This window comes from Agrobacterium vitis (genome assembly GCF_013426735.1).
GTDB classification, from domain to species: domain Bacteria; phylum Pseudomonadota; class Alphaproteobacteria; order Rhizobiales; family Rhizobiaceae; genus Allorhizobium; species Allorhizobium vitis_D.
Window position 1 is genome coordinate 3600458 of sequence record NZ_AP023272.1, and the last position, 115343, is coordinate 3715800.

General features: G+C 56.4%; 96 protein-coding genes, 1 tRNA gene, 5 pseudogenes and 1 riboswitch (2 of these 103 running past the window's edge). Of the genes and pseudogenes, 47 read left to right on the forward strand and 55 right to left on the reverse strand.

Annotated features, from left to right (window positions below; all coding sequences use genetic code 11):
* The 4 genes from H1Y61_RS16800 to H1Y61_RS16815 form a co-directional block, all read left to right on the forward strand.
* Window positions 1–994: the final stretch of a PAS domain-containing hybrid sensor histidine kinase/response regulator gene (locus H1Y61_RS16800; protein ID WP_180573256.1), read on the forward strand. The gene continues 2516 nt to the left of window position 1, outside the view; the window shows 994 of its 3510 coding nt (coding positions 2517–3510); the start codon falls outside the window, past its left edge; its stop codon occupies window positions 992–994.
* 364 nt (window positions 995–1358) lie between these two features.
* The gene (locus H1Y61_RS16805) at window positions 1359–1796 is read left to right on the forward strand and encodes an FKBP-type peptidyl-prolyl cis-trans isomerase (RefSeq protein WP_180573257.1); all 438 of its coding nucleotides are present in this window, start codon (window positions 1359–1361) and stop codon (window positions 1794–1796) included.
* Between the two features lie 290 nt (window positions 1797–2086).
* Window positions 2087–2857, forward strand: coding sequence for a metallophosphoesterase family protein (locus H1Y61_RS16810; protein ID WP_180573258.1), 771 nt, complete (start codon window positions 2087–2089; stop codon window positions 2855–2857).
* Window position 2858: 1 nt separating this feature from the next.
* Window positions 2859–4268: a bifunctional serine/threonine-protein kinase/universal stress protein gene (locus tag H1Y61_RS16815; RefSeq protein WP_180573259.1), complete on the forward strand. Its 1410-nt coding sequence runs from the start codon at window positions 2859–2861 to the stop codon at window positions 4266–4268.
* A gap of 21 nt (window positions 4269–4289) precedes the next feature.
* Here the strand turns inward: H1Y61_RS16815 and pdeM are convergent, their stop codons facing one another.
* The 4 genes from pdeM to H1Y61_RS16835 all read right to left on the reverse strand — a co-directional run bounded on the left by pdeM (window position 4290) and on the right by H1Y61_RS16835 (window position 9144).
* A complete protein-coding gene (gene pdeM, locus H1Y61_RS16820) occupies window positions 4290–4991 on the reverse strand; it encodes a ligase-associated DNA damage response endonuclease PdeM (protein WP_235680905.1) in 702 nt (233 codons plus the stop codon).
* A 58-nt stretch (window positions 4992–5049) separates the two neighbouring features.
* Entirely contained in the window at window positions 5050–7557 is a 2508-nt protein-coding gene (locus H1Y61_RS16825) for a ligase-associated DNA damage response DEXH box helicase (protein ID WP_409363945.1), read from the reverse strand.
* 70 nt (window positions 7558–7627) lie between these two features.
* Window positions 7628–8398, reverse strand: a complete 771-nt coding sequence (locus H1Y61_RS16830; protein WP_180573261.1) for a transporter substrate-binding domain-containing protein — start codon at window positions 8396–8398, stop codon at window positions 7628–7630.
* Between the two features lie 98 nt (window positions 8399–8496).
* Window positions 8497–9144, reverse strand: coding sequence for a YitT family protein (locus H1Y61_RS16835; RefSeq protein WP_174109948.1), 648 nt, complete (start codon window positions 9142–9144; stop codon window positions 8497–8499).
* Between the two features lie 262 nt (window positions 9145–9406).
* Between H1Y61_RS16835 and H1Y61_RS16840 the strand changes: the two genes are divergently transcribed.
* Entirely contained in the window at window positions 9407–11356 is a 1950-nt protein-coding gene (locus H1Y61_RS16840; protein ID WP_180573262.1) for a diguanylate cyclase, read from the forward strand.
* A 108-nt stretch (window positions 11357–11464) separates the two neighbouring features.
* On the opposite strand, the gene H1Y61_RS16845 is transcribed toward H1Y61_RS16840, so the two are convergent.
* From H1Y61_RS16845 to H1Y61_RS16880, 8 genes are all read right to left on the reverse strand, one after another.
* Window positions 11465–12850 (reverse strand): histidine-type phosphatase, encoded by a 1386-nt coding sequence (locus H1Y61_RS16845; RefSeq protein WP_180573263.1) that lies wholly within the window; start codon window positions 12848–12850, stop codon window positions 11465–11467.
* Window positions 12851–12970: 120 nt separating this feature from the next.
* The gene (locus tag H1Y61_RS16850; RefSeq protein WP_180573264.1) at window positions 12971–14248 is read right to left on the reverse strand and encodes an ABC transporter permease; all 1278 of its coding nucleotides are present in this window, start codon (window positions 14246–14248) and stop codon (window positions 12971–12973) included.
* Window positions 14245–14958, reverse strand: coding sequence for an ABC transporter ATP-binding protein (locus H1Y61_RS16855; protein ID WP_180573265.1), 714 nt, complete (start codon window positions 14956–14958; stop codon window positions 14245–14247). The genes H1Y61_RS16850 and H1Y61_RS16855 overlap by 4 nt, the downstream gene beginning before the upstream one ends.
* A 6-nt stretch (window positions 14959–14964) precedes the next feature.
* Window positions 14965–15432 (reverse strand): hypothetical protein, encoded by a 468-nt coding sequence (locus H1Y61_RS16860; RefSeq protein ID WP_180573266.1) that lies wholly within the window; start codon window positions 15430–15432, stop codon window positions 14965–14967.
* Between the two features lie 156 nt (window positions 15433–15588).
* The gene (locus H1Y61_RS16865; RefSeq protein ID WP_180573267.1) at window positions 15589–17343 is read right to left on the reverse strand and encodes an alkaline phosphatase; all 1755 of its coding nucleotides are present in this window, start codon (window positions 17341–17343) and stop codon (window positions 15589–15591) included.
* A gap of 249 nt (window positions 17344–17592) precedes the next feature.
* The gene (locus H1Y61_RS16870) at window positions 17593–18411 is read right to left on the reverse strand and encodes a TIGR02186 family protein (protein WP_235680777.1); all 819 of its coding nucleotides are present in this window, start codon (window positions 18409–18411) and stop codon (window positions 17593–17595) included.
* Window positions 18408–19331, reverse strand: coding sequence for a sulfite exporter TauE/SafE family protein (locus H1Y61_RS16875; RefSeq protein WP_180573268.1), 924 nt, complete (start codon window positions 19329–19331; stop codon window positions 18408–18410). The genes H1Y61_RS16870 and H1Y61_RS16875 overlap by 4 nt, the downstream gene beginning before the upstream one ends.
* A gap of 270 nt (window positions 19332–19601) precedes the next feature.
* The gene (locus H1Y61_RS16880; protein WP_180573269.1) at window positions 19602–23384 is read right to left on the reverse strand and encodes a peptidoglycan-binding protein; all 3783 of its coding nucleotides are present in this window, start codon (window positions 23382–23384) and stop codon (window positions 19602–19604) included.
* 453 nt (window positions 23385–23837) lie between these two features.
* Between H1Y61_RS16880 and H1Y61_RS16885 the strand changes: the two genes are divergently transcribed.
* From H1Y61_RS16885 to H1Y61_RS16895, 3 genes are all read left to right on the forward strand, one after another.
* Window positions 23838–25631, forward strand: a complete 1794-nt coding sequence (locus tag H1Y61_RS16885; protein ID WP_180573270.1) for an acyl-CoA dehydrogenase C-terminal domain-containing protein — start codon at window positions 23838–23840, stop codon at window positions 25629–25631.
* 75 nt (window positions 25632–25706) lie between these two features.
* Window positions 25707–26915, forward strand: coding sequence for an acetyl-CoA C-acetyltransferase (locus tag H1Y61_RS16890; RefSeq protein WP_015914853.1), 1209 nt, complete (start codon window positions 25707–25709; stop codon window positions 26913–26915).
* 73 nt (window positions 26916–26988) lie between these two features.
* Window positions 26989–29202, forward strand: coding sequence for an FAD-dependent oxidoreductase (locus H1Y61_RS16895; RefSeq protein WP_180573271.1), 2214 nt, complete (start codon window positions 26989–26991; stop codon window positions 29200–29202).
* A gap of 62 nt (window positions 29203–29264) precedes the next feature.
* On the opposite strand, the gene H1Y61_RS16900 is transcribed toward H1Y61_RS16895, so the two are convergent.
* The 4 genes from H1Y61_RS16900 to H1Y61_RS16915 all read right to left on the reverse strand — a co-directional run bounded on the left by H1Y61_RS16900 (window position 29265) and on the right by H1Y61_RS16915 (window position 33215).
* The gene (locus H1Y61_RS16900; protein ID WP_180573272.1) at window positions 29265–29816 is read right to left on the reverse strand and encodes a YagU family protein; all 552 of its coding nucleotides are present in this window, start codon (window positions 29814–29816) and stop codon (window positions 29265–29267) included.
* A 456-nt stretch (window positions 29817–30272) separates the two neighbouring features.
* On the reverse strand, window positions 30273–31235 hold the full coding sequence (locus H1Y61_RS16905) for an alpha/beta hydrolase family protein (RefSeq protein WP_180573273.1): 963 nt from the start codon (window positions 31233–31235) through the stop codon (window positions 30273–30275).
* Window positions 31236–31335: 100 nt separating this feature from the next.
* A complete protein-coding gene (locus H1Y61_RS16910) occupies window positions 31336–31974 on the reverse strand; it encodes a YitT family protein (RefSeq protein ID WP_180573274.1) in 639 nt (212 codons plus the stop codon).
* A gap of 254 nt (window positions 31975–32228) precedes the next feature.
* Window positions 32229–33215 carry a methyltransferase domain-containing protein gene (locus tag H1Y61_RS16915; RefSeq protein WP_409363987.1) on the reverse strand — a complete coding sequence of 329 codons (987 nt, stop codon included), beginning with the start codon at window positions 33213–33215 and terminating at the stop codon, window positions 32229–32231.
* A 169-nt stretch (window positions 33216–33384) separates the two neighbouring features.
* Here H1Y61_RS16915 and H1Y61_RS16920 point away from each other — a divergent pair, with 169 nt between their 5' ends.
* The 3 genes from H1Y61_RS16920 to H1Y61_RS16930 are packed head-to-tail and all read left to right on the forward strand — an operon-like array spanning window position 33385 to window position 35648.
* Entirely contained in the window at window positions 33385–33651 is a 267-nt protein-coding gene (locus H1Y61_RS16920; protein ID WP_087727225.1) for a DUF6460 domain-containing protein, read from the forward strand.
* Between the two features lie 22 nt (window positions 33652–33673).
* Entirely contained in the window at window positions 33674–34261 is a 588-nt protein-coding gene (locus H1Y61_RS16925) for a CAP domain-containing protein (protein ID WP_180574542.1), read from the forward strand.
* Window positions 34262–34301: 40 nt separating this feature from the next.
* On the forward strand, window positions 34302–35648 hold the full coding sequence (locus tag H1Y61_RS16930) for an MATE family efflux transporter (protein ID WP_409363946.1): 1347 nt from the start codon (window positions 34302–34304) through the stop codon (window positions 35646–35648).
* Here the strand turns inward: H1Y61_RS16930 and H1Y61_RS16935 are convergent.
* Both H1Y61_RS16935 and H1Y61_RS16940 read right to left on the reverse strand, forming a co-directional pair.
* Window positions 35624–36715, reverse strand: a complete 1092-nt coding sequence (locus H1Y61_RS16935; RefSeq protein ID WP_180573276.1) for a quinone-dependent dihydroorotate dehydrogenase — start codon at window positions 36713–36715, stop codon at window positions 35624–35626. The genes H1Y61_RS16930 and H1Y61_RS16935 overlap by 25 nt on opposite strands.
* On the reverse strand, window positions 36712–37059 hold the full coding sequence (locus H1Y61_RS16940; protein ID WP_087727255.1) for a DUF952 domain-containing protein: 348 nt from the start codon (window positions 37057–37059) through the stop codon (window positions 36712–36714). The genes H1Y61_RS16935 and H1Y61_RS16940 overlap by 4 nt, the downstream gene beginning before the upstream one ends.
* Window positions 37060–37505: 446 nt before the next feature.
* Between H1Y61_RS16940 and H1Y61_RS16945 the strand changes: the two genes are divergently transcribed.
* The 3 genes from H1Y61_RS16945 to H1Y61_RS16955 all read left to right on the forward strand — a co-directional run bounded on the left by H1Y61_RS16945 (window position 37506) and on the right by H1Y61_RS16955 (window position 39641).
* On the forward strand, window positions 37506–38153 hold the full coding sequence (locus tag H1Y61_RS16945; RefSeq protein ID WP_015914842.1) for a response regulator transcription factor: 648 nt from the start codon (window positions 37506–37508) through the stop codon (window positions 38151–38153).
* A 224-nt stretch (window positions 38154–38377) separates the two neighbouring features.
* Window positions 38378–39052 (forward strand): S24 family peptidase, encoded by a 675-nt coding sequence (locus H1Y61_RS16950; protein WP_174109918.1) that lies wholly within the window; start codon window positions 38378–38380, stop codon window positions 39050–39052.
* A gap of 175 nt (window positions 39053–39227) precedes the next feature.
* Window positions 39228–39641 carry a tellurite resistance TerB family protein gene (locus H1Y61_RS16955; RefSeq protein ID WP_015914840.1) on the forward strand — a complete coding sequence of 138 codons (414 nt, stop codon included), beginning with the start codon at window positions 39228–39230 and terminating at the stop codon, window positions 39639–39641.
* Between the two features lie 19 nt (window positions 39642–39660).
* On the opposite strand, the gene H1Y61_RS16960 is transcribed toward H1Y61_RS16955, so the two are convergent.
* Window positions 39661–40575, reverse strand: coding sequence for a transporter substrate-binding domain-containing protein (locus H1Y61_RS16960; protein WP_174109916.1), 915 nt, complete (start codon window positions 40573–40575; stop codon window positions 39661–39663).
* A gap of 188 nt (window positions 40576–40763) precedes the next feature.
* Here H1Y61_RS16960 and H1Y61_RS16965 point away from each other — a divergent pair, with 188 nt between their 5' ends.
* The 4 genes from H1Y61_RS16965 (at window position 40764) to H1Y61_RS16980 (ending at window position 48581) form a co-directional block, all read left to right on the forward strand.
* Entirely contained in the window at window positions 40764–42608 is a 1845-nt protein-coding gene (locus H1Y61_RS16965; RefSeq protein ID WP_235680778.1) for a glycosyltransferase family 2 protein, read from the forward strand.
* 522 nt (window positions 42609–43130) lie between these two features.
* Window positions 43131–43889, forward strand: a complete 759-nt coding sequence (locus tag H1Y61_RS16970; protein ID WP_180574543.1) for an ImuA family protein — start codon at window positions 43131–43133, stop codon at window positions 43887–43889.
* The gene (locus tag H1Y61_RS16975; RefSeq protein ID WP_180573277.1) at window positions 43804–45324 is read left to right on the forward strand and encodes a Y-family DNA polymerase; all 1521 of its coding nucleotides are present in this window, start codon (window positions 43804–43806) and stop codon (window positions 45322–45324) included. Before H1Y61_RS16970 ends, H1Y61_RS16975 begins: the two co-directional genes overlap by 86 nt.
* Window positions 45321–48581, forward strand: coding sequence for an error-prone DNA polymerase (locus H1Y61_RS16980; protein ID WP_180573278.1), 3261 nt, complete (start codon window positions 45321–45323; stop codon window positions 48579–48581). Before H1Y61_RS16975 ends, H1Y61_RS16980 begins: the two co-directional genes overlap by 4 nt.
* A gap of 500 nt (window positions 48582–49081) precedes the next feature.
* On the opposite strand, the pseudogene H1Y61_RS16985 reads toward H1Y61_RS16980, so the two are convergent.
* Window positions 49082–49624, reverse strand: a pseudogene (locus H1Y61_RS16985) (ISL3 family transposase); the annotation flags it as partial.
* A 54-nt stretch (window positions 49625–49678) separates the two neighbouring features.
* Between H1Y61_RS16985 and H1Y61_RS16990 the strand changes: the two are divergent.
* Window positions 49679–50623 (forward strand): annotated as a pseudogene (locus H1Y61_RS16990) (IS481 family transposase); the annotation flags it as partial.
* Window positions 50624–51264: pseudogene (locus H1Y61_RS16995) on the forward strand (IS5-like element IS869 family transposase); the annotation flags it as partial.
* A 10-nt stretch (window positions 51265–51274) separates the two neighbouring features.
* Here the strand turns inward: H1Y61_RS16995 and H1Y61_RS17000 are convergent.
* Window positions 51275–52294, reverse strand: a pseudogene (locus H1Y61_RS17000) (ISL3 family transposase); the annotation flags it as partial.
* Between the two features lie 418 nt (window positions 52295–52712).
* On the opposite strand from H1Y61_RS17000, the gene H1Y61_RS17005 reads away from it, so the two are divergent.
* Window positions 52713–53474: a riboflavin synthase subunit alpha gene (locus H1Y61_RS17005; RefSeq protein ID WP_180573279.1), complete on the forward strand. Its 762-nt coding sequence runs from the start codon at window positions 52713–52715 to the stop codon at window positions 53472–53474.
* Between the two features lie 58 nt (window positions 53475–53532).
* Here the strand turns inward: H1Y61_RS17005 and H1Y61_RS17010 are convergent, their stop codons facing one another.
* The 9 genes from H1Y61_RS17010 to ribA all read right to left on the reverse strand — a co-directional run bounded on the left by H1Y61_RS17010 (window position 53533) and on the right by ribA (window position 62680).
* Complete coding sequence (locus H1Y61_RS17010) at window positions 53533–55368, reverse strand: aminotransferase class I/II-fold pyridoxal phosphate-dependent enzyme (RefSeq protein WP_180573280.1); 1836 nt, start codon at window positions 55366–55368, stop codon at window positions 53533–53535.
* Window positions 55361–55813 carry a ParB N-terminal domain-containing protein gene (locus H1Y61_RS17015; RefSeq protein WP_180573281.1) on the reverse strand — a complete coding sequence of 151 codons (453 nt, stop codon included), beginning with the start codon at window positions 55811–55813 and terminating at the stop codon, window positions 55361–55363. The genes H1Y61_RS17010 and H1Y61_RS17015 overlap by 8 nt, the downstream gene beginning before the upstream one ends.
* A complete protein-coding gene (ribD, locus tag H1Y61_RS17020; RefSeq protein WP_180573282.1) occupies window positions 55800–56918 on the reverse strand; it encodes a bifunctional diaminohydroxyphosphoribosylaminopyrimidine deaminase/5-amino-6-(5-phosphoribosylamino)uracil reductase RibD in 1119 nt (372 codons plus the stop codon). Before ribD ends, H1Y61_RS17015 begins: the two co-directional genes overlap by 14 nt.
* 11 nt (window positions 56919–56929) lie before the next feature.
* A complete protein-coding gene (locus H1Y61_RS17025; protein WP_235680781.1) occupies window positions 56930–58000 on the reverse strand; it encodes an MFS transporter in 1071 nt (356 codons plus the stop codon).
* A 126-nt stretch (window positions 58001–58126) separates the two neighbouring features.
* A complete protein-coding gene (locus H1Y61_RS17030) occupies window positions 58127–58804 on the reverse strand; it encodes a LicD family protein (RefSeq protein ID WP_180573284.1) in 678 nt (225 codons plus the stop codon).
* A 10-nt stretch (window positions 58805–58814) separates the two neighbouring features.
* Window positions 58815–60398: a gamma-glutamyltransferase gene (locus H1Y61_RS17035; RefSeq protein ID WP_180573285.1), complete on the reverse strand. Its 1584-nt coding sequence runs from the start codon at window positions 60396–60398 to the stop codon at window positions 58815–58817.
* Between the two features lie 27 nt (window positions 60399–60425).
* Window positions 60426–61211 (reverse strand): class I SAM-dependent methyltransferase, encoded by a 786-nt coding sequence (locus H1Y61_RS17040; RefSeq protein WP_180573286.1) that lies wholly within the window; start codon window positions 61209–61211, stop codon window positions 60426–60428.
* A complete protein-coding gene (locus tag H1Y61_RS17045) occupies window positions 61208–62071 on the reverse strand; it encodes a beta-keto acid cleavage family enzyme (RefSeq protein ID WP_180573287.1) in 864 nt (287 codons plus the stop codon). The genes H1Y61_RS17040 and H1Y61_RS17045 overlap by 4 nt, the downstream gene beginning before the upstream one ends.
* A 15-nt stretch (window positions 62072–62086) precedes the next feature.
* Complete coding sequence (gene ribA, locus H1Y61_RS17050; RefSeq protein WP_180573288.1) at window positions 62087–62680, reverse strand: GTP cyclohydrolase II RibA; 594 nt, start codon at window positions 62678–62680, stop codon at window positions 62087–62089.
* A gap of 394 nt (window positions 62681–63074) precedes the next feature.
* Here ribA and H1Y61_RS17055 point away from each other — a divergent pair.
* The 3 genes and pseudogenes from H1Y61_RS17055 to H1Y61_RS17065 all read left to right on the forward strand — a co-directional run.
* Window positions 63075–63314: pseudogene (locus tag H1Y61_RS17055) on the forward strand (transposase); the annotation flags it as partial.
* Window positions 63315–63351: 37 nt separating this feature from the next.
* Window positions 63352–64889, forward strand: a protein-coding gene (locus tag H1Y61_RS17060) for an IS3 family transposase (protein ID WP_180573289.1) whose coding sequence is annotated in 2 segments (ribosomal slippage) — window positions 63352–63802 and window positions 63802–64889 — 1539 coding nt in all. Because the reading frame shifts where the segments join, the coding sequence is not laid out codon by codon here.
* A 79-nt stretch (window positions 64890–64968) separates the two neighbouring features.
* Complete coding sequence (locus H1Y61_RS17065; protein WP_180573290.1) at window positions 64969–65364, forward strand: hypothetical protein; 396 nt, start codon at window positions 64969–64971, stop codon at window positions 65362–65364.
* Window positions 65365–65492: 128 nt separating this feature from the next.
* Here the strand turns inward: H1Y61_RS17065 and H1Y61_RS17070 are convergent, their stop codons facing one another.
* From H1Y61_RS17070 to H1Y61_RS17085, 4 genes are read right to left on the reverse strand one after another with little or no spacing between them, the layout of a single operon-like run.
* Window positions 65493–68705, reverse strand: a complete 3213-nt coding sequence (locus tag H1Y61_RS17070; protein WP_322790779.1) for a type I restriction endonuclease subunit R — start codon at window positions 68703–68705, stop codon at window positions 65493–65495.
* A complete protein-coding gene (locus H1Y61_RS17075; protein ID WP_180573292.1) occupies window positions 68686–69717 on the reverse strand; it encodes an SIR2 family protein in 1032 nt (343 codons plus the stop codon). The genes H1Y61_RS17070 and H1Y61_RS17075 overlap by 20 nt, the downstream gene beginning before the upstream one ends.
* Window positions 69717–70976, reverse strand: coding sequence for a restriction endonuclease subunit S (locus H1Y61_RS17080; RefSeq protein WP_197971642.1), 1260 nt, complete (start codon window positions 70974–70976; stop codon window positions 69717–69719). The genes H1Y61_RS17075 and H1Y61_RS17080 overlap by 1 nt, the downstream gene beginning before the upstream one ends.
* The gene (locus tag H1Y61_RS17085) at window positions 70973–72526 is read right to left on the reverse strand and encodes a class I SAM-dependent DNA methyltransferase (RefSeq protein ID WP_180573293.1); all 1554 of its coding nucleotides are present in this window, start codon (window positions 72524–72526) and stop codon (window positions 70973–70975) included. The genes H1Y61_RS17080 and H1Y61_RS17085 overlap by 4 nt, the downstream gene beginning before the upstream one ends.
* A gap of 418 nt (window positions 72527–72944) precedes the next feature.
* On the opposite strand from H1Y61_RS17085, the gene tssI reads away from it, so the two are divergent.
* From tssI to H1Y61_RS17125, 8 genes are all read left to right on the forward strand, one after another.
* Complete coding sequence (gene tssI / locus H1Y61_RS17090) at window positions 72945–75356, forward strand: type VI secretion system tip protein TssI/VgrG (RefSeq protein WP_180573294.1); 2412 nt, start codon at window positions 72945–72947, stop codon at window positions 75354–75356.
* Window positions 75349–75864, forward strand: coding sequence for a DUF4123 domain-containing protein (locus tag H1Y61_RS17095; protein ID WP_180573295.1), 516 nt, complete (start codon window positions 75349–75351; stop codon window positions 75862–75864). Before tssI ends, H1Y61_RS17095 begins: the two co-directional genes overlap by 8 nt.
* Window positions 75865–76335 carry a hypothetical protein gene (locus H1Y61_RS17100; RefSeq protein WP_180572326.1) on the forward strand — a complete coding sequence of 157 codons (471 nt, stop codon included), beginning with the start codon at window positions 75865–75867 and terminating at the stop codon, window positions 76333–76335. It abuts the gene before it with no gap.
* A 12-nt stretch (window positions 76336–76347) separates the two neighbouring features.
* Window positions 76348–77142, forward strand: a complete 795-nt coding sequence (locus H1Y61_RS17105) for a hypothetical protein (RefSeq protein WP_180573296.1) — start codon at window positions 76348–76350, stop codon at window positions 77140–77142.
* 417 nt (window positions 77143–77559) lie between these two features.
* On the forward strand, window positions 77560–77826 hold the full coding sequence (locus tag H1Y61_RS17110) for a PAAR domain-containing protein (RefSeq protein ID WP_322790784.1): 267 nt from the start codon (window positions 77560–77562) through the stop codon (window positions 77824–77826).
* A 927-nt stretch (window positions 77827–78753) separates the two neighbouring features.
* A complete protein-coding gene (locus H1Y61_RS17115; protein ID WP_235680782.1) occupies window positions 78754–79284 on the forward strand; it encodes an AP2/ERF family transcription factor in 531 nt (176 codons plus the stop codon).
* A gap of 35 nt (window positions 79285–79319) precedes the next feature.
* On the forward strand, window positions 79320–79826 hold the full coding sequence (locus H1Y61_RS17120; protein ID WP_180573299.1) for a hypothetical protein: 507 nt from the start codon (window positions 79320–79322) through the stop codon (window positions 79824–79826).
* Window positions 79823–80305 (forward strand): hypothetical protein, encoded by a 483-nt coding sequence (locus tag H1Y61_RS17125; RefSeq protein ID WP_180573300.1) that lies wholly within the window; start codon window positions 79823–79825, stop codon window positions 80303–80305. Before H1Y61_RS17120 ends, H1Y61_RS17125 begins: the two co-directional genes overlap by 4 nt.
* 260 nt (window positions 80306–80565) lie before the next feature.
* Here H1Y61_RS17125 and H1Y61_RS17130 read toward each other — a convergent pair whose 3' ends face one another.
* Genes H1Y61_RS17130 through H1Y61_RS17140 form a run of 3 tightly spaced genes read right to left on the reverse strand, consistent with a single transcriptional unit; the run spans window position 80566 to window position 82827 of the window.
* Window positions 80566–81225 (reverse strand): transcription termination/antitermination NusG family protein, encoded by a 660-nt coding sequence (locus H1Y61_RS17130; RefSeq protein WP_235680784.1) that lies wholly within the window; start codon window positions 81223–81225, stop codon window positions 80566–80568.
* The gene (locus H1Y61_RS17135) at window positions 81215–82669 is read right to left on the reverse strand and encodes a helix-turn-helix domain-containing protein (RefSeq protein ID WP_180573302.1); all 1455 of its coding nucleotides are present in this window, start codon (window positions 82667–82669) and stop codon (window positions 81215–81217) included. The genes H1Y61_RS17130 and H1Y61_RS17135 overlap by 11 nt, the downstream gene beginning before the upstream one ends.
* Window positions 82666–82827 carry a hypothetical protein gene (locus H1Y61_RS17140; protein WP_180573303.1) on the reverse strand — a complete coding sequence of 54 codons (162 nt, stop codon included), beginning with the start codon at window positions 82825–82827 and terminating at the stop codon, window positions 82666–82668. Before H1Y61_RS17140 ends, H1Y61_RS17135 begins: the two co-directional genes overlap by 4 nt.
* Before the next feature lie 130 nt (window positions 82828–82957).
* On the opposite strand from H1Y61_RS17140, the gene H1Y61_RS17145 reads away from it, so the two are divergent.
* The 6 genes from H1Y61_RS17145 to H1Y61_RS17170 all read left to right on the forward strand — a co-directional run bounded on the left by H1Y61_RS17145 (window position 82958) and on the right by H1Y61_RS17170 (window position 85691).
* On the forward strand, window positions 82958–83491 hold the full coding sequence (locus H1Y61_RS17145; protein WP_235680786.1) for an XRE family transcriptional regulator: 534 nt from the start codon (window positions 82958–82960) through the stop codon (window positions 83489–83491).
* A gap of 183 nt (window positions 83492–83674) precedes the next feature.
* Window positions 83675–83857, forward strand: coding sequence for a hypothetical protein (locus H1Y61_RS17150; RefSeq protein ID WP_180573305.1), 183 nt, complete (start codon window positions 83675–83677; stop codon window positions 83855–83857).
* Window positions 83858–84045: 188 nt separating this feature from the next.
* Window positions 84046–84216, forward strand: coding sequence for a hypothetical protein (locus tag H1Y61_RS17155; protein ID WP_180573306.1), 171 nt, complete (start codon window positions 84046–84048; stop codon window positions 84214–84216).
* The gene (locus H1Y61_RS17160; protein WP_180573307.1) at window positions 84216–84449 is read left to right on the forward strand and encodes a hypothetical protein; all 234 of its coding nucleotides are present in this window, start codon (window positions 84216–84218) and stop codon (window positions 84447–84449) included. Before H1Y61_RS17155 ends, H1Y61_RS17160 begins: the two co-directional genes overlap by 1 nt.
* The gene (locus tag H1Y61_RS17165) at window positions 84446–84646 is read left to right on the forward strand and encodes a hypothetical protein (protein ID WP_143245012.1); all 201 of its coding nucleotides are present in this window, start codon (window positions 84446–84448) and stop codon (window positions 84644–84646) included. Before H1Y61_RS17160 ends, H1Y61_RS17165 begins: the two co-directional genes overlap by 4 nt.
* Window positions 84633–85691, forward strand: a complete 1059-nt coding sequence (locus tag H1Y61_RS17170; protein WP_087727215.1) for a tyrosine-type recombinase/integrase — start codon at window positions 84633–84635, stop codon at window positions 85689–85691. The genes H1Y61_RS17165 and H1Y61_RS17170 overlap by 14 nt, the downstream gene beginning before the upstream one ends.
* 36 nt (window positions 85692–85727) lie before the next feature.
* On the opposite strand, the gene H1Y61_RS17175 is transcribed toward H1Y61_RS17170, so the two are convergent.
* Both H1Y61_RS17175 and H1Y61_RS17180 read right to left on the reverse strand, forming a co-directional pair.
* Window positions 85728–85801, reverse strand: a tRNA-Gly gene (locus H1Y61_RS17175).
* Between the two features lie 55 nt (window positions 85802–85856).
* Window positions 85857–86954, reverse strand: coding sequence for a 2'-deoxycytidine 5'-triphosphate deaminase (locus H1Y61_RS17180; RefSeq protein WP_180574545.1), 1098 nt, complete (start codon window positions 86952–86954; stop codon window positions 85857–85859).
* A gap of 130 nt (window positions 86955–87084) precedes the next feature.
* Window positions 87085–87163, forward strand: a riboswitch (SAM riboswitch).
* Between the two features lie 50 nt (window positions 87164–87213).
* Between H1Y61_RS17180 and H1Y61_RS17185 the strand changes: the two genes are divergently transcribed.
* The 5 genes from H1Y61_RS17185 (at window position 87214) to truA (ending at window position 91689) form a co-directional block, all read left to right on the forward strand.
* Complete coding sequence (locus H1Y61_RS17185; protein ID WP_180573308.1) at window positions 87214–88398, forward strand: O-succinylhomoserine sulfhydrylase; 1185 nt, start codon at window positions 87214–87216, stop codon at window positions 88396–88398.
* 403 nt (window positions 88399–88801) lie between these two features.
* Entirely contained in the window at window positions 88802–89194 is a 393-nt protein-coding gene (apaG, locus tag H1Y61_RS17190; RefSeq protein ID WP_015914814.1) for a Co2+/Mg2+ efflux protein ApaG, read from the forward strand.
* Between the two features lie 85 nt (window positions 89195–89279).
* Complete coding sequence (gene def, locus H1Y61_RS17195; RefSeq protein WP_060719571.1) at window positions 89280–89798, forward strand: peptide deformylase; 519 nt, start codon at window positions 89280–89282, stop codon at window positions 89796–89798.
* Between the two features lie 116 nt (window positions 89799–89914).
* Window positions 89915–90877, forward strand: a complete 963-nt coding sequence (fmt, locus tag H1Y61_RS17200; protein WP_180573309.1) for a methionyl-tRNA formyltransferase — start codon at window positions 89915–89917, stop codon at window positions 90875–90877.
* Window positions 90877–91689 carry a tRNA pseudouridine(38-40) synthase TruA gene (gene truA / locus H1Y61_RS17205; RefSeq protein WP_180573310.1) on the forward strand — a complete coding sequence of 271 codons (813 nt, stop codon included), beginning with the start codon at window positions 90877–90879 and terminating at the stop codon, window positions 91687–91689. The genes fmt and truA overlap by 1 nt, the downstream gene beginning before the upstream one ends.
* Here truA and H1Y61_RS17210 read toward each other — a convergent pair.
* Both H1Y61_RS17210 and H1Y61_RS17215 read right to left on the reverse strand, forming a co-directional pair.
* Window positions 91686–92069: a response regulator gene (locus H1Y61_RS17210; protein WP_015914810.1), complete on the reverse strand. Its 384-nt coding sequence runs from the start codon at window positions 92067–92069 to the stop codon at window positions 91686–91688. The genes truA and H1Y61_RS17210 overlap by 4 nt on opposite strands.
* A 179-nt stretch (window positions 92070–92248) precedes the next feature.
* Window positions 92249–93046 (reverse strand): SDR family oxidoreductase, encoded by a 798-nt coding sequence (locus H1Y61_RS17215; RefSeq protein ID WP_180573311.1) that lies wholly within the window; start codon window positions 93044–93046, stop codon window positions 92249–92251.
* 195 nt (window positions 93047–93241) lie between these two features.
* On the opposite strand from H1Y61_RS17215, the gene glgX reads away from it, so the two are divergent.
* Window positions 93242–95329 (forward strand): glycogen debranching protein GlgX, encoded by a 2088-nt coding sequence (gene glgX / locus H1Y61_RS17220; protein ID WP_180574546.1) that lies wholly within the window; start codon window positions 93242–93244, stop codon window positions 95327–95329.
* Between the two features lie 108 nt (window positions 95330–95437).
* Here glgX and H1Y61_RS17225 read toward each other — a convergent pair whose 3' ends face one another.
* Window positions 95438–95719: a BON domain-containing protein gene (locus tag H1Y61_RS17225; protein ID WP_174109803.1), complete on the reverse strand. Its 282-nt coding sequence runs from the start codon at window positions 95717–95719 to the stop codon at window positions 95438–95440.
* A 305-nt stretch (window positions 95720–96024) separates the two neighbouring features.
* Between H1Y61_RS17225 and H1Y61_RS17230 the strand changes: the two genes are divergently transcribed.
* The 3 genes from H1Y61_RS17230 (at window position 96025) to H1Y61_RS17240 (ending at window position 100268) form a co-directional block, all read left to right on the forward strand.
* Entirely contained in the window at window positions 96025–97725 is a 1701-nt protein-coding gene (locus H1Y61_RS17230) for a long-chain-fatty-acid--CoA ligase (protein WP_180573312.1), read from the forward strand.
* 178 nt (window positions 97726–97903) lie between these two features.
* Window positions 97904–99529, forward strand: a complete 1626-nt coding sequence (gene pgi / locus H1Y61_RS17235) for a glucose-6-phosphate isomerase (RefSeq protein ID WP_180573313.1) — start codon at window positions 97904–97906, stop codon at window positions 99527–99529.
* 7 nt (window positions 99530–99536) lie between these two features.
* Window positions 99537–100268 (forward strand): SDR family oxidoreductase, encoded by a 732-nt coding sequence (locus H1Y61_RS17240; protein WP_180573314.1) that lies wholly within the window; start codon window positions 99537–99539, stop codon window positions 100266–100268.
* A gap of 42 nt (window positions 100269–100310) precedes the next feature.
* On the opposite strand, the gene H1Y61_RS17245 is transcribed toward H1Y61_RS17240, so the two are convergent.
* From H1Y61_RS17245 to H1Y61_RS17305, 13 genes are all read right to left on the reverse strand, one after another.
* Entirely contained in the window at window positions 100311–101237 is a 927-nt protein-coding gene (locus H1Y61_RS17245) for a carbohydrate kinase family protein (protein ID WP_180573315.1), read from the reverse strand.
* A 98-nt stretch (window positions 101238–101335) separates the two neighbouring features.
* The gene (locus H1Y61_RS17250; RefSeq protein ID WP_180573316.1) at window positions 101336–102028 is read right to left on the reverse strand and encodes an orotate phosphoribosyltransferase; all 693 of its coding nucleotides are present in this window, start codon (window positions 102026–102028) and stop codon (window positions 101336–101338) included.
* Window positions 102029–102304: 276 nt separating this feature from the next.
* Window positions 102305–103399 (reverse strand): GGDEF domain-containing protein, encoded by a 1095-nt coding sequence (locus H1Y61_RS17255; protein WP_180573317.1) that lies wholly within the window; start codon window positions 103397–103399, stop codon window positions 102305–102307.
* 291 nt (window positions 103400–103690) lie between these two features.
* Window positions 103691–104743 carry a dihydroorotase gene (gene pyrC / locus H1Y61_RS17260; protein ID WP_180573318.1) on the reverse strand — a complete coding sequence of 351 codons (1053 nt, stop codon included), beginning with the start codon at window positions 104741–104743 and terminating at the stop codon, window positions 103691–103693.
* A gap of 108 nt (window positions 104744–104851) precedes the next feature.
* Window positions 104852–105940, reverse strand: coding sequence for a response regulator (locus H1Y61_RS17265; RefSeq protein WP_180573319.1), 1089 nt, complete (start codon window positions 105938–105940; stop codon window positions 104852–104854).
* A 108-nt stretch (window positions 105941–106048) separates the two neighbouring features.
* Entirely contained in the window at window positions 106049–108304 is a 2256-nt protein-coding gene (locus H1Y61_RS17270; RefSeq protein ID WP_180573320.1) for an ATP-binding protein, read from the reverse strand.
* On the reverse strand, window positions 108304–108798 hold the full coding sequence (locus tag H1Y61_RS17275; protein ID WP_015914797.1) for a putative pterin-binding protein: 495 nt from the start codon (window positions 108796–108798) through the stop codon (window positions 108304–108306). The genes H1Y61_RS17270 and H1Y61_RS17275 overlap by 1 nt, the downstream gene beginning before the upstream one ends.
* Entirely contained in the window at window positions 108795–109196 is a 402-nt protein-coding gene (locus H1Y61_RS17280; RefSeq protein WP_015914796.1) for a response regulator, read from the reverse strand. The genes H1Y61_RS17275 and H1Y61_RS17280 overlap by 4 nt, the downstream gene beginning before the upstream one ends.
* A gap of 324 nt (window positions 109197–109520) precedes the next feature.
* The gene (locus H1Y61_RS17285; RefSeq protein ID WP_180573321.1) at window positions 109521–110231 is read right to left on the reverse strand and encodes a Crp/Fnr family transcriptional regulator; all 711 of its coding nucleotides are present in this window, start codon (window positions 110229–110231) and stop codon (window positions 109521–109523) included.
* 365 nt (window positions 110232–110596) lie between these two features.
* Window positions 110597–111640 (reverse strand): proline racemase family protein, encoded by a 1044-nt coding sequence (locus H1Y61_RS17290; protein ID WP_180573322.1) that lies wholly within the window; start codon window positions 111638–111640, stop codon window positions 110597–110599.
* Between the two features lie 107 nt (window positions 111641–111747).
* Complete coding sequence (locus H1Y61_RS17295) at window positions 111748–112995, reverse strand: alpha/beta hydrolase (RefSeq protein ID WP_180574547.1); 1248 nt, start codon at window positions 112993–112995, stop codon at window positions 111748–111750.
* Between the two features lie 221 nt (window positions 112996–113216).
* Entirely contained in the window at window positions 113217–114707 is a 1491-nt protein-coding gene (locus H1Y61_RS17300; protein ID WP_180573323.1) for an acetyl-CoA hydrolase/transferase family protein, read from the reverse strand.
* A gap of 380 nt (window positions 114708–115087) precedes the next feature.
* Window positions 115088–115343, reverse strand: the 3' portion of a protein-coding gene (locus H1Y61_RS17305) for a hypothetical protein (RefSeq protein ID WP_180573324.1). The gene runs 230 nt beyond the window's last position; 256 of the gene's 486 nt are visible here — the last part of the coding sequence; its start codon lies off the right edge, out of view; its stop codon occupies window positions 115088–115090.

Here is a 115343-nt window from a genome sequence, read left to right on the forward strand (position 1 = left end):
GGTCCGCAATATCGATTCGGCACTGGAATCGGTCGAACAGATTCTTGGCGCGGTGCTGGATCTCTCCCGGCTGGATACGGGCGCCATGAAGCCGCGTTTTGCCACCGTCCCCTTGCAAGGCCTGCTGGAGCGGATCAGAACCGATTTTGAGCCGATGGCGCTGGAGAAAAATCTGAAACTGGTGGTGTTGCCGACCACGCTCAGCGTTCGCTCCGATGCCAACCTTTTGCGCCGGCTGGTGCAGAATCTGGTCTCCAACGCCATCAAATATACGCCCTCCGGCAAGGTTCTGGTTGGTGCGCGCCGCCGTGGCGGCCAAGTGATCATTCAGGTGACGGATTCGGGCATCGGCATTCCGACATCGAAATTCCGCACTGTGTTCAAGGAATTTGCCCGGCTGGATGAAGGCATCAAGACCGCCAGCGGGCTTGGGCTCGGCCTGTCGATTGTCGATCGTATCGCCCGGGTCCTCAAAGCGACGGTGGCGCTGGAATCCCGGCCGGGCCGAGGCACCAGCTTTCGCGTCACCATGCCGTTCGAAAAGAGCGCCAAGGCGCTGTTGCCCGTTGAGGATTTGGCGACCGCGACCGCGCTACGGAGCAGTCTTAATGGCCTGCGCATCCTGTGCATCGACAATGAGCCGGATATTCTGGACGGCATGCGGCTGCTGATCAGCGGTTGGGGCTGTACGGTGATGACCGCAGGCTCGGTCACCGATCTCGATACGACCTTCAGCGACAATCCTGTGGCACCGGACGTCATCATCGCCGATTATCATCTGGGAGATGGCAGCGGCATCGGCGCGATCCTGCGCCTACGCGCGCTCTACGGTCAGCCGGTGCCCGGCCTGCTGATCACCGCTGACCGCACCGCCGACGTGCGGGCGGAGGCTGAACGGCAGGGCATTGCCGTGCAGCATAAGCCCGTCCGTCCAGCGGCTTTGCGGGCCTATATTACCCAGGTCTCCAGCCCCCGCCGCAGCGCTGCGGAATAGAAAATCCCGTTCCGGGATAATTCCTCAAAGCGGAATCAATTTAATGAATTGTCTATTGTATACAAATATTTAAATATAATTTTCGTGCGTCATCCATGGCGCACAGGGCTGTAGTTTTCCCAGTTTTTACCGTGCTGCCGTTGATCTGCCGCGTTTCAGGCCTACCTCTATTAAGGCTTGCACCTTTGGGTGTGAACACTCCGATAGTCGTCATGCAACTCACGAATTTTCCGTGTGTCGGCTGAATCGCTTCCGCTATGGCCATCCGGGACGTCCCAGAAATGGCCTGGCGAAAAGGAAGCTTCAAGGAGGCAATGCTGTGCCCATTGCACCCGTGCCTCCCTTGAGACGAAAGGACATTACCATGACGCAAGCGAAAAACGGCGATACCGTACGCATCCACTACACCGGCCTGCTGCCGGATGGCACGCAATTCGATACCTCCCGCGACCGCGATCCGCTCCAGTTCGAAATTGGCTCCGGCCAGATCATTTCGGGGCTTGAACGACAGGTGGATGGCATGGAGGTCGGGCGTAGCCAGCGGGTGACCGTGCCTGCGGAAGAAGCCTATGGCACGCATGATCCGCAGAAAATTCAGCAGGTGGCGCGCGACCTGATCCCCGCCAATGTCAATGTGGCACCCGGCACACGGCTTCAAGCCCAGAGTGGTAATGGCACGCCGCTGATCGTGACCGTAACCGATGTGGCAGGCGATGTGGTGACGATCGATGCCAACCACCCACTGGCCGGTCAGGATCTGATTTTCGAGGTCGAATTAATCGATATCGTTCGCGCTGCCTAACAGTCTATCCAATAATCGCCGCTGGCCGTCTGCAAATGGCAATTTCTCCGCTTCCGGTACTCACGTACATTAAGTACGCTCCGTTCCGGTTCTCGAAATCACCATTTTCGCCAGGCCAGCAGCAATTCTTGAACAGACTGTAATCGACCTGCGGGCAGGCTTACCAAATCATCCCCTCTGCGCCTCGTGCCAGAGGGGATTTTTCATGCCCCCTCACCTTCAGTCCAATAGCGCGGCCTCGTTAAACAGCCTATGGTTGGCCGTGCTGATGCAATGCCAGGGGAGGGTCGATGCGCATTGCTCTTTTGTCCGACATCCACGGCAATGCCCAGGCCTTTGACGCGGTCTTGCAGGCGACGGCGCAGGCTGGTGCCGAACGCATCGTCATTCTCGGCGATATCGTCGGCTATGGCGGCGATCCCGTCCGCTGCGTCGACAAGGTCCGCGCTTTGCAGCAGCAAGGTGCCTTGGTGGTGCGGGGCAATCACGACCAGGCGGTAAGCGATCCCGCCATTTCCCTCAATGACACGGCCCGCGCCGCCATTCACTGGACGCGGCAGGTCCTGAGCGAAGAACAGCGGACCTTTCTGGCCAATCTACCGATGATGCTGCGGGATGAAGACCGGCTCTATGTCCATGCCGAAGCCACCTCCCCCTCGGCCTTTCACTATGTAACCGACAGCGACACGGCAGCGCAGCATTTTGCCGCCTGCACGGCGCGGCTCAGTTTTTGCGGCCATGTCCATCGACCGACGCTTTATGCGCTCGCTTCCTATGGTCAAACCACTGATGGCCCTCCACCTCAAGGCAAGATCACCACCTTTGTTCCCCATTCGCAAACGGACATTCCGCTTCTGGCCCAGCGGCGCTGGCTCGGCGTGATCGGCTCGGTCGGCCAGCCACGTGATGGCGATCCGGCGGCGGCCTTTGGCCTGCTCGATACGATAAAGAACACGCTGACCTTCATCAGGGTCAACTATGACATCGACGGCGCGGCAGCGGCCATCCGTGCGGCGGGCCTGAGTGAGACGCTTGCCACACGGCTCTACAGAGGACGATGACATGGCCCGCAACCGCCTTGAACCCGGCAGCGTGATTGATGGTTTTACCGTGGTGGAGCAGGCGCATAAGGGCGGCATGGCGCGGCTTTATGCCGTGACCCATCCGGATTATTTCTTTCCGCTGTTGATGAAAGTACCGGAAATGGGCGGCGGCATCGATCCGGCGATGATTGTCGGCTTTGAAATGGAGCAGATGATCCTGCCGCGCATATCCGGCCCGCATGTGCCCCGCTTTGTTGCCAATGGCGATTTCACCCAACTGCCTTACATGGTGTTCGAAAGACTGCCGGGCAAATCGCTCTATCCGCTGCTCGATAGCCTGCCGCTCGCCACAGAGGAGGTGGCACGGATGGGCGAGCGGATTGCCACGGCGCTTGCCGACCTGCATCGCCAGCACGTGGTTCACCTCGACATCAAGCCCTCGAATATCCTGTTTCGTGACAGCGGCGAGGCGGTGCTGGTGGATTTCGGCCTGGCACGCCATTTGGATCTGCCGGATCTGGTGAACGAGGAATTTCGCCTGCCCTATGGCACCGCACCCTATATGGCGCCCGAGCAGATCCTGGGCATTCGCTCGGATTTTCGTTCCGACCTGTTTGCATTGGGCGTGCTGATGTATTTCTTTGCCACCGGAAAACGCCCCTTTGGCGATCCGCAGCGGCTGAAGGGATTGAAACGCCGGCTATGGCGCGATCCGGTGCCGCCACGAGCGCTGAACCCGGCGATCTCTCCCGCCTTCCAGGAAGTCATCCTGCGCTGCCTGGAGGTGAACCCGGCAAGGAGGACGCCGACCGCAGCCCAACTGGCGCTGGACCTGAAGGACCTGCCTGCCGTTGCCCTGACGGCGCGGGCTGACAAACTGAAGCAGGACGGACTGGCGGAGGTTTTGAAACGCCGCTTCAACCCCGACCCGATCGAATTGCTCAAGCCACAAACCGCCACGGCGGCCCTGGCCAATGCACCGATCATCGTCGTCGCCCTCGACCTTGGCGAAACCTCGACGGAACTGACGCAAGCCATGCTGCTGACGGTGTCGCGCATCATGGCGCGCTCACCCGGCGCGCGGCTTGCCTGCCTGAATATTTTGAAAATCGCCCGGCTCAACCTCGACAACGACCTGGACGACGAGGGCAATAACAAGCATGTCACCCGCCTTGGCAAGCTGCGGCAATGGGCTGCGCCGTTGAAGGACCAGCCGCAAATTACCTGCCATGTGCTGGAAAGCACCTCACCCGCCAATGCTATCCTGGATTATGCCCGCGACAACAGTGTTGACCATATCGTCATGGGCGCCCGTGCCAATTCACCAAAGCGCGCCCTGCTCGGCAGCGTATCGGCGGAAGTTGCCTCGAAAGCGCCTTGTACGGTCACGGTGGTGCGCGTGCGGGAGATGGCGCATCAAAGTAAGTGAATTCTTACACTAACTCCGCTTTCAGGCGAACAGGCCGCTGAAGCGCACCGAATAGATCCGCTCCCGGCCCAGAAGATGCGCGACCAGCGTCTCCCTTGCGAAAAGCCCTGTGAATGCCTTGTGCTTCAGATCCAACCCGCCCGTCGTCACCCCGAAAGCCGGCATGATCAGCCGGTCGCCATCGGCGGCAAAACAGGCGCGACGCACGGATTTCTCCCGCCGGCGCACTGTAGCTGATGGATGAAGATGGCCGGCAATCTCGCCTCTGGCGCTTTCACCGATTTGCGGTTCATGGCGAAACACCAATCCGCCATAGGAAATTTCATCGGCCACCAGGCCAGCCAAGTTTTCGACCCCATCAGGATCATGATTGCCGGTAATCCAGATCCATTCGCGGCCTCGTGACATCTGCTCAAGTGTCTGCCGGAAGGGTTCCGGCATCAAGGCCGATCCCAACCGATCATGAAACGTGTCACCCAGACTGACGACGATTGCCGGATCGAAACGGGCAATCACCGCTTGCAGTTTTTTCAATGTCGCAACGGTATCATAGGGCGGCAGAAGCTGGCCACGCCGCGCAAAGGCCGCACCCTTTTCCAGATGCAGGTCGGAGACGACGAGCAATCGCAATGCCGGCAGATACAGCGTGCCGGACAGGTCACAGATGGCCTCGACACCGCAGATCTCGATCTCGGCGGTAAGCTCCGTCCTCTCCGGGCGCATTATAGAAGCCGTCGTCAATCCCGTCATATCCGGCCTGTCATGTCCTGACCATTCCATCTTATCCCATCGCTTCGGCGATGAGATCTTCGGCCGCTTCCGCCAGCACATCTTCCTGGGCTTCGCCGACCACCGTTTCCCGACCAATCTCCAGCATAACAGGCACGGCCAGCGGCGAGACATGGTCCAGTGCCTTGTGGAGAATATGGCCGTTGATTCGCTTTAGCATATCGCCAAGCCGGGCAATGTCCAAAAGACCGTTTGCCGCATCGGCACGGGTGGCCTGCAACAGGATATGATCAGGCTCATGGGCGCGCAGTACATCATAGATCAGGTCCGCAGAGACCGTCACCTGCCTGCCGGATTTTTCCTTGCCGGGATGGCGTTTTTCAATCAACCCGGCAATCACCGCGCAGGTGCGGAAGGTGCGCTTCAGCATGTAGGAGGAGTCCAGCCATGCCTCCAGATCGTCACCCAGCATGTCTTCCTCAAACAGGTCAGCCAGCGAAAGCTTGCCCGTGGACACCATCCAGCCGAGATCCTCCAGTCCCCAGATCGCCAGGGCGTAATCTGTCGCCACAAAGCCAAGCGGCTTGGCCCGCCACCGCTCCAGTCGCCGCGTCAGCAGCATGCCCAATGTCTGGTGGGCCAGCCGCCCCTCGAATGGATAGAGCACCATGTAAAAGCGCTTGCCGCGTGGGAAGGTCTCGACCAGCAGGTCGCCACGCTTCGGCAGCACGGATTTGGCTTTCTGGATTTCCAGCCAGTCACGCACCTGATCCGGCAGGCTGGCGCGGCGGGCGGGATCGTCCAGCATGGCCCGCACCTGATCGGCAAGATAGGTGGAGAGCGGAAATTTTCCGCCCGCATAAGCGGGAATTTTCGGGTCCTGCGAAAAGGCATTGGACACCAGGCATTCGCTTTCACGCAGGCCTTCGAACCGCAAGACCTTGCCGGAAAACAGGAATGTATCGCTCGACGTCAGTTGCTCGACGAAATACTCCTCCACCTTGCCAAGGGTCATGCCGCCTCGCCCGATGGAGCCGAGATGATTGCGCTTGACGAGCCGGACATTCAGCATCGGCTCCTCGACAATGGTGCCGAGATTGAGCCGGTATTGCTGCGCCACCGCCGGATTGGAAATCCGCCAGCGTCCTTCTGCCGTTTTGCGGATGCGGGCATAACGGTCATAGGTCTTCAGCGCATAACCGCCGGTGGCGACAAAATCGACAATCCGCCCGAACGTGTCTCGCGACAGTGAAGCGTAAGGCATGGCTGACGTTACTTCATTGTAAAGTGCCTCCGTGTCGAAGGGTGCGGCACAGGCCATGCCCAACACATGCTGGGCCAGCACATCCAGAGGGCCTTCACCCACCGACTGGGTGTCCTGCGCACCGAGATAGTTGGCATCCAGTGCCGCCTGGCATTCCATCACCTCGAAGCGATTGGCGGGAACCAGAATGGCGCGGCTCGGCTCATCCATGCGGTGATTGGCCCGGCCAATCCGCTGCGCCAACCGGCTGGCGCCCTTGGGCGCGCCGACATGGATAACGAGATCGACCTCGCCCCAGTCGATGCCGAGATCCAGCGTCGAGGTGGCGACCACGGCGCGCAGCCGGTTAGCGGCCATCGCCTCTTCCACCTTGCGGCGCTGGCCGACATCCAGTGAGCCGTGATGCAGGGCAATCGGCAGGCTGTCATCATTCACCGTCCACAATTCCTGAAACAGCATTTCCGCCTGTGAGCGGGTGTTGACGAAAATGATCGTCATCGCAAACTGTTTCAGCACCGCATAGATATCAGGAATGGCATAGCGGGCCGAATGGCCGGACCACGGAATGCGCTCCTGCGTCTTCAAAATGGTAATATTGGGCCTTGCCCCGCCCGCTACCGTCACCAGCCCAGCCAAGGCCGGTTCCCCCGGTCTTTGCGCCACCAGCCACCGTTGCAGCTCCGGTGGATCGGCGACGGTGGCGGACAGTCCGATGGTTTGAAGTCCGGGTGCCAAAATCCGCAGCCGGGCCAGTCCCAGCGCCAGAAGATGGCCGCGCTTGGAGGTGACGAGCGAATGCAACTCGTCGAAGATCACATAGCGCAGATCCCTGAAGAACCGAGGCGCTTCGCCATTGGCGATCAGCAAAGCCAGCTGTTCCGGCGTGGTCAGCAGAATATCCGGCGGATTGAGCTTCTGGCGCGCCCGCTTGGCCTGCGGCGTATCGCCGGTGCGGGTCTCGATGCTGACAGACAGGCCGATTTCCTCGACCGGCTTGACCAGATTACGCTCAATATCGACCGCCAGCGCCTTCAACGGCGAGATGTAAAGCGTATGAATGCCGGTAAAAGCCTCGCCCGGCCGCTTTCGCCCGCGCCGGGTCAAATCGACCAGCGAGGGCAGAAACCCGGCAAGGGTCTTGCCAGCCCCGGTCGGGGCAATCAGAAGTGTGCTTTCCCCCTGCCCGGCCCGCGCCAGCAGCTCCAACTGATGCGCACGCGGCTGCCATCCCTTCTGCGCAAACCAGCGCTCGAAGGGGGGAGGCAATAGGGAAAGCGTGGATTCCGGCTCAGACACAGAGATAAGATAGGTGAAACCGGGCTAAAAAGAAGCCGCTCCTGACCATTTTACGGTTACAGCAGGAGCTTCACTGCATCGCAGCGTCCAGCTTGGCCTTCCAGTCGCCGCTTTCAAGCGCCTTGGCCATGAAGCTGTCCACCGCAGCCTTGAAGGTTGGGTCCTTGCGCAGCAGATAGGCGTTTTCAAAATGGGTGAAGGGTTCCTTGACGGCAGAAGGGCAAAGCTCGCCGGGATGCAGCTTGGATTGCAGGTCCACTTCCACGCCGTCGGTCACCATCACATCCGCCTTGTTGGCGGCGATCTGATCGAAAATCACCTTATTATCGGGAAAAACTTCGATAGGCGCCTTAGTGAAATGCTCATGGGCAAATTTGTCGTTGGTGCCGCCGGGATTGACGATAACGCGCACCGAGGGCTGATCGATCGCCTCCAGCGTCACCAGCCGGTCCTTGTCCTCGCAACGGACGATCGGCCGTTTGCCATCCTTGACATTCGAAAGCGAAAAATCGCCCACCTCGGCGCGGGCCGGATTAACGGTAATGCCGCCCAGAACCATGTCGAACTTTCCGGCCTTGAAATCCTCCAGCATGGTTTTCCAGGTGGTCATCACAAATTCCGGCTTGACGCCGAGATCGGTGGCCAATGCCTTGCCCATGGAAATATCGGCGCCGACCAATTCGCCATCGCCACCCTTGTAGCTGAAGGGTTTATAGTCCCCTGTCGTGCCGATGCGGATCACGCCCGCCTGCTTGATCATCGCCAGCGTGCCATCCTCGGCCTGGGCAAGAGAGGTCGTCAACAGCAGGGCGGCGACCAGAGCGGTTCGGAAAAACGTCATTATCTGTCTCTTTCTTGAGCATCAATCAGGGCGAGGGCCGAATTCGGCCCTTTGGCATCTGGCAGCAAGTTTCATTCCAAATCACAAGACGCTCCAGCCTACATAGCGATATAGCGATCCTTGCGGTGATTGATCGCCAGCGTCAGGTTGACAACAACAGCGCCGATGATCGAGCAGGCAATGATGCCGGGCGTCGCCACGAAGAACGAGCCGATCAGCACCATGCCATCAAAGCAAAGCTGCACAAGCCCGGCCCGCCAGCCGTAGCGATCCTGAAGATACAGCGCCAGGATACCGAAGCCGCCAAGGCTTGCCTGGTGGCGAAACAGCACCAGCATGCCAGTTCCAACCAGCAGCCCGCCGAAGATGGCCGCGACCAGCGGGTCCAGCAGGGAAAAGCCGATGAATTTCGGCAGGAGGGCGCTCAGCACCGAGGTCAGCAACACCGCGATGAAGGTTTTTGCCGTGAAGGCCAGCCCCATCCGCCGGAAAGCAAAATAGTAGAAGGGCAGGTTGATGGCAAAGAAGATCGGGCCAAACCCCACAGCCGACACATAATGCAGCAGAAAGGCGACACCTGCGGTTCCTCCCGAGAGCAATTTGGCATTGGACAACAAAACGACGCCCAGCGCCGCCAACATGGCTCCCGCCAGCAGGCCCTGCACATCGTCCAGCAGGGAATGCTGTTCAGGACTGGAGGCGATGGGCTTGCGGGACTTGCCTGCCTGTTTGTCTGCTGCCGCCATGAATCTGTCCTGCCTTTGCCACCACCTGGGGATGTTTATCCGTAGACCTGCGGGCCGGGGTCCTCAAGCGCCGAGGCGCAACATCGCCAAGGTTATCCCCGGTCGCCGGAGACCGCGCCCCAGATAGATGCAGCAATATACATATCTTCGAAATTACAAATTAACGATCATCTTCTACTCTCTGGCCCATGAAACAGGCTCGGCGAGATTTCTTGCTTTTCCTGCAATGCATTGACGGGCCATGGAGGAGACGCCGGAACAGATGAACACGACCATGACGCTTATTCTGGTCAATAGTGCCCTTGTCACGCTGTTTTCCATCGTTTCGAGCAGGCTGGCCGGATGGCTGGAACAGCAGAGCCCTGCCTATAGGCCAATCGGGCTTGGTATTGCTGGCGGCGTCACGGCCATCGTCGCCATGCAATTTCCGATAACGATCGTACCGGGTCTTTTCATGGATCTTCGCAGTAGTGCCATTGCGGTCTGCGCACTGATGGGCGGCCCGGTTTGTGCCATTTTTGCAGCAGGCATTGCTATAACCTGGCGTGTTCTGGAAGGTGGGATCGGCGCGGGAGCCGGAGCTCTGGCTATTTTACTGGCTGCAGGCGCGGGTGTTTGGGCAGGCTGGCGCGATGAACAGGCAATCTTGAGCCTAAGGCGCATCGCGGCCATGGGCCTTGGTCTCATCATTCTGCCACAGGTAACGCTCTTGGTCATTCCGTCTGAAACATGGCCAGCGGTGTTTGCCGTCTTGCCACTGCTTTTGCCAATGCAATCCCTGGCTGCTCTGCTTGCAGCGGCTGTGATCAGAAGCGAGACATTGCAACGCGCTCGATTACAGGAGGCAAAACTTTACCTGACCGTTATCGAGAGCATGCCGGAAACCCTGACGGCCAAGGATCGAGATGGCCGCTTCATCCTGACCAATTGCGCCTCGGCCACGGCCCTTGGTCTCAACGACCCCGCGCAGATGATTGGCAAAACCGATGCGGATTTTCATTCCCCCGAGCTTGCAGCCCGCTACCGTGCTGACGAAGAGGCTGTCTTTGCCTCGGGCAAGCCTGTCCATATCGAGCAGAGCTATGAAACGCCTGCCGGCGCCAAGGGCTGGTATTCGACCCTGAAATATCCGATCCACGACCAGAGGACCGGAGAGATCATCGCTCTTGCCACCCATAGCCGCGACATCAGCAAGCAGAAGGAACTGGAGCAGCAATTGGCTGAGAGCCGCCAGCAATTGGCCGATGCCCTGGCCAATATGGCCGATGGGCTTGTGATGTTCGATCGACAGGGAAAGCTGGTCTATTGCAATGAACGCTATCGCTCCATGTTTTCCAAAACCGCCGATATCAGGGTGCCTGGCGCTGATCTTCACGACATCATCGCCGCTTCGCGCGCACGTGGCGAAGAGATGACACCTCGCGACAGCGACCCCATCCTGCCAGAACAAGTCTTCGACAGTCTGCCTGTTTTACCGCTGGTGCCGGGCAAGCGCGAAATTACCCTTTGGGACGGACGAAGCCTCGAAGCTCAGACAAGAAGTGTCGGCGGAGGCGGTTCGCTGATCGTCTTTACGGATATTACCAGGGCAAAACAGGCGGAGGGCTTGCTGCGTCACACCAATCGCGCCCTGGAAAAAGCGGCCTTTACCGATGGGCTTACCGGCCTTTACAACCGGCGCGCCTTTGATGTGCAACTCCGGCAAGAATTTGCACGGTCCCACCGCACCGGATCGGGCGTCAGCCTTTTGATGATCGATATCGACCATTTCAAACTGTTTAACGATCGCTACGGACACCAGGCGGGGGACCAATGCCTACGCCAGATCGCCGCGACTTTGCGTTCGGTCGCGAAACGCAGCACCGATATCGCTGCCCGCTATGGCGGCGAGGAAATGGCGCTCATTCTCTCCGATACCGATCTTGCCGGAGGCTCGACTGTGGCGGAATACTATTGCCAGGCAGTTCGCGACCTGCACATTCCCCATGGCGATAGCGAAAAGGGTATCGTTACCGTCAGCATCGGCGTGGCGGCTGTTCCGTCCGACGATATCCACTCCAGCGACGATCTGGTGGCGAGCGCCGACGCTGCACTTTACCAGGCAAAACACAGCGGCCGCGACCAGTATTTCACCGCCAGCCATGGTCCCGCCCTGGACACGGTCCAGCAAAACCGCAAACTGGCTTCGGCAATCGGCAATGCCTTAAAGTAATCGACAATGCATCTCCGCACCCCGGTGAAAAGCCGAGGCGCCATTCTGCATAGCGTTTCGAATGAACGTCATGGCGGATGTCAGGTTCAGTTTGAACCTGACCGACTCTCAATGCCCACTGGCCAGATAGATTTGCGGCGCCACTGCCGTCATGTCCAGCTTGGGGCGGGCGATGGCGAGGAAGCGGTCCAGCGGACAGGCGCCGTCAACCTGTTCCGTTTCGCAGCCTGGCAGCGCAATGGCGGCCTGGAGTGGTGGGTTTTTGTCATCCAGAACCGATGCATTGCGGATCTGGTCCAGCGACGGCGCGATGAACTGCATCCGCACGAACACCTTGCCCGTGGCATCGTGCAGGCGCTCGAAAGTCATTGTGCCGGTGGGAGGGGTTTCATCATCGAGATAAGGCGGGATATGCCAATGCAGGCCAAGCATGGCACCGATTTCCGCCTGCTGCGTGTCGGAACCGGTAAACAGCAGATATTTCGCATTTGGCGGGCCATCGCTGGGCGCACTGTTGTTGGCCAGACCTGTCGCCGGATCGGCGGCAACCGCCAGCAACAGCTGATTGAGAAGATTGGAAACATCGCGGGCGGCAAGATAAGGAACACGATTGCCCAGATCATATTTGATCTGGCGCAGCTGCGACAGGCGGATAATGTCCGCTTCTGTCGGCACCTTGCCAAATCCGACCTGATCGGCAGGAAAACCATTGGCATATTGCAGCAGGAAAACCTGAACGACGGTGCCCGCATCCTTCAACGGGCCGACCACTTCGACGCTGGCAGGCTTTTCCCCCTTGGCCTGCTTGACCTTGATCGACCAGGGGCGCTGCGACAACGTACAGGCAGCAGACGCCTCGGCCTTTTCGCAAAGCGAGGCCGCGCAGCAGTCGAGAATACCGTCGAGTTCCTGCATCAGGCTGGCAGCGCGTGCCCGGGGCTTTTCAAGATCGCCACCCGCTGCCTCCAAAATTGCAGCCTTGGCCTTGTCGGGATCGACAGCGCCAAGCTTGGTATCGGAAGGGGCATAGAGCACATCGACGCCATCCGTGGCCTCGGTATTGTTGAAGCCAACCGTCAGACCACAGCCGGGAAACAGGGTGGAAAGCATGACATTGCCGGTATCGATGGTGCGCTTCACCGAGCCATTCGCCCAGCCGAACACCGCGCCGGTCGCAGGGCAGCCGTCCTTCGGCAGAAGCTCCCGGCCCCTCAGCATAGCGCCCTCCCACCGTGCCAATTGTGCCGTTGCTTCAGCGCCGTGCGGCGTCAATTGACCATCGGCGGTATCCCATTGCAACCACGGCTTGGACGATAGCGGGGCGATTTCCTTGGCGCTGGTTTGCGGGCGCACGCCATGGCGCATCAACGCCACATACTTATCCAGCACCATGCCGCTATCGGCAAAGGCCAGTGGGGTAAAACCCGGCGCGGGAAAGGCCACCATAGCCAAGCCAAGCGCTGAGAAAACCAATGTTCGAACCGATATGCCCATCGCCATGCTCCCGAAGCACCAGTCTTGAACCGAAAATGGAACAAGAACTGTGGCGGCTCACTTACCTTTGGCGGGTGACCGTTCTATGACAGAACATAAAGCAGGCCATGCCGTGCTCCGTCAGGAGCGCAGCGCCGCCACCGGTGACTGGCGATAGGCAAGCCAGGCTGGCAGTGCCGAAAGCAGTCCCGCAAAGACCAGCATGACACACATCTGCCAGCCATCCTGGCTTGCGAATTCCACCGGCAGGTCGAAGCCATTGCTGGTCTTCACGGTTTGCGAAATGACCTTTGCCGCTGCATATCCCATAGCCACACCAAGCCCGATGCCACCCAGAAACAGGCTGAAAAGCTCGCACCAGACGATCAGGAAGACCGAAAACCTGGGAGCACCAAAGGCTCTGAGCGCACCAATCTGCTTGCGGCGCTGGCCGATATGAACGACCGTCACCAGCAACAGCGCGCCCGCCACCAGCGCCTGCGCGCCGATTGCCACGAAGGACAGCACCAGTTTCGCGTCCCCCAGCGTCGCGTAAAGCCTGGTCAGAACCTCGCCGGGGAAAACGCCGAGTGTCCGGTCGTTGCGATAGTCCTGCCGCAGCTTATAGGCGGCGGCAATGGTTTTCGGCTTGACCAGAATGGCCGGTATGCCGGGATCAGCAGCTGAAAACTGCTCTAAGAGGGCCGCGTCAGGATCGATATGGCCATGATGATCGTGCTCGTCATGATCCTCGTCGTGACCGGCCTCGCCCTTGTCCGCGGCTGCCTCCTCCGCATCATGATCCTCATGCTCTTCACCGAGACCGTGAATATGCCAGACGGCCTGAACCGGAACGAGGATTGCACGATCCCAGGCCGTGCCGGTGGCTTTCAGCCTGCCAACGACACGATAAGCCAATTCGCCATGGGTATGACCGCCTTCGGCAGCCGTGCCATGCATCGGCTTGACCGTATCGCCGGTCTTCAGTTTCACATCGGCCCCCACCACCGCCTCGCCTTCGCGCTGAAACAGCTGCCCCTCGGCAAAGCCCGGCGTGGTCGCAGTGATCAGCCGTGTCGTTGTACCAACAATTGGATAGCCGGAAAAACTATCGCCAAACGCCACAGGTGCTGCCCATTCCACGCGGGGATCGGTCTGCAATGTCGCCAGAACCGCACCGGGCACCAGGGGCAAGGGCGAAGGCTGCAAAAACACCGAGGACAGGACCAGCTGGGTTTCCGACCCCGCAGCACCGATCACCAGATCGAATTTATCGGCAGCCCGGGCACTGCCCAGCCGCAAGGCTCTTTCCTGCAAGGTCACCGTCACACCAAGCGCGGTCGAGAGCGCCACCAACAGACAGACCACCAGCGCACCGGCCCAGAGACGGCGCAGATCGGCAAGGATGAAACGGATCATGCGTCACCTTCCCGAGGACCGGCCCGATGACCAACAACGTCACCTGTATCCTGGACGATTTCACCGTTTTTCAACTCAATCCTGCGTGGCAGGCGCTCCACCAGGCGGGCATCGTGGGAAACGACGATCAAGGTGCTGCCCTCACTTTTCGCCAGATCCAGAAGAAGATCGGCAACCGCAGCCCCCGCCTCGGCATCGAGGCTTGCGGTCGGCTCGTCGGCAATGATCACACCGGGTTTTCTCAACAGCGCCCGGGCCACCGCCACCCGCTGCATTTCGCCACGCGACATGGTTTCAATAGCCTGATCAGGTCGCCCAAGGCCGAAACGTTGCATCAAGTCGTGGGCGCGCTCGACGCAGGCAGGCGACGCCACTCGCGCCAGCCGGGCTGGCAGCAGGATATTGTCGATAGCAGACAGGCCGGAAAACAAATGAAATTCCTGCATCACCAAGCCGATATGCGCCGCACGGAACCGGTCGCGCGCGCCTTCCGACAGGCCCGACAGATCAGTGCTGTTCCAGCGGGCTTGGCCTTGGCGCAGGCGCTCCAACCCCGTCATCACATTAACAAGCGTGCTTTTGCCCGAACCGGAACCGCCGATGATCGCCAGTTGAGCGCCAGCGGCAACCTCAAGCCGACCAATGTTTAAAACCGGCTTCGGCAAACCAATATAGCGGACCGCGACATCCTCGAGAGCAAGTGACATCATAGCCGGTCACACCGTGCCATAGGTGGCGTTTCTCAGCCGCAACAGACTGACGAAACCCGTTTCAGGGTCGGTCCAGGACCCCATTTCCAGGGTTCCCACCACTTCGATGCGGGTTCCCGGCTGCACGAATGTCTGCTTTCTATTCAGGTAGACCACGACGATATTGTCCGGCCAGTCCGCGTCGGATGAGCAGAACGGGCAAAGCGCCATCGGAATTTCCGTCAGCACGAAAAACGCCGCCTCCGCCTTCAGCGGCGGCGCCATGAAACCGCGCATCGCCACCGGTTTTCCGGCAGCCCGTTTGACCATGTCGGAAAATTCCAGCCCGAGCACGCCAACCTTGCCATAGAGCTGGTCGAAATCGATCAGCTGCGGTGCTGCTTTTGCCGGTTTTGAGAACAGAGCAAGGGCGGCACACCCGAAAAGGGCCAAACTGTCTCGCCGCCGAAAAGCAATCCTGCTGAGATCTTTCATCGTAACGCCTCGGCACTGAACACGGCATCGCACCACGCCATGCACCCTCAAAAAATAGAGCATTTCCAGGAAATGCGTAAAAACAAATGGTGGAAGTCTCAATAGAATAGGCTCCGGATGCGATATCCGCACCAGGAGCCGAGTATCATAGCAGGCTTAGTTGGCCTTTGGCGCACCAAGGGCAAAAGCGTCGGCCAAGACCTTGTAGACGTCACTTTCTTCCAGATAGCCCTTGAAGCCTTCCGAACCGGCACCCGTGGCCTGAAGCACGACATCGTCAACAGCGTGAACGGCGGTGTCGGCGGAGCGTGGCAGATTGCCTTCGCGGAAAACCGCACCCGGCACCGACTTATAGGCCTCGTTGGCGACGTATTGCTTCTTCTCATTCTGAATTGCCGGCTCGAACGGACCGTCCATCTTGGGGCGGAAGGTCTCGTAATAGTCCGGGAAGTTGGACGAGAACACCGCCAGGCGACGCGATACATCGACCTTGTCCGGGAAGCCGTCGCCGTCTTTGTCTTCATAGTTCGGGAAGCCGGCATCGGCATAGACGCCAACCTTTTCGCGCATCTCGGTACCGGGCTTGTCGTCGTCAATGGTTCCGATGATGGAAACGCCATGGGTGTGGTCGCCGGTGACGACGATCAGCGTATCGGGATGAGTCTTCAGGAATTCGAGGCCAAGCCCAATCGCCTGATCGAATTCGATGGTTTCATACATCGCCCGATCCCAATCCATTGGATGGGACATTTTATCGATGGAAGCGCCTTCGACCATCAGGAAGAAGCCGTCCTGGTTCTTGGACAGCTGATCAAGGGCAACCTTGGTCATATCGACCAGGCCCGGCTGATCGGGGAATTTGTCGACGGTCCCCTTCTTCAGGAACTTGCGATCCAGAAGCGTATCCATGTTGCCGGTATGAAACAAACCGAGCAGCTTGCCGCTATTGGTGCCAGCAGCGGCGTCCAGTTCGGTCTTTGAGGTCGCCAGCGTATAGCCGGCATTCTTGAACTCGGCGATATAGTCCTTGTCGTCCTTACGCTTCGAGCCAGGAATGGACTTGGACAGGAAATAGGCCGAACCGCCACCCAGGATGACATCCGGCTTGACGTTGAACATCATGCCGACAATTTCGGCCTTGTCGGCTCGGGCGCGAGTGTGGGAGACCACGGCTGCGGGCGTTGCGTCTTCGATTTCAGCCGGAGAGACGATGCCAATCGACTTTTTGGTAGTGCGGCGTAGCGCCTCGGCAATGGTTTCGACCTTCGGGTCGTCCAACGTGTTGGGGGTGCGGTCGGCATAAACGCCAAGCGCGTTCACGGCGGTCTTGTGGCCGGTCATATAGGCCGACATGGTGTTGGCGCTATCGGTGGCGATGGCATTGGTCGAGGACGTGCCGATAAAGGCCATCCGGTCGAGCGTATCCATGTTGAGGTGGCCGTTGGCCTTGCCTTCGGTCATGCCCTTGGACATGATACGGGCGCCGGTGCGGTGGGCAACTGACAGACCGTCGCCAAGGAAGAAAATGATATTCTTGGCAACAGGCTTTTGCTGGGTCGCATAGACATCCCAGGTGACGGATTTCTTTTCGTCGCCAGCCGAAACCTCGACCTTGTAGGAGCCCGCCGGAAGCTTGACATCGCGTAGGATCAGGGCCGAACCCAGAACCTTGTCTTCTTTGCCTTTTTCTTCGGCGGTGAACTGTGCCTGGCTGCCGAACACAGCCTTGTAGTCCTGGCCGTTAACGGTGATTTTTACGTCTTCCGGCTTGACGACAGATTTCAGCTCGACCTTGAAATCAAAGGGAGAACCGGTGAGGATCGTGGCGCGATCAAGCGGATAGACCGTGGCGGCTTGAGCGCCACCTGCCAGAACCGTCGTGGTAAAAAGAGCTGCGAGAATGGTGCGCATAATGTTTCCCCCAATATGTGCCAGATGATTGCAGGGCGGTCTTAGGGCGCACAGATGACAGGCAGATGACAACGCTCGATTGCGTGTCGATTGTCTAAATGCCTCTTACAGTCTGTTCAAGAATTGCTGTTGGCGTGGTGAAAATGGTGATTTCGAGAACCGGAGCGGAGCGTACTTAACGTACGTGAGTCGAGGCAAGCGCAGAAATTGCCTTTTGCAGCCCGCCAACAGCAATTCTTGGATAGACTGTTAATCCTTGCGGAAGACGAGGCTGGCCGTCCACCCGGTGATGACAGCCACCAGCACGGCGAAGATGCCATAGGACAGGGGCTGGTTATGGGCAGCATCGGTGATTGCCTGTTCGACACCGGTCTTCACAACCCGCAGGCGCAGATCCTTCTGGGCCAGAAAGACGCCGCTCTTGAATAGGTATGCATGCACGACATGCACGCCATCGGGAATACTGGCGGGCAGCCGCAGGCTGGCGCGAAACAGGTTGGTGCTGACGAAGCGAATACCGGCATCGCCCTCCTGATAAAGCCCGCTTGTCTGTTGCAGGCGGCGATAGGCAGTCCGGAACTCACCCATATTGATATCGCCGATAAAATGGCCGGTCGGGGTCAGCGGCAGATAATCGACGCCAAGCCCCAGATCGTTCAGAACCTCGCGCGGGGCAATCGCCTGCACCGGCCTGGTGCTGGCAACCGAATAGGAGGTCGGCACCCGCTCGAAGGTCAGGGATTGACGATTGACCCAGATGCCCAGGAACCGCTCCTTGCGCCGCACGGTCGCCGCTTCGCGTGGACCTTCCAGCGTTACCACGACATCATATTGGCCAATGGCCAGCAGCAATTGATCGACATTGTTCAACGCACCAAACACGGTGAGATCCGCCCCGCGAAAATCCGAGGTAATGGCGATTTCATTGGTGGAGGTGCCGATTTCCAGCGTTTCCTTGCCGGTACTATCAGGGGTCAGAAAGGGGATCTGGGCGCTCGCGGTGCCTGCAAACAGGTTTGCGCCAGAGAGTGCGATCAGCCCCAGAAGGAGAAACCGGCCCAGGATCATCGGCCCGTGCTCCCCACCACGATGGAATAGGCATCATCAGGGGTCATCACCAGTTCGATGGCAAGACGCAGGCCAACCGCCATCACCAGCAGGCCCAGCAGGGCGCGCAATTGTTCGCCGCGCAGCTTCTGTCCGACCCGTACCCCGTATTGTGCGCCGATCACACCAGCGATCATCAGCATGAAGGCCAGAACGATATCGACCGAATAATTGGCCTTGGCCTGGGCAATGGTGGTGAAGGCGCTGACGAAGATGATCTGGAACAGCGAGGTGCCAACCACGACATTGGTGGGGATGCGCAACAGATAGATCATCGCCGGCACCAGAATGAAGCCGCCGCCGATACCCATCGGCGTCAGCACGCCGACGAGGAAACCCAGCACCAGAATGGGGATGGCGCTGAGATAGATCTTCGATTTCTTGAAGCGCATCTTAAACGGCAGCCGATGCACCCAATTGTGATGACCGGGGCGGCGCACGGGCGCTGGCTGCTTGCGGGCCGCACGGCGCAGAGCGCCGATGCTTTCCCACAGCATCAGCGTGCCGATGGAGCCCAGCAGCACGACATAGAGGATGGAAATGAACAGGTCGATCTGGCCGAGCTTGCGCAGGGCGACAAAGATCCACATGCCGAGCGACGCGCCGAACAACCCGCCAACCAGCAGTACGCAGCCGAGCTTCAAATCCAGTGAGCCACGCCGAAAATGGCTCATGGCGCCGGAAACCGAAGAGGCCACCACCTGATTGGCACCGGTGGCAACGGCAACGACGGGCGGAATATTATAGAAGATCAGCAGGGGGGTAATCAGGAACCCGCCACCGACACCAAACATGCCCGAGAGAAAGCCAACAGCCGCGCCCATGCCGAGGATGATGAAAATATTCACCGACAGTTCCGCAATCGGCAGGTAAAGTGTCACGGCTGTCCTCGAAATGCGCCCGAAATGCCAAATTCCGCCGTCATGGCCGGAATGCCCATGACGATGCCCGTCAATCCTTACGATATCATTCCTTAAATCCCAGTAGATTTTGGGGGCAGTTGCCCAAAAAACCTCAAGCGTCACGCATTCTAAAATCGTGACGCTCGCCTGGCATCCGGCAATATTGATCAGTTTCGTAGGTGTGTTCAGGCGATTGTAGGAGGATTTCGTTCGCCTGCAAGGTTAAACTCCATCAGCCCCGCCCCAGCATCAACCGTTATGGGCCAGCAACGCCTTGACCAATTCATTGGAAACCTTGCCGCTTGGCTCCTGGCCCACCGAGGTCTGGAAGGCCTTGATAGCGGCAACGGTGCGGGCACCGAGCTTGCCATCCGGCTCTCCGGCATTGAAGCCGTTCTTGTTGAGGATGGCCTGGATGTTGCGGACCGCCTTTTCCATATCGACGCTGCCGGTCTTCAGGCTCTTTCCGACCCATTCATCCGGCAGGTTGACCGTGTTGGCATCGGCATTCACAGGCATTGCCTGCCATTGCTGGACGCTCGCCTTGGCGCGTGCAAGTGCAGCAGGTTGCATCGATCTTGCCACTTCTTCCTGCTTGGCGGCTGCGTCCTTGTCGCCCTGGCTGGCGGCCAGCGCGAACCATTTATAGGAGGCTTCCAGATCCGGCTTCACGCCCGTACCGCGCGCATAGAGCACCGCGAGATTGAACTGGCTGTCCGTCACGCCGAGGTCGGCGGCCCTGGCAAACCACTTGGCCGCAGCATCCATATCCGGCTTGCCATCGCCACCGGAGGCATAGAGCACGGCGAGGTTATGCATGGCGCTGGCATTGCCCGCGTCGGCGGCCTGGCTGTAAAGCCCTTTCGCCCGTGTCAGGTCGCGCTGAACACCAGTGCCTTTTTCATAAAGCCCGGCAAGGCGATATTGGGCAGGCGCCAGCCCCAGATCGGCAGCGCGCTGGAACCAGACAGCTGCCTGCGAGACATCGCCCGGCAGGCCGCGTGCTTCCATATAGCGCGAACCGACTTCGAACAGGGCAGCTGGCTCACCCGCCTTGGCAGCCGTCACCAGTGAAGCGGGTGACAGATCAGCAGGCACCTCGAACAGCGGCTTGACCGCCTCATTCCTCGGGGCGGCAAATCCGGCCTGGGCCGCATCCGGCATCGGCGGTTGAGCCGAGAGACCGGCGACCGTCTGGCTGCCATCCATCGGGGTGGAGGAAAGGCTGGCCTGACCTGTCGGTGACGTCACCGGAATGACCGGCGCGTAAGATGGCTCCGTCTCGGTGCTTTCCACGGCGGGCTGGGATTGCGGTGCTTCGGCCTTGATCTCGACCGCCCGAACCGGCTGTTGAGGTGCCTGCTGGATTGAGGGTGCCTCAATGGCCGCAGAAGGTGCCAGTTTGGCAGGTGCCGATGTGGGTGGTGCTTGCTCAGCAGGCGCCGGGGCATTGCCGCCGCCAAGCGTCTTTACCGCCGAGACGGCAAGAGCCGCCAGCAAAAGCGCGCCAACTGCCATCAGGATTGGACGACGATATCTGGAAAAAGCTGAGCCGCCAGCGACTTCGTCGGCAAGGGCTGTCCGGCCCGGACGACTGCCCCGTTCTGTTTCCTGGGCTGCCGCCTGCGCCGCCCGGCGCGCGGCGGCAATGAAATCCATCCGGTCATCCGCTGATGCCGGTTTTACACCTGCCGCACCAAGCGCAGGTTCAGCCGGTGCAGAGCCGGCCAGCTGACGCGCCCGGACCTTTTCCAGGATCTTGCGCACATCCGGCTTGCCGGAACCAGGTTCCAGCAATTCATTGGCCTCTTCCGGCGGCAGGATATCAACGGGATCGATGGAAGGCGCATCCTCGATCATCTGACGCGGGTGCGGCGCGGCGGCCTTTGCCGGTGTCGCGGTCTCGGCCTGCGCTTTCTTGATCTTCGGCTTCAGGCGCCGGCTCAAACCGGCGATCAGGCTGGGTTTCGCGACCTTCCCATCATCGCTCTGCGGACGAGCCTCGGCATGAGCAGGCGCATCGATAGCGTCTTCAGCCTGAAGGAGGTCAACAACCGGCTCCACGTCGGTCTCAACAGACGCGGTCCGCTGCGCAGCCGCAACAGCCGCACCGGCGCGATCTTCCTCACTGTTGGCTGTGGCAGTCCGGCGGTCCATCTGGTCGAGTTTTTCGGCAATCTGCACCAGGGTCTGGTGCAAAGCCTCGACGGTGCGGTGGCTGCGTTCCTCCCCGCCCCGGCTGATTTCTTCCAGATGGCGCAGGTGATCGGCCAGCACACCAAGCGTTTCAGCAATCTGGTCCTGTCCCGCCACCTGAACGGAGGCCGGGCTTTGGCGGGCATAATTGTCCATCACCGCTTCGGCGGCCTGGCGAGCCGCCTCAACGATATACTCATCGCTGGTCGCCAGATAATCCTCAAGGGCCGCCATCCGGCCTTCGATCCGTTCGCCCTGGCCATTGTCCGTCAAGGGTGAGGCGCTGATCAGCGCCGAGAGATGGGCGATCTGCTGTTCCAGCCCGGCCATGGCGGAGCCATCACCGGATGGCGAGGCGCTCGTCTCATCCAGACGGGCAGCGATGGAGTAAAGCCGGTCGTCCAGGCTGCGCAGCAGGTTTTCATCCACCGATGATACCGCCGGCTGAGCATCGATCTGATCGATTCGCCTGCCGATCACGGCGATCTGCTCGGCCAGCTTGTCGCTCAGCGAAGCATGGTCCAGCGCGTCGATCTTGCGGGAAATATCAGAGAGATAGCCGGTCAGTTCGGGTTGCAGGCTTTCACGCTGCGACATTTCCAACATGCGGGTCAGATCGTCCAGCCGCTCTTCCAGCCGCTGGGCGGCCTGTTGGTGCGCCAGATCCTCGATTTTCAACGATAGCGCTTCGAGACGGTGCTCCAGATCACCAGCCGGAAACCCTGCGGTCTGCTCGGAAATCAGTTCCAGATGATGGGCAATGGTAGCGATCCGGTCTTCCAGACGCTCGATCAGACGCGGATCGGTGGCTTGCCCTGCATGACGGCCAGAAACGGAAATCGCACGGGAAATCTCGTCCAGACGGTGATCGAGCTGGCCGAACTGCTCCAGCATCGCCTGGCTGTTGGGCTCCAGATGCTGGCCGATATGCTCAAGCGCCTTGGCAATGGCAACCAGCTTGTCTTCCAGCAGCCGCACGGAGCGCACATCGCCGATCGTGCCCAATTGCTGCTTGATCTCATCCAGCCGGTAGGCAAGCTGCAACAGGTCCTGCTGGATGCGCTCAGGCGCGATGGTATCGAGCCGCGCTTCAAGCGCGCTCCAACGGGTTTCCATGGTCTGCGTGCCGCTATCACGGGCAAGTCCGTCCATCAACGAGCGCAATTCCTCGAAATCGGCCCGCAATGCTTCGGTTTCGGGCGCGGCGGGATGGCCGATCCGCTCCAGGCTGTCGGCCATGCGCATGAAATCCTCACGCAGGCCAGCGGCTTCACGGCTTTCTTCAGCCATTACCCTGATATCCTGGATATCGGAGCGCAAAGCACCGATTTCACCGGCAAGGCTCTCGCTGATATCCTGGCGCAGGTCGGCGCGCAGGGTAGACAGGGCCTTATAGAAATCCGGCAAGGGCGCGGCACTCCCGCCAGCCATCAGTTGCGGGGCCAATTCCAGCACCTGGGGCGGGCGCACGACTACACTCTCATCAGGCGCTCGGTATTTGGACTCGTTGTCGCGCAGCGACGCCCGTCCCGGAGCGGGTGGGCGTGCCGCTTCCAACGCCCGTTGCCGGGCGCGGATCTCGGCCAAAGGATCGAGCCGGTCGGCAGGAGCAGAAGAGGTCGCAGCAGGCGGCATCTCTGCCGAAGCCTGCAATGGCTTATCGGAAAAAGCACTGGTTGCCGAGCGAACATCTCTGGAGACGCCGCCGGAGATGCCATTCATCAGACCTTCGATCCGCGCCTCCAACCCTTCGATCGTGCGGCTCAGGGCATCCAGCGACGAGGCACCGCCGGGGCGAGGGTCAGCCTGACGCGTCTCCGCCTGGTGAGGCGGCATCTGGCCGGGAGCTCTATAGCTCTGCGATGGAGACCGCTGTCCGTTCATATTCCAAACTCGCTTCGCGTTTCGGGCCTGCCCCAAGACCTGCTCCCCTCCCCCAAACCCGGGATTGGAGGTTGCAATTCTCATCTTGAGGCGGCGCAAATCATTCCGCAGCAGAATCGGGGAAACGTGGTAAACAACCCGTTAAGAATGGCTGAGATTTTTAACCTTTTCGGTGTGGGCATCTTATTGTGTCGCCAAACGAGATATCCAGCGTGATATATGCACGACGGTCATCGCCCCTTTCGCTTCCGCTGCCCAAATTCCGCGTACATCTGACCTATCCGTTGGCAGGGCGCATTCTTCAAATTCACATTTTTGCGTATTGACGTTTACGCGCACGTCAATATTTTGTAAGACAGAACATCGCCGGGGAGGACGCCGGCCGCAATCTGGAGGACATTGACCATGCCCGTCTATAAGGCACCTGTCGCCGACACGCTTTTCATTCTGAACACAGTGCTGGGCCTGGAGCGTTACAACAACCTGCCCGGTTTCGAAGACGCGACACCCGACATGATCGAGGCGATTGTCGGCGAAGCCGCCAAGCTTGCTGAAGAGCAGCTATTTCCGCTCAATCTGTCCGGCGACCAGGAAGGCTGTACCCGCAACGCGGATGGCTCAGTGACTGTGCCGAAGGGTTTCAAGGAAGCCTATGACGCCTATTGCGCCGGTGGCTGGAGCGGCCTTGCCGTCCCACCGGAATATGGCGGCCAGGGCTTGCCTTACGTGCTGCATGCCGCCGTTGGCGAATATATGTCGTCTGCCAATATGGCCTTGATGATGTATCCGGGCCTGACACAAGGGGCGATTGCCGCCATTCTGGCGCATGGCACCGACCAGCAGAAGCAGACCTATCTGCCGAAAATGGTCGAGGGAACCTGGTCCGGCACCATGAACCTGACGGAGCCCCATTGCGGCACGGACCTTGGCCTGCTGCGCACCAAGGCCGTTCCCAATGGTGATGGCACCTATAAAATCTCCGGCCAGAAGATCTTCATCTCGGCTGGCGAGCATGGGATGAGCGAGAATATCATCCATCTGGTTCTCGCCCGTATCGAAGGCGCGCCTGAGGGCACCAAGGGCATTTCGCTGTTCATCGTCCCCAAAGTCATCGTCGGTGAAGACGGCGCACTGGGTGCCAAAAATGGCGTGTCCTGCGGTGCCATCGAGCACAAGATGGGCATTCACGGCAATGCCACCTGCGTGATGAACTATGACGAGGCCACCGGCTACCTGATCGGCGCGGAGAACAAGGGCCTCTCGGCCATGTTCGTGATGATGAACGAGGCGCGTCTGGGCGTCGGCCTGCAAGGCCTGTCGATTGCCGAAGTCGCCTATCAGAACGCCGTGACCTATGCGCGGGAGCGTATTCAGGGCCGCTCGCTGTCTGGCGCAAAGGCGCCGGATAAAAAGGCCGACCCGATCATCGTCCACCCCGATATTCGCCGCGCGCTGATGACCATCAAGGCCTTCAACGAAGCAGGCCGCGCCTTCACGCTCTGGACGGCGCTGAAATCCGACATTGCCCACCGCGCCGGTGATGCGGCTGAAAAGCAGACCGCCGATGACATTCTTGGCCTGATGACACCGATCCTCAAGGGTGTTTTGACCGACAAGGGCTTTGACCATGCGGTCATGGCCCAGCAGGTCTATGGCGGCCATGGCTATATCGAAGAATGGGGCATGAGCCAGTATGTACGCGATGCCCGCATCGCGATGATCTATGAAGGGGCCAATGGCATTCAGGCGCTGGATCTGGTCGGACGCAAACTGGGCCTCAACGGTGGGCGGGCCGTGATGGCGCTGTTCAACGAAATCGGCGCCTTCTGCGAGGAAAACCGCGAGAATGAAAAGCTGTCCTTCTTCACCAAGCAGCTGAAGAAGGGCCTGAACGACGCTCAGGCATCCACCATGTGGTTCATGCAAAACGCCATGGCCAAGCCCGACAATGCCGGTGCTGGCTCGACCGATTACATGCATCTCTTCGGTCTGGTGGTGCTGGGCTATATGTGGGCCAAAATGGCCAAGGCCGCCCATGAGGCGCTTGAAAGCGGTGCTAGTGATGCTGATTATTACAACAACAAGCTGTTGACCGGTCGCTTCTTCATGGAAAAGATCATGCCGGAAACCGCCTTGCGCAAGTCTCGCATCGAAGCGGGTGCTGACAGCGTGATGGCGATGGCCGCCGAGGCATTTTGATTGAATACGGTTTGTCCCCACCGGGGATAAACCATTGAAAAAATTCAGGAGCTATGCGCTCCGGGGAGAGAGACGATGACTGAAGTCTATGTTTACGACCACGTGCGCACGCCGCGCGGCCGCGGCAAGAAGGATGGCGCGCTGCATGAAGTGCCATCCGTGCGCCTGGCCGCCAAGGCGCTGGAAGCCATCCGCGACCGCAACGGTCTCGACACATCCACCGTTGATGACATCATCATGGGTTGCGTCGATCCTGTCATGGATGCGGGCGCGGTGATCCCCAAGGCTGCGGCCTTTGAGGCGGGCTATTCCACCAAGGCTCCGGGCATACAGATTTCGCGTTTCTGCGCCTCTGGTCTTGATGCCATCAATCTGGCCGCGGGCAAGATTGCCACGGGTGCGGATGATATCGTCATCGCGGGTGGCGTGGAGAGCATGTCACGTGTTGGGCTTGGCATGTCGGGTGGGGCGTGGTTCATGGACCCATCCGTCAACTTCCCGGCTTTCTTCATGCCGCAGGGCGTGTCCGCCGATCTGATCGCCACCAAATATGGCTTCTCCCGCGATGATGTGGATGCCTATGCGGTGGAAAGCCAGAAACGCTCCGCCAATTCCTGGGCAAATGGCTATTTCGACAAATCGGTCGTCGCCGTGAAGGACCAGAACGGCCTGACCATTCTGGACCGCGACGAACATATGCGCCCCGGCACTGACATGCAGTCGCTGGCAGGTCTCAACCCTTCCTTCCAGATGCCCGGTGAAATGGGCGGCTTTGAAGCCGTCGGCATTCAGGCGCATCCCGAAATTGAGAAGATCAACTACGTCCACCACGCGGGCAATTCGTCCGGTATTGTGGATGGCTCCGGCGTTGTGTTGCTCGGCTCCAAGACCGGCGGCGAGAGCATGGGCTTGAAACCCCGCGCCCGCATTCGCGCCTTTGCCAATATCGGCTCCGATCCGGCCTTGATGCTGACCGGCCCTGTCGATGTGACGGAAAAGCTATTGAAGAAAACCGGCATGACGCTGGCCGACATCGATCTGTTTGAGCTGAACGAAGCCTTTGCTGCCGTGGTTTTGCGCTTCATGCAGCATTTTGACGTGTCCCATGATGTCATGAACGTTAATGGCGGCGCGATTGCCATGGGCCACCCGCTGGGGGCCACAGGCGCGATGATCCTTGGCACCGTGCTGGATGAGTTGGAGCGGCGCGATCTGAACACCGCACTGGTGACGCTCTGCATCGGAGCGGGCATGGGTACGGCAACCGTTATTGAGCGCGTCTGAGTGGTTTCAGGAAAAGTGGAAACCGGTTTTCCACACGAAACCACGATCAAAAAATCCTTCGGGAGGGATGATAATGACCTATAAGAATTTCACCGTTGAGACCGACGCAGACGGCATTGCCCTTGTCACCTGGGACATGCCCGACAAGAGCATGAACGTCTTCACCATGGAGGTGATGGACGAAATCGAAGCGATTGTGGATGCCACCGTCGCGGATGCAGCCGTCAAGGGCGTGGTGTTCACGTCAGGCAAATCAGCCTTTTCCGGCGGTGCCGATCTCAGCATGATCCGCGGCATGTTCTCCATGGTGGCGGAAGAGCGCGCCAAGGACCCTGCCAATGCCGTTCAAAAACTGTTCGACTCCGCTGGCCGGATGAGCTGGTTGTGGCGCAAGATCGAGACCAATGGCAAGCCCTGGGTATCGGCCATCAACGGCACCTGCATGGGCGGCGCATTCGAACTCTCCCTGTCCTGCCATGGCCGCGTGGTCTCCAACGGCAAATCGGTGAAGCTAGCGCTGCCCGAAGTCAAGGTTGGCATCTTCCCTGGTGCTGGCGGCACCCAGCGTGTGCCGCGTCTGGCCAATGCCCAGGACGCCCTGCAAATGATGACCACCGGCCAGACCCTGACGCCGCAGCGTGCCAAGGCGATGAACCTCGTGCACCATGTGGTGGAACCGGATCAGCTCATTACAGCTGCCAAGCAGATGATCAAGGATGGCTTGAAGCCGGTTGCACCTTGGGATGAAAAGGGCTTCAAGGCCCCCGGCGGCGGCATCTGGACACCGGCATCGGCCCAGCTTTGGCCTGCGGCACCGGCTGTGCTGCGCCGTGAAACCTCCGGCAATTATCCAGCCGCTCTGGCGATCCTGAAATGCGTCTATGAGGGCTTGCAGGTGCCGTTCGACACCGGCCTTCGCATTGAGCAGCGCTATTTCACCGAAATCGTCCAGACCACCGAAGCCTTCTCGATGATCCGCTCGCTGTTCATCTCGCTTCAGGAGCTTGGCAAGGGCGCACGCCGCCCGGCAGGCCAGCCGAAAAGCACGATCAAAAAGGTTGGCGTGGTTGGCGCTGGTTTCATGGGCGCATCGATTGCCTATGTCACCGCCGCCGCCGGTCTGCCCGTGGTGTTGATCGACCGCGACATGGAGGCTGCCAACAAGGGCAGATCCGTGGCTGAAGGCCTGGTGTCGGGTGCAATCGGCAAGGGCAAGATGAGCAAGGAAGACGGCGAAAAGCTGCTGTCTATGATCACCCCAAGCGACGACTATACCTCGCTGTCGGACGCCGATCTGGTAATCGAAGCGGTGTTTGAAGACCGCGACGTCAAGAAGGCCGTGATCGAAAAGGTTGAGGCCGTGCTGCCGGAAGGGGCAATTTTTGCCTCCAACACCTCGACCCTGCCGATCACCGGTCTTGCCAAGAACTCCAAGCGCCCCGTGGATTTCATCGGCATTCATTTCTTCTCGCCGGTCGAGAAAATGATGCTGACGGAAGTCATCCTCGGCAAGGAGACCGGCGACAAGGCGCTGGCAGTGGCCCTCGACTATGTGGCGGCGATCAAGAAGACGCCGATTGTCGTCAATGACACCCGTGGTTTCTTCGTCAATCGCTGCGTGCTGCGCTACATGGCGGAAAGCTACGATATGCTGCTGGAAGGCGTGCCGCCGGTGATGATCGAAAATGCCGCGAAATTCGCCGGCATGCCGGTTGGTCCGCTGTCCCTCAACGATGAAGTGGCAATCGATCTGTCCTACAAGATCCTCAAGGCCACCATCGCCGATCTCGGTGAAAAGGCCGTGGACCCGCGCCATATGGAACTGGTGGCCCGCATGGTCGAGAAGGAAGAACGCTTTGGCCGCAAGAACGGCAAGGGCTTTTACGACTACCCCGCCAAGCCTGCCAAAAAGCATGTCTGGCCGGGCCTGAAGGACTTCTATCCGCAAAAGAAGCCTGATGACGTCAACGTCAAGACCCTGCAAGAGCGTTTCCTGGCGACCATCGCCCTGGAAGCGGCCCGCACCATGGAAGAAGGCATCGTGGTTGACCCCCGCGAAGCCGATGTCGGCTCCATACTCGGCTTTGGCTTTGCCCCCTATACCGGCGGCGCGCTGTCCTACATCGACGGCATGGGTGTGAAGACTTTCGTGGCGCTCTGCGAGCGGCTGGCCAAGGACTACGGCCCGCATTTTACGCCCACGCCGCTGTTGAAGGAGATGGCGCAGAAGGGCGAGACCTTCTATGGGCGGTTTGATCCCTATGGGGCAGCCAAGCAAGCGGCCTGATGGCCAAGCAAAATAGAACGGGGAGGCAGAAATGCCTCCCCGCTTTTATGTGGTCATATGTTTTAAGCTTTGACCCAATCGCCCTGAATAGGCCTGGCGAAATAGGCCAGAACCGCAATCATGCAAATTTCAATCGAGACCGACCAATAGATATGGCCGAGGATCTCGCTCCAAAGCTCAAAGGCGTTGAGGTTCCACAGCCATCCTGTGGCGCCATTGGCATAAACCGGATTTCGAAAGCCGAGCAACGGGATAAGAAATCCATGCATGACCACGGTGATGATCAATCCATAAAAAGCGCCGTACCAGAGCCTGATCTTCGGCCAATAGACGGAAGCAAAGACATAGACCAGGGCAAAGGCGAAACTGAAAAGCCAGTGATACAGCGTGACAGCTCCAGGCACGGTGACGCCCTGATAGATGTAATCGAGCGAATGCGAATTGAAGCCAAATCCTCCAAGCCACGCATCGATATGAGCACCCGGAGGTGACACTTCGCCCGGCACACGCGGCGGCATATTGACCTCAGATCCCCATTTTACCAGTGAACTGATGAAACCACCTAAAAGTGTGGTCCAGACAATAACCTGTCGATTGACCTTGTTTTCCAACATTATAAATATCCTTCTGGCGGATACCCCTAAATACCAGGGGCTTTTGCAAAAAAATGCAACGGCACGAGCGTCGAATCGTGACTTATCCTCATGAATTACAATAGGAATATGCGTGTATCCATCATGACTGCCGTTGTCTGGAGCATGGGAGAAAACACGTCCATCGCCCTTGATCCTGATCAAGGCTGGTCTGGATTTCAGTGATGCCGTAGGATGCAGACTTCAATTTTAAGGTGTGACTGGATTTTACCGAACACACAAAAACGCTGTAGTTCCTTAAATTTCTTGCAGAATTCTCATCTGAAATTGGGTTGGATTTAAGGTAAACGTTGTGAAGGCAACGATTGCCGATCCGGCTCCGGTACGGTTAACTTCAAGACGACATGAACTGGCAGCAATCCCAGCATTTTTATGAATGATTTCATATCTCTACACTTCAGCAGCACCGCTAAAACTTTACAGATGCGCCTTAAAGAATGTCACCACCTGGCTGTTAAGGCCCTGATGAAAGGCGGCTCGATCAAACCCCGGCCTATCACTGCAAAGTTCTGGGAGGCTTTTGGTCAGTTCTGCGGGGCAAACGGTCAAAAATGCAAAGTGCTCAGAGTTTGGCACGACATGAAAGTCAGGTTTGTCAGGCAAGTTACGAGCAACTGTCAAAAGGTTTTCTGGAGAGACACCATCTCCACCATATTGAGAACCCCACATCTGGATGGGTGCGGTGACATTTTGCACACTGCTTGGCGTAGAAAAAACACTGCTGAGTGGATCGGCGATCACAAACGCTTTGATACGCTGGTCATGATGCAAAGCGACGTTCGGAAAGGCGTCTCGGTTCGCATGATCACAGGCGGCTCCGGTCTGGTCTTGGCACTGTGAAGACAGGCTTCCAAAATCCGGATTCGCCCCTGCCAGGACAAGCCCGGTATACCCGCCTCGGGAAAATCCGAAAAAGCCGATAGACTGAGGATCAATCCTGGCTGCATCCGGGGAAGAGCCGAGCATGAAGTCTATGATCCGCTTCACGTCCACCGGACGACTGATCAAAGCCTTGAGATTATGCTGTCTCTCTTTGTTTGCAGCGGTATCGTCAGGGTGATTGATCGCCACAACGACAAATCCTGCGTCCGCCAATGCCTCTGCTGTGTCATGATGGCTGAGATTGGTGCCGCCAAAGCCATGGGAAATCACAATCAGTGGTCGATTTTCTCCCTCAACCGGACAATCTCGAACCCCCGGAAGAATAAAGGGGCCAGCCTTAATCTCTCCATCTGGCTTTGCACAGGGCGACCACTCCACAGCTTTCAGCAGGGGGCCTTCACCATCGGCAGGAATGTCGAAGGACTTCAATCCCGCACTAGTCGCCTGCCCAGCGGTCAAAATAAGCACCGCAGCAAGCAGACACCTTCCAACCTTCATGGCACCCCTCCAGCGAGACCTACAACCCTGAACTGGTAGTCACGACATTTAAAGGTTGAGGTCAAGACGGAAGGCGGAATGCCGCATCGTGATTTTTCCATCACCGCAACGCAATATACCGATCCGACCGATGGTTGATCAGCACGAACACATTCAGCACCACAGCCCCGATAATCGAGCAGCCAACCACCCATGGGCTGACCACAGTGAATGCGAGCGCCATGACCACGACATCAAAGGCCAATTGCACCAATCCCGCCTGAATGCCGAAACGGTCCTGGACGAAGACCGCGAGGATTCCAATGCCGCCGAGGCTGGCGCGGTGGCGGTAGAGAGCCAGCAGGCCGAAGCCGAGCAGGAGACCCGCGAGGATAGCGCCCCAGACCGGGCTGATGCTCTCGATGACGATGAAACGGCTTTCGATTTCGACGAGAAACGAGGTCAGCGCCACGGCCACGAAGGTTTTGAGGGTAAAATCCCAGCCGACCCGTTTGATGGAGAGAATGTAGAAAGGCATGTTCAGCAGGAAGAACACCAGGCCGAAGCTCCAGCCCGTCCAGTAATGGATGACGAAGGCAAGACCCGCCATGCCGCTGGTGACAAGGCCGATCTTGGCAATGAGATAGAGGCCGAGCGCCGAAATCATCGTGCCGCAGATAATGCCCTGGATATCCTCGGCCCGGTTGTGACGGGCGGGATTGTCGTTCCAGATGCCGAACAGATTGCTCATTAATGCCATCACCATTCTCCATCTGGACAGGCGGATTTTCCGCAGTTCTATTCCAAGGCTCGAAGATGCTCACGCATCCTCGCCTTGAAGGCATTGCAAATATCTCAAATGCAGCAGACGCTTGAGATATTTGCAAAAGGGATACGAAGAGTCATCTTCAATGACCCTTCGTATGATCCATCAGGATGCCTGAAATCCGGCAGGTTTCAAGCGGGTTGCGTCAGCAAGACTGACCTATCGGCAAGATCGCAATATTCGGTCTTTCAGCCGCTCTTAGCCGCAACAAACAGAATGCCTTGAATGGGTTTTCCGCCATCCATGCGAATGACCTCCTGCTGGCTTTCGAGGAGGGTAAAGCCTTTGGCTTCCAGTTCGCAGACCACATAGGCCTCGCTATGCTGGTAGCGCAGCGACTGCGCCAGGCTGAAACTCTCCTCTCCCAGCTGTTTTTCGACAGAAAAAGCGAAATAGCCGCCCCGCTCCAGAAGATCCGCCGCCAGCGAAAAGACGCCGGACAATGCGCCAAGATACATCAGCACATCGGCTGCCGTGACCAGATCAGCCCGCCCTCTTCCCTCGTGTTCGCCCTTTCCGGGACCAAACAGGCCGCAGGCATCCGCATCAAGCGACAAATCCGCGATCGCCAGATCATCGTAGATCTGTTTTTCCCGTGCCTTGGCCAGCATGGCCGACGACAGATCGTAACCCTCAAGATGATCGACTCTTGGCCGCAGTTCCATACCCAGCAGGCCAGTGCCGCAACCGAAATCCACAGTGCGGCGATAGCGCCGGTCCGCACCGCCAATCCGTGAAATCATCGCCGCCAGCTTTTTCGGCACCCGGTAGTCCAGCTTGTCCACGAGGGCAGTGTCGAAGCGGTCGGCATAATCGTCAAACAGCGCCGCCACATAGCGGCTCGGCGGTTTTTCGGGCATGGCTTGCGCGCCGATCAGCACCAATTTCAGCCCGGCGGCAAAAATATCCTCGGGGTCGAGCGCCAGCACCTGCCGATAGGCATCGGCTGCCGTCTCGATCAAGCCCGCCTTGGCCCGGTATTCCCCCAGCAGAAACCACCCCGCCACCCAGGCCGGTGCGCGTTCCAGCGCCTGTTCCATCAGCTCTGCGGCAGCGGCGTGATCGCCGCTTTCCGAGAGCATCCGGGCATAATCAGCGCGGCGGTCAGCGGTGATATCGCCGGAAGAGCGCTGTCCTGAAGGGATATGGCCAAAGGCGGGCTGGATGCCGTGCATGGATGTCGAACGATCCTCAAAATACGATTGCGGAGCAATGGAGCAAGCCTTGAAAAACGCAAGCGGAATCTCGCCACCACCAACAACAGCCCTCATCGTGCTTGCACCGCCATAATCCAATGCTTATGTGGGCCTATGCTCAACGGAGCGGGAAACAGGAGACTAGGCCATGACCGATGGCGTGAACAGATTTCTGGGCGATTCGATTGGCCGAACGATCATCAAACTGCTCGTCGTTTCGGTGATCGTCGGCTTTGTCATGCGGATATTCGGCATTTACCCCTATGACATTATTGAGGGTATCCGGCATTTCGTCCTGGATGTCTGGCACAAGGGCTTTGCGGCGCTGGGCCAGTTCGGAGACTATCTGTTGCTGGGCGCCAGTATCGTCATTCCGGTTTTCATCCTGATCCGGCTTCTCAATCTGCGGAAATAACATGCGATCCAAATCCCTCTTGATGCCCCAGGCCGTCTCAACGCCAAAGGCTGCCTCAACGCCAAAGGCTGGCCGCCGCGAGCTTTTGGCGCTGGGCGGCCTTGGGCTTGCAGCTCTGTTGAGCGGTTGCGCCACGCCTGCGCTCAAGCCTTTCGCCCCCTCAGATGTTGAGGACGAGACCGCCGCTTTCCTGCCGATGGTCAACGCATTGCGCCAGAAGAACGGCAAGCCGGTGCTGGTTAGCGATCCGCAGGCCGCCAAGGCCGCGATGTTCCAGGCCAATCGCATGGCCCAGGCTGAGAAAATGGCGCATCTGATCGGCATGGGCGACAGTTTCGGCGCGCGGATGCGCTCAGGAAACGTCCAGCTTCCAGCGGCTGAAAATGTCGCCATGTTGCAGCAGACGGCGGATGCCGCCATGCAGGCCTGGATCAACTCGTCCCATCATCTGGAAAACATGCTCGGCCCCTATCACGGGCTGGGTGTGGCCGTGGCGCGCATACCGTCACGCGGTAACAAGCCCTATTGGGCCATGGTTCTGTCCGGCACGCCACGTCCAGACAGCGAAATGGGACCGCCACCAACTGGCATTCGCTTAAGAATCGGGTGATAAAGGGCTTCGGCGGGCCGTTCCTCGCCTGCTGGAGCCTTTGATGACCATCGCCAATCCCCCCGACCGCGCTTTTCGTGTGACCCATCGCGGCGTGCTGGCTATCGCCCTTCCGATGACCATTGGCTATATCACCACACCGCTTCTGGGCATTACCGATACCGCCGTCATTGGCCGAACCGGCGAAGCCGCAGCGCTTGCGGGCCTGGCAATTGGTGCCGTGCTGTTCGATCTGGTCTTTGCCAGCCTCAACTTCCTGCGCGCCTCCACCACCGCGCTGGTGGCCCAAGCGCATGGCCGTCAGGATGCACGCGATCAGGTGGCGGTGTTCTGTCGCTCCATGATATTGTCGCTGGGCATTGGGCTGCTGTTGTTGCTGCTATCTCCCTTGCTGCTCAAGGCCGGGCTGGCGCTGATGGGGCCACAGGGACGGGTGGCTGAAGTGACGTCGATCTATTTTTCCACCCGCATCTTGGCCGGGCCGCTGACGCTCGCCAACTTCACCATCATGGGCTTTATCCTGGGGCGCGGCAAAGGCGCGCTGGCGCTTGGCCTGCAAATTGCGCTGAACGGCGTCAATATTCTGCTTTCAATCTATCTTGGTCTTCATCTTGGCTGGGGCGTATCCGGCGTCGCGTGGGGGGCCGTGGCCGGAGAAGCCACCGCTACGCTGGCGGGGCTGGCGATCATTCTGGCCCGTACCGACAGGACGCTGTTTCCGTCACTGGCCGAATTGCTGGATCGCAACAAGCTCGCCCAATTGTTCGCGCTTAACCGCGACATCCTGATCCGCAGCTTTGTGCTGCTGGCGGCCTTCACGCTATTGACCCGGATCGGCACCGGCTTTGGCGCCGTAACCCTTGCCGCCAATGCGTTGCTGATGAATTTCTTTATGATTGCCTCCTTCTATCTGGATGGCATTGCCAATGCTGCCGAGCAGATTGTCGGTCGAGCCGTCGGCGCCCGCTACCGCCCGGCCTTCGACCAGGCCGTCAGGCTCACCAGCCTCTGGTCCTTCGGACTGGCGCTCACCAGCCTGGTGTTTTTCCTGGGCACGGGTGGAGCGATTATCGACATGATGACGACAGCGGAAGAAGTCCGCCGTGTGGCACGCGAGTTTCTGCCCTGGGCGGCGATCACGTCGCTAACGGGAGCGCTGGCCTTCCAGATGGATGGGGTCTTTATCGGGGCCGCCTGGTCCAGCGACATGCGCAACATGATGCTGGCGGCCTTTGCCGGCTATCTTCTTGCCTTGGCGCTGTTCGTGCCGCTGCTGGGCAATCACGGACTATGGCTGGCGCTCAACCTGTTTCTGGCGTTTCGCGGCCTTTTCCTAGCGCTACGGCTTAAAAGCCGCCGCGATCAGACCTTTAGCGCCCGCCAGTAATCGACCCTGCTGTCACGTAGCTGCGCAATCGAGGCAATGCCATCGCGGTCCAACGCCTGTGAGAGACCCTTGACGATGGCGGCGGGCAGGCCCGGCCCTTCATACACCATGCAGGAATAGAGCTGCACCAGATCGGCACCGGCCTTAATTTTCTCCAGCGCCGTCTGCGCCGAGGAAACACCACCAACGCCAATGATCGGCAGGGCCGGTCCAACCCGGTGGCGCATACGGGCCAGCACCGCCGTCGATTTCTCGAACAGGGGCTTGCCTGATAATCCGCCCGCTTCGCCCGCCTGCCTTGTATCCGTCAGGCCATCGCGCGACAGCGTGGTGTTCGAGACGATCAACCCATCCAGATCGCGGGCCAGAACCACTTCGGCAATGTCATCCATGCCTTCCTCGGTCAGATCAGGGGCGATCTTTAGAAAAACCGGCACCCGGCGGCCCGCCTTGGCCGCTTCATCGGCGCGGGCGGCCAGCACCGCATCCAGCAAATGACCGAGACTGTCCTTTGCCTGTAAATCGCGCAGGCCCGGCGTGTTGGGCGAGGAAATATTGGCGGTGAAATAGCTGGCCAGCGGATAAAAGCGCCGAATGCCCGTGACATAATCGGCAATCCGGTCCTCGGCATCCTTATTGGCGCCGATATTGATGCCGACCACGCCCAGCTTGCCTGATCGCGCCTTCAGCCTGGCAAAGGCCGCCTCATGCCCTTCATTATTAAATCCGAGACGATTGATGACGGCTTCATCGCGGACCAACCGGAAAATCCGGGGCTTGGGATTACCGCCCTGCGGCTTTGGCGTCAGCGTTCCCACTTCGGCAAAGCCGAAGCCGAGACCCAGCAATTCGTCCGGCACTTCGGCATTCTTGTCATAGCCAGCCGCCATGCCGAGTGGGTTGGGAAAATGCAGACCAGCAACAGTCTGCGCCAACCGGGGATCGTCCGGCAAGTGGCATTTCGGCATCAGGCTGGTTTTCAAACCGGCAATCGACAGGCCATGGGCGGTTTCGGCATCGAACAGAAACAGGCCCGGGCGGGCAAAGCGCTTGAACGGATCGATCATGCCATGTCCTCCGGAAACTGGTGCAGGCCGTCTTCTCCAAGCGGCAGCGGCTTTTCCCATAAAACAGCGGAGAGCGGCAAGGGCGCATAAAGATGCGGAAACAGCGCGCCGCCGCGGGAAGGTTCAAAGATCAGGGCCGCTCCCAGTGCCTCCCCATCGACCGCGACCAGCAACAGGTCTTGCTGTCCGGCAAAATGCAACCTTGCGGTGTCCTTCGCCTGGATCGCAGTGGAAAAATGGATGAAACCGTCCTGGAGATCGATTGGCGCACCGGCAAACACACCATCGGCACGGGCCTTTTGCCAGAGGGCGTCTGGCACGATCTTGTAGATTGCATTTGCCATGATGTCATCCTTATCGCGATCTTGGGACACGAGCGTTGCGCCGGTTTGCCCCAACAGCAACGTCTTGTCCACGCCAGACAGCATCAGACGGCGGAAATGAACCGAATTCGTCCCCTATGGCGCTGGCCATCACATAGCCCTGAAGCGGCTGGCATCAATATATCAAAGCACACTCCAGGCATGATCATTTTCGTAACCGCCATTTTCGGCTTGATGTATTGTTCACCCAAAGCAATCTATGGTATTATTTAATTCCTGACCCAACCCTATGAATAGAATGCTATCTTGCATCCCTTCTGCACAGGATTAGAGCCGGGAATTGGGCGATCGGACGCCGCCTCGGTGTTCCCGCTTGCACAAACAGCAGAACAAACGTTAAACTAACATCCCGACGCGACAGACGCGAGCGGTGCTGCACAACGAAAGCTCTTGGGAGGGGGCAGACGATGGCTGAGCAAACAATCATTATCGCGGACGATCATCCCTTGTTTCGCGGCGCGCTTCGGCAAGCCGTGAGCGGCATGGATGGCAGGCAGGACATTGTCGAAGCTGGCGATTTCGAGGCGGCCCGACTGGCGGCGGATCAGCATCCAGATGCCGATGTCCTGCTGCTTGATCTGGCCATGCCAGGCGTCAGCGGCTTTTCCGGCCTGATGGCCTTGCGTGCGGAGTTTTCCAGCCTGCCGATCATTATCTGTTCGGCCACCGACGATTGCGCCACGATACGCCGCTCGCTGGAGCTTGGCGCTTCCGGTTTCATTTCCAAATCCTCTGGCATCGATGACATTCGCTCCGCGATCCAGACCGTGCTGAACGGCGATATTTTCACGCCTTCATCCTATGTCGAGGATCAGGAACAGGACCCGGAACTGGCCGATATCATGGCACGGCTGCGCACACTCACCCCTCAGCAGAACCGGGTGCTCGGCATGTTGTGCGAAGGCTTGCTGAACAAGCAGATCGCCTATGAACTCAGCGTTTCGGAAGCCACGATCAAGGCGCATGTCTCCGCCATTCTGCTCAAGCTCAAGGTCGATAGCCGAACCCAGGCGGTCATCCAACTGGGGCGGCTCAATATGGCCATGGTCGCTTGAGGGCAGGACTGGCTTTCATCTTCCTCGCCTGATGCCGATCTGCCCGCTCTCCTCAGTCCGCATCGTCGTGGCATGAGGAGAGTTGGGCCTTGTGCGCAGAAACAGGAACAATCGAGGATTTTATTCCTCCAAGATCTTTACTCTCGACCGCATTTGGCCGATATATGGCGAGGTGGGTCGAAGCCGTTTGTCGACGGCTGATAAATGCCGGGGTTTGGCGGGATATGCTTTCACACGAGACAATCTGGAATGCGATTGACCGGCTTGCCGAGCAGTATCATCTGACGCCGTCCGGCCTGGCACGAAAGGCCGGTCTGGATCCAACCTCGTTCAACAAGTCCAAGCGGGTCGGGCCGGATGGACGCATGCGCTGGCCATCGACCGAATCCATCGCCAAGGTGCTGGAAGCGACAGGTGCGCGGATCGATCAATTCGTCACGCTGATCGGCAATGACCACCATCAGGGCAATGCCGTTCACGACATATTGCCGGATGGCAATTTCCCGCCGCAGATCGGCACGATTCCACTGCTTGGCTTGGCCCAGGCGGGCTCGGGCGGGTTTTTCGACGATGGCGGTTTTCCGGCCGGACAAGGCTGGGATCTGGTGGATTTACCGACTTCCGCCAAGCCGGGCGTCTATGCCCTGGAAATTCAGGGCGACAGCATGAAGCCACTTTATCGCGATGGCGACATTCTGATCGTTGAGCCAGGTGCGCCTGTGCGCCGGGGCGACCGGGTCGTCGTCAAAACCTGCGATGGCGAGGTCATGGCGAAGGTACTGGGCCGCCAGACGGCGCGGACCGTTGATCTTATTTCGATCAATCCCGACCATCCGAACCGGGTATTGGATATGCAGGACGTCGAATGGATCGCCCGAATCATCTGGGTCAGTCAGTAGGAATTATTTGCCATTCGCTCGATTTTCATAAAGGGTCTGCTGAGGCAGAATGCCAGCCTCTTGAAACGGCAGAGGGCAATCGCCATTCTTCAAGACGAACCGGTCTTCGGCCATATCCAGATGGCCTATAAGATAGGCCCAATACGATAAAGCAAATGACAGGAACAGAATTTCCATGACCCCCCAGGTGACCCTTCAGGATGCCCTGATTTTCGCAATGGTGATGACCTCTGCCGTCGACAATGCCATGGACGACCGGGAACTTGAGCGGATCGGCAATCTGGTCTCCAGCACGCCGGTGTTTGAAGGCTTCGATAAAAGCACCGTCTTGGATGTGGCCAGACGCTGCGGTGCTATGCTGGCTGGGCCAGAAGGACTGGACATCACCCTGGAAACCATCCGCGACGCGCTGCCGGAGCGCCTTTACGATACGGCCTATGCGCTGGCCGTCGAAGTTGCCGCTGTCGATCATACTGTCCTGCCAGAGGAAATCCGCCTGCTGCAATTGCTGCGTGATCGTCTTGGCCTGGACAAGCTGACCTGCGCGGCCATCGAGCGCAGCGCCATTGCGCGCTATCGCAAGCCATAAAACACCTGCTTGAGATATTTCAGTAAAATCCCTCGGCAAAATACCGGCGGGACAATTCGTCCAGCCTGCCCTTACGCGACAGGGAGACCAGCGCATAGTCAAAGGCGGCGGCCAGAAAGCCGTCTTCCTTCCGCACCATGATGGTCATGCCTTCGCCGAGAAACTGCTGTGACAGGAAAGGCCCGCCGAGGAAAGCGCAGCATTGGGCGGATGAGGTGCTGGCCAGCCAAAACGAGAGCTGCAATCCATCGGCGAAGGCCGCCTGGATTTTTTTCTGTTTCAGCGCATCCATCAAGGCGGCCTGATCGGCAAAACCCACCGGCGTGATCGCCGGGAAAAATGCCTTCAGCATGGCTTCCTGCGCCGTGCCGGTGACGATGCCGACCGGCTTTCCGGCCAATGCCGCAGGCGTATCGGCCTTGCCGAGATTGTCACGCGGCACAACGAAACGGGCCGGCAACATCAGATAAGGTCTGGAAAAGGCAAAATCCCGCCGCAACCCTGCCGTCACCGCCATGCCCGCCACCGCAGCATCGCCATGCTTGCTCAGCAGCGCGATTTCCATATCGGAAAACGGCACGGCCTGAACCTCGCATTTCGCCTCGACATCCAGTTCGCGGCAGATCTCCCGGACCAGGTCGATATTATAGCCGGTCAAATGGCCGGTCTGATCGAGAAAACTGAAGGGTGGAAAATCCACCGTGGTGAGAAACCGCAACCGCAGCAGCACCGATAGATCCGGCTTCGGCAACCGCGCCCGCGCATCGAACAGGACCGGCACCGATTGCGGAGACGGAAGCGCCTGTGCCTGAACGGGCAAGGGTGCGAGACCCAGGGATAGAAAAGGGAGCACACCACGGGTCAAAGCAGCCAATACAGTGATTGCCTTCATGCGCCCCTTGGTTTTCAGGGATGTAACTTTCAACCGGCTCATTATCATCGCTTTCGGGCAGGCAAATGGGGTGTGAGGTACGGTTATTGTTTAGCAAAGGAATCGCGGCGAGGAAACGCGCCGCGCCATTTTCACATATATCCTCTTTTTCATTTTCCCTTTCCGCGCCTGAACCGCCCCTGCTGCGATCCTCCGTCGATCTGGTCGAACGGTTCGGCGAGGAAGTGCTCGTGCTGAAGCAGCTCGGGCTTCCAAAGCCGCTCCTGTCGCGTCTCATTCAGCAGGCGCTTGCCCATGGCACATCGATAGAGCAGGAATTTCTGGCCACTGGCGACATGGAGGCGCAGGACTATTACGCCGCCCTCGCCCGGCATCTCGACCTGCCCTTTCTGCCGGTGCTTCCGGTGGAGCAAGTTCTCTATTCCGACCACATGGACAGCCAATTGCGTAAGCCGGGCCTATTGCGGCTGCATGACAAAGTCCGCGCGCCGATCACCGTCATCGTTCCCGAGGCACGGCAATTCCATGTCTTGAAGGAGCGGCTCGCGCATGCTCCTGATTTGCGAGCATCGCTTGCCATCACCACACCGAGAGCCCTTTCCGGTGCGATCTGGCAGGCTGGCGCCCGGCACCGCGTGGAAAAAGCCACGGCGCATCTGTTCGATACGGCACCACTGTCCTCGGCGCGCATGGTATTGACCGGCAAACAAGGCTTCTGGTTGGGATCTCTGCTAACGGCGACACTCGCCGCCTGTTCCACCTTTGGCTATGACGCGCTGGCGGTGATGCATATTCTGACATCGCTGCTTTATCTTTGCATGCTCGCCTTTCGAGCCGCGACCCTGGCCTATAGAATCGGAGCGGCAGCCCCTCCCCCCGTCTTGCCCGCCTCGGTGGAGCTTCCAGTCTATACCGTTCTTGTGGCGCTTTACCGGGAAAGCAGCATGATACCGCAATTGATAGACGGGCTGCTGCGGCTGGACTGGCCGGTTTCCAAGCTGGACATCAAGCTTGTTTGCGAGGCGGACGACCTTGACACACTGGGGGCGCTGGCGGAGGCAAACATCCCGGCCCATATCGAGATCATCCCAACCCCGCCGATTGGACCGCGCACCAAGCCGAAGGCGCTCAGCTATGCGCTGTCAGGCGCACGTGGTGATTTCCTGGTCCTCTATGATGCCGAGGACCGTCCGCATCCCGCCCAACTCAAGGAGGCCTATGCCCATTTCCTGTCCCGCCCACCTGAAGTGGCCTGCCTGCAAGCGCCGCTGATCATCGCCAATGGCGATGAAAGCTGGATTAGTGCCTTGTTTGCGCTCGAATACGCGGCTTTGTTTCGAGGCACCCTGCCAATGCTTGCCTATCATGGCATGCCCTTGCCGCTCGGCGGGACGTCCAACCATTTCCGTATCGAGGCCTTGAAGGATGTCGGTGCCTGGGACCCCTATAATGTCACAGAGGACGCCGATCTCGGCCTGCGGCTGTTCCGGGCTGGTTATCGCTGTGAAACGATCACCCGGCAAACCCTTGAAGATGCACCCGTCAGCAGCCGCATCTGGATGGGCCAGCGCAGCCGATGGTTCAAGGGCTGGCTACAGACATGGCTGATCGTCATGCGCGAACCGCGCGTCGCCTGCAAGGAAATGGGGGGATCGGCCTTTGCCGTCTTTCATCTGATGATTGGCGGCATGCTGCTATCATCGCTGAGCCATCCCGCCCTTCTGCTGTTCCTGACCATGACCATCTACAGCATGGCCAACCCGCCTGCCACTGGCATTCCCCTGCGCGATCTGACGGTGTTCTGGATCGACCTGGTGAATATTCTCGGCAGCTACCTGATTTTCCTGGCCCTCGGCCGTGCCGCCATGACCGAATTCGAACGCCGCCGCATCGGCAAACGCTACCTGTTCATTCCGCTCTATTGGCTGATGACATCCATTGCCGCCTGGCGGGCGATGATCGAGCTGAAAACCAAACCGTTCTTCTGGAACAAGACCCCGCATGCGCCGAGGGCCGGAGAGCGAAAACGCGCAAAAAGCGTCGAGAATGAAAGCGTTCAGCCCAAACAGAACTGAACCTGCATTTCAAATCACGACCGAAAGCAGACCAGATCAAAGCCTACAGGCGTGTGTCCCAGCCAGCCACGGGCCTGATACCGCCCCATGTAATCAGCAGCTTGAGTTCATCAAATCGGGCGCACCAAAGAGAGTTCGATCGGCCTTCCTACACTCGATCCTGGCTTTGGTACCGTTCTTGAAGCACCGCATCGCATGAGGCCGCATCATATGGGTCCGCATCAAATGAGTATGGTCATCCAGCCTGCGACCTTCGACAAAGGCATGCACATCTGCCGCAGCTCTTGCGGCTCCAGCCCCTCAGCGAAAAATTTCTGTGCCGCGTCTGGTGAGCACTCTCACCGCGGAAACTCCGGATATATTTGGATTCTCTCACAGATTCCGACAGCCTCTATGCCTAACCGTTCCGGTGCTGTCCTGATGCCTCATAGATTTGCATTGACTCACTTTCATAAACGGAACAAATAATGAACATTCATACTCGAAATCGCGGTGGAACGCCAAGAAGGTCCCTTTTCTGACATGAATACCCCCGTCGTCAGCCCCGTTGTCACTCAACTGCGTGCCCGGATCGATCAACTGGAAGGCGGCCCGGCCCGACGACGCGACGTCCTGCCGTTTGGCGTTGCCGAGATCGACGCTGTCTTGCCTGGCGGTGGGCTGGCGATGGGCGCCCTGCACGAGGTGGTTGGAGGCGGCAATGGCACGGTCGACGGCGCGGTGGCCGCTCTATTTACAGCGGGATTGGCGGCGCGCGCCAAGGGCAAGATCTTGTGGTGCATCACGCAGCAGGACCTGTTCGCACCATCGCTGGCACAGGCTGGGCTGGCGCCGGGACGCGTCATCTATGTCGAGGCCGGCAACGAAGCTGATGCGCTGGCCTGCGCCGAAGAGGGCCTGCGCCATGGTGGGCTCGGTGCCATCGTATGCGAGGTGGCCAAGCTGTCCATGATCGCGTCCCGCCGCCTGCAACTCGCCGCTGAAAGGACGGGCACCCTGGCACTCGTCATTCGTCGCTGGCGGCGCCAGGCGGAGGCGTCAAACTTCGGGCAGCCAACGGCAGCCGTTACGCGATGGCGCATCTCCGCCCTGCCCTCCTCGCCGCTGCCAGTGCCCGGCGTCGGTCGCGCCCGCTGGCGCGTGGAACTCATTCGCTGTCGGACCGGCAGCGCCGATATCGAAGTGGAGGCTTGTGATGCCAAGGGTTGTCTCGCTATTCCTGCCAACTTGGCCGACCGATCGGCTGCGGCGGACATCCGACGCCACAACCGTGCCTCTTGAGGCACCGCTTGTCCTGATCGGTCGGCAAGGTCAGCGGCGCGTCGTCACCGCAGCAGACAGCGTCGCCCTGGCCGCTGGCTTGCGCGTCGGCATGCCCGCGGCGAAAGCGCAGGCGCTGATACCGGGCCTGATCGTCCGCGACGCCGATCCGGTCGCCGATATCCGCGCCCTGGACCGTCTGGCGCTCTGGGCTTTGCGCTATACGCCTGTCGTCGCTGCCGATCCACCCGATGGTCTGGTCATCGACACCACAGGCGCCGACCATTTGCACGGCGGCGAAGCCGCGATGCTGGCCGATATGATCGCGCGAATCGAGGCTTCTGGCACGCGGGTCCGTGCGGCGATCGCCGATACCTGGGGCGCTGCTCACGCCCTCGCACGGTATCAGAGCCGATCGGTTTTGATCACTCCCCCCGGCGAAAGCCGTCTCGCAATGCTCGACTTGCCGATCCGTGCCTTACGGGTGGCCCATGAAATCGTAAATGGCTTGCTGGTGATGGGTTTTACACGCATTGGCGAAGTGGCGGCGCAACCGCGTGCGCCGTTGACCCTGCGGTTCGGGCCGGAACTGGGACGGCGGATCGACCAGTCCTTCGGCATCCTCAACGAGCCGATCCTACGTGTGCAGTCGCCCGACCTCATTGAGGTGCAGCGCGTTTTCGCCGAACCGATCGCCGCCGCCGAAACCATTATGCGTTACGTTGGCAAACTTGTCGTTCATCTGTGTGATGCGCTTGAGATACGGGGTCTGGGCGTCCGGCATCTCGACCTTTTGTGCTACCGTGTCGACAATCAGATAGCCCTCGTGCGCGTTGCCACGGCGCAGCCCGTCCGCCATGTGCGGCGTTTGACCCGCTTGTTATGCGACAAGATCGAAAACATTGATCCGGGTTTCGGGATCGAGCGCATGGTGCTCGTCGCAACCTCAGCGGAACCTCTGGTTGCCCGTCAGATTGTCACGTCTCTTGCCGAGCCGAGCGACCCGGATGTGTCCGATCTGATCGACATCCTGGCCAACCGCATCGGCGCGGGTCGTATCTATCGCTTCGGCCCCGTGCCAAGCGACGTACCTGAGCGCGCCGTTAACCGGCTGCCGCCACTGGCGCCTGATACCGGCGAAGGTTGGACGAACCTCTGGCCACGACCATCACGCTTGTTCGCCCATCCCGAGCCGATCGAGACGGTCGCCCTTCTGCCCGACCAGCCGCCGGTCGTTTTCACCTGGCGCGGGGTGCGACGGCGCGTCCGGCGCGCCGACGGCCCCGAGCGGGTGTTCGGCGAATGGTGGCGGCGCGACGCTGAGATGGCGGCGGTGCGCGACTATTTCCAGGTCGAAGTCGAGAACGGCGAACGCTACTGGATTTACCGGGCTGGAAACGGCGTCGATCCGGCAACAGGTTTGCATCTCTGGTTCCTGCACGGAGTGTTCGGATGAGTAAAGCCCGTTATGCCGAGTTGCAGGTAACGTCACACTTCTCATTCTTGCGGGGAGCGTCTTCGTGCGAGGCGCTCTTCTTCCAGGCGGCGGCCCTCGGCATCGAAGCCTTGGCCATCGTTGACCGCAATTCACTGGCGGGGATTGTTCGGGCGCATCAAGCCGCCAAGGACAGTGGACTAAGACTGATTGTCGGCTGCCGCCTGGATTTGACCGATGGCACCGCGCTCCTCGTCTATCCGATGGATCGCGCCGCCTATGCCAGGCTGTGCCGGCTGCTGTCGCTTGGCAAGGCACGCGGCGGCAAGGCCAAATGTATACTGAGCTGGGACGATGTCCTGACCTATGGTGATGGCCTGCTCGCAATCCTCGTGCCGGATGAGGCCGATGACGCCTGCGCAAGCACTCTGCGTCGCCTGAAGTCCGGCTTCGGCGACCGCGGCTATCTGGCCCTTACCTTGCGGCGGCGGCCCAATGATGCCCTGCGGCTGCATGAATTGTCGAACCTAGCGGCCCAAGCTGGCATTGAGACCGTCGTGACCAATGATGTCCTGTTCCATCACCCCGACCAACGCATCCTGCAGGACGTGGTCACGTGCATCCGCCACAAGGTAACGATCGACAGCGCCGGCTTCCATCGTGAGCGGCACGCCGACCGCCATCTTAAGCCACCCCAGGAAATGGCGCGCCTGTTCAATCGCTATCCGGAAGCGATCGCTCGTACTCTCAAGATTCTGGCACGCTGCCGCTTCAGTCTCGATGAACTGTCCTACCAATATCCGCAGGAGCGCGAGATGCCGGGCCTGACGGCCCAACAGGCGCTGGAAGCCTTGACCTGGGAAAGTGCCGCAAAACGCTATGCGAAAGGTGTGCCGGATAGGGTGGCAGCGGCGCTACGCCATGAACTCAGGCTGATCGAAAAGCTCGACTACGCCCCCTATTTTTTAACAGTGAACGCCATTGTGCGCTTCGCCCGCAGCCAGGACATTCTCTGTCAGGGCCGCGGCTCGGCTGCCAACTCGGCAGTGTGCTACGTGCTGGGGGTGACATCGATCGACCCTGAACGCAACAATCTTTTGTTTGAGCGCTTTGTCAGCGAAGAGCGCCGCGAACCGCCCGATATCGACGTGGATTTCGAGCACAATCGGCGCGAGATTGTCATGCAGTGGGTCTTTAAGACCTACGGCCGCAATCATTCCGCCCTGTGCTCGACCGTGATCCGCTACCGGACCAAGGCCGCTATCCGCGACGTCGGAAAGGCGCTCGGCCTACCCGAAGACATCATCAAAAGCTTGTCGTCAGGCCAGACCTTCCGGTCGACAGATAGTCTGCAAACCAATATCCCTGGCCTCAACGCCGCGGATCGCCGGCTACAATTGACCCTGGCGCTGGCCGAGCAACTGAAGGGCGCACCGCGCCACCTGAGCCAGCACCCTGGCGGCTTTGTGCTGACGCACGACCGGCTTGATGAACTGGTGCCGATCGAACCGGCCCGCATGGCCGACCGGCAGGTGATCGAATGGGATAAGGACGATGTCGATATCCTGAAGTTCATGAAGGTCGATGTTCTGGCACTGGGGATGCTGTCGTGCATGAAGGGCTGTTACGACCTTCTTGCCGCATATAAGGGCATCACTCTTGATCTGGCCACAACGCCAGCGGAAGATCCGCGTACCTATGACATGATCTGCCAGGCCGATACGTTGGGGACGTTTCAAATTGAAAGCCGGGCGCAAATGTCGATGCTGCCGCGTTTAAGACCTCGGACCTTTTACGATCTGGTTGTGCAGATCGCTATCGTGCGGCCAGGGCCGATCCAGGGTGATATGGTCCACCCCTACCTGCGTCGGCGCCAACGTAAGGAGCCCGTCGAATATCCGAAACCCGAACTCGAACGCGTGCTTGGCAAGACACTGGGCGTACCCCTGTTTCAGGAACAGGCAATGCGGGTCGCCATCGAATGCGCCGGCTTCACGCCCGGTGAGGCTGACCAGTTACGGCGTGCCATGGCGACGTTCAAGCATACCGGTGGCGTCAGCCCGTTCCGCGACAAACTCATCAATGGCATGGTCTCACGCGGTTACGAGGCGGACTTCGCCGAACGGACCTTCAAACAGCTTGAGGGTTTTGGCTCCTACGGTTTTCCGGAATCCCACTCCGCCTCGTTCGCCTTGATTGCCTATGCCTCCTCCTGGATGAAATGCCATCATCCCGATGTCTTCTGTTGCGCCTTGTTGAACGCCCAGCCCATGGGGTTTTATGCACCACAGCAGATCGTCACCGACGCACGTCGGCACGGTGTCGAGGTGCGACCGGTCTGCATCAACGCCTCACGCTGGGACTGCACCCTGGAACCTACCGGCACTGGAAAGCGGTTTGCCGTGCGTCTCGGTCTGTGCCTGGTCAAAGGTTTGAACAATCGTGAGGCCGCCACGCTGGTTGGTGCCCGGGCCGATATGCCCTATACCTCCATTGATGATATATGGCGCCGTGCCGGTGTACCAGCATCGGCGCTGGTGACACTGGCCGAGGCTGACGCCTTCCAGCCCGGCTTGGGCCTGTCCCGCCGCGACGCGCTATGGGCGCTGAAGGGATTGCATAACGATCCCCTGCCGTTGTTCGCTGCGGCTTCGGCACGCGAGGGGGCCAGCGTGGCGGAAATCAACGAACCGGTGATGACGTTAAATAGGATGACGGAAGGCAGCCAGGTCGTTGAGGATTACAGCCATGTCGGCCTGACTTTGCGGGCGCACCCGCTTTCCTTCCTGCGCAACGATCTGCGCCTCCGGCGAATCGTCACATGTCAGGAAGCGATGCGCACGCGAGACGGCCGATGGGTCGAAGCCGCTGGCCTGGTGCTGGTGCGCCAACGCCCCGGCAGTGCATCAGGTGTTATCTTCATCACAATTGAGGACGAAAGCGGCATCAGCAATATCGTCGTCTGGCCGAAAGTCTTCGAACAGTATCGGCGCATCGTGCTGGGGGCCAGCATGCTGGGCGTCTATGGCCGCGTCCAGCGTGAGGGTGATGTCGTGCATCTGATTGCCCATAGGCTGACCGATCTTTCGACCGAACTGGCCAGCGTCGGACAACGTGATATGATCTCCCCGCTGTCTCACGAACGCAGTGATGACTTCCATGACGGCAAGCCTAACCTTGGGCCATCCACAGTCCCCAAACAGCTCCACACTCCCGATGCCCTGCCGGATGACCGGCCCGTCGAGAGCATCCGGGTCAGGAGTCGGAATTTCCATTAGAGTTTGTCAGAGAAAAGCGGTCACCGGTTTTCCCGAAAAGACAAACTCAAACAAAGAAAAGCGAGAGTCTGTCTACTTCAATCTGAACTTGACAGACTCTAAAGCGGTTCAGCTTTTCTCAACGTTGAATTTGGCAGAACTGGAGCGGGTGAAGGGAATCGAACCCTCGTATTCAGCTTGGGAAGCTCTAGGCAAATGATTAAAATCAGACGCTTGAATGTAAAACGTTGCCGAACAGTACCGCAAATTACATAACTATTTCAAAGAGGCTGTAAAACTGTTTTGGTCAAGCGTGGGGCCAAATTCCACCTTGAGCGCGACACCTCGGCGCAAGGCGTCCCCACTTCTAGATATCAAATATCCGGGCTCCGACTTGCGATCTTGACTCTTTTCTAAAAAGAGAACATTTAAAGAACAAAAGAAGGGGCGGAAAATGTCTGAGGCTGAGTGTCAATCGGCGGGGAAAGTTGGGTCTGACGCATATTTGATGACTGCTTCTTTCACATTGCGCCGATCAATCGAGCCTGAAGAAGATCCAGTTTCGCACGTCCATACATCTGCCTTTTAACGAGCTTCAGCTTGATGATCTGCCCTTCAACCTGACCGTTCGACCATGGTTCTGTGATGGCTGCAGACACTGCTGCCTTGTCTTTCAGGATCCCGTTAGCAAAGGAGGCGAACAAACTGTCGCTTGCATCAGCGATCCACGGATCGAGTTCTGTCTTGGCCTTCCTTCGGATCATTGTTTGGAACCGATCAACGAGGTTACGGGCTTGAACTAGGGCGGGAACACCGGCTTCTATGGCCGCGATGATAATTGTATCCGCTTTGCTCAATTGATCGCGAGCAGTTGTCATCAATCGGGCAATCGTTCTCGCGGATGGCACCTTTTGAAGTTGCCGATCGCAGATCTGCTCGGACCGCCGTCGCCTTGCCGCCCACTCTCCGACCACACGAGAACAACCACGAAAGCCTCTGCATTTTAGCTGTCGCCAAAGTTCAGCGCTATTGCGCTGCCCGGACGTCCAGAGTTGATCTAGGTGTTTGATCCCGGACTTTAATGGTGCATTATTTTCCCTCGAATGGAAGGAAGCAGTATGGGCCAGGTTCTACACGGTCGCGCCACAACGACAGAGGCAATCCGTCGAGCAATACAAAATAGTCAAGAGAGCCTGAGAGCGCTCTCAAAGCGGTATGGGATCAACCCGAAGACCGTTGCCAAGTGGAAGAAGCGCACATCGGTTGCCGATTTGGCGACCGGGCCGAAGGAACCGCATTCGACAGTCTTGAGCCTCGAGGAGGAGGCCGTGATTGTCGCCTTCCGCAGGCACACGCTTCTACCTTTGGATGATTGCCTTTATGCCCTTCAGCCAACAATCCCGCATCTGACGCGCCCGTCCTTACATCGATGCCTACAGCGCCATGACATTTCACGACTGCCGGAAGTCGAGGGCGACAAGGAGCCAAAAAAGAAGTTCAAGAGTTACCCCATTGGCTACTTTCACATCGATATCGCTGAAGTCCAGACCGCTGAGGGCAAGCTCTATCTGTTTGTGGCCATTGATAGAACGTCCAAGTTTGCCTTCGTCGAGCTTTACGCCAAAGCCGGAAAGATGAATGCAGCCCAATTCCTGCGCAATCTGGTCAAGGCTGTGCCCTATGCCATCCATACGGTTCTGACGGACAACGGCATTCAGTTCACCAATCGGGACTGCGATCTCTACGCCTTCCATCACATCTTCGACCGGGTCTGTGACGAGAAGAATATCGAACACCGGCTGACAAAGGTGAAGCACCCTTGGACCAATGGGCAGGTCGAGCGGATGAACCGGACGATCAAGGAAGCGACCGTCAAGCGTTTCTACTACGACGATCACGACCAACTCAAAAGGCATCTCGCCGACTTCATTGATGCCTATAATTTCGGGCGAAGGCTCAAGACCCTAAAAGGCCTCACGCCCTACGAATTCATTTGTAAACGATGGACTTTGGAGCCGGATCGTTTCATCATGGATCCGATCCATCAAATGCCGGGACTAAACAGGTTTCGGACAGGTTCACCCTGGGCAGACGTTCCTGATCGATATGGTCCATATACAACCTGCTACAACCGTTTCGTGCGATGGCGAAAGGCGGGTGTCTGGGATCATGTTCTGGGCGAGATTTCCAAGGCTTTCGACGGCGATATCGTTATGATCGACAGCTCCTGTGTCCGTGTTCATCAACATGCGGCCACGGGAAAAAGGGGGATCAACACGATGGCTGCATGGGACGTTCCCGTGGCGGCTTGACCACCAAAATCCACGCCGTTGTCGATGCCGATGGCCGACCGATCCGTCTCGCACTCACAGCCGGTCAAGCCCATGATGGTCGCATGGCAGAACCATTGTTACAGACAATCTCCAAGGGTGCGATCCTGCTGACGGACAAGGCCTACGATACCAACGCGATCAGAGCATTTGCAAAGCAAAGGCAGGCATGGGCCAATATTCCTGCCAAGAGCAATCGGAAGGGAAGCTTCCCTTTCAGCCAATGGGTTTACCGACAGCGCAATCTCGTTGAGCGTTTCTTCAGCAAACTCAAACAGTTCAGAGGCATCGCAACCCGTTACGACAAAGACCCATTGAACTTTCTCGCCGCTGTCAAATTGGCAGCAGCAAGAATTTGGATCAGATCGTTATGAGTCTACGGCCTAACAGAGGAAGATGAGCCTCAAGGGAACTTTGTCTGACACGGAACACATCGGATCTGTGGCCGCGGACAATCTGGCGCACGGTTCCACGGCTGTAGCCGGTTCGTCGAACGATTTCCTTTATCGGAACGCCGGCGGCGGCGAGCCTACTGATCGTCGTATTCACGTCCTCGCGCCTCATATAACTGTCATATTGCAGCCGTTCAGCGCAGGTGAGTAGTTTAGGGTCGATCGTCGTAGCGCCAATTGCAGCACGGATTGCTCGCATGGATTTGCGCACGACGTCAAGGAACGCCGCGCTGGCGTTCTCCATTAAATGCCAACGATCTGCGACCTGAACTGCATGGGGTAAAGCCCTTGTGGCAGCTTCACGATAGCCGCCACCTCGATCGCGGGAAATGATCGTTATTTCGGGGTGCTGAGCGAGAAACGTCGAAACTGTTGCGATCTCCCGGTCCGGCAGAAGCTTGATAATCCTTCGTCTCTCAAGATCACATACGACGGTGCCATAGCGGTGATTGCGGCGGAAAGCCCAGTCGTCAACCCCGACGACGCTGAGCGTATCATCCGGCGCAGCGGATTTTCTTCTTACTGCGCGGATCAGAGTGTAATTGCTAACTGGGATCATCAAACGTTTGGCGAACGCTGCCGCAGGTCGCCCTCCCAGAGCCAACCCGAGATGATGTACGACAGTATCAAGCCGAGCAGTTCGACGACTGCGCTCCGGAACGACAAGCTCTCCAAATCTTTCGACGAAAATTCGACGACGGCAGAATGTCATCTCACAAACGAAGCGCCGTGCCGACAGGCGCAATTGGACTTTCGTGCCGGCACAGGGCAAATCGGCAATTATCCGAACGTAACGGCTATGAATACGACCTGACATGCAGTTGCATAAAGGGCAGGAACGTTGATCGGCGGCAGCTCGCGCTGAAACAATGATAACCCCGTCACTCTCGTCGGAACGCTCTACAATCAATCCGGCCGGGATCAGGGAAGACAGACGAAATTTGGTCGCCATGGTACTGATTCCTTTCTGATAATTGCGCCAGTCTTGACTGCGAAATCATCAAATGTGAGTCAGGCCCAATTTTGCACGCCGAAACATAAGCCGGTAAATAGAGGTGTCCAAGTGTGCCGGCGATGAAGAAGTCACGCCAGGTTTGCAGATATTCACCATTGGCGACTGAGACGAGCTTTACCACTGAACCTCGTTGAAACGGGCAGGATTGCCTCTCACATGGCTTTGAAAATGTCTTTCTTCTTCTTAGTATGAGAGTACAGTATAGGCTGGCGCTGCTACTAGCTTGTGAGGTGTGTAGCCCACGTCAGCAGTCTCATTAAGAGAATATTAGGCAGAGGGTATCGCTGATCAAAAATTGGCAATGACGCGACTAATGTACCATTTATGGGTTGAAACGGGAGTTAGGAAAAGAAAAATGTTTACTGGAATTGTAAGTGCTGTCGCGACGGTTGATGAAATTACCGGAGATGATCAATTCAAATCATTTACTCTTAAGTTTCCTTCGGGTTTTTGTGACGATCTTTTGGTCGGCGCCAGTGTAGCGGTCAACGGAGTTTGTTTGACAGCAGTAGCCGAGGTGGACAAAGATTGCTGGAATTTTGACGTTATCTACAAAAGCATCACTGCTACGAACCTCAACAATATCACCGTTGGGCAAATCGTTAACGTGGAGAGGTCTGCACGGGAAGGCGCAGAGATTGGTGGTCACGTAGTTTCTGGACATGTCGATTGTGCTGGCTTTGTGGACACAATAATCGAAAACGGAAAAAATAAGTGCATACGAATCGGGTTTCCTAAGGAATATGCTATTTATCTCTTCTCACAGGGTTTCGTGGCGATAAATGGTGCTAGCCTAACAATTGCGGATATTGGAAAATCTGACTGTTGGATTGAGGTTTGGCTAATTCCGGAGACTAGGCGTTCAAGTAATCTCGACCGCCTCGTTATAGGTGATCTCGTAAACATTGAAATCGACCGGGCAACACAGGTTGTTGTAGAGACTATCCGAGATGCGATTCAAAATTTTTGCGAGAATTATTTGGCGCAAAAGATCACAACGATGAGCACTGAATTGCTCAGAGAGCGTCTTCTCAATGAAGAAGATACAAGGTCTTTAGCCGCCAGTATCGTTAATTCTAAGATTGTCGCTATCGGAAATGGAGGGAGTAAACCGTGAAAGTTAACACCTCTAAACACCTCCCCATTTCTCGGATCATGATTTCACGGAAAGAATCTTAGACGACTTTGAGTGCTGACAAAGCACGATTGATACCAGCAATAAGTTTTTCGTCGGCGAGAGAACCTCGTGATGCAATGCGCACAAATCTTTCGCCGTCATTCATTTCCTTGCCGCTGCAGTTTTTTACCAGAATACCTTCGTTATTCAGAAGCCAGCTGCATAAAGTGTTTGATGTGATATCCTGATATTCGATTTTCGCGAAAACAAAATTGCTATGCGAAGGAAAAATTTTCAAGCCCTTGATATTTTTAAGTCCCTGAGAAAGTTTGGCAACATCGTTTCTTACCTTTTCGCAGGATGCATCAAACTCACGTTTGAATGCAGAAAATATTCTGAGATATTCCTCTCCAAAACCATTAATATTCCAGATCGGAAGGTGTTTTCGAATTGATCTGATAAATTCGTCATCTCCGGATGTTATAACACCAATTCGAAGCCCACCAATCCCATGGCTTTTCCCAAGGCTTAGGAGATGGATGATACGCGGGTCCTGCGCAGAACGGACCATCCATTTATGACGCGCATTATCATTTTGGAAATCCGCAAACGACTGATCTATAACAAGTCTGACATTATGCTCACCGCAGATTTCCAAAATTTCCTCTATGTCTTGATCTGGAACGGCTGCTCCGGTGGGATTATTAGGGGTAACTAAGACAAAATAATCAACCTGAACTCTCGCCAACAGATTTCGCACCTGGTCCGGATCCACTCGGAAGTTATTATTTTCATTGAGCATAATAGTGTGTGTATTTATGGGCGAAACTAGCCGCGTGAACTCGTTAAATGATGGACTCGCGAGAGCTATTCGAACTCCCTCTTTAGAAAAAAGGATCGGTATAACCTCACTTATTCCATTGCAAACGGCAACTGATGCGTCATTTACCTCGTAATAGGCAGATGCCCAACGGCATATCGCTGTCTGTCCGCTTGGATAAGCGCCCAGGATCAACTCCGCGCGATCCGCCAAATGCCTGATAAGTTTCTTCGGAGGGTAATGGACGTTGTGTAGGAGAGAGTGGTCTGTAACTGGATATCTCCAATAGCCTCCATAAGACGCGTTGATCTGGCTCAAGCGATACCCATCGGAGCCAAACCGAAAGCTTGCCAAGTCGAGATCATTTGCGTTATCAATCTCGTACCAATCTCTATCTTCGACAATGGAGGCGTAAAACGAAACCTCTCCACTATAGATATGTGCAGCAAAAAGGTCCTCATAATAACAATCTAATACTCCACGTTCGACGTGCTGGTTCAATAATTCAATTAGTCGACCACTAGCGTATTCAGAGGTGATCTTGTAAAAATTTACCGTTTTGTATAATTCTGAAACCTCGCCGTAAGTCCGTTGCCGTGGTGCACTAATGATGCGAGGTTGACCCGAAACGGTAACGCAAGCGCCGTCCATAAAGTATTTAAATGGTGAGATTACTGCGCCACACATGGTCTCAGGTATTTCAGCCAATGACTGAAATAAACTGGCTGAGCCAAAAACGTCTGACTCCAAGAGATAAAAATCTTTCTCGAAAAAGCTACGCGTTAACCAGAGCGAAAAAACGTTATTTGTTTTCGAAAATTCATTATTATTTATAATAAATAGATTTGTACATTCAGGCAATATATTTTTTACATGATCAATAAGAATATCCGACGCGAATCCGACTACCAAAATTATTGTTTTTACGCCGATACGATTTAAATGAATAAAGGTGTTCTCAATAATTGATTTTCCATGAACCTCTGTTAAGGGCTTAGGTGCGTTTTGTGTAAAAGGAAAAAGTCTCGCGCCTTGCCCTGCGGCCAAAATAATCGCTCTGTCGACTTTATACATTCTCAGATACTCCAAAATCTGCAATATTGCTCAACAATTCCCGTATCGGTACATTTACTTTTAAGTCACGCCCAGGGTGTGAAAAACGTGTGGTTTTTTGAGGATACAAAACACGTGTAGCTGCACGTTTAAGAAAAGATTCCATCGTAATCGAGCAGCAAGGCTTCCAACTGCCTAAGCATAAATAGGGATCCTCTTTATCGACGAGAAAAGCTGGTATTCTCCAAAATTTTAAAAAAATTGACGCAGCTAAACGATGATGTCCATCAAGAACATATAATGGCTCTTTAAGTAATAATACCGGCTCCGTCCAAATCCCTTTAGTGAAAATCTCAACCGAAATGGACTTCGCCAAATCTACATCATGTTCCTCAGTAGGTAATATATCATCAACGTTCACAAACGAGCTAACTTTCTCAACTAAAGATTCATTATAATCGTTCATTAATCCGCTCCCATGTTTGGATAAAATTAGCTCTTACCGTTTCAATACTATCTAACCGAAGATATGAACCATTCAATAAATCTAAGATATTATCGCTATCATGGCCAGTTAACTTGGGCTGCCCAATATTTTTGCCAGAACTGAATATACGGAGCCTATCTACTAATCTCCCTTTTAGCAGAAGATCAGCTAGTCGTGTTCCCCCACCACATAAGACATTATTAAATCCAAGCTTCACCAATTCATGTAGTGCTGCTCTCAAATCTCCATTTCTGGAAATATTATAATTCAATAAAAATACTCTATTATTTATGAAATGTTGTAATTTAAATGGATTTTTGACATCTTCATGTAAAAGAAAATTTTTGAATTTATCGCCCGACGGCACCAAAAAACTATCATGAATTAATCCACATTCTGGTGCCAAAATAACAAACGCCGGTCTTCTATTAATAGGGATTTCTTGTAAAATTAAAATCAGTATATCCGAAAAATGCTCGCACCCGTCAATTAAAACCGCATCCATTTCGACAAGAGAATGTCGCATATGCTGTCGCATAGCATCAAATGGAATCAACTTATTCGCACTCGACAAAGTGGCAATTTTATTATCCAGTGTCATACCAAGATTTACTGTGATAAATGGTAATCCAGATGTAACTCGCTTGAAAAATGCTTCGTGTTCGATGTCCGCTTGTTCCTTTCGCAGTCCTTTACGAGCATCAATTCCGAGTTCTGCAAGCTTTTTTAAACCCGCCCCTCCTACTCGTGAGTCTAAATCTTCAGTGGCAGCAATGACTTTTTTAATCCCCGCTTGGATAATTGCGTCAACACACGATATTCCCCGTCCAGAATGACAACAGGGCTCCAAGGTAACGTAAAGCGTCGCGCCATTAGCCAAGAATCCCGCGTTATTAATCGCAATAAATTCGGCATGGGGACGACCGCCTGCTGCTGTAGCGCCCTCTCCTACAATTTTCCCATCATTAACAACAACACAGCCAACGCTAGGATTAGGGGACGCGCCAGTGCGATTACGTCCCCCTAGGAAAAGTGCTCTTGACATAAAGAACTCATCTTCGGCTGTAAACAAGGCCGCCGTCATCTCGAAATCCTCTATCGGTTCCGTTGAAAACCAAAAGTTAATACGGCCGCGCAAGTTAGAATTATTAATATGTATATATTTAAAAATTCTGGATGCTCGACATTATAATTGAATGTTCCAACAAAAAGAGATACTATACTTCCTATGATGTTCACTATTCCAGATCCTAAGCCTGTCGCCATTCCGGAGGACTGCGATATCCCACTTAACATGCCAATCGATGAAGTTGAGATAATAATTCCGTTCCCTATTCCGACGAAAAACATTTGAATGAAGAAGCACATTAGTGGATTAACGCCGAAGTGAATCGTTAAAGTTCCAGTTACGGCGCTAGCCAAGGAAATGAGGCATCCCGATTTAAGAACTTTGCGCCAGCCAAAATTTTCGCAGGCTATTCCCGACGCAAGATTTCCTAAGAAGTAACCAACTGGATTTAAAGCAAAAATAATTGAAAATTCTAAAGGCGAAATTGAAGTGTGATTCGCGACTAGGAAAGTTGCTGTTGTGAAATAAATGTAAAAAACGCTGGACGACAGTGCCGCAACTAGGGAAAAAATAACAAATGTTGTGTCGCTAGCGATGTACTTAATTTGCGACATTATGCTCGGAAGACGATGGCTGCTTTCGGTTGCTGAACTTTCATTAAGCCTCCCCACAATTGTTAGTAGTCCTGATGCGAAGATAATCAGAAGGATTGGAACTGAAATCCAACCGAAGGCATTAGATATCCCAGCACCGGCCAGTGGTCCGAATATCGAGGAACATGAAATCGCAAGTGACGCATACGCCAGCGCCGATGCAGCTACGTCAATAGTCAAATTTTTTCTAAGGAGAGATCGTGAAACGACGGTTATTCCCGCGATGACGCCCTGGAGAGCGCGAAATAAGAAGAATTGGTTTGCCGATTGAGAAAAAACTACACCAATGGATGCAGCAAAGAACAGAATCAACACAACGATCACTGTGTATTTTTCTCCTTTTCTATCGGATAGCCATCCTGCAAGGATTTGTGAAAAGGCTGCAACCGAAAAATAAATCGAAGTTGAAGATTGAATTAATCCGTGAATGTCTGAAAAGTCCAATGCTATCCTGGGCAAGACAGGGATAAGCATGTTAGACGACAGAGACGGAAGTAACAGAATTGAGCCAGAGATGGCGACCCATTTCGCTTTGTGTGATATAACCATAAAGCTACTTTCAATCTTCTGTTATTTCTGTGCCCCGATTTGCGTCGTGGGGGTCGCGCATGAAAAATCACATATGGTAACAATTTTTTTTTCATTGCGCCGCCATTCAACATGATTCCATGTCAGATAGGCTGAAGTCTCCCAACCACTTCCATAGGTCCTGTTTAGATAGGAAGCGGCGTCGCGTGTGGAAATGGCGTTTACCCAAAGAGGGCCAAAAGGTGTCGGAGTACGCGACAGCCATTCACTTTCCAGCAAAAACTCTTGCGGAAAAAATTCACGCGCCTTATCGCTTTGGAATGTGATCCGGTTATCCTCAAATCTACGCATAAGAAACAAGTCAACAAATGGGTATGAACTATTGTGCAAAGCGTCGACGCGAGGGCGAGAAGAAAATGAAACTTTGAAACAAACATCTTCTTCAAAGATTTCGATATCAGCGTAAGCTCGGAATGCATTGACAAATGCAATCCAACGGCAGTCGCTAGCATCGATATAGCACCCGATATCCACATCATCGTCCCAAGGGATCAATCCCCTGTGACGAACAGCACCGAGAAGCGTTCCAGATATGATCGAATACGGGACGCTATGCTTTTCTAAGAGATTTCCGGTTAATCTCAGCAAATGATAAATATCATCTACGATATTTTGTGGCGTTCTAGGAAAAATAGCGTCAGTCTCGTGATTGGTTGTCATAAATTAGTCCCTAGATCGCGATTGCCACGCCGTCTCCTCGCGGATCGGTCGCGGCGAAGTAGGTTTTATCGGACTTTTTGAAGCCCGCCATTTGGGCTACACCCATCTTTAGCGAGTAGCGTTCGAGTACGCTGAGTACCTGACCGAAATTACTCAGAGGCATCTCACTGAGCCATATAACTTTATTAGCCTTTGGAAAAAACCCAAAGTTGGCCGCACGTGGTGAGGAGAGAACGGTTGACAACCGTTGCTTCCAAACAAGTATCCTAAACAAAAGCTGTGCAAGTACTTGAACTTGCACAGGTCCTCCAGTTGTTCCCAACGATAATTTATACTCTATATTTTCAACCAATAACGCATTAGTTGTGTGGGGTGCGGGCATCCGTGGTTTTAGTAATTTCCAGTCGGCGGAGTTTAATGAAAATGCTGACGCTCTATTCGATAGAGATAGATCCGTTTCGCCAACATTTACAAGCGCTCCAAACGGTGTGAATGTTGACCCCGTTAAACCGATCACCGCGCCATTAGCTCCTGCTAAAGCGGCAAAAACGGTATCGCTTCCTGCTGACAAGGCAGGTAAAAGGGTTGTCGCGTCCAAGCCGCGCACGACATGGGATGATATCTCCGATACAATATCGTTTTGATTGGGAGGTAATTCATCAGTTCTAGTGCGATAAGGAAAGTCATTAAGAACTTGTGATAAAATACCTGATGCGATGCACACCAAAGTGAAAAGTTCGTTGTCCGATTTAATGCCTTTGCGTTTGTTGAAGAAATCAAGCACGCGCAACAAAACGAGGAGTTCAAGCCATGGCGTATTTGGACCGACTAAGGTGATTTTGGCATCGAATACATAATCGGTAACGAGTTCGGACTTCACACTTTCAAAATCGGTAATGTCCTCGCCGGAGAAAATACCGCACGAATCCCTGCTAATAACATTAGCAATATGTGATCCAAATGTACCGGAGTAGAGATCTTCAAAGCCGTTTAGTGCGATAGCGTCAAGTGTATTGTTACTCGATTTGGGCCATTTTATGAAACGATCTTTAATGTCCGACGCAAGAAGAGACTTCTGCCATAATGGTAGATTTTTTGCTCTCTGCAACTCGTGACTATGCGTATCCAAAAAATAATCGAGAGTTTTAGTTCTCGCCAATGTATCTCCAGAGGCAGATCGAATCCTTGCGGCGATTGACTTTGCATCGACATCGAACGTTTTCGAGAAGAGATCGAGGCCACGTGGGGCTCCGTAAACCATTGCGCTTTCCCAGCCGCGACGTGGAATTGATGAAGAGAAACGGTCAGGTAGGTGGCCTGTGCCGCTTCGTCCGCATCCATTCACGCCAAAAGCCGTGCCGTCTCGGCTAGAATGAATAATAATACAATCGCCACCGAGACCGCATAAGTGCGGGAGTTGACGACCAAGCGAAAGTAAGGCTGCAGTGGCAGAACTCTCCAAAGAGCTAGAAGCCAGAAATTCCGTTAAGCAAAGGGTCGAGGATAACACATCGGGTGTAGCGACAGCGAATATTTCTCCTTCGGCGAATGAGCTTTGTCCCAATCTAGATTGGCATTCGCTGCTCATTTTCATAGTTATTTTATCTCCTGATTGCTGACTTCAAATTTTCTGGGCGTTTATCAACGTTGTGCCATAAGAGACCTGGTACCGGTTGGCCACATACTCTTCATAAAGCCGTGAATAGTACATTTCTGTAGCTACGGCGGCATCAGAATTTGTAAATTGCTTTCCGACGACGGAGCCACTTCCAACATGCCAGTCGCGGAAGTCGTCATAGTTGCTAAAATCCAACTTTTCTTCGTGGAACGAGATCTTCGCGATCGAAAATCCGTCAAGGAGAGTCGGAATTTCGGAAGTAGAGAGCCGACGTGAATCGAAACTTTCTACAGGCGCGATTGGTGGAAATCTTTCACGAACTTGGTTGATGATGGATGTTTGCATTGAATTTTCACCTGGAAGAAATGAGAATGCTAAGGCGGACGACATATGTATCGATCCACCATCTCTCAACAATCCACGGATCTTTTTGATGACGGACTTCTGATTGGGATGAAACCAATGTAAGCATGCCGCGCAAATTACATGATCGAAAATTCCGATCTCAGGCAACTCGTGTTGTAAAAAGTCACCAATATAAAACGCCGAAGATGTGGCTTTACTTTTTGCAATTTCGACCATTTGGGGAGATATATCGACACCGACATATTCAGTGCATCCAATTCTCTCCAACATTTCATATGCATTTCCAGTCCCGCATCCAACATCTAGAACCCGACCACTCGGTTGGCCGCGGTCTAAAAGTGTTTGTAAGTACTGCTTTTGCAGTTTTTTTGATGTTCTTTCATATGATGCTGCATCAGCCCAAAGATTACTTAAGTCGTTCATTCATCTACTCCAAAATTTTTTCCATCATTCTTCAATCCTAGCAAATCGCGCGCTTCGCGAGCGCTCATCAGCGGCCGCTCTGATATCTCTGCTAGCTCGACGACTCTTTGAATTAGGGTAGCATTAGTAGCTGCAACAGTTCGATTAGCGTCAAACCACAAATTATCCTCCAAGCCTACGCGAACATGGGAGCCATCAGCAATTGCCATTGCGTTGGCAATTATTTGCTGCCGCCCAATTCCTCCGTATGATAGAATACCTGCATTTCGCAGCTCCTGCCAAAATGGCGCCACGTGACATGGCGTCGCTTGAGCGCCATATACATTTCCGAAAATAACGTTAAAATAGAATGGTGGCTCGAGCATTTTTCGAGACGAAAGATAATGCCATGCATTAAGCATTCCAAGATCAAATATCTCGAGCTCAGGCTTAACACCATTTTTCTTTAGTGCGCTACAAATATATTTTATTGTTTCAGGCGAATTTATACTTTCCTTGCTTGAGAAATTTAAAGAGGAAAGGGTTAGGGATGCCATGTCAGGCTTCACTGTACCGGAAAGTTTAATCGGAGCGCAACGTCGTTCAGGATCACTGATGTTGCGACCACTTAAAGATACGCAAATAATTAAATCGCTATTATACTTTCGGATTCCTTCTATGATTGCTGCATATATTTCAGGGTCCGATAAAGGTGCTCCAGAGGCCGGATCACGCGCGTGAAGATGTGCAATGCAGATACCCTTGGACGCAGCGTCAAGAACGTCATTGATAATTTCGGTAGGCGATATAGGGACGTGCGGAGAATCTGTTTTTTGTGGTAGCATTCCGGTAGGGGCGAAATTTATCAATAATTTTTTCATCGGAATAGCCAGTAGTTATCGGATCGTGATATTGTGACCGTGCTTCTGTTTTGCAGTTAAATATCTGATATTATTTTGATTTAGAAAGGTTGGCGTATTGATAATTTCAACCAATGAAACTTCTGAACCGGAAAAAACAGAAATTTTCGCTGGATTATTTGTTATCAATCGTATCTTTGAGACACCCAAGGCCGAAAGCATACTCGGAACGAATGTGAAATCACGCCCATCATCTTTGTGGCCGAGAAGCCTATTGGCAGAGAATGTGTCAATGCCATTATCTTGTAGTTTATACGCTGAAAGCTTTTCATAGAGACCGATTCCACGACCCTCTTGCCTCAGGTATAAAAGCACCCCCCCCGATTCATTTAGCATATCAATCGCGAAGCCCAATTGGTTCCCGCAATCGCATCGCTCAGAATGAAACAAGTCACCAGTTATACATTCTGAATGAATTCGAACCTTCGGAGCGTAGTCATCGCTGGAGCTCTTAAAAACAACTGCGAAATGCTCAAGATTATCTTGCAATCCAGAAAATGTTACAAATGTGGGGGCTCTATGCGGCGATCTGCCAATAGGAATTTCAACACTATCTCGAATTTCTATCATTTTCTTGCCATTTTGAATTTAACTTCATTGGATCTTGGCCTATATCATATCGGTCAGATCGATGAAGCTACATGATTTATACTCTTTCGACACCAAACTATACAAAATCAATATCATGATCAGAGGAAATTCGCGGCGACTGCGCTCTTTATTACATTAAATAGCTAACATTGAGCTCGCGTTTTGCGGACTAGTTATGACGCATAACATATTTGATGGAGCGAAGAAATAAAAAACCGTCATAAAATTGAAAAAAATGTAAACGATACATCGTCCTATGTTGCATACCAAATCGGCCCTTTAATTGCGGGACTTAGAGGCTGCCTCAAAAAGAGGTGGGTGATTTCTACAGGTTATGATTCCTTCGGATTTGCGAGATTCGATGGAGTTCACGATGGCCTGGACCAAAATCACCCGCCAGCAATATGCCCGGCGAAAGGCACGCTACGCAAGCGATATGACAGATCGGGAATGGGGGCTGGTTCAGCCTTTCCTGCCGGTGCCCCGCCGCTTGGGCCGTCCACGGACCACGGATTTACGCGAGGTCGTCAACGCTCTGCTTTACATCGCCTCGACCGGTTGCCAGTGGCGCATGCTGCCGAAGGATTTTCCGCCCAGTTCAACCGTCCAGGGGGGTGCGGACGAAAACTTGGACCACCAGGAGGTAGTTCATGTATTCCTACGCAGACAGACTTCGAGCTGTTGAGCTCTATATCCGACTTGGCAAGCGGCTCAAGGCGACCATTCGCCAGTTGGGTTATCCCACGAAAAATGCCCTGAGGGGCTGGTGCCGCGAGTACGTACAGCATCTCGACCTGCGTACTCAGCCGGTAGCGCGAGCGCCAAAATTTTCCGAGGCCCAAAAGCATGCTGCCCTTGAGCATTACCGCACCCATGATCGTTGCATCTCTGCGACGATGAGGGCGCTCGGCTATCCCGGTCGAGGCACTCTAACCGCATGGGTTCGTGAGGCGTTTCCGGAGGCGCGGACATCGATGGTTGGTCGATCGTGGCACCCTTGTTATTGCGAGGAGGTCCGGCAAGTGGGGGTCATAGGTCTCTGTAGTGGAGATGAACGCGCTCAACAGGTGGCTGACCGGCTGGGCGTCTCAAGGCCGACTTGTACAGCTGGAAAGATCAGTTACTCGGTCACGAGGCTCCCTCATCCATGAAACGCCGCAAATCCAACCCCAAGGTGCCTGAACGTGAAGAGCTCGAGCGACAGCTTGAAGCCCTCCAGCGTGATGTCCGCCAGTTACAACTCGAGCATGATCTCCTGAAGAAGGCCAACGAACTCCTAAAAAAAGACCTGGGCGTCGATCTGCAGATCCTGAGTAATCGGGAAAAGACACAGCTGATTGACGCCCTTAAGGAAGTTTATCGCTTGCCAGAACTGCTTGCCCAGCTTCGGATTGCCCGCAGCTCCTACTTCTACCATCGCGCCCGCATGTGCCTGGCAGACAAGTATGCCGCCGTCCGCCACAGCCTAGCAGAGATCTTTGAAGCGAACCGTCGTTGCTACGGTTATCGACGACTGCAGGCATCGCTGGCCAGACAGAGCGTGATAATCTCGGAAAAGGTTGTTCAGCGATTGATGAAGCAGGAGAAGTTGGTCGTTGCTAGGCCGCGTCGACGGCGGTTTGGATCCTATCTGGGAGAGATCAGTCCAGCGCCCGAGAACCTGATCAATCGCGACTTCCATGCAAAAGCGCCGAACGTGAAGTGGCTGACAGACATCACCGAGTTCCAGATCCCAGCTGGCAAGGTGTACCTTTCGCCTATCATCGATTGCTTTGACGGCATGGTCATCAGCTGGTCGATCGGAACGCAACCAGATGCTGGTCTCGTCAATAGCATGCTGGATGCAGCCATCGGAACCGTCGCCAACGGCGAGGAACGGCCAATCATCCATTCTGATCGCGGAGCCCATTATCGCTGGCCAGGCTGGCTAACCCGGATCAGCGAAGCGAAGCTGGTTCGCTCGATGTCCCGAAAGGGTTGCTCGCAAGACAATGCCGCGTGCGAAGGCTTCTTCGGCCGGTTGAAAACCGAACTCTTCTATCCCCGGGACTGGAAGGCCATGACAATCGAACAGTTCGTCGGCGAGGTGGATGCCTATATCCGCTGGTACAATGAGAAGCGCATCAAGATATCGCTGGGATCGCTCAGCCCGGTCGAATATCGTAAAATCCTCGGCCTGTTATTATGAAGCAGTCCAACTTTTTATCCGCACCCCCAACGGGTCAGTTCTCAGTGGAAATCAACAATCAGATGACGTCGCCGGATTCGTGCGATTTCCGGCGGGACAAGGCCCCAACCAAGGCGGCGGACGGGATAATCCCATCCCAGGCTGCCTGACCATTGAAAGTTCGCGCAAACAGTATTGCGGGCCGATCGTCCTCGACACGGGAAACCCGCAGATCCTCGTCATCACCCCAGAACCGTTTCATGACTGGCGCCCGGGGACCAAGGCAGCAATGTCTTTTGGCGACGGCAGCAATCCTTCATTGAAAGCCAGCTTCAGCGTTGGTAAAGGCATGACTGACTCGACACGGCTCGCCGTCGGACCTTTTCCCAATTTCCATCAGCCACCCACCAGAGTTCTGGTCGGAGTGGAGGTCTACAAACATTTTTCCGTACTCTATGATTATAAAAATGGTCAGATTGGCTTGAAGCATCTCTAAAATGGGGTGATCAATGACAATGCGCGGAGGCTACTTGTCGACACCAATAATGAGCTTCAAAATATGAAGCTTCCTCCATGAAAAGGGACAGGGCCATGCACTACCGCCCTGCTAATTATTTCCGCCTATCACTTCCCTTGGCCGGACGCTATTTCCTTCAGCAGAAGCTCCGCCTGGGCGAGCACCATCTGCACGGCCTCCTGCTCTAGGTCTGGCGGATATCCGAATTTTTTAAGGATACGCTTCACAAGAATGCGCATCCTAGCGCGGGCACTTGCCTTGTGTTGCCAATCAACGGTGACCGAGCCCCGCATGTTCTCGACCAATTCGTGGGCGATCACACGCAACTGTTCGCTGCCCATGACCTCGACGGCCGTCTCATTGCCAGCCAGCGCGTCATAGAAGGCGATCTCCTCCGGAGAAAGGCCGAGCTCATCACCACGTGCGGCCGCCGCCTGCATCTCTTTGGCCAGCGCGATCAATTCCTGGATCATTTCGACCGTGGAAATCGCGTTGGCATGATAGCGGGCAACAGCCTCCTCAAGGCGCCGCGAGAAGGTTTTGGATTGGACCACGTTGGTTTTGGAGCGGCTCTTGATCTCCCCGTTCAGTAGCTTCTTTAGAGCTTCCAAAGCGAGGTTCTTCTTCTCCATTTTCTGCACGTCCATCAAGAACTGATCGGAGAGAACGGAAATGTCGGGTGATTGCAGACCCGCGGCCTTCAGGATGTCCACGATCTCGGCATTGGCCACGGCCTGATTGAGGAGCTGCTCCACCGCCAGCGATTTCGCCTTGTCGGATATTTTTCCCGTGGCCGTGGTCTTCACAAGGGCAGCGCGAACGGCTTGGAAAAAGCCGACTTCGTCACGGATGTCGGTTGCCGCATCGCTGGCGGAGGCAAGAGCATAGGCCTTGCTCAACTCCAGAACCGCATCTTGGTAGCGCCGATGCGCCTGTTTCTTGGCCTCCGGGCTTTCGACCCTGGCGGCTTCCGCCTGTTGCCATTTCAAGATCCAGTCGATGCCGTCTGCCAGCGCCTTCAGCCGCTCGACCGGCTTGCCTGTTACGCCCAGGCTGTAGTCATGCCCGGTAAACATGCCCCGGACGATCTCGTACTTCTCCAGGAGGAGGGCGACGGCTTCCTCCTCATCAATCCCCGTCTTGTCGCGATCCGATTGGGAGTACTGCGCGAGCGCCTTTTTTAGATTGGTGGCGATGCCGATGTAATCGACCACAAGGCCGCCTGGCTTCTCCTTGAAGACACGGTTGACGCGGGCGATCGCCTGCATCAACCCATGGCCGCGCATCGGCTTGTCTATGTACATCGTGTGCATGCATGGCGCATCGAAGCCGGTTAGCCACATGTCCCGGACGATCACCAGCTTCAGTGGGTCCTCAACCCTTCGCGCCCGCTTGGCGAGATCGTCTCGGCGCCGCTTGTTGCCAATGTGCGGCTGCCATTCTAGCGGATCGGAGGCCGATCCGGTCATGACGATTTTGACCGCCCCCTTGTCATCGTCATCTGAATGCCAGTCTGGCCTAAGAGCAATAATCTCCTTGTAGAGATCGACACAGATGCGGCGGCTCATGCAGACCGCCATGGCCTTACCCGGCAGACCTTCGATACGTTTTTCCAGATGCTCGACCAGGTCGGCGGCAATCTGAGCCAGCCGCTTCTTCGAGCCAACCAAGCGCTCAACCGTAGCCCATTGCGCCTTCTGTTTTTCCTGCTCGGTCAGTGTCTCGTCTTCGAGCATGGCCTCGACCTCGGCGTCGATCTTCGGCTTTTCGTCCTCGTTCAATTCGATCCGGGCTAGACGGCTCTCGTAGTAGATCGGCACCGTCGCACCGTCTTCTACCGCCCGGCTGATGTCGTAGATATCGATATATTCCCCAAAAATGCGTTGTGTATCTACATCTTCGTCTTCGATTGGCGTTCCTGTGAAGCCTATGAAGGAAGCGTTCGGTAGTGCCTGACGGATGTAATGGGCATAACCGTAGCGGCGCTTACCGGTCTCCCGGTTTAGCTTGGAGTCAAAGCCGTATTGGCTGCGGTGTGCTTCGTCTGCCATGACGATGACGTTGCGGCGCTCAGTCAGCATCGGAAAAATCTCCTCGCCCCTTTCTGGCGAGAACTTTTGCACTGTCGTGAAGATCACACCGCCAGAGGCCCGCTTAAGCAGCCTCTGTAGATCGTCCCGACTATCCGCTTGCTCCGGTGTCTGACGGATCAGATCCTTGCACAGGCTGAACGTGCCGAAGAGCTGATCGTCCAAATCATTGCGGTCGGTGAGCACGATCAGCGTCGGGTTTTCGAGCGCGCGGGAGCGCACGATGAGTCCGCCCAGGAAGGCCATGAGCAGACTTTTCCCGGAACCTTGCGTATGCCAGATCACACCGATCTTCCGGTCACCCTCGGGCTTGACCGCATCGATGGCGCTGGTGATGGCTTTACGGGCACCGTGGAACTGGTGGTAGCCGGCAATGATCTTGAACGGCCCTTCACCACGATCGCCGAACACCGTGAAGTCGCGGACCAGTGCCAGGAAGCGTTCCTTATCGAACACACCGCGCAGCAGCGTGTCCATTTCGTAGGGACCGTGAGGCGTGAAATCGCCATCCGCCCCGGTGACCGACCGCCAGGGCATGAAGCGCTCTTCATCTGCCGTCAGCGAGCCGATCCGCGCCAGCATCCCGTCAGACGCCACCATCACCGCATTGGTTCGAAATAGCGACGGGATCTGCTCCTTGTAGGTCTGAAGCTGGTTATAGGCTTCATGGATCGTGGCGTTCTCGCTCGCCGCATTCTTCAACTCGATGATGCCGAGCGGCAGCCCGTTGACAAAGACCATAACATCAGGCCGTCGGGTGTACTTGCCCTCGGCAAAGGTGAACTGGTTGGTCACCCAGAAGTCGTTGTTCTCCGGCTTCTCGAAGTCGATCAGCCACAGCTTGTCGCCCTTCACCTCCCCGTCGCCAATGCCGAATTCCACATCGACACCCTCGGTGATCAGGCGATGGATGCGGCGGTTTTCTTCGACCAGTGACGGCGTCTCGGTGATGGAAAGTTGGCGGATGGCCTGTTCTCGGGCATCTGCGGGAATGATCGGGTTCAATCGCTCCACGGCAGCGGCCAGCACATCCGAAAGCAGCACATCGCCATAGGCTAGACGGGCTGGAGACGAACCATCCGGGGAAATGACCTGCAAGGGCTGATAGAGGTAGCCCAACTCTTGGAAGGTAGAGAGAACGACGTCTTCGACAAGGCTTTCGGAGAAACCAGAACCGCCAACGGCCGTTGCCTCTTGAGAATAAGGGGCATCAGTCATCAATCGATCCATCCATCAAGCAGAGCAGAAGAGCTTCGATATGTTGGTCGTGCTCTCCATCATTTGGATACCAGATCGGGTGGATATCGGCCGCTTCGAGTTGACGCCGCCTTTCAACCCTTCTCCCCTCGGCAGGAAATGGCACGAATGCGTAATGGCGTGGATTTTGAACGTTCGCGCGCTTCTTAAGCTCATTCAGAGCCATCAACGGTCGATCAACCGACAGACTGCACCCGAGGAAAAGCAAGCTTCTGGTTGAAACAAGGCCATTTAGGACATCGGCAAGCGTACTCTCGTTTCCATAGGCGCGGTCATAGTCCGAACGGGTTAAAACACGGCCATCTGAATTATTGGCCTCACCGTGGATTCTGAACAAGCAGTTTCGGTCATCCGCAGCTCTTGCTGGAGCAGTTCGAAGATCTCTGCCTGCAAACGTCCGCTGGAACCGCATATTCGCGAGTTCGTATGCCCGATCCAGGGTGTAATCAAAATTGGTGGTGACCACACCGATCTTGAATATTTCCGGCAAAAGCGAAATCGGGCCTTGGATCCTCGGCTTCGGCTCACCAAAGACATTCTCGATATTCTCATCCAGAATGTTAGAGCCAAGACGGTCAGACAAAAGTTGTGCGGCATCTTCATAGAGGCCACCGTCCAGGAGCCCCTCCATCTGTGGAGCGGCGGCCGGGTCCTCTTCTTGGAGATGCTGCAGGAACTCTCGCCACCCCGGAAAATTCGACGAGATTGACATCCCAGCGCCAACCCAAGGCACCACAGATTGATTTTGGACACGACTGATTAAACGACGAAATCGTTCAAGACACCCATATTCTCTCAAGAAACTGCGGGCATGCTCCTTAGCGTCCTCTTTAACTCGAGCAACGAAATCTACGAATGCTTGCTCGTAGCTCTCATCATCCAATTTCTGAAGCGCGACATCCCGTGACCAGATCTTGTCGCGGATCGATATAGGTTCGCCTTCTGCGTTCAAATCGTCCTGAAAACGCGCGCGAAAGTACTCCATCAGGTCGCACTCCCCAGCGACGACTCATTATTCGTACCAACCCGAAGCTGCCCCGACATCAGCTTTGGAAGTAAAAGATCGCGTGTCTCTGATAGAGTGCGCGAATTTCGCAGGTTCATTTCGATCCTGCTAAACATGGGGTCAACAAGATCGACGAAAATCTGCATAATTTGAGCTGTTGGCAAGACTACTGGTAACGGCCGAAAATTCCGCTTGCTAATTTCCATAAATGTCGAGCCATTCGCGTTGGCTTTTATAAGGTCCATGTTTTCTTTGCACCAGAACAGTGCATAGGATGTAGGAAGCTTCACAGATGGCCTGATCGCAATAAAGCCTTGGTTCACGGCGACTTTCGTCGCAGCGATGGCTAGGTACCCGATCGGTGCCCTTGAGGACAAAAGAACCGTACCTTCTGGAGACAATCCGGAGGTGATCTTTTTCAGCCCAGCGTCAGTCAGACGTCTTTCCGTTTCAAACAACACTAGCCCATCAAGATTTGAAAGGTCTTTGGGCGTCGCCCACGCGTGGTATCCACCATTCCAATAGCTTGGGTCGGCGGTGCTCGGCGTGCTTCCACCGACGATATCAGTTAGATCGCCGATAGGTGCGACTTTCCATCCCTCCGGCAGCCCATCATCCCCAAGCGCAGCCGGGAACAGATCGGCAAGGGCTTGTGCCCGCTCGGCGTCCTGCACGAGGCCGCCCATGATGGTGAGGGGATCGGCTGCACCTTCCAGCTTGCGGCGGGTGGGGCCGAAATCCACGAACCAGTCGCGGAAAATCGCTTGCGCCATCGCCTCCAGCGTCTCGTTCATCCGCCGGTTCAGTTCGATCTTGTCGTCGAGAGAGCCGAGCACCTCAGCAATTCTCAGCCTCTCGCATCTCGGCGGCACGGGCAGCTCTACAGAATTCAAGGAACGTTGGTTTATGAGCGGTTGACCTGAGCCGCTTCGCAACCGGCCCAAATCGGCCATTAGCAGAGCGTAGTGCCAAAACCGCCCCTCATCCTGCTGGTTTGCTATGGCTTTGATGGCATTATCTGTTACCCATGAGGAATGTTTCGAGAAATGCACGCTGCCGCAATAAGTGCCCACTCGTCCAATTACGGTAGTAAGAGGCGGAGCGTTGCAGTCTCCAGATCTGCCTATAGGTCCATTCGAACCAAACACGGCGAACTCGCCACCCCCAGTCCGCTCTGGAGACGATCGTCCATTGGAAAAAGTGACGAAATCGCCAAGCCTCGCCGTTTCATAGCTCATTGCGACACCTGCAAAAGCACAGCTCTGATGCGTTCCTCTAATGCTTGCCCCTCATCAAATTGTTCCTGCAACGTCTCCCTCAACCCTTGAAACTTCTCGACAAACGAAACTCCATCATCCTCAACATCCGCCGCACCCACATAGCGCCCCGGTGTCAGCACATGGCCATGCCCCCGCACCTCTTCTAAGCTGGCAGATTTGCAGAATCCCGGCTCGTCCGCATAGTCCTCCCAGCCGTTCTTTGCGCGCGTTTCCGGCTTCGAGCGCCAGCGGTGATAGGCGCCCGCGATCTTCTCAACATCCTCTGCCGTGAACTCGCGGCGCACCCTGTCCACCATGAAGCCGAGCTTGCGAGCATCGATGAAGAGGATTTCGCCGCGCCGGTCGCGGTGGCCATTGGCGCTCTTGTCGCGGGCGAGGATCCAGAGGCAGGCCGGGATCTGGGTGGAATAGAAGAGCTGGCCCGGCAGGGCGACCATGCAATCGACCTGATCGGCCTCGATCATCGCCTTGCGGATGTCGCCCTCACCTGATTGCTGCGAAGACATGGAGCCATTGGCCAGCACCACGCCAGCCGTGCCGCGCGGAGCAAGATGGTGGATGATGTGCTGCAACCAGCCGAAATTGGCATTGCCATTCGGCGGCTTGCCAAATTTCCAGCGGGCGTCTTCCGCCAACCGCTCGCCGCCCCAATCGGAAATGTTGAAGGGCGGATTGGCAAGGATAAAATCGGCCTTCAGGTCCGGCAGTTCGTCGCGGTGGAAACTGCCCTCGTTGTTCCAGCGGATATCGGCATCGATACCCTGCACGGCGAGGTTCATCTTGGCCAGGCGCCAGGTGGTGTGGTTGATCTCCTGGCCATAGACGGCAATGTCATTGCGCCGCCCGCCATGCTCCTCGATGAACTTTTCCGACTGCACGAACATCCCGCCCGAGCCGCAGCAAGGGTCATAGACGCGGCCCTTATAGGGCTGCAGCATCTCGACGAGGGTGCGCACCACGGAACGTGGTGTAAAGAATTCGCCGCCACGCTTGCCTTCCGAGCCGGCGAAACCGGACAGGAAATATTCATAGACCCGACCCAGCAAGTCCTTGGCCGTATCCTTGCTGTCGTGCAGCCCGATGTTAGAAAAAAGGTCGATCAACTCGCCGAGCATGGTCTTGTTCAGCGTCGGGCGGGCGTAGTTCTTCGGCAGAACCCCTTTCAAGCCCTCGTTCGACGGGAAGCGCTCGATAGCCTCCATCGCTTCATCGATCAGCTTGCCGATCTCGGGCCGCTTGGCATTGGCCTGCAGAAAAGGCCACCGCGCCTCCGTTGGCACCCAGAAGACGTTTTCTGCAAGGTACTCTTCCGGGTCTTCTGCATCGGCAAGCTTGTCCGCCGTCAGCTTGGCGTGGAGACCTTCGAAGGCGTCTGAGATATATTTCAGGAAGATGAGGCCAAGCGCTACATGCTTGTATTCTGAAGGCTCCAGATTGCCCCGAAGTTTGTCTGCAGCCTTGAAAAGCTCGGCCGTGAAGCTTAGGTCACCAATATTCTCTTTTGCCACCCGGGCGAACTCCCCAAATCATTTTGGGCGACAATAGGATGGGCGAACCCGGAGTGTAAAGATCGGATTTCTATTACCGGTTGATCGCTTCACCAGGACCACCAACCCGGCGCAGCCGCAGCCTGATCAGCCCACGCTTGCTCATCTCGCATGCGCAGATTTCGGACCTCATTGCTGGCTCAAGCCACAAAAAAATCGACACTCTTCGCTGGCAGTTTCGACACCGAACCACGTCACACTCACGCGTATTTTTTCGAAATCCATCTCCAGCAGCAGAATCGTCTCCAGGCGGCCATCAACCTTGACCTTTTAGGAGAGAGATCTATTATCGACATACAGATGGCGTAAATGAGATATTTTATGCGTTAACCGAGTAGGTGTTCAACGCGATTTTCGATGACGTTATATGGGGGCATCCATGGACGACATTCTGTCGCCGACCGACTTCATACAGGCAAGCCGTGTTCTGAGACTGTCGTCATCCCTGGGTGAGGACCAGCTTCTGCCGGAGCGGATGACGGTTGACGAGGGCGTCAATCGCCTGTTCGAGATCACTATATCTGTGCGCGCCAAGCGTGAGCTCGTCAAGCCCGAGGAGCTGATCGGCAAGCTGGTGGATGTGTCTCTGGAGATCCGCCAGGGCGAGTTCGATGAGGGTGGCGTGCGCCGGCCGTTCAATGGGCTGGTCACCAATCTGTCCGAGGGGCCGCCGGTGACGCGGGGCCTGCGATCCTATACGCTGACCATCCGGCCGCAGTTCTGGCTGCTGTCGCGCCGCTCCGACTGCCGCATCTGGCAGAACATGACCTCTATGCAGGTGTTGGAGACGCTGCTGTCGGAACATGGTCTTCCCGCGGCTGCCTATGCGCCGCTGCACAAAGCGCCGCCTGCACGCGAATTTTCTGTCCAATGGAATGAGACGGATCTCGATTACCTGCTGCGCCGGTTCGAAGAAGACGGGTTGTTCTACTGGTTTGAGCATGAGGTGGGCGTCCACCGCATCAAAGTCAGCGACAGCAAGGTCGCCTGGAGCCAGCCTTCGGCCTCTGCGGAAGGCGCCGACAAGGTGAGATTAGCGCAGGGATCGTCGGATCGCAACCATATCAATGAATGGATGCGGCAGTTTGCCTTCATCCCCGGCCAGCGCGCCGGCGCCGACTGGAATTTCGAGACGCCGAGCACCGTGCCACTCAATGTCACGCCATCGCTGATCCAGATGCCGGGGGCGGCCAAGCGCGAGCTTTACGAATATCCGGCCCGCATCAGCGATGTGAAGGAAGCCGAACAGGCAGAAACCTTCCGCATGCAGGCGGTGGAGGCCGATCATGAGCGGGTCACGGGCAAGTCCAATGTCCGCTTTCTCGACGCCGGCCGGCGCTTCACGCCCTATGAGGAGCCGCATCCAGAACATCAATACGAAGAGCATGTGATCACCAGCATTACGCACTGGGTGGTCGACCGCTCCTATGAGACGACGGAGAACGAGCAGGAATATCGCAACGAGTTCGAAGCCATTCCATCGCGCGTGCCGCTGACCCCGCATCGCGACACCAAGCGCCCGCGCATCGAAGGCGCGCAGGTGGCGATCGTTGCAGGTCCCTCCGGTGAAGAGATCCACACGGATCAATATGGCCGCATCAAGGTCTGGTATCCCTGGGATCGGCGGGCGAAGAAGGATGGTTCCGACACCTGCTGGATACGCGTCAACCAGGCCTGGGGTGGCGGCACCTGGGGCGCACAGGTCATTCCCCGCATTGGCATGGAGGTCATGGTCTCGTTCGTTGATGGCGATCCGGACCGGCCTCTGGTCATTGGCGTCGTGCCCAATCCGAAGAACCCCGTGCCCTATGATCTTCCCGCCAACAAGACCCGGATGGTGCTGCGCTCCAACACCCACAAAGGCAGCGGCTTCAATGAGATGACCTTCGAGGACGAGAACGGCAAGGAGAACATGTTCTTCCATGCCCAGAAGGATCAGACCACCCGAGTGCGCAATGACCGCACCAAACGCATCGACCGGCATGAAGTGGCCTCCATCGGTGGCAACCGTGCCGTGGAAGTCTCTGGTAACCAGAAGCACGAGATCGGCGGCTCGGTGAACACCGTCGTTGGCGGCACTGGACCGATGGCGATGCTGGCCATGGCCGGCGTGCAGGCGCTGTCGGGCCAGACGGCAGGGCTCTTGGCCCAGGCCGCTCAGATTGCCGGCGGTGGTGGTCCCGGCATTGCCAGCTTTGCCACCACACTCGCCTCCTCTGCTCTGGGCTTTCTCGGCGCTGGCGGTCTTTCCGCGCGCGAAGGCGTCGTCTCCGGGCCGAGTCCACGTGCCGATGCTGGTACGGCGCTGGCTGGATCTGGCACCGGCGTTGGTTCAGATGCCTCCGGCCTGTTCCCGCTGCCTGGCATCATGAACACCATCATCAGCAGTTTTAAGTCCGACAGCATCGGCATTGCCCGCGCCGAGCAGATCGGCGTCAGCAAGGTCACCAATGTCGGGCAGATCTCGATCGAAAATGTCGGCGAGGCTAAAAAGACACTTGTTGGTAAAGAGTATCAGGAAAAAACCGGTGTCTACCGTCTAATGCAGTCTGATAAAGACATTGATATACACGCCAAGCGTGTTGTCCAAATAACCTCTGCAAAGAATATAATCGTTTCGGAAGAAAAGGTAGTCATATCAACTCCGGGTGGAATGATAGAGATAAATGATAAGGGAGTGATAATCTCAGGAAAAACAGTCCGCATCATCACGAATTCACTCGATATTGAAAGCGGATTGAAAAGTGAAAGTTGTATGAAAACCTCTAGGGGGATTGTGTTCGGTGAGTAAGCTCCAACAGTTTTTAAGGCTGACTGATCAGAAGCAATCACATGCGCTAATCGACGCAATAAACGTACCTAATTTGTATGCTCGATTGGAAGCGCTCGACAGTCCATTCGTCAGTTTGCTCAACGGTTGGTCATCAACATCATATCTGCGTGTTGCACCTTTTTTGGTGAAGATTGACGGTATCTGTCCTCGTCTTGAACTCTTGATAGAAGATGCGGCTTCTGCCAGCGCTATGGTCTGGTTGGAATCGAACCATCCGATTGAGCGGATTAGGTCCCGCCTATTCAAATTCTACTACTGGCGTCATGGAAGGCACCATGTGTACGCGCGCATCGCGGACGCAATGTATTTTTCCTCGTTTATGAAAGTTCTGAACGAGGATCAGGCTAAACTATTGGGTACTGTTGCGCCTCGTTTTCTGGTGCCGTCCGGTGATAACAGTATCGAATTCTTTCAGTACGATGATGCGCTTTGCCGATTTGTCAACAAAGAAGCGGAGATAGTTTGAATGGCCGCGGCCGCCTCTAGCAAGTTCTGTCCGAACTGCCCTCCCGAAGATGTATGTGAAGAGCTACGAAAAATCGTTCGCCGACTGGTTTTTCAGAAAAAGGCGGAGACAGGGACGCGCGGATTAGCAGAGCGGATTATGGATCAGTTGAACGGGACCCGGGCTGGCTGGGCCGGGCACGACGAGGCTATAACCAATTTAAAAAATCAAATCGCGAAAGTCATGAAGGATTTTTCCGATAACAATTGTGGTGACAAAGCCCCGATTGGAAACGATGCCAAAGCGTGGATCAACCATCCGAATCCTACCATCGATCAACTGAAAATGGATGCCGTCGAGGAGCCGGGTCTATTCGATATGAAGCGTTGGGAGCAGATCACTGGCCTTACCGGCGCTGCACTGATCACGTACCTAGTGATTTCCGAGGGGTCCCGGCTCTTTCCACCACGAAACGTTATTCCAGTGCCATGAGGAAGACGAATTATGAGACGCTCAGAACAGTCTTGGATATGGGAAAAAATAGTTGTCGTTCTCAGCATGGACGTCATAGATAATGCAATTATATCAAAAATTGGCCTGACAGATTTCAATGTCACGCAGTTAAGGCCGTCGTTACGCCTCGCGATCGAACGGACCGGGTTCAGCGCTGATAAATCATTATCATTGTGGGATCTAGCTATTGATGATCTGCAGAAGAAACTTGGCGTCGGACAATCGAGCGTTTTTGTTGAATGGGCAGAGAAATTCCCGTGCGATCCCGATTCTGTTCTCCCAGAACTGAACGCATGGGAGCGTACCTGGCCAGACCTTGCGAACGCCTTAAAAACCTCGGTGTCCGCTAAATCCTGGGGTGAAGACGTCGCAAGCCGCTATTGGCAAATGGCTCGACATCCGATTGTCGAGAATATGCTTACGCAACGACTAACTGCGCCCCTAACAGAATGGGACAAGAGGTGCTTCGGACATTATTCGAATGAAGATATGATATCTGAGATCGAATTTTTCACGGTACTAACTCTGGGATCTGAACGCCGAGAACTTGCGAGGTTTTGGGGTGACGTTTCTGCGGAGCTCGACGAGCATGCCAAGGAAATTGTGTGGAATTTAGGAAAAAGTGTGTGGGCCAGCATGCATCAACCGATGGACGAGAGCGCTATACGTTCAATGCGTGGTGAATATGAAAGCGAAATCGAATTCGAGCAGGCAATAGCTGTTATCGGTCATCAAAAGCCGCCGATCGATTTGCCGCATCCTGACACGCTGCTAACCTACGCCTGAGGTTGTGACATGCTATCTGCGGATCAAATGCAGCAAATAGAATTGATATATTTGGAAAGGAATTACATCCCTAGAATGATCGAGTATCTGCAGGAGGAAGGATTTTTGGGGGATCCCGACCGATGGAAAAGACACATTAAGAAAATGCATGAATGTCTCTCGCTTTTACGGATCAACAGCCCGAGAAATACGTTCCGTTTCTACCGCTTTGACTTAGTTTCATCATCCATGAACGCTTCAGACAGACAGTATTTTTATTCAATATTGTTGAAGACGGGCCTTAACGAGACCACCAGAATGGATCTGGTTGAGAAAAATATCCTCGGTGAAGACAATAGACAGCGCTGGATAGATCTAGAGTGAGAAAACCAACGCGAGAGGTTTGAAATGGGTAATCCGATAGCTGTTATAGGTAGCATGCATTCATGTCCTAAGGTTGAGCCGGGGCCGACGCGCCATGTGGGAGGGCCTGTAACCACCGGACAAGGATTTGTCCGCATCAATGGTGTACCCGTCGCCGTTGTTGGAGATGATGCCATTTGCACTGGTGGCGGGCATGTCGATAAGATTAGGTCTGGCTCCAGTATTGCACGAATTAACGGTCGTGCCATTGCCCGTGTGGGGGATACAACCTCTCACGGCGGTTTAATTGCCGAGGGAGTCGGTGAAGTTCGTGTCGATTGACGAAGCGTTTTCAAACCAGTTCGCTGGAACACTGGAGATCTCTCGAGAGCGCCGATTTTCCGATGCTGAAATTGATGAAGAGAGGTCGCGAGCGAACGTGGATATTATTGTGGGGACGATCCTACAGCACTGAACGTAGGGACGCCCTGATAGTCAACGTATAGGACCGATGCGGGGTCCGCTAAATCGCTCTGAATCTATGGAGAAAACGGCAAAGACAACCTGGACAGAAGGTATGGCCGTTAATTGTTAAAGTCAGACTATTGGATAACCGTAGATGAATTGGGACGTGATGCCTTTCGAAAGGATGGGGCCGATCCGTTTCGGTATGACAGCGGAGGAGGTCTCAGCAATAGTAGGCGCACCCGACCGATCGAGTCGAGGCCTAAGACCTGGAAGTTTCAATGAGCAACGAGGCACCAAGGCTCCGATTGTTCGATATCGCGAAAACCGCGTGAGAGAAATTGAAGCCTTTTACGATCTCGAAAATGTCACGCTCAGGGGCGTTCAGATTTTCCAAGGGAACGGGATTGATGTCCTTCGACAACTAGAGGAAATGAATGGGGGAGCCAGTCTATCAGTTGGGATAGTGTTGTTCGAAAATATCGGGGTCACTACCGGGCGATTAGATGAAGAACCACGCACCGGACATTCAATCACTGCTTTTGCGACTGGTACGTGGAACGGTCTAACAGACGACTTCACGGCCATCACATTCAGGTAATGCTGAATACAATGACTTTTCTGCATAAGGCCGCTGCTTCCGATGGCGCAAATCTAATCTACTGTCGCAGCGTCAACCGCGGTCGAATGTCCTCCGGTCGATGATCTGCCCGCTTCGAATTTAGTTGGCGGAATATTTGAGAATAGAGGATGACCAGAGTAGGACCAAAAACTCCTCCAGGAACCCGCTTCCACGAAGAGGCAATGTACGCGATCCCTCGGGTTGATACGGATCGACATCGCCAAGCTTGGCTGGTTCACCTGACGCGCGGCGGAAAAACGATCCAGATGACGTTCAGCGATGGAACCTACGGCGGCAAGGAACAGGCGCTAGAGGTGGCAAAAGCCTATCGCGATGCTGTTCTCCGGGTTGTGCCGCCCTTGACCAACAAGGATATGCGCATGCTGGTGCGCAAGAACAGGTCCGAAGGCAGCAGTGTACCGGGCGTCTACTACATCGAACGCGCCGGAGCGCATAAATCCGACATCTGGATGGCCCGTATCGAGATCGCCGTTGATGACAACACGCCGGTCCCTGAAGGAAAGCGGCGTCGACGGCAGTTCACGCGCTCGTTCAATGTCGCCAAATACGGGTACGAAGACGCGCGGCGCATGGCCGAGGAGGAGCGCATCCGCATGGTGCTGGCCGTCGAAAACGGCGAGGATCCTGCCCTGCGGAGCCCGCAAGCTGTGACGCTGCACCAAAAGCTTAACCGTGACGAGAGCGCTGATTAGAGACTGCGTTTCCCCGGCATCACTGAGGACCGACATTGGCACTGTTTGCAGCAATTTCTCATCGCCTCCCGTCCTGGCTGACCGTCGCCGTCATGATCAATCTGATTGCAACGCTCGAAGCCCGAGCGAATGAGGTGACCGTCGCGCAGGCCCTCGATGTCTGCCGATCAGCCACTGTCCAAGAGGCAACGCAAATGGGAGATCTGCTTGGCTGGCCTCGGATGCCAGAAGATAAGAATTGGAAGTCGTCTTATGAGACCTATAACAAGGTCACCGTCGAGGTCGTCGGATGGCGCGACGAAACCGCAGGAAGCAGCTTAAGTTTCTGGATCGCCAAAGGCGTTAATCCAGGCAAAGCATGCAATTATAGCCCCACCAACAAAGATACCCTGCTCGCAGACATGAAAGCCGTCCTTGGCCCACCCCAGGACGAGGATCATAACGAAATCGTCAATACCGCCTATTGGCGGTTACCCAATGCCGAAATCTATTTCACGAAGGTCGGCTCAACGTCGAGCTTTACGATGAGCGACAGAAAATGAAACGAAGCCTATGGATAGCCTTCCTTGTCGCCCCGCTTTGGGCGCCATTATGTTTCACAGGCTACTCGGTTATCAGGGCACCTGCAGACCCAATTTTGGCGGAAATGTCGACGACAGAGGTCGTCGCAACCTCTTTGGCGGTCACAGTGCCGATGGCGTACATCGCCATGCTCGTGGTTGGTCTTCCCGTTCATCTGATCCTGAGCACGCGAAGGTACAGACGGGCAGTGCATTATGCTGTCAGCGGATTTTGTACGGGCGTCATTCTCAGATGTATCGGCATAGCCACGACTTGGTTCTCGTTCGCCATACAAAACCATCTTGAAGCGGGCATTGTCTGCAAAGAGCTGAGTGATGCTTTTTTCCACGAGCCGATCCGGTTGCTGGCGCCCGGTTTGGTCAGCCTGTTCGTCGCAGTAATTTTCTGGAGCATCGCCCGCCCAGATCGTGCCGAGAACGCCAGTGTCGCGGAGACATAGAGGTCTCAAATGTTTCGCTGGCTGACACTGACCGTCTCTGCACTGCCACATTCACCTCCTGCCTTGTGTTTCCTGCTCTCCCGGAGTGGTTTTTTGTCTCCAATTTCCGCTCGCTACACACGAATGACTGACGCCGGTGCAGGAGGCGGATCGGGTTCAAGGCAAACCCACCCCCTCCCCCTGGCCACCGAACCTTCGGAGCCATCAGGCAGTCGTGGCAATCCGAGCGTCGAGACGTCTCCACTTCCGAAGCCACCGTCTCACTCCGCTATGGCATCCACACCCATGGTGACCTCACTCATGCCACCGAACATCGGAACATCCACCACCACCTGGCCCCGCTTCGACAGTACCTTGCGCACCGTCACCACAAAGTCGGCAAACGGGCCGGAGCGGATCGTTACCTGCTTGCCGAGTACATCAGGCATCGGCGGCACATCGCCCGCATCCATGTGTTGTCTGTCAGCAGACTTGGCGGATAATTGCAGCTGTCGCATCAAGGCTTCCGGCATCAGATAGGGCCTGCCATCCTGGCCCATCAGGCTCTGCAGCCTGGAGGCTACCAGGAGCCCGGCATAGGCCTCGTTGTCCGGGATCACCCGCACGAACAGATAACCTCGGAACAGCGGCCGCTCGACGATGAAGGCCGGCTTGCGGCGGCGGGGCGGCAGTCTTCGCCGCTCGCAGGGGCACCAGCAGTCGATGCCCTGCTCCGTGAGCGAATCGCGAATGACCTGCTCCAGACCGCTCTTACAGTGCGCCACCAGCCAGCGAGCCCGCGCGTCGAAGTCAGGGCGGTCGTGCCGTGCCATGGCGATCTGGCGTTGGCGCCTCGCCTCGACGGCTGTGACACGCGCCAGCCTCAAGAGCCTTTCGTTCGAGATGACGGTCTGTTGGTTACGGTCACGGTTATGCTGCATCATGGGTGCGTCCCTTGCTCAAGCTGGTGATGAAGTGATCAAGGGCGGCCTCGACCGCCACGTCGAGATCGTGCTCTTTGGGGTTTATGGCCGGAAAGCAGATCCAGTCGCTCAGGCCATCGATGAACATCCAGCCACGCCGCTCATGCAGCCGCCGCCAGGCCGCAAACAGCGGGCTGCCGCACTCGACCCTCTCAAAGCTGGTGACCAGCGGCAGGATGTCGGTCGTCGTCTTGAACGGCTCGTTGCGCCCGGCGAGATCGCGCATCTTGCTGACCAGTGGCCAGCCATGGTCACGGCGCTTTTCCCAAGCCAGCGCCTCCTGGCTGATCGCTCCTGAGGCAATCCGCCGTTCATCGAAAGCCGTCATCACCAGCTGGCCTGTGGGCTCACAGAGCAGCGCCTGGAAATGCCGGCCCATCCACAGCTTGCCGCAGACCTTAGCGATGACATGGGTGGAGGAACGGGTTTGGGGATTAGTTTGGCTGCAGGCACCGACGTAGGAATGGGGATGTGTCCGAGCGTAGGTATCCGTCTGGGCAGTGCTTTGAGCCTGGCGTCCCGTCCAACCCTCAGGCACCTCCCTCCATGCCCGTGCCTTGAGGTACACGGCCGGTACCGTCAATTCCTCACGTGCTGCCCAGGCCAGATAGGCTGGCGTCCGCTCGATGCAGGCCTCCCGCTCCTCAGCCGACAGCGCAAACCAGGCATTGCGGGCAAAGTCGGGATTGCCGGGCCTTGGCCACAGCTTGAACCAGGCGTCGAACTGCTCTCCGATCCGGACGCGCTCCAGCCGCCTCGCCGCCCTGTCGTCGACATCAGCGGCACCACGACAGTCCTCAGCCGGTTCGCGCGCGCCCTCCCCTTGGTAGGAGTCAGTCTTTGCTAGATTTAAGTTATTACTAAGGGCCGATTTTACCGGCGCCGGTAAAACCGGCGACGGTTTTGCCGGCGACGGCAATTCAGTCTGCGGTAGACATGCAACACTCTCGGATGCCACATCGGCTCCGACCGAGCCGTCGGAACTGCAGGATGTGTCGGAAGCATCAGACGCATCTGCCGTCTCCGAAGCATCAAACGCATCTGTCAGCTCGGAGGTATCGGAGACATCATAGACGTCGGTATTGGCGGAGCCTGGTTGGCGCGGCTCGTCAAAGATCACCAGCACTGTTGGTCCGAATTTGCCGCCGGCGCGGGTCTGCTCCCGTTCCGCATAGCCGGTCTCCACCAGCTCGACGATCATCTTGCGGGCCTTGTCGCGCCCGCAATTGCCCTTCTTGACGATGTCGCCAATCACCACGGTCCAGTTGTCGGGCTTGGACAGCAGATAAGACAGCAGCCAGCGCGCCTCCATCGACAGCCGGGCATCTTCAAACACATGATTGGGAATGGCGGCATAGTGCGCATTGCGCACCCCGCGCCGGATCGTCGCTTCGCCGCTCACAGCGCACCGCCTGTGCGCACCAGGGTGCGCAGATCGAAACGATCGATGAAACCGCAGAGATCGAGCATGCCGTCATCGTCGCCAGCGGCCGGGACAGGCTGGTCGTTATCTATGCCAGGATCGATCAGACGGATAGGGATGAGCAGGATGGATGTCATTCGCGCATAATATGCGCAAACAGATATCATGAAAAGGCGATTTTATCCATAAACGGATTTTTTAGTTTCATCGATCTATAGTATCTACATGCCCATGGATATCGCGACATACATAGCCCAGCTGCTCAGCATGAAAAAATGGAACCAGGTCAAACTGGCGGCCCATTTTGGCGTGTCCCAATCCACCGTCAATCGATGGAAGTCCGGCTCCGAGCCGGAAGGCCACCACCGCGATGCTATCCGCGAACTCTACAACATTGAGTTCGGCTCTCCCGACAGCAAGCCGTTCAAGCGCGTCAAGCTGATGGGCAAGGTCGGCGCCGGCCAGGAAATCTACGCCATCGACGATGGCGGGCAAAGCTACGTCGATGCGCCGGCAGATGCCCATCAGAACACCGTTGCCGTCGAGGTGTCAGGGGAATCGATGTATCCCGCCTATGAAGAGGGAACCATCCTCTTCTACTCCAAGACCTTGCCGCCCTCCGAGATGGTCAACAGGCGCGCCGTCGTCCAACTGGCCGACGGGCGAATCTTTGTCAAAACCGTCCGCCCGGGCACAACCCCGAACACCTGGACGCTGACCAGCATCAATGCGCTTTATCCCGATATGATCGACCAGATCGTCGAGTGGGCCGCCCCGATCGACTGGATCAAGCCGCGGTAAAATATCCAGATTATCCGTTCAACGAAAAATAATTATGTTTTCGCGCATTTTTATCTTGATCACATAATTCCGTTTGCGCATATTATCCTCCGTCCGCGCCAAATGATGCAGATCCCAGCGGATAACCGGTAACGCAACGCCCGCTCTGCCCTAATCTGCAGGACGAAACCGAGGATGAAACCCATGCAGCAGACTGATACCATCACACGCGAAGATGAGCGTGATCGAGCTCAGATGTTCGCGCGCTATCAGGAGCGCGGCCCGCAGACCGAGACTGACCTCCTTAGCGCCGGCATCAGCAAGGACAGTCAGCAGCGCAATGCAGCGGCGGTCGCATATCGCGTTCGGCTGTTCGACGCGGCCTAACCCGGCAGTTCGTCAATCCACCCCGCTGACCTGATAGAAACACAGTCGGATTCGGGTTCCGCAGCCTAACCACTGCGGCTTGCGAACGGATCAAGCTCCCACAGCACCACCAACCAGCCAACGCAGCCGCACAACGGACTGCGATCGATGATCCGTGCTCGCATCACGGCCATCAGGAAGAGGACGTCATGATCACTCCATCCAAACAGCAGCCGCGCCGACCGCTCTTCCGCGTCCGCTTCCGTGATGGCCACACCGTCACGATCGCTGCCACCAACAGCCTCAAGGCGGAACAGAAGGCACTCCGCGCCCGGCCCGGATTTATCGACACTGTTCGCATTATCAAAGGAAAAAGCTGATGTGTGAGACTAAAATTATCAGAGGCGCGTTACCGCGCCGCGAAGATGTAATCCAAGCTGCCCAAACAACAACAACGTTCCTCCGCCAAAAGATCCTGCCTGCTTGGCATTCGTTGCCGGTAGCCGAGAAAATCCTTTCGAGCCACACCGACATTCCTCTGCTGACGCTCATCACGGGCTATCGCCGCGAACACACGCAACCGGCAGTGATGCGTGTGGAGTCTCAGACATGAACAGACGCCAGTCTTTCCGAGCCAGCGACATCAAAACGGTACTCTGCGCGTTAAAGAAAAACGGACTTTCGCCGACCGCTGTCGATACTATGCCTGACGGCACCATCCGCTGGCACTTTACACCCAACCCGCAAAATGAGCAGAATGATCTGGACAGAGAGCTTGCGGAGTTTGAACGAAGGCATGGTCATAGTTGAATTGAAAGGCATCCATCGCGTTAAGGCCAAGGGAAAGATCTATTTTTATGCTTGGCGCGGTGGCCCCAAGCTGACAGGCGAGCCAGGTACCCATGAATTCATGGCCTCCTATAATGAGGCCATAGCGACACGAGCCGCACCAGAGAGCGGTAAATTCCGGTCCATCATCACAAACTATAAAGCGACCGAGTTCAACAAACTGGCAGCCTCGACCAAGCGCGTTTGGACACCGTGGATCGACCGCATATCCGACTATTTTGGCGATCTCAGTATCGCGCAGTTCAACCGCCATGAGCGTATCCGGCCCATCATCCGCCGGTGGCGCGGCCAATATAGCGAAACTCCTCGTAGCGCTGATACAGGCTTGCAAGTTCTCTCTCGCATCCTTTCCCATGGAGTCGACCCGCTAGGCAAAATCGCATCCAACCCGTGCGAAGGCATCAAGCATCTCTATAGCAATGACCGCGCCGAAATCATCTGGACCGATTCGGACGTCGAGCAGTTAAAAACGCAGTGCTCAAATGAGGTCGCTTGGGCTGTCGATCTCGCGGCACATACCGGCCTTCGTGTCGGCGACCTCATCAAGCTATGTTGGTCACATGTACGCGAAGACGCCATTATCATCTCCACCGGCAAAAGCCGACACAAGCGCGAAGCCATCATCCCTCGCTACGACAGCCTTAACGAGATCCTGGCCAGCATCCCAAAGCGTTCGCCAATCATCCTTACCAACTCATTCAAGAAACCGTGGACCCAGGACGGCCTTGCAAGTTCCTTCTGGACGGCAAAGGTCAAATCCGGCCTTCAGGAACGCGATCTGCACTTCCACGACTTGCGCGGAACAGCAGCCACAAAGTTTTACACGGCGGGCCTTTCGATCCGCGTGATCGCCGAAATCATGGCTTGGGAAGAAGAGCAGGTTGAGAAGATTATTCGCCGGTACGTCGGCAGATCATCAGCCACCAAGGAGATGATCAGGCAAATCAACGAGGCCAGATCGAGAACAGACGTTGTAAAACCATCTGTAAAACCGTCCGGAAACTGATACCGAAAAACGGGCGTAAGTCATTGAAAAAACGTCTGGAGCGGGTGAAGGGAATCGAACCCTCGTATTCAGCTTGGGAAGCTGCTGCTCTACCATTGAGCTACACCCGCCTGATGCCCGAGAGTTCCTACACTTGGGCGTTGATGTCAAGCATGAAAGCGCAGATCAGGCTGCGCGAAAATGCTTGGAGAGCTTCAGTCCCTGGGCCTGATAGTTCGAGCCGAGGCCTGTGCCGTAGAGACCCTGGGGATGCTCGAGCATATGTTCATAGACCAGGCGGCCGATGATCTGGCCGTGTTCGAGAATATAGGGTACTTCGTGGCTGCGCACTTCCAGCACAGCTCGGCTGCCGGTACCGCCAGCCCCGGCATGGCCGAAGCCAGGATCGAAAAAACCAGCATAATGAACGCGGAATTCCCCGACCAGCGGGTCGTAAGGGGTCATTTCCGCCGCATAGAGCGGCGGTACATGGACGGCCTCGCGTGAGACGAGAATGTAGAACTCGTCGGGATCGAGGATTAATTCGTCACGGCCACGGCTGTAGAGCGGTTCCCAAAAGTCCAGCACATCATGGGCAGCCTTACGATCGACGTCGATCACCGCCGTATGATGCTTGCCGCGATAGCCGACCAGCCCGTCCGGTCCTGTCCCCTTCAGATCGATGGACAGCGCGATGCCGCCACCCGAGACATTGGGCGTCTCGCTGGCCACCAGCGTCTCAGCCTTGTGCAGATCCAGAAGTTCGCTATCGCTCAGCAGCGCATGACCGATCCGGAAGCGGATCTGCGACAGGCGAGAGCCGCGCCGCACGATAATCGGAAACGTCCGCGGGCTGATTTCCAGATAAAGCTGGCCCTTGTAGCCTGCCGGAATCTTGTCGAATTCCTGCGCGTAATCGACCATTACCCGCGTAAAGATGTCGAGGCGACCGGTCGAGCTTTTCGGATTGGTGGAGGCCGATAGATCCGTCGGCAAATCCAGGCTCTCCATCAGCGGCACGATATAGACACAGCCGGTTTCAAGGACAGCGCCATGCTCCAGATCGATCTCGTGCAGGGTCAACCGTTGCAGCTTGTCCGCCACCGTGCTGTTGGGGCCGGGCATGAAGCTGGCGCGCACTCTGAGCGCTTTGGAGCCCAGCCTCAGATCAAGACTCGCCGGCTGGATCTGGTCTTGATCAAGCATGGTTTCGCTCAAAAGCGAGGCCGAGCCGAACAATTCGCCTATGGCGCGATCCGCCAATATGCCCGCATTCCGTGTCATCATGTCTTCCTTGCAGCGCCGACGCCGAACAAAGCGCGCAACATGCCGCAGCCCCGTCAAACACCGGCATATAGTATACGACAAAACCAAACTCCGGGAATTGACGCAAGCAAAAGAACGGCGTAAGCAAATCTTATCCCGTGGTGATTTGGCCGGTCGGCTTGCAGCCACGTTAAACAATTGGCTAAAAAGATCGGACACGTGCAAACCGGTCCGTATTTCGCGACCGGTTTTTTTGTGTTCGAAAGGCTCATACAGCATGGCAAACAACTGGCGCCCAGCAACCAAACTCGTTCATGGCGGCACGCTGCGTTCACCTTATGGCGAAACATCCGAAGCCATCTATCTCACCCAGGGCTTCGTCTATGACAGCTCGGAAGCGGCAGAAGCCCGTTTCAAGGGCGAGACCGAAGGCTATATTTACGCCCGCTACGGCAGCCCGACCAATGACATGTTCGAAAAGCGCATGTGCCTGCTGGAAGGTGCCGAAGAGGGCCGCGCCATGGCTTCCGGCATGGCCGCCGTCGCGGCCTCCATTCTCTGCCAGGTTCAGGCTGGCGATCATATTGTCGCCGCTCGCGCCCTGTTCGGCTCCTGCCGCTGGGTGATCGAGACCTTGGCACCCAAATATGGCGTGGATTTCACCCTGGTCGATGGCCGCGACCTGAAAAATTGGGAAGATGCTATCCGCCCGAATACCAAGGTGTTTTTCCTGGAAAGCCCCACCAATCCTACCCTGGAAGTGGTGGATATTGCCGGCGTCGCCAAGCTCGCCAACCAGGTCGGCGCGACCGTGGTGGTCGACAATGTTTTCGCCACCCCGCTCTTTCAAAATCCGCTGGAACTTGGCGCCCATGTCGTTGTCTATTCGGCAACCAAGCATATCGACGGCCAGGGCCGCTGCCTGGGCGGCATCGTGCTGTCGTCCAAGCAATGGATCGAGGAAAAGCTCCAGGATTACTTCCGCCATACCGGTCCGGCCATGTCCCCCTTCAACGCCTGGACCCTGTTGAAAGGCGTGGAAACCCTGCCACTGCGCGTCAAGCAGCAGACGGAAAATGCCGGTCGTATCGCCGATTTTCTGGCTGACAATAATAAGGTTGCACGCGTTATCTATCCAGGCCGCGCCGACCATCCGCAGGCCGACATCGTCGCCAAGCAGATGAAGGGCGGCTCCACCCTGGTGGCTTTCGAAATGAAGGGCGGCAAGGCGGCGGCTTTTGCCCTGCAAAACGCCCTACAAGTGGTGAAGATCTCCAACAATCTCGGCGATGCCAAGAGCCTGATCACGCACCCGGCCACCACCACCCATAAGAACCTGACGGACGAAGCCCGTGCGACGCTTGGCATGTCCGGCGGCACATTGCGCCTGTCCTGCGGCATTGAAGACGCCGAAGACTTGGTGGAGGACTTCGCTCAAGCGCTGAATGCCGTTTCCGCCTGATGGTCGCACATGCCAAGGCCGGAGAGGCTTGAGGCGTTCTCAAGCCGTAAAATTTCAGGAGGCGTGACGCGCCCCCTGAACCGCATGAAGGTGCAGCATATATAAAATGCGACCGCGTCCTTTTTATATTCTATAGAACGCGCGGCGCTGTAGCCCCATCTGAAACACCCATATCCTTCATGGAAAAACCTGATATAGTGGTGCCAGTCTTTGCTGAAGAGTGCCGCCAGGGGTTTCTAAAACTCTAAAAAATTTTCGCATACCCTTATTTTTTACTGGAAATTAAGTCTATTAATGGTCTTTATTGTTGCAGGATTATTCCCTGCGACAACATTGTCACAAACCATAACCTTATCGGCTTTTGCAAATGTATGCTTACCAAAGCGTCAAGAAGTCTCCTTTTATGTATCGCGCGCTGACACGGGATATAGAGGTCACAGTCGAGCCATTTTATCTGGCGGAACAGTCCGACCCGGAAGACAGTCGCTATGTCTGGGGCTACAGGGTCGTCATTGTCAATCAGTCGAATGTGGCCGTGCGGCTGATTAATCGTTACTGGCATATTACGGATCAGAATGGCCAGGTGGACGAGGTTAGCGGTCCGGGCGTGATCGGCGAACAGCCACGCCTGGCACCGGGTGAAAGTTTTGAATATTCGTCAGGCTGTCCATTGGACACGCCATCCGGCATCATGTTCGGCCGCTACGAAATGGAAACCGACGATGCCGAAACATTCGATGTCGCCATTCCCGCCTTTTCTCTGGACACCCCGGATCTGCGCCGCGTCCTGAACTGATCAACCACGCGCTCCAGTCAAAGGCATGGCTTTTACCGCATTTTTTTGATTTCCTTGAAAACCGGGATGGTTTATGGGGAGATTCATGACGACAAAGCCGATTATCATTTTGCCTGACCCGCTGCTGCGCGAGGTCTCCCAACCCATTGAGCGGATCGATGCCGACCTTGAGCGGCTGATCGATGACATGCTCGAGACCATGTATGATGCGCCCGGCATCGGCCTCGCTGCCGTTCAGATTGCCGTGCCTCGTCGCCTTCTGGTCATCGATGTCTCGAAGGAAGGTGAAGACAAGCAACCGCTGGTCTTTATCAATCCGGAAATCATTGGCAGTTCTGAGGCCCGCTCCACCTATGAGGAAGGCTGCCTTTCCATTCCCGATTACTATGCGGAGGTGGAGCGCCCGGCAGCCGTCACGGTGAAATCACTGGATCGCCACGGCAAGGAACAGTTGATCGAGGCCGATGGCCTGCTTGCCACCTGTCTGCAACATGAGATCGACCATCTAAACGGCACGCTGTTCATCGACCATATTTCGCGGCTGAAACGTGAAATGGTGATCAAGAAATTCTCCAAGGCGGCGAAGTCAAAGGTGACGGTCTAGGATCTGGGATGCGTTCTGAACCCGGCAGGTCGCAGGCCTATCGTCCTGGCTCGTGCTTTTGGGAAAATCCGGTTCCGCAGCCTCCCCGACAACCTCTAGAAGATCGGTCTTGATCCATGGCTCTTCGCATGATTTTCATGGGCACTCCGGAGTTTTCGGTGCCGATCCTGAACGCGCTACACGACGCCGGCCATCAGATTGTTGCGGTCTATAGCCAGCCGCCACGCCCGGCCGGGCGCCGGGGGCTGGATCTGACCAAATCTCCCGTCCATCAGCAGGCCGAAAAGCTCGGACTGCCGGTTCTGACGCCCGTAAATTTCAAGGCGCAGGACGATCGCGATGCCTTCGCCGCTCATCAGGCCGATGTCGCCGTGGTCGTGGCCTACGGCCTGTTGCTGCCGGAAGCCATCCTGAGCGGCACGCGGCTGGGCTGTTATAATGGCCACGCCTCGCTGCTGCCCCGCTGGCGGGGTGCAGCCCCGATCCAGCGCGCCATCATGGCTGGAGATACGCAAACCGGAATGATGGTGATGAAGATGGACAAGGGGCTGGACACCGGCCCGGTGGCCCTAACGCGCGCCCTGACCATTACCCCCGACATGACCGCCGGTGAACTACATGACGCCCTGAGCCAGATCGGTGCCGAGGCGATGGTTGAGGCCATGACAAAGCTGGAAGCAGGCGACCTGCCGCTGACAGCCCAGCCAGAAGACGGTGTCGTCTACGCCGCCAAGATCGACAAGGCCGAAACCCGCATCGACTTTTCAAAGCCAGCCACGCAGGTTCACAACGGCATTCGCGGCCTGTCGCCCTTTCCAGGCGCCTGGTTCGAGGCGGACATCAACGGCAAGCCGGAACGTATCAAGGTTCTAGCCAGCCAGATGGCAGAGGTCACGGACACCGCAAACGTGCCGGGCACCGTGCTGGACGACGCCCTGACCATCGCCTGTGGCATGGGCGCAGTTCGCCTTGTCCGGCTGCAAAAGGCCGGTAGCAAGCCGCTGGATGCAGCGGAATTCCTGCGCGGCACGCCCATAGGTGCAGGCACGGTATTTGCCTCGGCAAAGGCCGGAACCTGATGCCACGCTACAAGCTGACCGTGGAATATGACGGCACACCCTATGTCGGCTGGCAACGGCAGGACAATGGTCCCTCCGTGCAGGGCGCGCTCGAAGCGGCAGTGCTTGGCCTGACGGGGGAAACGGTGGCGATCCGGGGTGCGGGCCGCACCGATTCCGGCGTCCATGCCATCGGCCAGGTGGCGCATGTCGATCTTTTGCGTCAATGGATACCCTACAAGCTGCGCAATGCGCTGAACGCGCATCTGGCGCAGGCTGGGCAAGCAATTTCTATTCTGGCTGCCGAAGCTGTCCCTGATGCCTTCGATGCGCGATTTTCCGCCCTGAAGCGGCATTATCTTTATCGGATCATGTCACGCCCGTCCCGGCTGGCGCTGGAGGCCAATCGCGCCTGGTGGGTATCAAAACCGCTGGACCACGAAGCCATGCATGCCGCAGCCCAAATGCTGGTTGGCAATCACGATTTTACCACCTTCCGCTCGGTTCATTGTCAGGCCATCAGCCCGGTGCGCACGCTGGACCGGCTGGATGTCAGCCGCAACGGCGATCTCATCGAGATCCGCGCCTCCGCCCAGAGTTTTCTGCACAACCAGATTAGATCTTTTGCTGGCACCTTGAAAATGGCGGGAGAAGGCAAGATGACGCCGGAGGATGTTCGCGCTGCCCTGGAGGCCCGCGACCGCAAGGCCTGCGGCCCGGTGGCACCGCCGCAGGGCCTGTATTTTTTGCAGGTAGACTATCCGACCGATGGCAATTGGCGGCCCTATTCGAAAACCGGATCTATGATCTTGTATCGGGAAAACCGATATTAATAGCTGGTTGCCCTCAATGCAGACCACGGGCGCTCTCGCACCAGTTGGACCATCACATTCACATAATCCGCCGGTTTGGCGATAATCCGGTCGGCGGGAATGCCGCAGGCCACGATTTCCTGAAGCGGCGAACCCGACACGACCCGGTAGGGAATGCCGGAGCGACATAGTCTTTCCACCACCGGCGTTATCTTTCCGTCCAACACCTGGAAGTCCAGGATGGCGGCGGTGATCCTGTTGGCTTCGAGGCAGATAAGCGCATCGCTGACCGTTTCCGTGGTCACGACATTGGCCCCCGCATGGGCAACGCAATCGGCCGCATCCATCGAAATGAATGCATCGTCTTCCACAATCAGGATCGTTTCAGGCTCTGGCTTCATGACATTGTCTCCTTGTCTGAGCCGCTAACGCGCAAAAGCGGTCTTTGTTCAACTTTGGGCCAAAAAGAGTAAGTCATGCTTAACAAATAATTAAAATATGCAAAACTTAACGACAGTTAAAACAATTGCATCATTAAACTCCCCTTTTACTATTTCGACCAAAATAGATCAGTTGAATTCTATCGTATCAGACTTTGCGCCCCATCGATCCAGACGGGTGTACCACTGATATGGCGAGCCGCATCGGACGCCAGAAAACCAATCAGATCGGCCACTTCCTGGGCTGTGCCAGGCGTACCCCGCGTCAACGGAATCGCCTGATGCGACGGTGGCTGAGGGATGTCGAGACGTTCGGTAGAGCGTTTGTTTGTATTGTCATCGATCTCAGTCTCAATGGCACCTGGGCAAACCGCATTGATGCGAATGCGATCGGGACCCAGCTCCACCGCCAATTGCTGCACCATGGCCAATTGTCCAGCCTTGGTGGCACTATAAGCTGTGGCGCCAGGAGAGGTGAAGGTGCGCGTACCGTTGATAGAAGAGACAACGACAATACTGCCACCGCCATTGCGGCGCAGATGCGGCACTGTCAGATGCACCGTCAAATAGGTGCCACGCAGATTAATGGCCATCGTCTGGTCCCATTCCTGCGGCTGCAATTCATCGATTGGCGCCCAGACGCCGTTGACCCCGGCATTGGCCACCACGATGTCGAGCCGGCTACCCCATGCGATCAATGTTTCGACCCCTGCCCGCATGGAAGAGCTGTCAGCGACATCTGCGACAAGCACAATGGCCTCGCCATTCGCGTGTTGGATGTCTTCGGCAACCCGTTCCAACTCATGTTTGGTTCGCCCCAGCAACCCGACGGCGCAGCCATCCTGGGCAAGTCGCAGGGCAGCTGCTCGCCCAATGCCGGAACCCGCGCCGGTGACCAGCGCCACACGTTTACTGTCGTCCAGTTTATTCTGATGCATGCAACCCTCTGTGTCATTGCGCGGCAATTGGCAGCCCCATTCACTGACTGCACCGGCAAGCCGACAGGCGTCACCGAAATGACCAATGGAAATGACGAACAGATAAAGCCGGTAAATGTTCCTGAAGGCGGCAAGGAACAAAGCCATGGCGAGGGAATTACTGTTGCACCGCAGCGACAAGCCCTGAGAGCGACCATGGACATCCAAACGACCAACTTCAAAATTTTACCCGGCGAGTGGCAACGGCTGGGTGCCCGCTACACTGGCGAAGGGGTTAATTTCGCCCTGTTTTCCGCCCACGCTGATCGCGTTGAGCTGTGCCTCTATGATCCCAGCGGCAGCATCGAGATCGCCCGGATGGATCTGCCTGATTACACCAATGAAATCTGGCATGGGTTTGTACCCGGCCTGAAACCCGGCGCGCTCTACGGCTTTCGTGTCCATGGACCGTTCGAACCTGAAAACGGCCATCGCTTCAATCACAACAAGCTGCTGCTCGATCCTTATGCCCGCGAACTGGTGGGCGATATCCGGTGGTCGCCCGAAGTGTTCGGCTATCATTTCGACGATCCTGACAAGGATATGTCCTTCAACGATCTCGACAGCGCGGCTTTCATGCCCAAATGCCGGGTCGTGGATCCAAATCAGGTTGATTGGGGCAATGATCGCCGTCCTCAGGTCTCCTGGGCCGATACGATTGTCTATGAAACCCATGTCAAGGGCTTTACACAGCTCAATCCTGCCATTCCGCAGGAGCTGCGGGGTACGTTCGAAGGCCTCGGTCACAAGGCGGCGGTTGATTATATCAAGAGCCTTGGGATTACCTCTGTCGAGCTGCTGCCCATCCACGCCTTCCCGGATGACGGCCCGTTGCTGGACAAGGGCCTGAAGAATTACTGGGGTTATAATACCATCGGCTTTTTTGCTCCTGCGCACCGTTATTACGGCGCAAACGGCATCCAGGGCTTCCGCGACATGGTTCGCGCTTTCCATGATGGCGGCATCGAGGTCATTCTCGACGTGGTCTACAATCACACGGCGGAAGGCAATGAACTTGGCTCGACCCTGTCCTTCAAGGGCATCGACAACTTTTCCTACTACCGTACCCTGCCGGACAATCACCGCTATTACATCAATGATACCGGCACCGGCAACACGGTGAACACCTCCCATCCGCGGGTTCTCCAGATGGTGATGGACTCGCTGCGCTACTGGGCCGATGACATGCATGTCGATGGCTTCCGCTTCGATCTTGGCACCATCCTGGGTCGCGAGCCCGAGGGCTTCGATGAGCGCGGCGGCTTTTTCGACGCGGTTACCCAGGACCCGACATTGGCCGGGGTCAAGCTGATCGGCGAGCCGTGGGATATCGGTCCCGGTGGTTATCAGGTTGGCGGCTTTCCGCCGGGCTGGGCGGAGTGGAATGACAAATACCGTGACAGTTGCCGCGAGTATTGGCTGAACGGCGACAATTGCGCTCCGGATTTCGCGGCTCGTCTGCTAGGCTCCGGCGATCTTTACGACCAGCGCGGCCGCCGTCCCTGGGCCAGCGTCAATTTCATCACCGCCCATGATGGCTTCACGCTGAACGACCTCGTCTCCTATGATGGCAAGCATAACGACGACAATGGCGAGGATAATAACGACGGTCACAATGACAATCGCAGCCATAATTATGGCCACGAGGGTCCGACAGATGACGAAGGCACCAATGCGGTGCGCGAGCGCCAGAAGCGCAATTTTTTGGCCACTCTGCTGTTTTCCCATGGCACGCCAATGCTGCTGGCCGGTGACGAATTCGGTCGTTCGCAGATGGGCAATAACAACGGCTATTGCCAGGATAGCGAAATCAGCTGGCTGCATTGGGAAAATCTGCCCGACAGCGCCGATGCCCTGCGTGATTTCACGAAGCGGGTCATCTCACTTCGCAAGGAGCAGCCGTTGCTGCGGCGGGAGAATTGGCGCGATGGCATGATGATCGATTGGTACAGTGTCAGCGGCGGCCGTCAAACCTCGGAAAACTGGGAAAACAGCAATGCGCTGATCACACGCCTTCATCGCGAAGACCTCCAGGCCGAAGAGGGCATCTGGTCGGATATCATGATGCTGTTCAACCCGCTCGATGAAGACACCACCTTCACCATTCCCAAGGAAAGCGGCGGAGAACGGGTGCTCGAACTGATCACCGGCGATCCGGAGCGTCAGGGCGAGAAGGTCAAGCAAGGCGAAAAATTCAAACTGCTGCCGCGCAGCATGGCGCTTTTGCGGACGATTCAAACCTGATCTGCGATAGCGCATCACAACTGAAATGATAAAGGCCCGGGGTTTTTCCGGGCCTTTATATTTATGGGGTGGTGCCACATATCCACACGCCGCGTGTGGAGATCCCTGTCAGTGGATCGTGCGCTCGACAATTTCCAGGTCTACGGAAACCTTGAAAACACCCGGGACTGAAAGCGCCACCTCAACCGCCCGATCGACCTCGCTCTCGGAATAGACAAGGCCTCGCAAACAAATTTCATTGCCAATCGATATCACCTCGATGTCAGAGGCATCGATACCGTCAGAGCCCGCCAACTGAGAGGCCACTGCCGTTTCCAACTCCGCCAAGGGCGGATTTTCCTCAACGATTTCAGGGGTCTCTCCGAAAGTTTTCGCCGGTTTGAAGACCATGACACTTTCCTCCTTGTTTGCGTGAAGTTTCATAAGAGCTAACGCATCACCGGGAGGTTGGTTCAATGCGAAACTGATCGCTAAAAGGTTGTTGTCCAGAGTGCCGAGGCCCGGGCATATGCAAGCCTTGGAATAATGGGATGCCAAATTATTTTTCCTGAGAATTAATTGACGTTTACGTCAAAGTTATTATAACGTTTGACTTGCATTCGAGGAGTTCAGCGCTCCATATTTGGAGTGCATATCGGACGCACTGTCATCACCTTGAGGAGGGAGGGACAGGCTGTCGAAAAAGGGAGTGAGGAATGAATACTCTGTCCATGCCTGAAGGCAATTTTGAGTCTCGCCGAATCTGGCTTGCATCCTATCCCACCTCGGTGCCTGCGGAACTGCCGCCCCTCGATCACGAATCGCTGCCTGAACTGTTCGATGAAAATTGTGTGACCTACGCGTCCCGCAAGGCCTTCACCAGTATGGGCCGCTCCATGACCTTCAGGGAACTCGGCGAGCAGGCGACGAAAATTGCCGCCTGGCTGCAAGCGGAAGGGTTCAGCAAAGGCGACCGGATCGCCGTGATGATGCCCAATGTCTTGCAAAATCCGGTTATTGTGTTTGGCATTCTCAAGGCTGGAATGATCGTCGTCAATGTCAATCCGCTCTATACCCCGCGCGAACTGGCGCATCAGCTAAAGGATTCCGGCGCGGTTGCCATTTTCGTGCTGGAGAATTTTGCCCACACTGTGCAGGCGGTGATGGACAAGGTGTCGCTACGCCGCGTGGTGGTCACCAGCATGGGCGACATGCTTGGCCTGAAGGGCCATCTGGTGAATTTCATCGTTCGCAAGGTGAAGAAGCTCGTGCCAGCCTGGTCGATTGCCAATTCCCGAAGCTTCGCATCGGTGCTGGCGGCAGGTGGAAAAGCCCGATTGCGGCCAGAAACCCTTTCCCGCAACGATATCGCCTTTCTGCAATATACAGGCGGTACGACAGGCGTTTCCAAGGGGGCGGTGCTGACCCATGGCAATCTGATCGCCAATACGATGCAGATGTCGTTTTGGTTGGGTTCCGCTTTCGATACGCGCCCAAGACCGGAAACACTGACCTTCATCTGCGCTTTGCCGCTCTATCATATCTTTGCGCTGACCGTGAACGCCCTGATGGGCATTGCCTGCGGCGGCCACAATATCCTGATCGCCAATCCGCGTGACATTCCAGGCTTTGCCAAGGAACTGTCCCGGTATGATTTCAATGTCATCATCGGCTTGAATACGCTGTTCAATGCTCTGATGAATAATGAGGCCTTCCGCAAGCTGGACTTTTCCCACCTGCAACTGACCTTTGCCGGTGGCATGTCGGTGCAGCGGCCGATTGCCGAACGGTGGCACCAGATTACCGGCTGCCCGATCACCGAGGGTTACGGCCTGTCTGAAACATCGCCGGTGGCAACCGCCAATCGCATGAACGACAAGGACTTCAGCGGCTGCATCGGCATGCCGATTTCCTCCACCGATGTCGATATCCGTGATGAACAGGGTGAAAGCCTGGCTTTGGGAGAGGTCGGAGAAATCTGCATTCGCGGACCGCAGGTCATGGCCGGCTACTGGCAGCGACCGGAAGAAACGGCGCGGGCGATGACCGAGGACGGGTTTTTCCGCACTGGCGACATGGGCTTCATGGACGCGCGCGGCTATACCAAGATTGTTGACCGCAAAAAGGATATGATCCTGGTCTCCGGTTTCAATGTCTACCCCAACGAGATCGAGGAAGTCGCGGTCATGCATCCCGGCGTGCTGGAGGCAGCGGCTATCGGTGTGCCGGACCCGCATTCCGGTGAAGCCGTCAAACTGTTTGTGGTGCGCAAGGACCCAGGCTTGACGGAGCAGCAGGTTAAGGACCATTGCGCCGCAAACCTGACCAATTACAAGCGCCCCCGCCATGTGGCCTTTCTTGAGGAATTGCCGAAATCCAACGTCGGCAAGATTCTGCGCAAGGATCTGCGGCCTTAAAGACACCGGACAGACAGGGATGAGAGGGGCTTTCGGCCCCCTCGTCGGTCTTCTCTGTCTTGCGGGGAAGAGAGGGCCGCCACCCCTTAAGCCTGCCGGATTATTTTTCTCCCTAAAACATTCCTGTTTTGGGAATTATGCAGTAGGTTCCCGTCCGTGATTGGATTGGAGTATGCGAATGCACGCTATCATCGAACAGCTGAAGTCCACCGTCGCGGCCACCGCCGCCACTGATATTCGCGGCGCTTTTGCAAGCGATCCCAACCGTTTCGAGCGGTTTTCCAGTCGCTTTGACGACCTGCTGATGGATTACTCCAAATGCGCCATCAATGATGAGATCATGGCCCTGCTGGAGACGCTCTGCACGCAAGCTGGCGTAGCTGAAAAGCGCGAGGCGATGTTCAACGGTGAGGCAATCAACTTTACCGAAGGCCGCGCCGTCTTGCATACAGCACTGCGCAACCGCGCCAACACGCCTGTCGTGGTCGATGGCAAGAATGTCATGCCCGATGTCAATGCCGTACTGCACGCCATGTCGGCTTTCGCGGAAGGCCTGCGGCAGGGTACGATCACCGGTTCGACCGGCCTCCAGATCACCGATGTGGTCAATATTGGCATTGGTGGGTCCGATCTCGGCCCTGCCATGGCAACGCTGGCGCTGGCGCCGTTCCACGACGGCCCACGCCTGCATTTCGTCTCCAATGTCGATGGCGCCCATATCGCCGATACGCTGAAACTGCTCGACCCGGAAACGACACTGTTCATCGTCGCCTCCAAGACCTTCACCACCATCGAGACCATGACCAATGCCGCAACGGCGCGGTCCTTCATTGCATCAGCGCTGGGTGAAAATGCCGTCGGCGATCACTTTGCCGCCGTTTCGACCGCGCTTGAAAAAGTCGCTGCCTTCGGCATCGGTTCCGATCGGGTGTTCGGCTTCTGGGATTGGGTCGGCGGACGTTATTCCATCTGGTCGGCCATCGGCCTGCCGCTGATGATTGCCGTCGGGGCCGATAATTTCGTGGAATTCCTGGCCGGTGCCCATGCCATGGATATGCATTTCCGCACCGCGCCTTTCCGGGAAAACCTGCCGGTGCTGCTGGGCGCTATCGGCTATCACCATCGCAACGTCCTGGATTACCCGACCCGCGCCATCCTGCCCTACGATCAGCGCCTGTCGCGCTTCCCGGCCTATCTCCAGCAACTCGATATGGAATCCAACGGCAAGGGCGTGACCATCGATGGCAGCCCGGTGAAGGGCAATTCCGGGCCGGTGGTCTGGGGCGAGCCCGGCACCAATGGCCAGCACGCCTTCTACCAGCTGATCCATCAGGGTACGAGCGTGATTCCAGCCGAGTTTATGATCGCCGCCAAGGGCTTCGAGCCAGAACTGCGCCATCAGCACGATTTGCTGATTGCCAATTGCCTGGCCCAATCGGCAGCGCTGATGAAGGGACGCACGCTGGATGAGGCCAAGGGCCAGCTGCTGAAATCCGGTATGGACCAGGCCAAGGCCGATCATATCGCCCCGCACCGGGTCTTTACCGGCAATCGCCCATCAATCACCTTTGTCTATGAACAGTTGACCCCTTTCGCGCTCGGACGCCTGATCGCGCTTTACGAACACCGGGTGTTTGTCGAAGGTGTCCTGTTCGGCATCAATTCCTTCGATCAATGGGGCGTGGAACTGGGCAAGGAACTGGCAACCGGCCTGCTGCCGGTGGTGCAGGGCAAGGCCGGAACTGACGGACAGGATGCGTCCACGGCAGGTCTGGTGGCTGCCTTGAACCACTTGACGTCCTGAGGCGGCCATGAGCGGGCGCAGGCTGGCGATCGTCACCGGAGCCGCGCGTGGCATTGGCGCTGCGGTTGCCAGACGGCTAGCCTGCGACGGCAGCATTGTCATCATCAGTGATGTCGATGGCAACGGCGCTCAAACCCTGGCTGAGGAAATTTGTGCTTCGGGCGGCAAGGCTCTGGCGCTTGCCGCCGACATTGCCGATCCCGAGACCTTTCCGCGCCTGTTTGGCAAAGCCGAGGTGGTGGCTGGCCGCGCCGATATTCTGGTGAACAATGCCGGTATCATGGTGCGTCAGCCGATGGTCGATATCGACGACGCGATGTTCGAGCGTCAGATCGCCGTCAATCTGAAGGGAACCTTCTTTGGCATGCGCGAAGCGGCGCGGCGAATGCACGAGGGCGGTCGGATCGTCAATATTTCCAGCAGCGTTGCGGCGATGCGAGCGGAAAACTACAGCATCTATGCCGCCACAAAAGCCGCCATCGAAACAATGACGAGCATCCTCGCCAAGGAATTGCGCGGACGCAGCATTACCGTCAATGCCATCGCCCCTGGTGCGACGGCAACGGACCTGTTCCTGGACGGAAAAAACCCGGCAGCCATTGAGGCCTTTGCCCGCTTGGCACCGCTTGAACGGATCGGAACGCCAGAGGAGATCGGCGCCGCCGTCGCCTTTCTTGTCGGCCCCGAGGGAGGCTGGATCAATGGCCAGACAATCCACGCCAATGGCGGCGTGATCTAGCGTTTGTCAGGGAAAAGTAAAAACCGGTCTCCCTGGCAGACTCTAAAGCCCGATTTCATGCGCAAAGGGCGGATTGGCACCGGCTCGCGATACTGTCACCGCTGCGGCTTTGGAGCCGAGCGCCAAGGCCTTGGCGATCTGCTCTTCTGTCAATTTTGCCACTTGTTGCTTGGTCAGCAGGTTCTGCATTTTCAGCGAGGCGAGAACACCTGCATCGAATGTATCGCCAGCGCCGACCGTATCGACCACCGTTACCTTTTCGCTCGGCACTTCGACCTTGTGGTCGGCTGTATAGCCGACCGCGCCATCGGCACCGCGGGTGACGACAACCAGCTTGGCACCGTGATGCAGCCAGTGGCGGGCAAGCGTGTCTTCGTCGCCTTCCAGGCCGAACCAGGCAAGATCCTCATCGGAAAACTTGACGATGTCGGAAAGCGCCGCCATGCGGCGGATGCGGGCCATATGGGCGGCCTTGTCCTTGATGAAGCCGGGGCGGATATTGGGATCAAGCGAGATCACCCGGGTCTTGTGTTCGCGGTTGAGCAGCGCTTCATAGGTCGAGCCGCAGGGTTCCGGAATCAGGCTGATAGCACCGAAATGCAGCGCTTCGCAGTCTTCGCCCAGGGCTGGCAGGTCCGCCTCGGTAATCATCCGACCTGCGGTGTTCTCATCGTAGAAAGCGTAGGTGGCATGGCCATCGACCAGCTTGACGAAGGCAATGGTGGTGGGTCGCGACAAGGTGGCGCAATAGCTGAAATCCACATGGCTGGCACGCAGCGTGTCACGCAGGATATCGCCCATCATGTCATCGGAAAGGCCGGTGAAGAAGCCGGAGGCAACGCCCAGTCGTCCAAGTGCAATGCCTGTGTTGAAGACGGCACCGCCAGCATAGGGCGAAAAGCCTTTTTCGCCCAACGTCGTTTCGCGTGGCAACATGTCAATCAGGGCTTCACCGCAACACAGGATCATTCTGGCCTCCCAAACCGGGCTTTCGGATAAACTTCAATCGATTTAAAGCAGAAAGCGAAGAAATGCCAGTCACTCTGGCGGATCTTCGCAAGACAGCTTCAACCCAGCGTATTGACCCCGCCATTGCGACCGGACCATTCGAGTGGGGAATCCAGAAAGGCTGCCACTTCCGACAGGGTCTTGTCGTCAAACAATTTCTGGTCGCGGGCCACGGTCAGGACATTGCGCCAGGTGGCGATATAATGAAGTTTGACGTTGCCATTTTCGAAACGTTGATGGGCTTGCGGGAAGATGCCGTAGAAGAACAAAGCGATCCCGTGATCCACCACACCGCCGGCGGCCCGCACCGCATCGATGAAGGTAAACATGCTGCCGCCTGCCGTTGTCAGGTCTTCGATAACAAGCACCCGGGCACCGTCAGGCATATGACCCTCGATCTGGGCGTTACGGCCATGGCCCTTGGGCTGCTTGCGCACATAAATCATCGGTAGCGCCAAGCGATCAGCCAGCAGCGCGGCAAAAGGAATACCCGCCGTCTCGCCACCGGCAATGCAGTCAAATTGCTCGAAACCGGCATTGCGCAGCAGTGTGGCAACGGCAAAGTCCATCACGGCAGAACGGACACGCGGATAGGACAGAAGCTTACGGCAATCGATATAGACGGGGCTGCGCATGCCGGAAGCCAGCTTGTAAGGCTCAGCGGCATTGAAATGCACGGCCTTGATTTCCCAGAGCATTTTCGCCAGCAATTCCGCCATGACGGCCGGATCGGAAAAGGAAGTCTGGGTCATCGGTGCTCCTGTCTTCTGCGCAAATGGCTCAGCCGGGATGACCGCAGTCGCTCCGGCAATCACATGGCGAGGCCGCAGCGGGATAGACATGTCCTTGCCTTTACCCGCGCGGCTTTAACGCACCCATGCCCATAGCAGGAAGCTGGAAGGCAGGCCAGAGGATATATCCGGGGATAAGCGCGCGTCATTTACAATCGAACTGCCCTTTGTTTTCGGGGTATTTTTCCGCCTCAGTAAACCCAGCTCCATTTTTCCTGGAAAGCTCGCGGACAACCTCTAGGCGCTGCCAGCTTCCACCGATGGGCCACTCTCCCAGTTTACCACTGCCGTTTCTATCCGGTTCCGGCCGAGCCGTTTGGCATTGTAAAGCGCATTGTCCGCCAGGTTGAGGATCTCATCGAAGGTCAGGCCGGATGCTGTGCCATAGGCAATGCCGACACTGGTCGTTGCGACGAAACTGTCCCCATCCACCAAGACTTCGCGATCCTGAAGCTGGCGCCGGATCCGCTCTCCGATCCACTCTGCCCGTCCTGGCGCAGCATTTTCCAGCACAGCCGCAAACTCTTCGCCTCCCAGGCGGGTAACGCTGGAAAGACCAATGGCAGCTTTCAGTTCCGCAGCAATATTACGGATCACCTCCTCGCCCACAGCATGGCCATAGCGGTCATTGATTGCTTTGAAACGGTCGATGTCAAAAACCAGCATCGCCATATCCTCGTGGAAGGTTTTGGTACCATGTGCACTGAACAGCGCCCGGCGATTGCAAAGGCCTGTCAACGCATCGGTCATTGCCTCCAGCCGGTGCCGGGCAGTGATCCGGGCCTGATGCAGGGTCAGAGACAGGGCGCCGATACCACTCATGCCAGCAATGCAGACCGCCATATTTATATCTTCCGCCCATCCGCTCGGTGCCACCGCTAGCCGCCACTCGCCACGCTGGATCAAAGCCAGGGCGCAGGCGAGGAAAGACAGGCTGGTGGCTCCGTAAAGCACGGCCATGCCAGACAGCACACCGGGCGATTCCGCCCGTCCAAGCCAGTATTGATGGGCAATTGCCAACATCACGATGGCAGTGCCAGCGTTGAACAGGATAAAACCAATGCCGCCATATCCCGATAGGAAGGCCGCACTCAGCACGATGACGGTAATGCAGGAGACACCGATCAGCATCTTGAAGGGTATAATCCCTGTGCGAAACTGCTTGGCGGCGGCATATAGAATGAAGAAGCCGGTGATGATCGAGCACATGGCAAGCGCGCCAAGACCTCTGGAGGGGGTCGAGGTGAAGAGCCCGTAGGTCAGAATTCCGACCATGGTGAGAGCAAGTCCGATAACCCAACTGAGCAGGAAGGAGTTTTCACGCCGGGCCATCCATGTTCCCAGGAAGGTGAAAAGGAGACACAGTGTGGAAACGCCCAGGGCGAGAAGTAAAGAACTAAAATCCACCATCATGTCTACCCTGAAACGCGTGAGTATGAGGGGATAAGGTGGAACCCGGCGCCCCCAAGAAAAAATGAAATACCCCAGATCGCGTTTCTGCCCGGACCGAGTCCAGGAATAGGTTCTTATGCCAATATTCGCCTTAAAGAGCTTCGCGGAGGATAATTTTCAGTTTTTCTTACTCCATCATCACCGTCAACTTGATGGATGATCCGCATTGGGTCAAGCCTGTATTGCGGCCTCGACGTCCCAATGGATTGGAAACATCGGGTCGAAAACGGTGACCGGTCCCGCACCCGTTTCAATCTTTGCCGGAAAGGCGACCGGTGCGTCACGTCTGACCAGGGTTATCATCTCGTCGTTTGGTTGAAGCCCATACCAGGCCGGACCGTTGAGCGAGGCAAAGGCTTCCAACCGGTCGAGGGCCTCGTCCTCTTCAAACACATGGGCAAGGCAGCTCATTGTGTTGATGGATGTATAAATGCCAGCACAACCGCAACCGCATTCCTTCAAAGGATCGACATGCGGGGCTGAATCCGTGCCAAGGAAAAACCGGCTGTCACCTGAGGTCGCAGCGCGGCGCAAGGCAAGGCGATGGCTTTCGCGCTTGGCAACCGGCAGGCAATAATAATGCGGCCTGATGCCACCAACCAGAATGGCATTGCGGTTGATGATCAGATGATGGGTGGTGATGGAGCCTGCCAGATTGCTATCGGCACTGAGGATATAATCGATCCCGTTGGATGTGGTGACATGTTCCATCGTCACCTTCAACTCTGGCAGACGGCGGCGCAGTGGATCGAGCACCGTGTCGATGAACACCGCCTCACGGTCGAAAATATCCACCTCCGGCGTCGTGACTTCACCATGGACACAGAGCGGCAATCCGATTTTCGCCATCCGCTCCAGCACCGGCATCGCCTTGTCGAGATCGCGCACCCCGCCATGGGAATTGGTGGTGGCACCAGCCGGATAGAGCTTCACCGCGGTGATCAGTCCGGTTGTCTTGCCCTCCTCAACATCATCAGGGCTGGTCTGCTCCGTCAGGTAAAGGGTCATCAGTGGCTCGAAGCGATCGCCCTTCGGCACGGCAGCCAGAATGCGCTGCCGATAGGCCTCTGCATCCGCTGTCGTCACCACCGGCGGCACCAGGTTCGGCATGATGATGGCGCGGGCGAAGTGCCGGCTGGTATCGCCGATCACACCTTCCAGCATGGCGCCGTCGCGGAGATGTAGATGCCAGTCATCGGGGCGGCGAATGGTAAGCGAGCGCATGGCGGATCTCCGGCGAGTATCAGGCTTGGCGGCGCTGCAAACTGCTTGCGCCCTATATCCATGCTGGAAATACCATGTTCAGCGTTGGAGGCAAGCGCGGCAATGCCGTCAGGCGATTTTGTCCAACGGCAGGGCAGCGGCCTTTCGGGCTGCTTCCTCGGCCTGTTCACGCCGGTCGGCCTCAATAATCTCATGGATTGCCGGTAGCGCCCGTTCAAATGCGGCAACGCAAGCCGGGTCGAACTGACTTCCAGCCCGCGCCAACACATGCTCCACAGTCCGCTCATAGGACCAGGCAGGCTTATAGGGGCGCTCAGTGGTCAGGGCGTCGAAATTATCGGCAATACAAACGATCCGGCCGGACAGGGGAATGGCATCGCCTGCCAGGCGGTTGGGATAGCCTTGCCCATCCCAGCGCTCATGGTGGCTGGCGGCAATTTCAGCGGCAAGCTGAAGCAGCGAGGAATGAGACTGGGCGAGAATGTCACTGCCAATCTGGGCATGAGACTGCATCTGGCGATATTCGGATTCGGTCAGTCTGCCCTGCTTGAGCAAGACCGTGTCGGGCATGGCGACCTTGCCGATGTCATGCATCGGCGCTGCCAGCTTCAGATCGGTGCAGAACTGCTCCGGCAATCCCATTTCACGGGCGATGGCCTGCGCATAGGCGGCGACCCGCAGCGTGTGACGGGATGTATCGGGGTCCTTGTAGCCGGCTGCCAGCGTCAGGCGTTCAATGATTTCCTGTTCGCGCTGCCGCAACTCGCCCACGGCCCTGTCCACTTCGCGTCGCAGCCATTCGGCCTGGTCCGCCAGCTGACGACGGGCAATCGACAGGCTGACGATATTGTGGATGCGGGCCTGGAATTCGATCGGGTTAACCGGCTTGGTCAGGAAGTCGATAGCCCCGGCATTCAACGCCGCCATCCGCGTTGTCATATCCTTGTCGGCGGTGATGAACACCACCGGCACCTGGGCATATTTCTCGAACCTTACGATCTCCGTGTAAAGCTCGACGCCGTTATATACCGGCATCTGGTAATCGATGATGGCAACATCGAAATCCAGCTCCGGCAGCGCGGAGAGCACCTCCTCCGGGGTTGAAAAGGCCACGGGCTCGCAATGGTCGATTTTCTTGACCAGGCGGGCCAGCAGTTTCAAATTGGTATTGTTATCATCAACCAGCAATATGCGCATTATAGCCTCCGCGACCGTCAGGCCACCTGTTTCAATTGTCTGCGGGGTTCAATGCGCCCCGTAGGTTTCCCCAAGCGCTCCCTCAGGGGTTGGAATGGTTCCGCCGTTTCAGGCTCCTACCAGTTTGAGCTTCATCAAATCCACCTCCTGCGTCAACCTGTGGACAGCATCCGGCGTTGGCTGCTGCACTCTTAACGCATGGGCAAAGCCTGCAATATCGTTCAAACCAACATTGACGGCAGCCCCCTTGATCGTGTGGAGCACGCGATCGATTTCGCGGGGATTGCGCTGCGCCATGGCCTTGTGCAATTCGCCAAGCAGCTGGGCGGCATCGTCAAAGAACGATTCAATCAGTTCCTGGTAGATCTCTTCGCCCAGAGCCTCGACCAGTTCCTCATGGCGGGCTTCATCCAGTCCGTTAATCTCGTCAAGATGCTGTTGCAGCGTCAGTGGGCTATGGTCCAACACACTGTCTTGCTGAGGCTTGGTCTCAACCGGCTCCTCACCCGAGGCCTGTTCGCGGTCCACCGGTGCAAAACTGAGAATGAGGTCGCGCAGACGGTTCATGGTCACGGGTTTGGATTCAAATCCCACCATGCCGGCAGCGCGGCACCGACGGCGATCGTCGTCAGAAGCATTTGCGGTCATGGCAACAATCGGCGTCAAGGCGGAAGCCCCGCCGCGCTCGATGATATGACGGGTTGCCTCGATACCGTCCATGACCGGCATTTGCATATCCATCAGGATCATGTCGAAGACTTCCCGCTCGGTGCGAGCCACCGCCTGGGCACCATCGCCAGCCACAACCACATCCTGGCCGAGTTTCGACAGGAAACGGCTGGCAACCTGCTGGTTGACCCGGTTATCCTCCACCAGAAGGATCTTCAGACGGGGCAAATCAGCGCTGCTGTGGCGGGCATTCTGGCGGACATCGTCCTTTCCGGCTGCCATGACCGGCAGTTCAAACCAGAAGATGCTGCCAACCCCCACCGTGCTGCTCATGCCCAGTTCGCCGCCAAGCTTCTCGACAATCTGCTTGCAGATTGTCAGTCCAAGCCCGGTGCCGCCATATTTGCGGCTGATGCTGGCATCGACCTGCGAAAATGGCTTGAACAATTTGGCAAGCCCGGTCTCATCGATGCCAATGCCGGTATCTTCCACCTCGAAGCGCAACATCAAGGCGCTGCCGCGATAGAATTCGCGCAGCCGCAGTGTCACCACGCCGTTCTGGGTGAATTTGATGGCATTGCTGAGCAGATTGAGCAGAACCTGGCGCAGGCGGGTGGGATCGGTACGCACGTAGAGTGCATCGAGAGACACCGGTATATCCAGCACCAGCTGGTTATCCTGATCGTCGGAGCGGCCCTGCATGATGCTGATGGTATTTTCAGCCAGGCTGGAAATATCGACGGCGCGTTCTTCCAGCTCCAGCTTGCCATGCTCGATCTTCGAGTAATCCAGGATCTCGTTGATCACTTCCAGCAGCGCTTCGCCGGATGAGCGGATGGTCTTGACGCTTTGCAGGGCATCGGACGGCAGCTGCGAATATTCCAGCAATTCGGCCATGCCCAGGATGGCGTTGAGCGGTGTACGAATTTCGTGGCCCATGGTGGCCATGAACTGGGATTTGGCCCGATTGCCGGAATCGGCGGCCTCGTAAGCATCCGATAGTTCCCTGGTCATGGTTTCCAGGCGGCGGCTGGTCTCGCGGACCGACTTGAGCTGGCGGTGCAACGTGACGACGAGAAAGATCACAGATGCCATCAACAGACCGAGCATAATGGCCGAGGTCTTTTCCATCTCGAACATGGCGCTGCGGATGGTGGAGCGTTGGTTGCCAACGTAGGAATTGGTGTAGATCAACAGGTCGTTGGTTTGCACGCACAGGACATCCAGGTCCTGCTTCACCTCTTCAATCTGTTGAGTGTCCGGTACGACGCCGGTTTGAAATCCATCCAAAACCGGTTGTATTTTCCGGATGATGTCGCCGATGCTTTGCAAATGGCCTGATATCGTCGTGTCACTGTTGAAATAGCTACCGAATTTGGAATCATTGACCAGGTTGATCCGGGACAGGAGGATATCGTAGCGCATAGAGACTTGCGCGATTGCCTTGTCGTCGCTGGCACCCTGGTTGCTGGCTTCCACCAGGACATAATCGAGGGCGCGCGCTTCCCGGTCCAATTGGTAGATCGACCAGACTGCGTTTTCCCGGATATCGTCAAACAGCAGGCGATAGCGGTCCGATACGTCCTTGAACAGCAGAAGAAATGTCAGCAGCAAGACACCCGACAGGATCAACAGGATCAAGGTCGTCTTTGGCTGCGTTTGACGTTTTTGCGCCGTGGCGGGAGCGAGCAGCATCACCGAACCTCGAGCGATTTAATCTGCCAAACGGAGCGCGCGAAATAGGTTTCCGTATAGAGACTGCTGTCCTCGTCGAAGGGGTAAATCACCATCATCGGGCCCTTGTCGCGCACCGGCATGGTTTCACCGTCCATGCGTGTGGCAAGGATAATGTTGAGCCCGGTTACATCCTCTGGCGGAATGACTGCCGAATAGTCATTGAGCGCCCGTACCGTGACAGCTCCCCGCCCGGCACCGGCGGCATCCAGAACAGCACGCAGCAAGGGGCCGGAATAGGTGGCCGGCTTTTTCGTCCATGGGGTCTCAAGCGTCACGGTCCGTCCTGGCAAGGCGTCCAGCATGGCGAGATCGAAAATGGCCTTGTCGCCGCTGTTGGAGTGGGAAAGCTTGCCTTCGACAGTCAGGATGACGGCACCCTTGGGCTTGTCGAGCGCCTCGGCGCGCGGTGCCAAGGCAAAAAGTAGGGCGATGGCGAGGACATATCCTTTCATCGGACAACAGCGCCCCGCGCTTCACCCGCAACGCTGCCGCCACGGTAATTGGCGATCAACTGGCGGAAGGCCAGGGCTTCAACCGGCTTGGTCAAAAAGTCGGTAATGCCGACCTGACGGGCGGCCTGGCGCAGTCCCGGTTCATTGTCGGCGGTGACCATAATGATCGGCACCTGGTCATAACGGCCGAGCTGGCGGAGCGTGGTGACAAATTGCAAACCGCTCATACCCGGTAGGATCTGATCGACGATCAACAGATCGAATAGCGTTTGGTGACACAGAACCAGCGCCTCATTGGCATCGGCCTGCACGATGATTTCATCATCGGCGACCTTGCGTGCCAGATGTTTCAGGATCATCGCGTTGGTGGCATTGTCTTCAACGATCAGAATGCTCATGGTTTCCTCCGTTGAGGGTTTTCGCTGGGACAGCAGACCTGATGACAACACATCCGCAACGGTCGGGCGGACTGTCGCATTCGGGCAGCATCATGTCAGGATTGCAGTTTCCATGCTGGACCTTGCGGGGAGCAGTCTGCATCATGCAGAACCAAGTCAGCGCTCCAAGTCTCAGCGATTACCCTTGCTTGTAGCAGGGGCACACTGAAATTGACTAAAGCAATAAGCTAAAATTTTAGTTTTTCTTGTTTTAGGGCAATTGGCGAGATCGATGAGGGACCATCGCCTTGAATTTCGACCTAAACTATTGGAAAAAATAACAATTCATGCAAAATCGAATTGCGATAGGCGCCGCAATAACTCATGGGGTTGACGGATGACAATCGCATTACGGTTGCGTTCGATCACCCCATCCTGCACCAGACGCGACATCTCGCGTGAGACGGTTTCGCGGCGTGCGCCAACATGTTCGGCTAAGGCCGCGTGAATGATCACCGGAGAGATCGTGCGCTGCTGAGGCTTGTCCTCAGAGGGTTTCGACAATCGTAGCAAGGTTGTGTAAAGGCGGTGCCGCACATCGAGATAGGAAAACTCGCATATTCTGGCATGCAGGACGTGCATGCGCTGGACCAATACGGACAGAAGGCTCAGACAGACGGTGTGTTTTTGAGCGATAATGTCATTGAAGACGTCCACTGGCATTCGAACCAGCGTCGCATCGGTGGTGGCCATCAGACAGAGATTATAGCCTTCAGCGCGTATCGCATCCATTTCTGCCATGGTGCCTCCGGGGCCGATCATATCCAGAAATAACTCCTTTCCGGCTGAAACACGCAACGTGGCACGCAGAGCGCCGGACAGGACGACGAGCACAATTTCGGGCCTGATGCCATAATCGAGGACAATCGTGCCACCCGAAACGCTCTCGACGGTGCAGAGCTGCGACCACGCCCTATCTTCTTCCGGTGTCAGGCTGGTGAAAATATCCGCCTTGGCCAGAAACATGCCCGTATCTGTCATGTCTGTATCTGCCATGCCAGTATCAGCAGTGTCTTGCGATGTCATTGCGTCCCCTTGCCGAAAGCACCATGCGCTTTGCCAATCGTCCGAAATTCGCTTTGCCACGGTGTGGCATCGTGTCCAAAACCGGTTGCTGCTGCTCTGCCGAAAACCCTAGATTTAAAAAGCTTGCCTTAGGAAAATTGCAACCCGGCTTTCCTGAAAAGACACACGAAAACAAAAGAAATGGCACGATAGCCAGTTCCGTATGAAGCTGACAGACTGTATTACGGTGTATTCAATGCAGTTGACAACCTTAAGAATAGATGGGTTTGTGATGCTCCCTCACGTTTTAAGATTCCCGATGTCGGGAGGCCCCCAGCCGGGCGCCATCACAGCTCTTAAATCTTGATGGTTTCGGCCGCAGCACCCCAGACATCCGTCAACACAAACCCACCCCCCAGTGGATCGAAGGCATCCAGGGCAACCTGGTGGATGCCATAGGTAAAGCCGCGTCCGGTAATGGTGGGAATGACCGCGGAGCGACCGGCAACGGTGGTCAGGCCTTGCAGACCGACCATGAACTGCGAACCGATGATCGAGCGCGACATAAAGCTGTCACCCGGCTTGACCCGGCCACGCGCATGCAATGTGGCGAGATTGGCCGAATTGCCAGTACCACAAGGCGAACGGTCCACTCGGCCCGGCCACATGGTGGTGCAGGTCCGCACCGCGCCGTCCGGGTCCTCATCGCGAAACATCACATAGGCGACGCCGGAAATGGCCGGAATATCCGGATGGACGACCTGTATGCGCTGATTAATTTCGCCCTTCAACAGCATGCCCGCCTCCACCAGACGGCGCGCATTGCCCGGTTCGATGGTCAGACCGAGTTGGCGGACATCCACCAGTGCATAAAAAACCCCGCCATAGGCGAGATCGAAGCGAATCTCGCCCCAACTTTCCGTGGCAATCTGCGCGTCCAGTTCGTGAACGAAGGATGGCACCATGGTCAAGGTGACACTGTCGCAATGCCCTTCCCTGCATTGCGCCACGGCTTTGACCAGTCCGGCGGCAGTTTCCAGCATCACCACCGTTTCGGGTTCTTGCATCTCGATCATGCCGCTTTCAAGCAGGGCCGTGGTGACGCAGATCGAGTTGGAGCCGGAACTGGCATGGGCCTGATCCGGCTGAAGGATGATGAAGGCGGCATCCGCTCGGCTGTCCTTGGCCGGTAGCAGCAGATTGACCGAGCCAATTGGTGCTCCGCGTGGCTCCAACACCAGAAAATGCCGCAGCTCCCGGCCCTTCGGGTCCGTATTCAGCCAATGCAACTGATCCGCCACCGTATCGCCGGGAATTTTCGGAACCCCGCCAATCGCCACTTTGCCGATTTCGCCTTCGCAATGCACATCGAGCAATTGCATCATCCGCTTCCATCTCATCGCGGCATCCTCCGGTTCGTGGCTGATCAGGTCCTCAAGCAAAAGGCGATCTACTGCATAATTCCTGAAACCGAAATCGATTCAAGGTGGTAATTATAGAGCAGACATCACCGTGGCACTGTGTCACCGACGGAGGTAACCGTCGAGCCAGCGCTTTCGCCAAGCTTTTTCAGCTGATCACCATAGTTTCGGCGGGTCCGGGGGTCGAAGATCATAATCGGCGCGCTGATTGCGGTGCTGGCAGCCTGGCCGATCGTGTTGGTGGCGCCGATGGTGACGGCACCGAGGGCTTCGCCGACACCGACCTGCGAATCCGTGACCGTCTGTCCGGCAATCAGCCGTCCACCGATCAACCGCACCACTTCAGGGCTTTCCGCGAACTTGCCGTGGTTCAGCCTGTCGCCAGTCTTCAGCTTGGTCAGGTCGAGAACGGTGATACCGGCCTTTTCGAGTACGCTTCGATACGGCTCATTGGCTGGATTAATCTGCCCCAGCCGATCGACATTGCCGGAAATGCGCCGGGAAATACTCAGCGCCCGGTCATCCTGCGAAACGAACAGGGTGAAATGTGGCGGCTTTGGCCCCAGGGCCTGAAACTGCTTGCCGAACACATCGACATCCAGATCCGGAGAGGCAAGAATGACATTGGTAATCTTGGCATTGACGCCGCCATGGCGGATGGCCATTTGCCGCAGCGCTTCAACGGCAAGCCACGACCCCATCGAATGCGCCATGACGGTCACATCTGAAACCTGCGGGTCGCTGGTCATGCGGGTCAGCATCTCTTCCAGGGCATCGCGGGAATAATTGGTGCTTTCCTTATCGTAATTATAGTCGAAAATACTGGCGCGAGACGGCCAGGTAAATACCATTGGCACCACATCCGTGCCTGAATCGTGAACGATCTGGGCAAAGCGATAGACGGAATCCTCGTAGGTATTATTGAACCCGTGCACGAATAGCAGCACGCGGTGCTTGCCCTTTGCATGGGTGTTCAGCCAGGCCCGGCGCTGCTGGTCGGTCTGAATGGGCTGGACGGCAACGGTCGTGAAGTCCTTGCGCGGATCGGGCGGCAGTTTCTTTGGCCATTGAACCTCGCCGATCTTGCGGTTTGCGGCAGGCGGAATCGAAATGGTGACGGCATCGATCAAAAGACCCGTTCCGCGCTCGCCGCTGAACAGGATCGATTTATCTTCGGAGGGGGCGCGGGTCGTCGCAGCCAGGAGATTGACCTCGCTGGCATTGGCAGCCTTAACCGCGCCGACCGGCTTCATCACGCCCACCGCCCGCGACGCGCAGCCCACCAACAGCACGCCGAGCATGATAATAGCGAGCGGCCGGGTGACTGAGCGCATGGAAATGGAGAGGCCACGCCGCCTTGAGCGCCGGGGAAGAGTTGTGATGTTCTGCTTTTCAGGAAGAGACGGGTTTTCAGGAAGACAAGGGGCGGATCGGTCGGCATGCGGCTTGATCATTGTCGGGTCCGGTCTATATCCGTCCCGGGTCAGCATCATGCAGCCCGGCTCTGGTGTCGAAACCGGTTTATCGTCATTAGACGTTTGATACCAGTCAATTTTTATCGGCGCATAGTTCCTGTTTCACGCATCGATTGATGCCAGGAAAACGCCTCTTCTAGAATGTGAGGCGTATGACCTCCACGCACGAGCGCCCTCTGATAATAATCGGCAAGCTGGTCGCGGTAATCGGGATGCACGCAATTGTCGATCACCAGCCGCGCCCTTTCGCGCGGCGCCAGGCCCCGCAGATCGGCAAGCCCCTGTTCAGTGATGAGAATATCGACGTCGTGTTCGGTGTGATCGACATGGCTGACCATCGGAACGACAGAGGAAATCGCCCCCTTCTTGGCAATCGACTTGGTAACGAAAATCGACAGATAGGCATTGCGGGCGAAATCACCGGATCCGCCGATGCCATTCATCATCTGCGTGCCGCCGACATGGGTGGAATTGACATTGCCGTAGAGGTCGAATTCAAGCGCCGTATTAATACAGATCAGCCCCAACCGCCGGATGACTTCCGGATGGTTGCTGATTTCCTGCGGGCGTAGCACGAGGTGATGCTTGTATTCAGCCAGTTTTGGCAGGACCTTCTGATACATCTCCGCCGACAGGGTAATCGACGAGGCGGAGGCAAAACTCATCTTGCCAGCATCGATCAATTCAAAGGTCGAATCCTGCAAGACCTCCGAATACATCTTCAAGTCATGGAACGGTGTATCGATAAAGCCATGCAGGACAGCATTGGCAATGGTGCCGATCCCGGCCTGCAACGGCTGGAGATCGTAGCCCATCCGGCCTTGGCGTACTTCGTTGAGCAAAAGCTCGATCAGGTGACCGGCAATGGCCTTGGTATCGTCGTCCGGCGGCTGAATGGGGGCCGAGCTGTCATGTTTTTCAGAGACGACAATGGCGACAATTTTTTCCGGAGCTATGGAAATATAGGGCAGCCCGACACGGCTTTCCGGCGTCACAACAGGGATCGGCATGCGGGCCGGGCGCCGCGACGGGATATAGATGTCATGCAGGCCTTCAAGCGTGATCGGCTGTGACAGGTTCAGCTCGATGATCACCTTCTTGGCAAGAATGGCAAAACTGGCGGAATTGCCAACCGATGTGGTCGGCACAATGCCACCATGCTCGGTAATGGCCACCGCCTCAATGATGGCAATATCGACCGGCGCGATCTGACCGGTGCGCAATTGCTCCACCGTTTCCGAAAGATGCTGATCGATGAACATCACTTCGCCGGCATTGATCGCCTTGCGCAGCGCCGGATCCGCCTGGAATGGCATACGCCGCGACACGACATGGGCCTCGACAAGCGTCTTGTCGAGATCATTGCCCAGCGACGCGCCGGTCATCAGCGTGATTTTCAAAGGATGTTTGCGAGCCCGCTCCGCCAGCGCCATCGGCACCGCCTTGGCTTCACCGGCGCGGGTAAAGCCGCTCATGCCGATAGTCATGCCGTCTTCTATCATGGCAGCGGCCTCGTCGGCTGTGACCAGCTTGTCCATCAGAGGCCTATAGCGAATACGATCACGCAACATCGGAAATCCATCTCCTCTATCGTCAGGCCTGTCCGGAAGGGATACTTCGGCCCACGCCAACGCTTTTCGCCCGGTCAGGCTTAATCACGTCAATTGTAACATCTTGTGTTGTTTTCATAATTTACCCCCATGGCACCAAACTCACCGGTGAATACTGGAGTAATGTCGGCGCGATAAAACGCGATTGCCGGGTGGTCGGCATTGACATATCTCAAGTGGGGACATTGCGCGCGGCGCGGTGCTTGCGCTATCAAACGTTGCCGTCATGCAAGATTGCGAGCGTCCGGACGGACGGTTAGCGTACAGGTTTAAGACCTGAAAACACTCTTAAGGGACACTTTAACGTTAGGGCGCACGGGCCTTAAGTCGGACCTCTGGGATCAGGCGGTAATCGACGGTGCCGAGGTCGAGATGGTCGATGATGCAGACGAAGTCCCGGCAGCAATGGGCGAGGATATCGCATTGCTTCCACTGGCGGCGAAGCCGCTATCAGGCTGGGCAGGTTTGGCTCCCTGTTGATTTTTCGAGCTGTCGCCGACATCAGGCACCTCAATCTCCGTGGTATCAGCCATGCGATCATACGCATCCTGCGCCTGGGGCAGAGGCACATCCGGGAAGACCCGGCCCGCATCCAGA

Coding starts and splice junctions, on each gene's coding strand:
- H1Y61_RS16805 (WP_180573257.1), top strand. CDS start 1,359: ATGACGCAAGCGAAAAACGGCGATACCGTACGCATCCACTACACCGGC.
- H1Y61_RS16810 (WP_180573258.1), top strand. CDS start 2,087: ATGCGCATTGCTCTTTTGTCCGACATCCACGGCAATGCCCAGGCCTTT.
- H1Y61_RS16815 (WP_180573259.1), top strand. CDS start 2,859: ATGGCCCGCAACCGCCTTGAACCCGGCAGCGTGATTGATGGTTTTACC.
- pdeM (WP_235680905.1), bottom strand. CDS start 4,991: ATGCGCCCGGAGAGGACGGAGCTTACCGCCGAGATCGAGATCTGCGGT.
- H1Y61_RS16830 (WP_180573261.1), bottom strand. CDS start 8,398: ATGACGTTTTTCCGAACCGCTCTGGTCGCCGCCCTGCTGTTGACGACC.
- H1Y61_RS16835 (WP_174109948.1), bottom strand. CDS start 9,144: ATGGCGGCAGCAGACAAACAGGCAGGCAAGTCCCGCAAGCCCATCGCC.
- H1Y61_RS16840 (WP_180573262.1), top strand. CDS start 9,407: ATGAACACGACCATGACGCTTATTCTGGTCAATAGTGCCCTTGTCACG.
- H1Y61_RS16845 (WP_180573263.1), bottom strand. CDS start 12,850: ATGGGCATATCGGTTCGAACATTGGTTTTCTCAGCGCTTGGCTTGGCT.
- H1Y61_RS16850 (WP_180573264.1), bottom strand. CDS start 14,248: ATGATCCGTTTCATCCTTGCCGATCTGCGCCGTCTCTGGGCCGGTGCG.
- H1Y61_RS16855 (WP_180573265.1), bottom strand. CDS start 14,958: ATGATGTCACTTGCTCTCGAGGATGTCGCGGTCCGCTATATTGGTTTG.
- H1Y61_RS16860 (WP_180573266.1), bottom strand. CDS start 15,432: ATGAAAGATCTCAGCAGGATTGCTTTTCGGCGGCGAGACAGTTTGGCC.
- H1Y61_RS16865 (WP_180573267.1), bottom strand. CDS start 17,343: ATGCGCACCATTCTCGCAGCTCTTTTTACCACGACGGTTCTGGCAGGT.
- H1Y61_RS16870 (WP_235680777.1), bottom strand. CDS start 18,411: ATGATCCTGGGCCGGTTTCTCCTTCTGGGGCTGATCGCACTCTCTGGC.
- H1Y61_RS16880 (WP_180573269.1), bottom strand. CDS start 23,384: ATGCCGCCTCACCAGGCGGAGACGCGTCAGGCTGACCCTCGCCCCGGC.
- H1Y61_RS16885 (WP_180573270.1), top strand. CDS start 23,838: ATGCCCGTCTATAAGGCACCTGTCGCCGACACGCTTTTCATTCTGAAC.
- H1Y61_RS16890 (WP_015914853.1), top strand. CDS start 25,707: ATGACTGAAGTCTATGTTTACGACCACGTGCGCACGCCGCGCGGCCGC.
- H1Y61_RS16895 (WP_180573271.1), top strand. CDS start 26,989: ATGACCTATAAGAATTTCACCGTTGAGACCGACGCAGACGGCATTGCC.
- H1Y61_RS16900 (WP_180573272.1), bottom strand. CDS start 29,816: ATGTTGGAAAACAAGGTCAATCGACAGGTTATTGTCTGGACCACACTT.
- H1Y61_RS16905 (WP_180573273.1), bottom strand. CDS start 31,235: ATGAAGGTTGGAAGGTGTCTGCTTGCTGCGGTGCTTATTTTGACCGCT.
- H1Y61_RS16910 (WP_180573274.1), bottom strand. CDS start 31,974: ATGGCATTAATGAGCAATCTGTTCGGCATCTGGAACGACAATCCCGCC.
- H1Y61_RS16915 (WP_409363987.1), bottom strand. CDS start 33,215: ATGCACGGCATCCAGCCCGCCTTTGGCCATATCCCTTCAGGACAGCGC.
- H1Y61_RS16920 (WP_087727225.1), top strand. CDS start 33,385: ATGACCGATGGCGTGAACAGATTTCTGGGCGATTCGATTGGCCGAACG.
- H1Y61_RS16925 (WP_180574542.1), top strand. CDS start 33,674: ATGCCCCAGGCCGTCTCAACGCCAAAGGCTGCCTCAACGCCAAAGGCT.
- H1Y61_RS16935 (WP_180573276.1), bottom strand. CDS start 36,715: ATGATCGATCCGTTCAAGCGCTTTGCCCGCCCGGGCCTGTTTCTGTTC.
- H1Y61_RS16940 (WP_087727255.1), bottom strand. CDS start 37,059: ATGGCAAATGCAATCTACAAGATCGTGCCAGACGCCCTCTGGCAAAAG.
- H1Y61_RS16945 (WP_015914842.1), top strand. CDS start 37,506: ATGGCTGAGCAAACAATCATTATCGCGGACGATCATCCCTTGTTTCGC.
- H1Y61_RS16950 (WP_174109918.1), top strand. CDS start 38,378: ATGCTTTCACACGAGACAATCTGGAATGCGATTGACCGGCTTGCCGAG.
- H1Y61_RS16955 (WP_015914840.1), top strand. CDS start 39,228: ATGACCCCCCAGGTGACCCTTCAGGATGCCCTGATTTTCGCAATGGTG.
- H1Y61_RS16960 (WP_174109916.1), bottom strand. CDS start 40,575: ATGAGCCGGTTGAAAGTTACATCCCTGAAAACCAAGGGGCGCATGAAG.
- H1Y61_RS16970 (WP_180574543.1), top strand. CDS start 43,131: ATGAATACCCCCGTCGTCAGCCCCGTTGTCACTCAACTGCGTGCCCGG.
- H1Y61_RS16975 (WP_180573277.1), top strand. CDS start 43,804: ATGCCAAGGGTTGTCTCGCTATTCCTGCCAACTTGGCCGACCGATCGG.
- H1Y61_RS16980 (WP_180573278.1), top strand. CDS start 45,321: ATGAGTAAAGCCCGTTATGCCGAGTTGCAGGTAACGTCACACTTCTCA.
- H1Y61_RS17005 (WP_180573279.1), top strand. CDS start 52,713: ATGTTTACTGGAATTGTAAGTGCTGTCGCGACGGTTGATGAAATTACC.
- H1Y61_RS17010 (WP_180573280.1), bottom strand. CDS start 55,368: ATGTATAAAGTCGACAGAGCGATTATTTTGGCCGCAGGGCAAGGCGCG.
- H1Y61_RS17015 (WP_180573281.1), bottom strand. CDS start 55,813: ATGAACGATTATAATGAATCTTTAGTTGAGAAAGTTAGCTCGTTTGTG.
- ribD (WP_180573282.1), bottom strand. CDS start 56,918: ATGACGGCGGCCTTGTTTACAGCCGAAGATGAGTTCTTTATGTCAAGA.
- H1Y61_RS17030 (WP_180573284.1), bottom strand. CDS start 58,804: ATGACAACCAATCACGAGACTGACGCTATTTTTCCTAGAACGCCACAA.
- H1Y61_RS17035 (WP_180573285.1), bottom strand. CDS start 60,398: ATGAAAATGAGCAGCGAATGCCAATCTAGATTGGGACAAAGCTCATTC.
- H1Y61_RS17040 (WP_180573286.1), bottom strand. CDS start 61,211: ATGAACGACTTAAGTAATCTTTGGGCTGATGCAGCATCATATGAAAGA.
- H1Y61_RS17045 (WP_180573287.1), bottom strand. CDS start 62,071: ATGAAAAAATTATTGATAAATTTCGCCCCTACCGGAATGCTACCACAA.
- ribA (WP_180573288.1), bottom strand. CDS start 62,680: ATGATAGAAATTCGAGATAGTGTTGAAATTCCTATTGGCAGATCGCCG.
- H1Y61_RS17070 (WP_322790779.1), bottom strand. CDS start 68,705: ATGGATCGATTGATGACTGATGCCCCTTATTCTCAAGAGGCAACGGCC.
- H1Y61_RS17075 (WP_180573292.1), bottom strand. CDS start 69,717: ATGGAGTACTTTCGCGCGCGTTTTCAGGACGATTTGAACGCAGAAGGC.
- H1Y61_RS17080 (WP_197971642.1), bottom strand. CDS start 70,976: ATGAGCTATGAAACGGCGAGGCTTGGCGATTTCGTCACTTTTTCCAAT.
- tssI (WP_180573294.1), top strand. CDS start 72,945: ATGGACGACATTCTGTCGCCGACCGACTTCATACAGGCAAGCCGTGTT.
- H1Y61_RS17100 (WP_180572326.1), top strand. CDS start 75,865: ATGGCCGCGGCCGCCTCTAGCAAGTTCTGTCCGAACTGCCCTCCCGAA.
- H1Y61_RS17105 (WP_180573296.1), top strand. CDS start 76,348: ATGAGACGCTCAGAACAGTCTTGGATATGGGAAAAAATAGTTGTCGTT.
- H1Y61_RS17110 (WP_322790784.1), top strand. CDS start 77,560: ATGCATTCATGTCCTAAGGTTGAGCCGGGGCCGACGCGCCATGTGGGA.
- H1Y61_RS17115 (WP_235680782.1), top strand. CDS start 78,754: ATGTACGCGATCCCTCGGGTTGATACGGATCGACATCGCCAAGCTTGG.
- H1Y61_RS17125 (WP_180573300.1), top strand. CDS start 79,823: ATGAAACGAAGCCTATGGATAGCCTTCCTTGTCGCCCCGCTTTGGGCG.
- H1Y61_RS17130 (WP_235680784.1), bottom strand. CDS start 81,225: ATGCAGCATAACCGTGACCGTAACCAACAGACCGTCATCTCGAACGAA.
- H1Y61_RS17140 (WP_180573303.1), bottom strand. CDS start 82,827: ATGACATCCATCCTGCTCATCCCTATCCGTCTGATCGATCCTGGCATA.
- H1Y61_RS17145 (WP_235680786.1), top strand. CDS start 82,958: ATGAAAAAATGGAACCAGGTCAAACTGGCGGCCCATTTTGGCGTGTCC.
- H1Y61_RS17150 (WP_180573305.1), top strand. CDS start 83,675: ATGCAGCAGACTGATACCATCACACGCGAAGATGAGCGTGATCGAGCT.
- H1Y61_RS17155 (WP_180573306.1), top strand. CDS start 84,046: ATGATCACTCCATCCAAACAGCAGCCGCGCCGACCGCTCTTCCGCGTC.
- H1Y61_RS17160 (WP_180573307.1), top strand. CDS start 84,216: ATGTGTGAGACTAAAATTATCAGAGGCGCGTTACCGCGCCGCGAAGAT.
- H1Y61_RS17165 (WP_143245012.1), top strand. CDS start 84,446: ATGAACAGACGCCAGTCTTTCCGAGCCAGCGACATCAAAACGGTACTC.
- H1Y61_RS17170 (WP_087727215.1), top strand. CDS start 84,633: ATGGTCATAGTTGAATTGAAAGGCATCCATCGCGTTAAGGCCAAGGGA.
- H1Y61_RS17180 (WP_180574545.1), bottom strand. CDS start 86,954: ATGACACGGAATGCGGGCATATTGGCGGATCGCGCCATAGGCGAATTG.
- H1Y61_RS17185 (WP_180573308.1), top strand. CDS start 87,214: ATGGCAAACAACTGGCGCCCAGCAACCAAACTCGTTCATGGCGGCACG.
- apaG (WP_015914814.1), top strand. CDS start 88,802: ATGTATCGCGCGCTGACACGGGATATAGAGGTCACAGTCGAGCCATTT.
- def (WP_060719571.1), top strand. CDS start 89,280: ATGACGACAAAGCCGATTATCATTTTGCCTGACCCGCTGCTGCGCGAG.
- fmt (WP_180573309.1), top strand. CDS start 89,915: ATGGCTCTTCGCATGATTTTCATGGGCACTCCGGAGTTTTCGGTGCCG.
- truA (WP_180573310.1), top strand. CDS start 90,877: ATGCCACGCTACAAGCTGACCGTGGAATATGACGGCACACCCTATGTC.
- H1Y61_RS17210 (WP_015914810.1), bottom strand. CDS start 92,069: ATGAAGCCAGAGCCTGAAACGATCCTGATTGTGGAAGACGATGCATTC.
- H1Y61_RS17215 (WP_180573311.1), bottom strand. CDS start 93,046: ATGCATCAGAATAAACTGGACGACAGTAAACGTGTGGCGCTGGTCACC.
- glgX (WP_180574546.1), top strand. CDS start 93,242: ATGGACATCCAAACGACCAACTTCAAAATTTTACCCGGCGAGTGGCAA.
- H1Y61_RS17225 (WP_174109803.1), bottom strand. CDS start 95,719: ATGGTCTTCAAACCGGCGAAAACTTTCGGAGAGACCCCTGAAATCGTT.
- H1Y61_RS17230 (WP_180573312.1), top strand. CDS start 96,025: ATGAATACTCTGTCCATGCCTGAAGGCAATTTTGAGTCTCGCCGAATC.
- pgi (WP_180573313.1), top strand. CDS start 97,904: ATGCACGCTATCATCGAACAGCTGAAGTCCACCGTCGCGGCCACCGCC.
- H1Y61_RS17240 (WP_180573314.1), top strand. CDS start 99,537: ATGAGCGGGCGCAGGCTGGCGATCGTCACCGGAGCCGCGCGTGGCATT.
- H1Y61_RS17245 (WP_180573315.1), bottom strand. CDS start 101,237: ATGATCCTGTGTTGCGGTGAAGCCCTGATTGACATGTTGCCACGCGAA.
- H1Y61_RS17250 (WP_180573316.1), bottom strand. CDS start 102,028: ATGACCCAGACTTCCTTTTCCGATCCGGCCGTCATGGCGGAATTGCTG.
- H1Y61_RS17255 (WP_180573317.1), bottom strand. CDS start 103,399: ATGGCCCGGCGTGAAAACTCCTTCCTGCTCAGTTGGGTTATCGGACTT.
- pyrC (WP_180573318.1), bottom strand. CDS start 104,743: ATGCGCTCGCTTACCATTCGCCGCCCCGATGACTGGCATCTACATCTC.
- H1Y61_RS17265 (WP_180573319.1), bottom strand. CDS start 105,940: ATGCGCATATTGCTGGTTGATGATAACAATACCAATTTGAAACTGCTG.
- H1Y61_RS17270 (WP_180573320.1), bottom strand. CDS start 108,304: ATGCTGCTCGCTCCCGCCACGGCGCAAAAACGTCAAACGCAGCCAAAG.
- H1Y61_RS17275 (WP_015914797.1), bottom strand. CDS start 108,798: ATGAAAGGATATGTCCTCGCCATCGCCCTACTTTTTGCCTTGGCACCG.
- H1Y61_RS17280 (WP_015914796.1), bottom strand. CDS start 109,196: ATGAGCATTCTGATCGTTGAAGACAATGCCACCAACGCGATGATCCTG.
- H1Y61_RS17285 (WP_180573321.1), bottom strand. CDS start 110,231: ATGGCAGATACAGACATGACAGATACGGGCATGTTTCTGGCCAAGGCG.
- H1Y61_RS17290 (WP_180573322.1), bottom strand. CDS start 111,640: ATGAGATGGAAGCGGATGATGCAATTGCTCGATGTGCATTGCGAAGGC.
- H1Y61_RS17295 (WP_180574547.1), bottom strand. CDS start 112,995: ATGCGCTCAGTCACCCGGCCGCTCGCTATTATCATGCTCGGCGTGCTG.
- H1Y61_RS17300 (WP_180573323.1), bottom strand. CDS start 114,707: ATGTTGCGTGATCGTATTCGCTATAGGCCTCTGATGGACAAGCTGGTC.